The sequence below is a fragment of the Nocardioides flavus (ex Wang et al. 2016) genome, assembly GCF_014653115.1.
Lineage (GTDB): Bacteria > Actinomycetota > Actinomycetes > Propionibacteriales > Nocardioidaceae > Nocardioides > Nocardioides flavus.
Window position 1 is genome coordinate 54,175 of sequence record NZ_BNAD01000008.1, and the last position, 91,137, is coordinate 145,311.

The following is a 91,137-nucleotide window of genomic DNA, read 5'->3' on the forward strand; positions in this document are numbered from 1 at the left end:
GACGCCGTCCACGGCCTTCTGGACGCCCTTGCCGAGGTAGCGCTTGCCGCCGTCACGCAGCTCCACCGCCTCGAAGGCGCCCGTGGAGGCGCCGCTGGGGACGGCCGCGCGGCCGAACGCGCCGTCCTCGAGGAGGACCTCCACCTCGACGGTGGGGTTGCCGCGCGAATCGAGGATCTCGCGGGCGCCGACAGCAGCGATGATCGACATGACAGGACTCCTGGTGGGGATGTCGGGGTGGGCCCGGGTCGGGTCCGTACGGTCAGCCGTCAGCCTATCCACGCGCGTGCCCGACGTCGCGGGGGTGTCCGTCGACTGTCCCCCGCCGTTCCCCCCGGCCGTTCCCCCGGCCGTTCGCCCGGCCGTTCCCGGGCTGTCGGCCGGCGCCGCTACGGTGACCGTCGTGCCCCATGCCACGGCCGGACCCGTCGACCGTTTCCGGAGCTTCGTCGCCCGCGCCGTGGCCGACGACGGGCCGGACTCGGCCCGCTTCCGCCGGGCGATGGCGGGCGAGTCCGCGGCCCGGTTCGCCGACCGCATCGTCCTCGAGCGTGCCGCCCACCTCGTCCGCACCACCGCGCGCTCGTTGCAGGACATCGCCGACGACAGCGGCTTCCGCGGCTACGACGTCTTCGCCCGGGCCTTCCGGCGCGAGTACGGCGACCTCCCGTCGCACTGGCGCGCTGATCCGACGTCCCACGTCATCGACGCGCCCGGCGAGGTCCACGTCCACCCGTCCGGGGCGCTGCGACTGCCGGCACGCGGGCGGATGGACGCCGCGGACCTGGTCGTCACGATGGTGGAGCGCCACATCCGGACGCTCGGCGAGCTCCTGGACGCGGCGGCAGCCCGTACGGACGGTGAGGCCGCGCCGGCTGCCGACGGAGCCGGTGTGCTCTCGGCGCTGACCCGCGCGGTCGAGCAGCTGGAGGAGCTCAGCGCGCTCGTCCACGACTCGGCCGACCCCGGTCCGGAGGACGCCCCCGCTCCCGACGGCACAGTGCCGGCGCTCCGGGCCCGACTGGACCGGGTCGGCCCCGAGGTCGTCGACGCCGTTGCACTGCTCGCGACGACCGGCCGCTTCGACGAGGCGTTCGTCGACCCCTTCTCGGCCGCACCGGCGACGAGGTCGTTCGGCGCGATGCTCACGGGCATGCTGACCGACGCCGACGGGCTGGTGTCCCTCGCCCGCGCCGAGCTGAGCGGGCGTGGAGCCTCGTGGCAGGTTCCCGCATGAGCGCCCAGCCCGCCCTCGCCCGGCGTCTCGGCACCTTCGACGCGACCGTCGTCGGGCTCAGCGCCATGCTGGGCGCCGGCGTCTTCGTCGCCTTCACCCCTGCCGCGGAGGCAGCAGGCCGTGGCCTGCTCGTCGGCCTCGGCATCGCAGCGGTCATCGCGTTCTGCAACGCCGTGGCCTCGGCCCAGCTCGCCTCCTCCTACCCCTCCTCCGGCGGCACCTACCTCTTCGGCCGCGAGGTGCTGGGTCCGTGGTGGGGCTTCCTCGCCGGCTGGGGCTTCGTGATCGGCAAGACCGCCTCCTGCGCCGCGATGGCCATGACGTTCGCGGCGTACGCCCTCCCCGACACCACCTCGGGCACCGGCGCCGGGTGGGGGCAACGCGTCCTGGCCGCGCTCGCGGTGGTGGCGTTCACCGTGCTCAACCTGCGGGGGATCACCCGTACGGCCACTGCGGCTCGCGTGCTGCTGGTCGCGACGCTGGTGGTGCTCGTCGGCTTCCTGGTGCTCGCAGGCACGGGAGACGCGCAGCCGACCGCGCCGCTCGAGGCGACCGGTGGCGTGTGGGGCGTGCTGCAGGCAGCGGGCCTGCTCTTCTTCGCGTTCGCCGGCTACGCCCGTATCGCGACGCTCGCCGAGGAGGTGCGCCGGCCCGAGCAGCTCGGCCGGGCCATCCTCATCGCCCTGGGCACGGCCGTCGTGCTCTACCTCCTCGTGGGGCTCGCCCTGGTGCAGGTCCTCGGTGCCGACCTGCCCGGCAACGCCGTGCCCGTCGCCGCTGCCACCGACGCGCTCGGTGCGGAGTGGGCCGTCCCGGTCGTACGCGTTGGCGCCGCGGCTGCCGCCCTCGGAGCCCTGCTGGCACTGCTGGCCGGCGTGGGTCGTACGACGCTGGCGATGGCCCGCGAGCGCGACCTGCCTGCTCGCCTGGCGTCGGTCGACCCACGACACCACGTGCCCGACGCCGCCCAGGTGGTCATCGGGGTCGCGGTCGTGGTGCTCGTGCTGGTCGCCGACCTGCGCGGAGCGATCGGCTTCTCCTCGTTCGGCGTGCTCGTCTACTACGCCGTCGCCAACCTCTCCGCGCTGCGCCAGCCTGCCGAGCAGCGGCGCTGGCCGCGAGGACTGCAGGTGCTCGGGCTCGCCGGCTGCCTCGTGATGGCCGCCGCCCTGCCGTTCGGCTCCGTCCTCGCCGGGCTGGCGGTCTTCGCCGTCGGAGCGCTGGGCCGGATCGTCGCGCAGCGGGTCACCTCGCGCTGACCCTCGACGCCTCCGCTGGTCGAGGAGCGACGGAGTCGCGTCACGAGACCCTCGACCCGGTTTCGTGACGGTCGCTGCGCGACCTCCTCAACCACCGAAGCCCGCTGGTCGAGGAGCGACGGAGTCGCGTCACGAGACCCTCGACCCGGTTTCGTGACGGTCGCTGCGCGACCTCCTCAACCACCGAAGCCCGCCGGTCGAGGAGCGACGAAGTCGCGACACGAGACCCGTCGAAAGTCGTGGGCCACCTACCGTCCACAGCCATGGTCAGTGTCGGTGGCCTGCCGTAGAATCGAACACATGATCGAAGTACTGGCAGGGCCCGGAGCAGGTGAGGCAGACGCCTTCACCGCCGCTGGCCTGCTCGCCTCGATCCGGTCCGCTCGCGACGCCGAGAACCAGGCAGCAGCAGAGCAGCTGGACCTGGCCGCGCGGTGGGCCGACCTGCACCCGCCCGAGTCCACCCACTCCGCCGCCACGTTCGCCGTCCCGGGGTGTGAGCACGAGGAACCCATCGCCGGTGACGGTGCGCCGTTGGTGGCGGAGTTCTGCGTCGCCGAGCTCGGCACCGTCCTCGGCATCTCCACGACGGCGGCGAAGAAGCTCATCGGGCACGCGCTCGAGCTGCGCCACCGCCTCCCCCGGCTCTGGGACCAGGTCCACGCTGGGCAGGTCCCGGCCTGGCGGGCCCGGTCAGTCGCCGCGACCACCATCCACACCAACCCCGTCCTGACCCGGGAGGCAGCCGGGTTCGTCGACGCGCAGGTCGCCGCCGTCGCCGGACGCATCGGGCCCGCGCAGCTCGACCGGCTCGTCGCCGAGTCCATCAAGCGCTACGACCTCGCCGTCGCCGACCCGACCGCCGATCCGGAGGACGGCTACCTGTCGGTCGACCCGCGCCACGTCACCGTCCACGACGACGACGTCCACTTCGCCGGCACCATGCGCATCCAAGCGGAGGTCGACCTCGCCGACGCCCTCGACCTCAACCGCGCCGTGGCCCACGGTGCAGAAACCTTGAAGGCACTCGGCTCCACGCTGTCGCTCGACGCCCGCCGCGCCAAGGCCCTCGGGAACCTCGCTCGCACCCAGACCGTCCTCGACCTCCACGCCTCGGGCGCGACCGGACCGGCAGACATTGATGGGCTGCCGCCCGCGCGGGAAGTCGTCATCCACGCCCACTTCGACGCCACCCTGTCCGGCGACACCACGATCTTCGGGCCGACCGGGCGGATGGAGAACGGCCAACGCCTCGTCCTCCTCGAGCAGATCCAAGCCTGGTGCGGCGACACCCGCACCCGAGTGACGGTCAAGCCGGTCATCGACCTCAACGCGAGCCTGACTGGGCAGACGCGCAGCGTTCCCGACCCGATCCGTGAACAAGTGATCCTCCGCGACCGCACCTGTGTGTTCCCCCGCTGCGGCCGCCCTGCCCGGGGCTGCGACATCGATCATGTCGTGCCCTGGGACGAACACGCCGAAGCCGAGGGCAGACCCCAACCCGGACCGACCACCACCGGAAACCTCGCCGCCCTGTGCCGGTTCCACCACCGCCTCAAGACCCACTCGGGCTGGCGATACGAAACCACCGCGCCCGGGATCTTCGAGTGGAGAAGTCCCCACGGCTACCGCTACCGCCGCGACCACACCGGCACCACCGAGCTCGACGCGAATCACCTGGACGACCTTGGTCTCGTGACGGGCGCCAGAGCGCCCTCCTCGACCAGCGGACACCCACCCGACATCCCACCCGGCATCCCCCGACCCCGCCGACGATGACCCCGCCCCGCACCCCGCCAGTCCCCACGATGGCGGGGCCACAGGCACGCCGACAGTGCGTCTCCCAGCATCACTGACCGGCGCAACACGGGTGGACGCCACAGTGCACCAGCTTGTGCCGCAGCCATGGACTGATGCTCACAGCATGGCGAGGCCACGCGCGCCTCGGCGCAGTTCCGCTCGAGACATCCGGATGACTCATCAGCGCTCGTCGACGTCCTGGCGTGGCGCTACTCGTTCGACCACGAGCAACGACGGCAAGCGGACCGCGGTGCCGGCCGTGGGCCTCAGCCCTCGCCCCTCCCGGAGGACTCCGCCTTCTCCGCCGCCTTGGCCGCGTTCCAGAGCCGCAGCACCTCGGCGGCGTCGGTGGCCACCGCGTCGCCGAAGACGTGCGGGTTGCGACGCTCCATCTTGGCGATGACCCCGCGCGCCACGTCGTCGAGGGTGAAGTCGCCGGCCTCCTCGGCGATGACCGCGTGGATGACCACCTGCAGCAGCAGGTCGCCCAGCTCGTCGCACAACGCGGCCGGGTCACCCGACTCGATGGCCTCGACGACCTCCTCGGCCTCCTCGCGGACGAACGGGATGAGCGAGGTGTGGGTCTGCTCCCGCTTCCACGCGCACTCGCGGCGCAGCAGGCGCATCTGCTCGGCGAACGCCTCCAGGGCGGACCCGTCGGGGGTGGCGTCCGCCATCCGGCTCAGCCGCAGCGGTGGTTCGTGGGCAGGCTGCGGGCGAAGGCCGGGTCGGGCTCGGTGCCCAGCCCCGCCTTGGCCGTCTCGCCGACCGCCACCGAGGTGTTGGTGTCGACCGGCGACAGCACGCCGTCGACCACCTCGAGCCCGTAGCGCGGGTCGATCTCGATGTCGTTGGCGTTGGGCCACTGGTTGAAGACGTCGATGCCGGCCTGCGTGGCCTGGTCGGTGGTCGGGTCGGAGACACCCGACTCCTCGAGCTCGATGCGCCCGACCTGGTCGAGGATGTCCTGGACGTACGCCGTGGTGGAGGCCAGCTCGACGTAGTCCTCGCGCACCTCCTCGGGCTGGGTGCCCGCGGTGCCCAGGCGCTGCGCGACGTCGTTGCGGTAGGACGAGCCCGCCTCGACGCCGTACTCGTCGGCGATCTGCGTGGCCTGCGAGCGAAGCGTGAGGAGCTGCACGACGTACTGGCGGACGAAGCCCATCGGCACCTCGGACTCCAGGTCGCCGACCGCCGTGCAGTAGTTGGCGGTCATGGCGTCGATCTGGCGGACCGTCAGCTCCTCGTCGCCGACCTTGGCCGCGACGCCGGGAGAGGCGCTGCCGCACCCGGTCAGCAGCAGGCCTGCCAGGCACGTCGTCGCGACCGTCATCAGGCGGGTCTTGCTCACGAGTCACTCCCAGTGGTTGCTGCTGTGGTGGCGGGCTGGCCGGCGGGCGCCGGTGGCGCGATCACCTCGTCGATCACGCCGCGGGCCCATTCAAGCAGGGCCACTCCCGCGACCGGCTTGACGGGGAACCCCGCGCCCTGGGGTCGCGGCACGAGGATCGTACTGACGGGCGCCTTGACGATGCTCTTGGGATACAGCCGGTTCAGCCGTACGACGCGCGACTCCGGCAGGTCGACCGGGGCGAAGCGGACGTACTTGCCGGCGACGGTCACCTCGCCGACCCCCACCTGGCGGCACCGGGCACGGAACCGCGCGACCACGAGCAGCGACTCCACGACCTCGGGCGGGTTGCCGTAGCGGTCGAGCAGCTCGGCGCGGACCTCGTCGACGTCGGCGTCGGTGCGCACCTCGGCGAGCCGCTTGTAGATCTCGAGCCGCAGCCGCTCGCTGGGGATGTAGTCGTGCGGCAGGTGGGCGTCGACGGGCAGCTCGATGCGCACCTCGGCGACCTCTTCCTCGCCGCCGCCCTTGAAGTCGGCGACAGCCTCCCCGACGAGACGGACGTAGAGGTCGAAGCCGACGTCGGCGATGTGGCCGGACTGCTCGCCGCCGAGCAGGTTGCCGGCGCCGCGGATCTCGAGGTCCTTCATCGCGATCGCCATGCCGCCACCGAGGTCGGAGTGCTGGGCGAGCGTCGCGAGCCGCTCGTGGGCGGTCTCGGTCAGCGGCTTCTCCGCCGGGTAGAGGAAGTACGCGTAGGCGCGCTCGCGCGAGCGGCCGACGCGACCGCGCAGCTGGTGCAGCTGCGAGAGACCGAGGGTGTCGGAGCGCTCGATGATCATCGTGTTGGCGTTGGAGACGTCGAGGCCGGACTCGACCAGGGTGGTGCACACGAGGACGTCGAAGCGCTTCTCCCAGAAGTCGAGCATCACCTGCTCGAGCTGGCGCTCGTTCATCTGGCCGTGGGCGGTCGCGACGCGGGCCTCGGGCACGAGCTCGCGGATGCGGGCGGCGGCCTTCTCGATGGAGTTCACCCGGTTGTGGATGTAGAAGACCTGCCCCTCACGCAGCAGCTCGCGGCGCACCGCCGCCACGACCTGCCGGTCCTCGTAGGCCCCGACGTAGGTGAGCACCGGGTGGCGCTCCTCGGGCGGGGTGGTGATGGTCGACATCTCGCGGATGCCGGTGACGGCCATCTCGAGCGTGCGCGGGATCGGCGTCGCGCTCATCGACAGCACGTCCACCGACGTGCGCATCCGCTTCATCTGCTCCTTGTGCTCGACGCCGAAGCGCTGCTCCTCGTCGACGATGATGAGGCCGAGGTCCTTCATCCGGATGTCCGGGTTGAGCAGGCGGTGGGTGCCGACCACGATGTCGATGGAGCCGTCGGCGAGGCCCGCCACGACCTCCTTGGCCTCCTTGTCGGTCTGGAAGCGCGAGAGCCCCCTGATGACGACGGGGAAGCCGCTCATCCGCTCGGAGAAGGTCGACAGGTGCTGGGTCACGAGCAGCGTCGTCGGCACCAGCACCGCCACCTGCTTGCCGTCCTGCACCGCCTTGAACGCCGCGCGCACGGCGATCTCGGTCTTGCCGTAGCCCACGTCGCCGCACACGAGGCGGTCCATGGGGACGACCTGGCGCATGTCGGACTTGACCTCGTCGACGGTCGTGAGCTGGTCGACGGTCTCCGTGAACGGGAAGGCGTCCTCGAGCTCGCGCTGCCACGGGGTGTCGGGGCCGTACGCGTAGCCCTTGGTGGCCTGGCGCGCGGCATAGAGCTTGATCAGCTCCGCCGCGATCTCGCGCACCGCGCGGCGCGCCTTGTTCTTGCGCTTGGTCCAGTCGCCTCCACCGAGGCGGTCCAGGCTGGGGTTCTCGCCGCCGACGTAGCGGGTGACCTGGTCGAGGGTGTCGGCGGGGACGTAGAGCATGTCGTTGGGCCCGCCGCGCTTGCTCGGGCCGTACTCCAGGACGAGGTACTCACGCACCGCGCCGCCGATCTCGCGCTGCTTCATCTCCACGAACCGCCCGACGCCGTGCTGCTCGTGCACGACGTAGTCGCCGGCCTTGAGCTCGAGCGGGTCGATCTGCTTCTTGCGTCGCGCCGGCATCTTGCGCATGTCGCGGGTCGAGGTCTTCTGCCCCGACAGGTCGTCGCCGGTGACGATCGCGACCTTCGCCTCGTCGTCGACGACGCCGTGCACGAGGTGGCCGCAGGTCACCGTCACGACGCCCGCCCCGGCCGTGCCGCCCTCCTCGACGAGACGGGCCGCGATGTCGTTCTCTCCGAGCAGCTCGACGAAGCGCTCGGCCGGGCCGTGACCGGCGTGCACGACGACGACGTCGAGACCTTCGGACGCCCAGCCGCGGATGTCGTCGACCGCCTGCTGGAGGTCGCCGCGGTAGGCCTCGGCGGCGTGGGTGGGCAGGGTGACGGAGTCGCCGTCCTCCTCGATCCCGAAGGGGCTCACCGCCCACCACGCGTGCCCGAGCCCGAGGGCGTGCAGGCGCACGTCGGCGATCTCGCGGTAGGACGCGGCGCCGAGGTCGATCGGAGCCGTGCCACCACCGGCAGCGGCTGCCCAGGACGCCCCCAGGAACTCCTCGCTCGTCGCGACCAGGTCGTGCGCCCGGCTGCGCGCGCGCTCGGGGTCGAGGACCAGGACCGTGGTGCCGGCCGGCATCAGGTCGACGAGGAGTTCCATCGAGTCGACGAGCGCAGGGGTGAGGGACTCCATGCCCTCCACGGCGATGCCGGCGGCCATCTTGTCGGTGAGCTCGAGCAGCTGCGGGTGCGCCTGGCCGAGCTCGGCGGCGCGGCGGCGTACGTCCTCGGTCAGCAGCAGCTCGCGGCACGGCGGCGCCCACAGCCGCTGCACCGTCTCCAGCGTGCGCTGGTCGGCGACGGAGAAGGCCCGGATCTCCTCCACGTCGTCACCCCAGAACTCCACCCGCAGCGGGTGCTCCTCGGTGGGCGGGAAGACGTCGACGATGCCGCCGCGCACCGCGAACTCACCGCGCCGCTCGACCATGTCGACGCGGGTGTACGCCGCCTCGGCCAGGCCGCGGACGACGTCGTCGAGCGCCCGCGAGTCGCCGGGCGCGAGCTCGACCGGCTCGATGTCGGCCAACCCCGGGACCTGCGGCTGGAGCAGGCTGCGGATCGGTGCGACGACGACCTTGAGGGGACCGTTGGCGGCGTCGGTGCCGGGGTGGCGCAGGCGGCGCAGGACGGCGAGCCGGCGCCCGACGGTGTCGCTGCGAGGGCTGAGCCGCTCGTGCGGGAGCGTCTCCCAGCTCGGGTAGTAGGCGACCGTGTCGGGGTCGACGAGGTCACCCAGCTCCTCGACGAGGTCCTCGGCCTCCCGCGAGGTCGCCGTGACGGCCAGGACCGTACGGCCGCGCTCGACGAGGCCGTGCACGACGAACGGACGGACCGCGGCCGGACCGGTGAGGTCCAGGGCGTTGCGGGTGGCGACGTCGGCGAGTGCGCCCCCGAGCGTGGGGGCGCTGACGACGCGCCGGGCGACGGCGGCGAGCGGCGAGGACGGCACCGGGATCCCTTCGGAAGCACTTCACGAGCACGCGGAAAAGCCCCCACTTGGCAAAGGAATGGGGGAGGATGAAAGTCTACGGGCGCTGCCCGACGGGGGTTCGTGGGGGACGAGGGGTTTGTCCCGTGCGCCTCAGGGGTAGCAAGCACCTGTGCCCGGCCGACGGCCGGGATCCAGAACTTCACTCGAGAGGAACAACGGGGAATGCGCATCACTCGCTTCGTCGCCGGCACCGTCTCCGCCGGCCTGCTCGGCCTCACGCCGATCGCCATCGCCGCGCCGGGCCAGGCCGCCAGCACGTGGACCACCACCACCACCGCCACGCCCGACACCACGTCGGTGACGTACGGCGACGACCTCTACATCAACGTCGACGTCGCCGGCTCCGACGGGTACGGCCCGAGCTCCGGCACGTCCACCCTCTACGCGATGGAGGCCGGCTCCTCGACCTGGGTCCCGGTGACCACCGGCGCCTACCCGGGCTCGGACTTCTACCCCGTGAAGCCGCGCATGACGACCACCTACAAGGTCGTGTTCAACGGCTACACCGAGCCCGTGCAGACCGAGTACAGCGACAACTACACGCCCAGCGAGTCGGCCCCGTTCACCGTCGGCGTGACCCGCAACGTCAAGATCGACAACGCCAAGGCGCGGATGACGATCAAGGGCAAGGTCAAGCCGAACTACAAGAAGAAGAAGGTCAAGGTCCAGATCAAGAAGGGCAAGCGGTACGTCAAGTTCAAGACGGTCAAGACCGACAAGAAGAGCAAGTTCCAGGTCCGGCTGCCCGCCCCCCGCCGTGGCAACAAGCTCTACTTCAAGATCACGGTCCCCGGGAACTCGAAGTTCCAGTCCTACAGCGAGATCTGGTACACGTACAGCTACCGTTCGACCATCACCCCGCGCATCGCGAAGCTGGGCTGACGTCACCGGTCACTGATCCCCGACCGGCTCCGCCAGCCTGCTGGCGGGGCCGGTCGTACCGTTCCACCCTCCCGAACCCCCGAGAGGACCGCCGATGTCGACACGACTCGCCGTCCGCGCGTGCACGGCAGGGCTCCTGGGCATGACCTCGCTCGGTGTCGTCCCGCCTGCGACCGCCCGTGACACGGTCGCCACCACCACGGTCGCCGAGGCGGAGGCGTCGAAGGTCGACTTCGGCGAGGTGGTCGACGTCACGCTCGACGTCGACGGCGAGGACGGCTTCTCGCCCACCGAGGGCACCTCCACGCTCTATGCCAGGAAGGCGACGAGCTCCACCTGGGAGGCCGTCGCCACCAACTCCTCGGCGTCGCTCGACTTCCTCGACGTGCGTCCCCGCATGACCACGACCTACAAGGTCGTCTACAACGGCCACGAGGCCGACGCCACGAGCGGCGACGACAGCTATGCGCGCAGCGAGTCCGCACCGTTCACCGTCGAGGTCGCCCGCACGATCACCCGCCCCCGCGGGGGGTTCGAGGTGAGCGGCCGCGTACGGCCCCGCTACGCCGGCCGCGCGATCGTGGTGCGGGTCTCGGCGGAGCGGCGCGGCGGGTTCACGCGGTTCAGGAAGCTGCGGACCGACCGCCGCGGCCGGTACTCGATCGTGCTCCCCCGGCGCGGCGGCGTCTGGTACTGGTCGTTCGTGGTGAAGGCCGACCAGTCGTACGCCGGCACCCGGTTCAAGTGGCGCACCTGGGTCTCCCCCGAGCGCGCACGCTGACCTGCGCCTCCCCCGCGTCAGCCGGCAGGCGGGGGCGGCCCGGCGTCCACCTCCGCCTGTGAGCGCAGGATGCAGAACTGGTTGCCCTCCGGGTCCGCCAGGACGACCCACCCCGTCCCGGGACCGTACGACCCGCGCCGGTCGTCGACCTGCGTGGCCCCGAGCCCGAGGACCCGCTCGACCTCCTCGTCCCGCGTGCCCTCGCGCGGACGCAGGTCGAGGTGGATCCGCTTGGCCGGCAGCTCGGCGTCGGGCACCTCGATGAACAGCAGGCTGTGACCGGTCTCCGGGTCGAGGATCATGCACTCCTCGTGACCGGGCTCGTTGGGGTCGCCCTCGACGTCGACGTAGCCGAGCAGCGCCTTCCACCACTCCGAGAGCCCGTAGGCGTCGTGGCAGTCGACGGTGGTGTGCGCGACGAAGGAGGTCATGCGCCCACGCTAGTCTGGCACAGCCCCGACCCGTGGGCGACCGGACGAGGGAGCCGTACCCGGCAGGACAAGACGGCCATCGAGGAGATGGTGATGTCCTGGTTCGTGCTCGTCCTGTCCGGCGTCCTGGAGGCGGTGTGGGCCACCGCCCTCGGCCGCTCCGACGGCCTCACCCGGCCCGTGCCCACCGCGACGTTCGTCGTCGCGCTCGTGCTCAGCATGGTCGGCCTGGGCTATGCGATGCGCACCCTGCCGGTCGGCACGTCGTACGCCGTGTGGGTCGGCATCGGCGCGACCCTGACCGTGGTGGTCGCGATGGCGACCGGCACCGAGTCGTTCTCGGTCCTCAAGGCCCTGCTGCTGACCGGCCTCGTCGGCTGCATCGTGGGCCTCAAGCTCGTCCACTGAGCCCGAGTGCCGACGGACGTCAGGCGGTGCCGTGGCGCCGGACGAAGTCGACGATCTGCTCGGCGAGCTCGGGCCGGCACACGATGAGGTCGGGCAGGGAGGTGTCGTCCTCGTTGTAGACCAGCGGCGAGCCGTCGACGCGGCTGCAGTGCAGGCCGGCCGCGCGCGCGACCGCCACGGGCGCGGCGTTGTCCCACTGGTACTGGCCGCCGGCGTGGACGTAGGCGTCGGCGATGTCGCGCACGACGCTCATCACCTTCACGCCGGCGCTGCCCATGGGCACCAGCTCGGCGTCGAGCTCGGCGGCCAGCGCCTCCACGAAGGCCGGCGGGCGGCTGCGGGAGACGGCGATGCGCGGACGGTCCGACGTGCGCGGGGGCACGACGCTGGGCCGGCCGGTGCTGAAGGTCTCACCCAGCGCGGGCTGGGCGACGGCGCCGGCGACCAGGTCGCCGTCCTGCCAGAGCGCCACGTGGACGGCCCAGTCGTCGCGGGGCGGCTCGGAGAACTCCCGCGTGCCGTCGAGGGGGTCGATGATCCAGACCCGGCTCGCCGTGAGCCGCGCCTTGTCGTCGGCGGCCTCCTCGGAGAGCACCGCGTCGCCCGCGCGGTGCTGGGTCAGGATCCGGTCGAGCTCGGCCTGGGCAGCCGCGTCGCCGGCGTCCTTGAGGGCCTTGCCCTCGAGGCCGTCGGCCGCGGCACCGGCGCGTACGTCGAGGAGGACCGAGCCGGCCCGTTCGGCCGCCCAGACGGCGAAGGCGTGGTCGTCGAGCGAGGTGGGATCGATCATGGAGGCAGCCTATCGACGCGCCAGCGACACCCCGCCGCCGCTCACCTCCCCGGCGGCGCCGACCCCGCGCTCGAGGCCCGGACCACCGCCCGCCACCTGGTCGGGCACGTGCTCCGACTCCGGCTCGGACACCGGCTCGGACACGGGCCGTGGCGCCGGCACGAGGTGGGCGGGGAGCACCCGCTCCTGGGCCTGGTGGTACATCGCCACCGCCTTGAGCTGGGTGGAGGCGCCGAGCTTGGCGCGCAGCGACTTGACGTGGCTGCGCACCGTCCCGCTCGACACGCCGAGCTCCGCGCCGACCTCGGAGACCCGGCGTCCGGCGGCGAGGAGCTCGAGCACCCGGCGCTGCTGGGGGGACAGCGTCGCCAGCAGCGACGCGAGCTGCTGCTGGCGGTCCACGGTGAGGGCCCAGGCGGTGCGCAGCGCCGCTCGCCGTCCGGGGTCCATCACCGGCGCGTCGCCGGCGAGCAGGTCGACCGCCTCGGCCAGCTCAGCCACCGACGTCGACTGCGTCACCACGTCGAGTCGCTCCGACTCCAGCAGCCGGCCCCACCTGACAGCGGCCTCGACCGACGTCACCACGAGAACCCGGAGGCCGCTGACGGCGAGGTAGCGACGCACGTGCGCGATCACCGGCTCGTTGTCAAGCCCGTCGGTGATGACGACCAGACGCGACGGACCGACGTCCCCGCGACCCGGGGACGTGCGCGTCGTCAGGGTCTCGTCCCACCCCAGTGCGTCCGCCGGGGTCCCGACGGACCGCAGGGCGGCTGCGACGGCCTGGGCCACCAGCAGGTGCGGCGACACCACCCCCACGCGCCCCGACACGCTCATCCGGTCCCTCCTCCAGCCGCCGTGTGGCGAGCATGACCGGCCCTGCGACGCATGGCGTCGACCCCCCGGCCAACGTGCACACAATTGGGGACGGTGCACACCGGCACCCGGACACCTGCGGGCGGGACGTGCGGCCGGGCCCGTCTTGCCGCTGGCTGGACGGACGCTGCCACCGCCCTTGCGACGCCCTTGACCAATTGTGGGCAAGGCCTCAAGGCTCCGGACCAGACCGCACCACCCACAAATGGGGTATGGGCCGCGAAGTGGTGGACAGGCGCCCCGAGCCGTCCCATGGTGCATGTGGGAGTCCTGCTCGTTCGGGGTCGAGCGAGTCCGCATCAGCCACTGGGGAGTGGTCGCGGGCCGCGAGCAGGTACAAGGGAAAGCACATCATCGGGGGAGCACATGCTCAGTACAGCAGTCAGCACGCGGGCCAGGTGGTCGGCCGTCCGGCCACACCTCACCTGGAGGGTGAGGCGCACTGCCCACCACTCGGCGCCCGCCGACGTCACACCTCAGAGCGACACGTCCCGCGAGCACCGCGAGCTGTTGCACGAGCTTCGCAGCACGATGGCCGGTCTCGTGTCCGGGTCGGCCCTGCTCGACAACCCGGACGTGTCGCCGGAAGCACGGCAGCGCCTGTGGGAGTCGATGCGGCGCGAGCTCGACCGGATGGACCGTCTCCTGTCCGGTCGGCTCGGGCCGTCGTCCGAGATCGACCTCGACGAGGCGCTCGAGTCGATCCTGGAGCTCCAGCGCCTCAAGGGTCGCCACGTCGAGGTCCGCGGCGCGAGCGACGTCGTGTGCGGCCGGTACGACGCGCTGGCCGAGGTGCTCAACATCCTGGTCGACAACGCGGCGACCCACGGCGGGGTCGACCACAGCGTCGTGGAGGTGGTCCGGCGCGACGAGGACACCGTCGACATCCGCGTGAGCGACGAGGGCAGGGGCATCCCGGCGGAGCAGCGCGACCGCATCTTCGACTGGGGCCTCCGCGGCGAGGACTCGCCCGGCGAGGGCATCGGCCTCAACCTCGCCCAGCGCCTGATGACCGAGGACGGCGGCACGCTGCGCCTCGCCGAGCACGACGGCACCGGCTCGTCCTTCGTCATCAGCCTCCCGGCCGCGCGCCGGCCGGTGGACGACCTGGCTCCGGGGAACCGTCGTGCATGGACTTTCTAGGGCCGAGCACCGCGTCCTGATCATCGACGACCACGTGCTCTTCGCCGAGTCGCTGGAGCTCGCGCTGTCGTTGGAGGGCTACGACGTACGCCGGCTCGAGCTGCCCGAGGAGGGCGGGTCGATGGCCACCCTGCGGTCGCTGGCGCTGCGCGCCAACCCCCGTACGGTCATCCTCGACCTCGACCTGGGCCGCTTCGGCGACGGCGTCAACCTGGTCGCGCCGCTGGCCCGTGCCCACGTCAACGTCGTCGTGGTGACCGCGTCGCAGGAGCTCGGCCGCTGGGGCGAGTGCATGCGGCTCGGCGCGCGGAAGGTGCTCACCAAGAGCGGCGCGCTGCAGCAGGCCCTGTCGACGGTGCGGCGGCTCCACCAGGGCCTGCCGGTCACCACCCGCGAGGAGCTCGAGTCACTGCTCGACGCGTGGTCGCACCAGAGCCGCGTCGACGACGACATCCGCCGGCGGCTCGACCGGCTCACCCCGCGTGAGCGGCAGGTTCTCGGGGCCCTCATCGAGGGACGGACCGTGCGTGCCATCTCGCAGGAGAGCGTGGTGTCGGAGGCGACCGTGCGCACCCAGGTGAAGTCGATCCTCAACAAGCTCGAGGTGTCGTCGCAGCTCGCCGCCGTCGGGATGGCGAACCAGATCGGCTGGAGGGTCGGGGCATGACCGGCGCGGGGGTGTGCGGCATCCGCGCCCTCGGGTCCCGGCTCATCACCGAGGACACCCTCCTGCAGATGGCGGCGGCCCAGGACCACCGCGCCGGCGGGGGCGCCGACGTGTGGCTCGGTCCCGGGGTCGGTCTGGCCCGGTCCCGCCGAGCCGCGGGGCCGCACGCGCCGCTGGCCGAGGTCCGTCCGCAGCCGGTGCGGTCGGCCGACGGACGCTGGGTGGTGGTCCTCGACGGCGCGATCGTCAACCGGACGAGCCTGCGCGCGTACCTCGACCGTCCCCTCCGTGGCGACGACGCCGAGCTGGTCGCGGCGGGCCTCGCCCTGCAGGGCATCGGCTTCGTGGAGCGGGTGGAGGGGCGGTTCGCCCTCGTGGCGCACGACTTGCGCACCGGCACCACCCACCTGGTGCGCGACCGCATCGGGGCCCTGCCGCTGCACTACCGCCGCGTGCCCGGCGGGGTGGCGTTCGCCTCCGAGGTCAAGGCGCTCCTCGTGCTGGGCCCTCCCGCGGACGTCGACCACCGCAGCCTCGACGCCTACCTCGCGCACCGCACGGTGCCCGCACCGGACACCCTCGTCGAGGGGGTGAGGAAGGTACGCCCCGCGCACCGCGTGGCGGTCATGCCCGACGGACACCTGGAGGAGACGGCCTACTGGGCGCCGCCCGACGCCGACCCGGAGGGGACGTGGACCGCCGACGACGCGGTCGAGTCCGTGCGCGACGGTGTGCGCGAGGCCGTACGGTCGGCACTCGAGGCCGGCGCCCCGCCCGGCGTCCACCTCACCGGCGGGATCGCCGGCAGCGTGGTCGCCGCCCAGGCCCGGCAGCTGCTCGGCGACGAGCCCGTGCACACGTTCTCCCTGGCCCTCGGCGACGACGCCGGGGAAGAGCTCGCGCGCACCCGGCGCGTGAGCGACCTGCTGGACACGCGTCACCACGACGTCCGCCTGGGTGCCGGCGACGTCGCCGAGCTGTGGGGCCCCCTGACGTGGCACCGCGACGCCCCGCTGTCGGGTCCTGCGGACCTCGCCGCGCACGTCCTCGCCCGCACCGCGGCCGAGCACGTGCCGGTGCTCCTGTGCCCGCAGGGCGCCGACGAGCTCTTCGGAGGGCACTCCCGCCACCGGCTCGCGCGCGTGGCGGAGCGGTCGTACGGCCTGCCCGCGCCCCTCCGCTCGGGCCTGGAGCGACGGGTCGAGCGACGGCTGGGGGCGACCTTCACCACGTCCGAGCGCCGTCGGTTGCTCGGCCGGAAGGCTCCGCCGGAGCGTCGTGCGAGCCCGGTCGCCGGGGTGCGGCACACCCTGCCCGACGACGTCCTCGAGCGCCTCGACCGGATGGCGACGGCAGCCGACCTCGAGGTGCGCCTGCCACTGCTCGAGAGCCGCCTCGTCGAGCTGGCGTTCCGCCTGCCGAGCCCGGTCAAGGTGCGCGCCGGGTGCACCACGTGGGTGCTGCGCGAGGCTGCCCGTCCGCTGCTGCCCGACGAGGTCCTCGAGCGCCGCGTGCCCGAGCCCGGCACCGGCTCGTGGTGGTACGCCGGCGTGCGCGACACCGTCCGGGAGCGCCTCACCGGTCCGGGGTCCTGGGTCGCGCAGAACCTGGACGGGGCGATGGTGGGCGACATGATGCTGCGCCACGAGCACGGCGCCCACGAGCACGACCGCATCTGGACCCTGCTCTCGCTCGAGCTGTGGCACGAGAGCTTCTTCGCAACCGTCCCGGCCGTGCCGCGACCCCGCGGGGCGGTGCACCGGACCGCGACCGGCGCGGCGCGCCTGTCCTGACGTGCCGCGACGGTCGAGGAGGGGGAACCTCGACCGTCGCCACTGGTGCGCGTCGTCGTCCGTGGCGAGATGTGGGGCTGCTCGCCATCCGCTCGGTCACACAGACCATCGCCGGAAGAGTCAGCGTCGCGAACCAGCGTGGTGCACCTCTTCGAGGGTAGTCCCGGGCCCGGGTCGCGCCCATCCCTCTGAGTGGGTAACTCGTCGCCGCCACCTGCAGGCCTTTCGTCGATTTGCGGCATGAGCAGGCGGTCGCCCGCTCCTAGGCTCGCAATCACTGTCAGCACAGGGTTGCCATCGGGGGGCACCTCGCAAGGGGTTGGGGAGCGATGACTCAGATCTCGTTGAGGACCACCGGGCTGGACGTCGAGCCGGTCACGGCTGTCCCGAGGCCACGCGAGGCGGTGGTGGACGGCCCGACCGTCCTCCTGCCCCCGCGACACCCCGAGCGTGCCGACGAGCAGCCGACCGCGGCCCACGGCAGGAAGCCCGCGTCCGAGTCCCCCGCCCGTGCCCGTGGACGCAGCCTGAGCGTGCGGTCGTTCGTCGTCGACGCGGTGCTCGCGGCCGGCCTGGCCGCCGCGTGGGCCGTGTCCGGGACACTGCCTCCCGGGCTCGCAGGTGCTGCCGCCCTTGCCTGGCCCGTGCTCCTGCTCGCGACCGGCCACTACCGACGCGGCGCGCTCGGCGAGACCCGCGCCGGACGTGTCCGCGCGATCCTCGGATCCGGCCTGCGCGGGTCGGTCCTGGCCCTGGCTGCCTCGCCCTTCCTCACCACCATCGACCTGATCGCGCTGGCCCAGCTGGTCGCGGCCTTCGCGGTCGCGAGCGGCACCCACCACCTCGTCGCCGCACGCCGCTCGCGTCCGCGGCTCGTGCTGGCCGGGCACGGGCCTGACCTGCGGACGGCCATGGCAGAGCTCGACACGGCCGGCATCCACGAGGTCGTCGCGGTCTGCCTGACCGGGGGCTCGCAGGACTCGTTCGCCGACGAGCTGCCGGCCTACGAGGGCCTGGAGTCCGCCGTACGGGCCGCGGACGACCACCAGGCCGACGCCCTCGTGGTGCTGCCGAGCGCACGCCGCACCCCCGTCGAGATGCGACGCCTCCACTGGGCGCTGGCCGGTGTCGGCGCCGAGCTGTGCGTCGGCACCGGGCTCCTCGACGTCGAGCCGCAGCGCACGCGCCTGCTGTCCGGCGCCGGCCTGGGCGTCCTGCACGTCAGCGGCCCCGTCCTCGACGGTCCGCGTCGCTTCCTCAAGGACGTGGTGGAGCGATCGGTCGCACTCCTCGCCCTGCTCGTGGCGCTGCCCCTGCTGGCCGCACTGGCACTGGCGATCCGCATCGAGACCCCGGGCGCGGCCCTCTTCCGGCAGCAGCGCATCGGGCGCAACGGCGTCCCGTTCACGATGCTCAAGCTGCGGTCGATGGGCGTGGACGCCGAGGCCCAGCGCACGGCGCTCTCCGACAGCAACGAGAAGGACGCCGTGCTCTTCAAGATCCAGCTCGACCCGCGGATCACTCCGCTCGGCCGGGTGCTGCGGAAGTACTCGCTGGACGAGCTGCCGCAGCTGTGGAACGTCGTGCGCGGGGACATGTCGCTCGTGGGGCCGCGCCCCGCGCTGCCCGGCGAGGTCGCCCGGTACGACGTGGACCCGCGACGCCGCCTCGTGGTGAAGCCCGGCGTCACCGGCCTGTGGCAGGTCTCCGGACGCTCGGACCTCAGCTGGGAGGAGTCCGTGCGGCTCGACCTCAGGTACGTGGACAACTGGTCGCTGGGGCTGGACCTCGCGATCCTGGCCCGTACGGTCCGGGCCGTCCTCGGCCACCGCGGTGCCTACTGACGAGGCCGCTGGCAGGACCTGCGATCCGGCGGTACGAGCGATCGAGCTCGGATAGGTTGGAGCGCATGGCGTCGACCGATCCGTTCGACCCCGTCTCGGTGCACGTCGCGGCTCGCTCGCAGCGCAGGTCGTGGAGCAGGCTCGTACGCCTGGTCAGGTCGAGCCTCGCCCTCGTGCGGGTCTCGGGCCGACGACACTTCTCGGCCCTGGTCTGCCTCCAGGTGGCGGCCGCTGCCGCCCTGGCCTTCCAGGTCCTCGCGGTGCAGTCGCTGCTCTCCGCCGTCCTCGCAGCGGAGGAGGGCGCGACCGTCGATGCGGCGATCGGCCCCATCCTCCTGCTCGCCGGGCTCACGGCGACGACGGCCGTCCTGGGCGTGTGCCAGTCGCAGCTGCAACGCGTGCTCGGCGAGCTCGTGGCCCGCACGATGTGGGGGCGCGTCCTCCGGGTGGCGACCGGGGTCGACCTCTACCACTTCGAGACACCCGCGTTCTACGACCACCTCGAACGCGTCCAGACCCACGCCGTCGGCCGGCCCTACCAGGTGACACAGGGGTTGCTGGCCATGGCCGGGGCCACCGTGGCGAGCATCGGGCTAGGTGTCGCCCTGGCGAGCATCTCGCCCCTCCTCCTCGTCCTCGTCGCCGCCGGTGGGGTGCCGGTGCTCCTGACGAGCCGTCGCGAGTCCCGGCTCGAGTTCGGGTTCTCGGTGCAGCAGACGGCGGTCCTGCGCGAGCGGACCTACCTCGCTCTCGTCCAGACCGGTCGGGACGAGGCGAAGGAGGTGCGGGCGTTCGGCCTCGGCGACTGGCTCCGGTCGAGGTTCGACGACAGCTACGAGCGCTACCTGGGGGCGCTCCGCCGGCACGCAGCCCGACGGACCGTGCTCGCGCTCGTCGGCCAGCTGGGCTCGGCGGCCATCCTCGCGGGCACGCTCCTGGTGCTCGTACGGCTGGTCTCGCAGGGCAGCATCGGCGTGGCCGAGGCGGGCGCCGCCGTCGTCGCCATGCGGCTGCTCGCCGGCCAGGTCCAGTCCCTGTTTCGCGGCATGCAGGTGATCTTCGAGTCCGGGCTGTTCCTCGACGACCTCGACCGGTTCCTGGAGCTCGGCCGCTCGTTCGTCGACCAGTCGCGGGGCGTCGAGGCACCCGTGTCGTTCGGGACCATCCGGGTGGACGACGTGCGGTTCAGCTACCCGGGTTCGTCCGTCGAGGCGTTGCGCGGGATCAGCCTGGAGCTCCACGCGGGCGAGATCGTCGCAGTGGTCGGCGAGAACGGGTCCGGCAAGACCACCCTGGCCAAGCTGTTGGCCGGTCTCTACCGCCCGGCCAGCGGCCGGATCACCTGGGACGGCTCCCACATCGACGACTTCCGTCCCGGCAGCCTGCGCGAGCGCATCAGCGTCACCTTCCAGGACTTCGTCCGCTACGCGTTCAGCGGCGCCGAGAACATCGCCGTGGGCCGGGTCGAGGAGGCGGCGTCGGACGACAGGGTGCGGCGGGCGGCCCACGTCGCCGGCGCAGATGACGTCCTGGAAGCACTGCCCCACGGCTACGACACGTTGCTGTCCCGGCTGTTCTCCGGTGGCGTCGACCTGTCCGGCGGGCAGTGGCAACGCGTCGCGCTCGCCCGGTCCTTCTTCCGCGACGCGCCGCTGATGATCCTCGACGAGCCGAGCGCCGCACTGGACCCGCGAGCGGAGCACGCGTTGTTCAGCAGCCTTCGCGACGTGCTCGACGGGCGGACCGCGCTGTTCATCTCCCACCGGTTCTCCACGGTGCGCGGGGCCGACCGCATCGTCGTCATGGACGCCGGCACCGTCGTCGAGGAGGGCACCCACTCCGAGTTGATGGCTGCCGGCGGCCTCTACGCCGACCTCTACCGCTTGCAGTCGGACACCGACGTCGGCGGTGACGCTGCCTCGAGCTGACGCGGGGTCACCGAGGCACGACCCCTCGGGCCGACACGGTCACGGGTGCCCGACCTCGCGCACCTCCTCCACCAGCGCGGGCGACGCATGGAGGTAGGCCGTCGTGCGACGCTTCTGCTCGATGTCGCGATAGACACGCTGGACCTGCTCGACACTCAAGCCCGTGGCCTCGGCGACCTCCTCGGTGGGCACACCGTTGTTGAGGGCGTAGAGGCAGAGGTCCATGCGCGGGTACGGCAGGGAGAAGTAGAACTCCTCCTGCGACTGGGGCAGCGAGTAGGTGTCCGTCGTCGACGGGCGGTCCTGGATCTCCTGCGGCACGCCGAGGTGCGCCGCCAGGGCGTAGACCTGGGTCTTGTAGAGGTGGGCGATCGGCTTCACGTCGGCGGAACCGTCGCCCAGCTTCACGAAGAAGCCCTGGTCGTACTCGAGCCGGTTGGGCGTGCCGGCGACGACGTAGTTGAGGCGGTCGGCGTGGAAGTACTCCAGCATCTTGCGGGTGCGCTGCTTGAAGTTCGTGGCCGCCACGATCTCCAGGTAGGCCTCGGCTGTCAGGCGGTGCATGGTCTGGGTGCCGTCCGGCGCCTGCACGACCACGGAGTAGAGCCGCAGCGAATCAGAGTCGACGACGCTCGGCAGGACGATCTTCGACTTGTGGTCTGGCCCGTAGTCAGGCACGACCCGGCGAATCGCGTCGTCGCGTCGTCTGTAGCACCCGGCCGCCTCGAGGATGGGTGAGATGTCCTCGTGGACCGAGTCGATGCCGAGTGCGTCGGTGAGGCCGGTGCTGAGCCCCAGCGTCTCGTCCGCGGACTCCGACTCGGGCATGTGCAGTCCGAACACCCGCTCGGGTCCGAGCGCGCGTACGCACAGTGCCGCGACCACGCTGGAGTCGATGCCTCCCGACACCGCGACGACCGCGCCCTTGCGCTTGTTGCGGCGCAGGTAGTCCCGCAGCATCTGCGTGACGCGGCCAACCTCCGCCTCTGCGTCGATGGCCAGGGCCTCGGGTCCGAACGCTAGCGCCATGCTGTGCTCCTCTGTGAGTCCACCAGGTCGAATACGGCTGTGGGATGGGGCGGGCGAGCCAGCACGCGAGCGTGCCCGTGGCCCATGAACTGTTCGTGCAGCAGCTGGACCGACAGCACCGCGGACACACGCATGCTGTCGGTGTGGGAGAGCGCCCTGCCGCGGGACCGACGCGCCTTCTCCAGCAGCGACCGGACCACCACCGGTTTGAAGACCCCGGCGGCGTCCACGGCCTCGGGCGACGTCACGTCCGCGACCCAGTCGGGGGCGTCGACACCCACGAAGCCCGAGGCGTCCGGCGCTCGGTAGGGCTGCTTGGGGCGCGCGACGATCTCGGGAGGGAGGAGGTCGCGGAACGCTCGCTTGAGCAAGTGCTTCTCATCGAGGCCGAGGATCTTCTGGCGCGCCGGCAGCCGCCCGGCGAGCTCAATGACATCGGCGTCGAGGAACGGGAACCGCCCCTCGACCGAGTTGGCCATGAGCATCCGGTCACCCTGCGAGGCGAGGATGTAACCGGGCAGCAGCGTGCTCATCTCGAGCCACTGGGCGCGTGACAGCCCGTCCCACCCGGATGCCTCCGCCGGCATCCGGCCGACGAGGTCGGCCGCGGCATCGCTCACGCCCTCGCTCCACCCTCCGGCCAGCATCGCCTTGAGGGACGACGTGCTGTCCCACCGGGGCCGGTGCGAGAGCGCGAGATCGGCCGGGTCGAGGTTGCGACCGAAGAACCCGCGGGCGAACGCCGGCGCCTGGTTGGGATTGCGTCCCAACCACGGGTAGAGCAGCTCGATCGCGCGGGCCCGCTGCGGTGCCCCGGGGTCACGCGCCCAGAACTCGCGCACCCTGGCCTCGCGGAAGATGTCATAGCCCGCCAGCACCTCGTCGGAACCCTCGCCGGTCACGACCACCTTGTAGCCGGAGTCGCGCACGAGGCGCGACAGCAGGAACATCGGGGCCGGCGCCGTGCGCAGGAGGGGCGTCTCGGCGTGGCGAACGACCTCTGGGAACACCTCGCCGATGTCGCGGTGGGACACCACCACGTCCCTGTGGCTCGTGCCGAGCCGCCGAGCCATCGTCGCCTGGTGCTCTCCCTCGTCGTACTCGGCGTCGGCGAAACGGAGGGAGAAGGTGTGGAGGTCGGCGTCGGTGAACTCGCGGATGATGCCGGCCGTCACCGCCGAGTCGATGCCGCCCGAGAGATAGGCCCCGACGGGGAAGTCGCTGCGCTCGAAGCGCAGCCGCGTCGCGTGGATGAGACGCTCCCGCAACTGCCCGGCGTGGGCGTCGAGGTCGTCCGAGGACCCGCCACCCCGCTCCGGGAAGGTGGGCTGCCAGAAGGTCTGCGGCTCACCGACGACGCCGTCGCGGCACACGACGTAGGTTCCGGGACGGACCTGTGAGACGCCGGCGAAGACGGTGCGGGGGGCGACGGCCGACCAGAAGGTGAACACCTGGTCGAGGCCCAGCGGGTCGAGTCCGCGGACCACCTGCGGATCGGCGAACAACGCCTTGACCTCGGAGGCGAACACCAGCCGATCCCCCGCCGACGCGTGGTAGAGCGGACGGACGCCGAGCCGGTCGCGGCAGAGCACGAGCTCGGAGGTCCGCCTGTCCCAGATCGCGAGCGCCCACTGGCCGTTGAAGCGCTCGAAGCAGCCGGGTCCCCACTCCTCCCACGCGTGCACGATGACCTCGGTGTCGCTGTGGGTGCGGAAGTCGTGACCGCGGTCCGCGAGCTGGGCGCGGAGCTCGACGTAGTTGAAGATCTCGCCGTTGAAGGTGACCCACACGTCCTCGCGCTCGCCGCACATCGGCTGCACGCCGAGGCCCGGATCGATGATCGCGAGCCGCGTGTGGCCGAGGGCCACGGACTCGTCGCGGTAGTAGCCGCTGCCATCCGGGCCGCGGTGGCTCAGCGCCGTCATCATGCGCAGCAGCAGGTCGGTGTCGGGCAGGTCGGACTGCGACTGGATCCCCGCGATGCCGCACATCAGGCGTCACCCAGCAGGCGGCGTACGGTTCGCTCGCGCGCGGCAGGCGGCACGAGGTGCTCGGCGTCGAGCTGGTCGGCAGGAACGGTCACGCCGAGCGCCAGCTCGAGGTGGACCGCGAGGGCGAGCGCCGCGAGCTCCGGGTCGCCGGGCTCGACCGGCACCTCGGCGAGCTCGACGAGCACCCGGTCGATGGCTGACGCGTCCACGCTCAGCATCGTGCACCCAAGTCGCGGTCGATGTCCTCGGTTTGGGAGCGGGGGGCGAGAACGCCGTCGAGCTCGGCGAGGAGCCTGGCGGCGAGGTCGGGCTCGAACGGCGGCCCCCACGGGACGTCGGCGACGAGGACGGGTACGCGCTCGGCGAGGTCGCTCGTCTGGAGGAGCTGGCCGGCGAGCACGTCATGGTCACGGATGCCGGGGATCCGCGGAAGACCCAGCAGGCACAGCGTGGCCGCGGCCGGAGCCACCCGTGTGAGTGTCAGCATCGTGCTGTCACGGCGGGGCCGCGGGACGAGCAGTGCCGTCACCGGCAGGTCGTCCGCCGTGGCGGCCGGGACGGTCAAGGCGCGGCGCTGGTCGGCGGTGTCCCGGTGCGAGCCGCCCTCGGCGAAGTCCTCGACCAGGCCGGAGGCGGCCTGGCGCAACCGCAGCTCGGTGGCGCCCAGGGCACAACGGTGGACACCCGTCGCGTCCCGGGTCACCCCCAGGACGTCGTCGGTGACGAGCAGGCCGCCGTCGCGGCACATGAGGGTCGCCATCGTGGACTTGCCCATGCCCGACGCCCCGACGAACCCGAGAGCCCGCCCGCCCACGTCGACGGCGCTGGCGTGCAGCACCAGCTCGCCGCGCAGGATGAGCAGCCAGGACAGGACGGTCCCGCCGACGAGGACCCCTGCCATTGCGTCCGGGACCCCGTCGACCATGTTCACCGTGATGCGATCGAGGGTCGCGGGGATGACGACGTCGCAGGTCCCCTCGAAGCGGAGCAGGTGGCTGCCGTCATCACGGCGTACGAAGCGTGCCGTCAGGTCTCCTGCCGTCGTCCACTGCGCCATCACCTCGCCCTCGGGCACCTCCTGCGTGGCAGGGATGGTCTCCCCCAGCCGGACGGTCACGTCATGCCTGGTCGCCGACAGCGGGCGACGGGCGTGGAGGTCGATGTCGGAGATGACGTCGAGACCGTAGATGCGGCACGCGAAGCCGGCCCCTCCACCAGTGCCCGTCACGACCGAGCACTCTCGACAGGCGCGAAGTCGGCGGCGCCGGGGTCAATGCTGAGCCCGCCGATCTCGATCCATGCGTGGGCCTTGACCACTCCGTCGTGCTTGGCGACACCGATCCGCAGGACGGGGTCGAGGTCCCGGACCAGGAACCCCCCGACCAGGGCCATGCGCAGGCAGCTGTCGCCGAAGGGCCAGTACTTCAGTGCCCGGCGGGCTGCGGCGAGCCGACGCCGCGCGCGACGCGGCACGATGACGGGAGCGGCGATGTCGGGCTCGCGAGGGCCGACCGTGTCGAGAGGGACTCCGAGCAGCCGCGACAGACGCGGCAGCCGTACCGTGTGAAGACCGATCTCGACGACCGCACTGACGACCAGCGCGATTGCGGTCCTTGCCACGTCGGTCGCTCCCACCCCGTGGACGGCGAATCCATCCCCGCTCACCACGACGGCTCCTCTCGGTGTTGCACGGTGGCGAGCCACGCCGCGTGGAGCGGTGGGGTCGAGATCGCCGAAGGAAAGTCCGAGAGCCACTCCGCTCGGAGCACGTCGACGTCGACCAGGTCGGGAGCGAGCCCCGATCCGTCCCAGCTCTCGGCGAATGCGCGGGTCTCGGCGCCGATGAAGGCGCGGTTGAAGTAGGCCTTCGTCCGCCTCGCGATGACGACATCCGGCAGTAGGTCGCCGACGAGTGCACGCATCGCCTCGGTGCGCGAGGCGTAGCCCCAGGTGCCGGCGCTGCGGGCGAGCGCTCCCACGAACCGAAGGTCGAGCAAGGGTTCGTGCATCACGAGCCCGTGCTCGGCAGCGAGGACCGCGTAGTTGTGGGAGGCCACCGCTGCGGCTCGCCGCGTGAGCAGCCACTCCAGCGATCGCGGAGCGCCGAGCGGCTCGGCGGCGATGTCCGCAGCCAGCAGCCGGTGGTGCCGCTCCCGAGCGGCGGGGCGCAGCCACGGCTGCATGTTGCTGCTCTCGAGGTGCGCCCGAGCGCGACGGCTGCGGTAGGAGCGAGGGGCTGCCGCGGAGCCGGCGGCGCGCAGGTCGTGCGCACGCAACGCGCGTGCGGGGCGTCGCCAGAGCCGGCTCACCTGGGCGCCACGACGTCGGCCGAGCACCTCGTCGCCTCCCTCGCCGGTGACGATCGAGCCGGCACGTCCGAGCTGTGAGAGCACCGCGGGCTTCGCGTGCAGCGCGACGGGCCACAGCAGGCCTCGAGCCCGCAACGAGTCCTGCGCGGCAGACCCGAGCAGGTCGTTGCCTGCAGGGAACGACAGCCGCACCCAGTCACGAAGGCCCAGGTGCGCCATCACGAGATGCTGCCACTCGGACTCGTCGGACTCCGGCACGCCGGGGTAGAGCTCCGTGAACGGAACGGGGTCGGGCAGGCCATCTCGACGGGCGACCTGCGTGGCGACAGCCAGGAGCGCGGAGGAGTCGCGGCCGCCGGAGAAGGCAACGAAGCACGGCGGCTGCTCGAGTGCAGCCAGGACGAGGGCCTCCAGCGCCGCGCGTGGCGATTCGACGCGACGCGGGTCCAGCGCCTGCACGGAGGTCAGCCCGTGCACCCAGCTCGTGGCGACCTCGAAGGGCGAGGGACGGCAGTAGTCGACGACTGACGGTCGGTCGACCGTGTCGGACGGTCGTGGGCGGTCAGCCGTGCTCAGGTCATCCCACACGGTCGTGCTTGCTCGTGGCGATGGCGCCGAGCGTCCGGTCGACGACACACGCCGCCTCGTGCAGTTTCATCTTCTCGCAGCCCCCCTCTCTCCGGATGCGGTAGCTCAGACGCAGGCGCACGCTCGTCGCTGACCAGTACCCGACGAGATGCGTCCCTGCACTGCGCGACGGACCAGCCTGCTGTCGAGCTCAGCCTCCGTCGTCCATGCGCGTGTGGATCAACAGCCCCTGCTCGGCGAGCGCAGCGACGAACGAGCTCGCGTCTGCGTCTGCCTGAGCCGTGCTGATCCCGAACTCGCGGACCAGGCTCGACACGAGCGACGGATGGTCCTGCGACTCCGTGAGCAGCCGCAGCAGGAACGTGCCCGTGCTGTTGGCTGCGAGGTAGGTCGAGCCGGCAAGATCCAGGAGGACCGCCTCACCGTCGATCTCTCGCATCACGAGGTCGCGGTCGCGCAACCGCACGGTCGACGGACCGTCGACCATCATCAGGATCCAAATCCCGGGCCCGTGTAGTCGTCTCCGCCGAAGAGCGGTCCGAAGACAGGGACCCAGGCCAGGTTGTCGCTGCCGGGGTGAAAGGCCTGCCCCTGGGTCATGCCGACGACGGTGCCGATGACGTGCAATTCAGGTGCCTCGTAGTGACGCATCAACAACCCCCAGAATCCGGACCAGTGAGAGTCTCACCGTAGGTCCCGGGTCGACCGCTCGGAGCGCGCCCGAAACCGACGTCACCGATTCTGATGACGGGGTGCCGATCAGTCCGGCCCGGTCTCGGCGATGACGGTCGCCACGACCCGTCCGCCGGTGCGGCAGGTCGAGACGTGGAGCCAGGCGAGACCCACGGCGGCCGCTGCCACGCCCATCTCGCCGTGCAGGACGACGCGCCAGGCCGCCTCCCTCTCGAGCACCTCGATGTCGCGCCACCTCACCTCGTGTGCGAAGCGAGCTCCCAGCGCCTTGTAGGACGCCTCCTTGACGGCGAAGCGAGTCGCGGCCGCTGTCGCCGGCTGGTCGTGCGCCAGGCACTCCCGGACCTCCGCCTCGGTGTACCAGTGTGCCCAGAGGCCACCCGGTCCACGACGGACGAGCCTGTCGAACCGGCGGGTGTCCGCAACGTCCATGCCGACGCCGATGACGCTCACCGACGAGGACCGTGGGGCGCGATCGCCTCGGATGTCATCGTCGGCTCAGGCGAGAGCGTCAGCCAGGACGGCGATGAATGCGGAGGCCGCGACCTGAGCCCCTCGCGCGTTGAGGTGCCCGGGGTCCTTCGCATAGTCGTCACTCAGGGAGTAGTACGTCTCGCCGCGACTCGAGAACGCGACGCGCTCGCCGCTCGGGTCAGTCGACTGCACCGCCGCTATGTCGAACAGGCGCCCGGGCTCGTCGAACTCCGCTCGTACGAGAGAGTTGAAGCGCTGACGGAGCACGTTGTGCTCCGGTCCGTACCGGTCGCCTCTGCCGAACAGCGCCTTGAGCTTGCCCTTCGGTCCCCGTTCGGTCGTGAGGGGGGCAGTAGCCGCGACGAACGCCGTCGCCGGGTAGTCGCGCGCCAACGCAGCGAGGGTGTCGCGATAGGCCGTGAAGATCTCGTCGACGTCCGCCTCACCAGCCCGCAGGTCCACGTAGCAGAGCTTCAGGACCGCGGCGTCGACCTGCTCCGCCATCCCCTCACGCATGATGCGGTCGAAGTTCGCGATCTTCTCCAGCGGACGGCCGTTCTCCCCGATCTCGACGTGCACGATGGCCTCAGCCTCTGGCGCTTCGCGAGACTCCACGATCGACGGGGCATCGACCCCAGCTCGCTCGTACACCTCAGGGAGCCCGTCGAGCACGTTGAAACCGACGGACCTGTGGCCGAAGAAGACCCGGCTACCTGCCACGGCCTGGAGGTCCGCCGTCGTGGCATCGGGCGCCTCGAACGGCTCACCGTCCACCCGATCGGCCCACACGACTGCGCCCAGCCCGACCGTGGCGAGCATCCCCAGCGCAGCAACGACGGCGACAACTGCCTTAACCATGACGTCCTCCTGTCTGGACGAGCTCTGCGCCGTCGGTCGGCGCCTCCCCATCCGAGCGCGCCCAGGCGCGAAGCTCGGTCTTGACCACCTTGCCGTTCTGGTTGAGTGGCAGGTGGTCGATGATCCGGACCTCGTGCGGGACGAGGTGCTTGGCGAGGCGGGTCCGCAGGTGCGCCTCGATCTCGTCGACGCCCACCGTGGCCCCGGGCCGCAGGGCGGCGAAGAGCACCACAGCCTCGCCTGCGTCGGGGTCGGGGCGACCCACCGCAGCCGCCTGCGCCACGGCGCCGAGCTCGAGAGCGACGTCCTCGACCTCGTGGCTCGAGACCCGATAGCCCCAGGACTTGATGAAGTCGTCGCGGCGGTCGACCACGTGGAGGAAGCCGTCCTCGTCCATGCGGCCGAAGTCTCCCGTCAGCAGCTCCCCGTCGACGTACTTCTCGGCGGTGCCGGTCGGGTCATCCCAGTAGCCCAGGGTGACGTTTGCGCCGCGTGCGCGGATCTCTCCGACCGTCCCGGGGGCGACGTCGCGGCCCTGCTCGTCGGCGATGCGGAGCGACACTCCCGGGATCGCCCGGCCGACCGAACCCGCCTTGGCGGCGAGCATCTCGGGCGGGAGGTACGCCAGCCGCGCCGTGGCCTCGGTCTGGCCGTACATTAGGAACAGCCGGGCGTGCGGCTGGGCCGCCACGACCCTGTCCACCTGCGCGCTTGGCAGCCGCCCACCGGCCTGCTGCAGGTGACGCAGCGAAGGGAGGGCGCGGGACTCGAACGAGCTGGCTCGGAGGAGCAGCTGGTAGGACGACGGCACGCCGGCGAAGCCGGTGCAGCGATCCGCCTCGATCGCCTCGACGATGGTCTCGGGGAAGGCCTGGGTCTCGCAGATCCGCAGGCTGGCCCCGACGGCGAGGTGCGTGTGCAGCAAGGACGCACCGAAGCAGTAGGAGAACGGCAGGACCACGAGCATCCGGTCGTCACGCCTCAGATCGAGGTACTCGACGATCGAGGCCGTGTTGGCGAGCACGTTGTCATGGCCGACCCTGACCGCTCGTGGACGGCTGGTGGTGCCCGACGTGAACACCAGCACGGCCGACTCTGCCGGCGGACGCGCGTCGGGAAGGGGTCGCTCCGCATCCGTTGCCAACAGCTCGCGCATGGCCGAGCTCGTCGCTGTGCGCTCCACAGACCCCGTCACCGTGGCGAACCGTCGCGTCAACCGCTCGTCGATCAACAGGGCCGCGCAGCCGGCGTGCGCCATCTTGCTGCGGATGTCGTCGGAGGTCAGCACGGGCGCGAGCGGTACGGCCGTGTGGCCGGCGCGCATGACGGCCAAGTAGCTTGCGACCCAGAAGATCGAGTTGGCCCCGAGGAGGGCTACCCGCGAGCCCGCAGGGAGGTCCCAGTAGAGCAGCAGCTTCGTCTGGTGGCCCACCGCGCGACGCAGGTCCCGGTAGGTGTGGCGGCCCGTCGCATCGATGATGGCGACGTCGTCCGGGCGCCCCTCGCACAACAAGGCATCACTCGCATTGCCGTTCGGCCGATCCATCCGTCCCCCTGTACAGCGCCGCACTCCGGGCGTCATCCTTACGCGGGAGCGTAGGTCGCCGATCGTCGGCAGTCATCGCTGAAATGGGGGTTGCGGAATGCACGAGAACCGCGAGCATGGCGTTGTGAACCAAGGTGTGATGGATCAGGTACGAGACTTCATCGTGACGAACTTCCTGTTCGGGGACGACTCGAGACTGCCCGGGGCGAACGACTCGCTCCTGGAGTCCGGGTTGGTGGACTCCACGGGCGTCCTCGAGATCGTGGACTTCCTCGAGACCGACATGCAGGTCGCGGTGGCGGATGACGAGACGCTGCCGAGCAACCTCGACAGCATCGAGAACCTGACCTCGTTCATCACGCGCAAACGCTCAGCCACCGCGATGGGCTGAGGCCTCGGCTCCTCGAGATCTCAGTCGGTGACGTCGTAGGCGTCGATGAACTCCTGGATGTCGTCGGACATCATGAGGTCGAGGGCCGCCACGATCTTGTCCTCGTCCCAGTCCCACCACCTGATCCTGAGAAGCGCCTCGATCTGCTCCGGCCGGAAGCGGAAGCCGGAGACCCTCGCAGGATTGCCCGCGACGATCGCGTAGGGCGGCACGTTCTGCCGTACGACGCTGCCCGCGCCGATCACGGCGCCGTCCCCGACCGTGACGCCCGAGAGGATCATCGCTCTGTGCCCGATCCACACGTCGTTGCCGATGGTCAGGTCGCCTCGGGCGACGGCGCTGTTGGAGTGCGCGGAGCCGTACACCTCGTCGAAGGGTGGGTAGCTGCCAAAACGATAGGTGGAGACGAAGTCCGTCCGGTGCTCGCCTCCCAGGAACACCTCGGTGCCGAACGCGAACGAGCAGAACTGGCCGACCGTGAGCATGCAGCCCGCTTGACGGTTCGCGATGGTGAGGTGCCCCCAGGAGTACCTGCCGATCTGGAACCCAGCGAGGTCGGGCCGCTCGTCGAGGCGGCGGGCGGTCGGCACGAGCAGCTTGCGCTTCATCTGCCCGAGCTTGCGTCGAACCATCGCATCGATTCTCACGAGCCCGCTCCCCCATCAGGTGACTACTGCTGCGTCGTCCGGCGCCATCCTAGCGGTGCCCGTCGGCCCCCAACGTCGATCAGTGTCGCGCTGGTCGCCTCGTTCGCAGGGCCAACCGCGTCATGTGCCAGGCAGCCGCGTACCGGTTGAAGAACTCTCCCATCACGTAGGCCACCCGGGCAGTCGGTGTGACGAGCTCCGGGGCCCGCGCGCGACCGAAGGCGCCGATCGGCGGCGCAAGAGCTCGTGGCGCGGGCCAGGGAGCGACCTCGGGACCGCCGTCGAGCTTGTCGCGCTCGAACCGCCCCGTGATCACCCTCTCGAGCTTCTTGCTGAGGGCCGCGTACGACTCCCTAGCGGGGTGGTGGACCACGGACGTCGGGCAGTAGACGGTGCGCATGCCGAGGGCCGTCGCCCGCTGCGACCACTCGATGTCGGCCCCGGAGTAGAGCTCGGGTCGGAACGGCCCAGCAGCGTCGAACGCTGCTCGAGTCGTACACATGTTTGCCGTGACGGACGCGCCGCCGCGGCTGACGTAGGTCTCCTGCGGAAAGGCACGCACCAGCTCGTAGGCTTCGACGGGATGGGGACGGCGGCAGTCGCGGGCGTACACGCTGACGTGGCCCGCGACCACGTCCGCTCCGGCCGCGATCGCCTTCACTGCCTCCTCCAACCATGTCGCAGTCGGCAGGCAGTCGGCATCAGTGAAAGCCAGGACCTCGCTGCTGCTGGCGAGGACCGCCGCGTTGCGTGCGGCATAGGAGCCTCCAGACGGTTCCCACACGCACCGGACATTGCCCTCAGCCGGCTCAACCACGGGTGGGTTGCTCCCGTTGTCGGCTATCAGCACCTCGACGAGCTCTGACGGGTAGGTCTGCTGCTGAATCGCCGCCAGGCAGGTCGACAGCCGCGAGTCGTCACGCACCGGGATGATCACCGAGACGCGGGTCGGATGCTCGATGGTCACGTCGCCCGCCCGCCCTGCTCCACGGTGCTCGACACACTGCGACCTACCGGCGACGCTTCGTTCCACCCGTCCTTGATCCGTCGCCGGGCGTCCGCGAAGAGAGGCGCGGCTACGTGACGATCTTCAGGCGCACGAACCTGCATCTCTCGCGCGACACTCACACCGTCGAGTCGCCACAACGCGCCCACAGCCCCGATCAGAAAGCTCATCACGCCGACCCACGTGGCGAAGGAGAACGCGTCGAAGGTCCCGGCTGACATCACGGCAGCCGGCATGGTCACGGCAAGCGCTTGCCCCAAGTGTCGCGTCTCCTCGTCCTGACCTCGCAACCTGATGCTCCGAGCCATCAGATACGGCACGACGAAGAAGCCCGCGAGGATCAGAACACCCACGACCCCGCCCGCAAGCAGCGTCATGAACCATTGGTTGTCCAGCAGGATGTACTCCTCGGGGGTCACCATCCCGGCCCCGCGGCCAAGCCACGGGCGTTCTTGCCAGAGGCTCAACACGTAACCCGTCCGTTCGATCCTGTCTGTCACGCTGGTGTCGTTCTCAGCGTTCGCGAACAACGCCCGAATGGTGCCCAGCACACCCGGGTTGACTGCCCTGAACGCCACGATCGCGACAAGGGCCACCACGAACGCGTTGTAGCGCAAACGCCACGGCCACACGACTGCGAGCAGGAGGAACGTGAGGGCCACGGTCAGCGTGGCTGACCGGGAGATGGACAACGGGATCCCGAAGGCGACCAGCGCCACCATCGCCCAGGACCAGACCCTCGAGCGACCTGGCGGCGTGAAGAACGCGTAGTGCAGCGCCACAGGAAGCACGAGGGCAAGCACGACGCCGAACTCGATGTAGTGGGTGGCAGTGCCGGCGACCCGCGCGAAGTCCTCGGACCCTCGAACAGAGATGCCGATCAGCGATGAATTGAGTTGCAGACCCGGGAGGGTGATCCTCTGGGAGAGATCCACGATGCGCAGGAACTGCAGGACTCCCACGACCGACATGGTGGCGGCAAGGAACACCATGAACCGCAGGAGCTGATCCAGCACGATCCGTGACCTGACTCCGTCTGCGACCGCCAGCATGACGCCAGCAATCGATGTGACGAAGATCAGCCAGCGTGTCGCCGAGCTCGCCTCCGCTGGGGAAGGCAATCGGTCGAAGCCGACGACGTAGCCCAGGAGCTGCGCACTCACGAAGATCCCGACGACCCATCTGATCGGCTGGTGACCGCTCGGGAGCTGGCCCTGCCGCGCTGCCGAGACCGCCCACAGGAATGCCAGGAGACAGCCGATCGCGGCGGACGGACGACCTGCGGCACCCATTCCGCTGATCACCAGCCGGGCTGGGATGAGGAACTGCAGTGCCAAGAAGGCCACGAGGAGAGTGGCGGTACTCAGCAGTGCGCGCCTTCTCAGCACGATGGGGAGCCATTCCTCGGCCGCTCGAACCAGCGGGTCTGGGACCTTCAGCAGCGCAGGTCGCCATCCGGCTGCTCCCGGTCGCGGCCGAGCCAACCCACCTGTGACAGCCATCACGGATCGCCGGTGACCGTCTCAGCGAGCGCCTTGCCGGCTCTCGGGTCGTGGCCTGCGGCGGATGGATGTCCCCTGCCCCTGACGTACCTCCGGGAGACAAGGTTCCCTGGCCGGTTGGGCGCGATCGACGTCTCATCCTTGCCCGACTGCTTCACCGGGGCCTCTGGTCCCGTCGCCGGTTGAGGCGTCTCTGCTGCGGGCGAAGACGGAGCCACGGCAGCGCGCCTGGTCGACCTTCTGCGTCGACGGGCCAGCCCGACGAGGTCATCGAGGAAGACCGCTGTCACCAAGGACAGCGCGGTGCCGAGAACGCCGATCACAGCCATGTTCCGAAGCTTGCCGTCCGTCACCGCCGCTTCGACGTACGGCGGCTGCAGCACCTGCAGGCGGTAGCGGGCATACCCGGGCAGGCCGGCTACTCGCTGCCTCTCCTCGAGCTCGTCCGCCACCATGTCGAACACTGCGTTCCCCGTGCTGATCCCCACCTCGGGCGAGTCCGCGCGCACCGTCACGTCCATGAGTGCGCTCCGGCTACCGGGCTCGAGCTCGTAGTCCGGATCGAGTCCAGCAGCCTCGATGCTCGAGCGCGCCTCGGGCCCGCCCACCACGATCCCGAGGACGACGTTCGCACTCTCCATCGAACCCAGCGGGTTCGGGACCCATGACTCCTCTTCCTCGACCGAACCCGGACCGGGGACGAGCATCGCGGCGCCGGTCACCTCGTACTCCGGCTCCATGCCGCGCCCCACGCTCATCGCAACGACGACCGTCAGTCCCACCAGTGGCAGGAAGACGTACCAACGACGCAGCGTCGCAAGCGTGATCCCCCACACATCCATGCCATCGTCCCCTCGCAGACTCCCCGCGCGCCTCGCGGACCTGGCCGCCGCAACGGCGGACGACCCGCGTCCCCGTCCCCGTCCCCGCAGCCGTTGCCGCCGCGCGCTGCTCCCTGATTATGCGCCCAGCACCGACCGAGCCCCGGAGCTGACTAGACCGGATCGACACAGCACGATGCCTAGACCAGCGGGGTCGAGCCTCGACAAGACCCTGCGCACGTGACCACACTCGTGGGTCCACGGAACGATGGGGGTGACGTCCGTGGCGGGTGGCCAGGGGGCGCTCGGTGAACGATCCGAATCGGGGGAACGGATGAACAGCATGAAGGTGTACCGCATCGACCCGTTGGTCGGTCGACCGTGAACGTCGCGCGAGCCTTGCGTCGGTCGGTGGTCGAGGGGCCGGACTCGCTCGGCGCGCGCCTCAGAGCCGGTCGTTGGTCGATGACCCTCGACCGCTTCCCGGACCTGGCAGAGATGCGGGTGGTGGACCTCGGCGGAACGGTGGAGGCTTGGGAGCGCGCTCCCGTACGTCCAGCGCACGTGACCGTCCTCAACCTCACTGAACCAGGCGAGTCGGCGAGCGACTCGATCGTCGCGGTTCGCGGTGACGCATGCGAGGCCGTGCCGGTGCTCGCTGCGGCTGGAGCATCGACGTCCTTCGACCTCGTCTTCTCCAACTCCGTTCTCGAGCACGTGGGAGGACACGCCAACCGATCCCGGCTGGCCGATTCCGTCCACGCCCTGGCTCCGAGGCACTGGGTTCAGACTCCGTACCGCTACTTCCCCATCGAGCCGCACTGGCTCTTCCCAGGCATGCAGTTCCTACCCCTGTTCATGAAGGCTCGAATTGCTGCTCGCTGGCCGCTTGCACACTCGCCCTCCCCCAGCCTGGAACGGGCGACGTCGGCCGCGCTGTGGACCGAGCTCATCAGCGTGACCGAGATGCGGCACTACTTCCCCGAGTCCGAGATCGCACGCGAGCGTTTCCTCCGGGTCACCAAGTCGATCATCGCGATCCGGAGCTGACGTGCCGGCTGAGACCTTGCTTGCCGACGGACCACGCCTCGTTCTCGCGGGGGCGGCCCTCGGCAATGGCAACCGGGGCGTCGAGGCTCTCGCCCGCTCCGTCGCAGACGGAGTCGACCGAGAAGCACCCGGCGCTCAGTTGAGCATCCTCGACGACGGCTGGGGGGTACGTCCCGACACGAGCGGCCGGTACGACGCCATCCACTGCGAGCTCGTCGGGGTGCGTCGCTCCCGTCGATGGCACCGGCCCGAGAGCTGGGCGCAGGTGCGACTTGCCCAGGCCACGTTCCCACGGCTCAATCCGGTCGCAGACAGGTTTCGTGCTGCCGATGTGGTCCTGGACCTCAGTGCTGGCGACAGCTTCACCGACCTCTACGGTCCCGGACGGCTGGACACCGTCACCGCGCCCAAGATCGCCGCGCTCCGCGCAGGACGTCCGCTCGTGCTCCTGCCCCAGACCTACGGTCCGTTCACCACACCTCGAGCTCGTCGTCTGGCGGAACGAATCGTTCGCTCCGCGACAGTGGCCTACGCACGTGATCCTCGAAGCTTCGAGCAGCTGCGCGAGCTCGCCGGGCCCGATGCCGACATGACCCGCCTTCGCGACGGCGTGGACGTCGCGTTCGCCTTGGAACCACGGCGACCGAACGCGCGCACGATGGATCTGCTTGCCCCTGCGGATGGGCGGCCCACCGCCGGAGTCAACGTCAGCGGGCTACTGCGCGATGCGACCGCTGCCGCGCAGTTCAACATCGTCGGCGACTACGTCGCAACGATGGCATCGCTGGTCCGGGCTCTTCTCGAGGCCGACAGCCACGTCGTGCTGGTGCCCCATGTGCATGCACCGGGAGGGCACGGTGAGAGCGACATCGACGCGATCGAGATGGTGCTCGAGAGACTGCCTGCCGACATGAAGCAGCACACCACCGTCGTCCCTCCCACCCTCGACGCCGCCGAGCTCAAATGGTGCATCTCACGCTTCGACTGGTTCGTCGGCACCCGCATGCACGCGACGATCGCCGCACTGTCCACGCTCACGCCTGCGGCTGCTTACGCCTACAGCGACAAGACCCTCGGAGTCTTCGAGACGTGCGGCGTGGGCGAACACGTCATCGATGCGCGAGTCCGCAGCGGCCATGAGGCGGTGGAGCGGTTGCTTGCGAGCTACGAGGCACGGACGGAGACACGAGCCATCCTGGCGCGGACCGCGACGGCCACGGTGGAGCGATCCCGGAACCAGATGCGTGAGGTGCTGGACTTCACGCGCGATCCGGCGCCTGGGTCGCGCGGGACGAGGGAGGTGAGGTAGGTGGGAAGACGAGCCGACGTCCTCATGATCACCTACCGCAGCGCCGGGTACCTGCACCTCTCGTTGCCCCGCCTCCTGGAGACCTTGGGACCCGAGGATCGCGTCTGGTTGTGGCACAACGGGGACGACGAAGCAACCCTCGAAGCCCTTCGTCGCTACCGCTACGACGACCGCGTGGCGCGCTATCACCACAGCCGGGAGAACGTGCGGCTTCGCGAGCCGACGAACTGGCTCTGGCAGAACTCCCAAGCCCGATTCGTCTCGAAGGTCGACGACGACTGTCTGGTGTCCTACGGCTGGTTGGACACACTCAGTGCGGCTCACCAGGACAACCCGGCATTCGGCGTGATTGGCAGCTGGCGGCACTGGGACGACGAGTTCCGGCCCGACCTGGCCAGCCAGAAGATTGAGGAGTTTGCAGGCGGCCACTCGCTGCTACGCAACCTGTGGGTCCAGGGCAGCGGTTACCTGATGCGACACGAGCTGGTGAAGAGCCATGGTCTGCTCGGCGCGGATGAGTCGTTCACGGGGTACTGCATCCGGCTCGCTCGAGCGGGTGCGGTCAACGGCTTCTACTACCCGTTCATCCGCGAGGACCACATGGATGATCCGCGGTCGCCGCACACCCTGATCCATGACGATGCGGATCTTCTCGATCGCATGCCGTTGTCGGCCAAGAGGAACGGGGTGACGACGGTCGCGCAGTGGACGGCACAGCTCGAGCAGAGTGCGTTGCTGCTTCAGACGGCATCGCTCGATCCTCGGACCTACTCGGGATGGCGTCGTCGGGCAATCAGTCTGCGCAGGCGCGCGCGCCGACTAGTAGGACTTCCCGCTCGGTGGTGAGCCGGATAGCCGCCCCGGAGACGCTCGTCGTCGATCCGTCACGCCAAGCCGACGTCGTCGTCATCTGTGTGACGTACAACAGTGCGAGCGTTGTCCAGGCACTGCTCGCTGCGCTACCAGCCGCATTGTCCGGGGTGGACAGCTGCCGCGTGGTGTTCATCGACAACGACTCGACCGACGGCACCTCGGCGGTCATCCGTGCGATTGCGCCTTGGGCGGTGGTCATCCCCGCGGGCGGCAACGATGGTTACGCAGCAGGCATCAACATCGCGCTGCGTGCACACCCGGCTCGGAGAGCCACCTACGTCCTCAACCCGGACACCATCCCGTCTCCGAGCAGCGTGCGGCTGCTGCTACAGGCCCTCGAGCTCTCGCCCTCCGTCGGAGCCGCCGTTCCGCGAACCCTCGACCCTGACGGGAGCCTGCGCAGATCGCTGCGCCGCGAACCGACTGTGCTGCGCGCACTCGCTGAGGCGATTGTCGGTGGGTCCTGGGCATCGCGGTTCTCTCCACTCGGCGAGATCGTGGGAGACCCCTGCCTGTACGCGGACGGTGCCGTGGCCGACTGGGCGACGGGCGCCGCCCTGTTCCTGTCTCGATCGGCGATCGATGCTGTCGGGGAGTGGGACGAGCGGTTCTTCCTCTACTCGGAGGAGACCGACTACTGCCTGCGCCTACGCGACGCCGGCTTCTGCCTTCGTCTCGTCGACGACGCTGTCGTCGTGCACCAGGGAGGGGCCCAGACGACCTCACCAGCACTGTGGGCACTGTCGGCGGTCAACAGGACCCGCCTGTACCGCAAGCGGCATGGTCGCGTCTCCAGTGCGATGTACTGGTCGGCGGTTCTCATCAACGAGGGATTACGCGCACTGACCGGCTCGCGCCACCGGGCCGCCGTGCGCGCCTTGCTTGCCCTGGGGCCGAACCGACCCGGCACGGAGTCAACGCTCGCGCTGTTGACGGAAGCCAGACTGAGCGGCATCCCTGCCCCGGCCCACCGGTGAGATCACCGGCCCCGAGGCGCTCACCAGCGGTCGTCAGCCCGCATCGCCGTCAACACCCGTAGGTCTGCCTCAAGGTGGCGGCACCAGGTCTCCAGCATGGTCCCGTCGGCTACTCGCCCGCGAGCGTGTGCGTCGATCGACCAGAGGATCGAGCGCACGCACTTCAACTCCATCCCGAGTCGCACTGCCCTTGGGTCTGGCCGCGTTCGGGCGGTCCGGGCGTACGACTCCATGAAGCGCTCGAATCGCGCTGCATCGGTGCCGATCAGGACGACAGCGGCTGCGCCGATCTCCAGCGCTCGGGGCAAAGTGCGCGCGTTGTCGAAGTCGAGCACGGCGAGGACCTCGAGGGACGGTCCGAAGACCAGGTTCTCCCAGTTGACGTCATTGTGCGCAAGTATGGCGTCGGCCGGGTCCACCCGTGCTGCCACCTGCGGCAGCGTGCAGGACTCGGCCCGGTGAACGATGTCCGGAAGGATCTGCTCGAACCAGGCGTCGAGAGGGGTGCGGCGTCGACGAAGCAGCTTCGCCGACGCCTGGAGCCGCTGGAACAGTCCGCGGCGCACGGTCGCTATCGCCGGGTAGGGCGTGGTCGGCAGCGCGGTCGCAGGGACCAGCCCAGGGACGCCATCGAGCGCCTGTTGTCCTTCCCGGTGGAGGTCGCCCATCACGCTCCCCAACCGGGACGCAAGGTCCGGGTGTTCAGCGTGCATCGCGCCCCTGTCCGCGATCGAGAACTGTCGGCCGCTCACCCACGAGTGCAGGTCGAACACTCCTTCCCTCGTCTCGACGACGGTTGCGCCGGAGGCCGCGCGACGCAGGGGTGCGACCGGGAAGCCGGACTCGGCCAGTCGGACCTCAAACCGGTGCGAGTCGCTCAGGCGAGCGCGGGCCGCGGCTGGGTGGCGCTTGAGAACCCACTCCGCGTCGCCGACGCGCACCCTGAAGTTGAGGTTCTTGATGCCCCGCGGCAGGGGCTCGATGTGTTGCACCTCGCCCGCGTGGAAGCCGAAGGCGGCGAGCGCAGCGTCCAGCTGAACTCGACCGGTCATGAAGGCGTTCGCTGACGCTGGGTGATCTCGTTGACTTCCCTGAAGAAGTCACTGTGGCTGAGCAGGTCGTCGGGCGAGCCGGCGGCCGACACCCGGCCGTCCACCATCACCACGATGCGGTCGCACATCGAGAGCGTCGAGAGTCGGTGGGCGATCAGCACCAGGATGGTGTCGGTCTTGATCTCGTGCAACGACTCCCGAACGGCCTCCTCCGACCGTACGTCCAGCGCGCTGGTCGGTTCGTCGAGGACGAGCACCTGAGGCGCGTCGGCGAGAGCACGAGCGAGGCAGACACGCTGTCGCTGACCACCGGAGATCGCGCTGGCTCGCTGCCCGATGATCGTCTCGTAGCCCTCCGGCCACGATACGATGTCCTCGTCGATGTGAGCGCGACGCGCGGCGACCTCGATCTGCTCGTCGGTGAGCCACTCCCGGTGAAAACGGATGTTGTCACGCACCGAACCACGTATGAGCTGCGATGACTGGGGAACGTAGGCGACCTTCTGTCGCCAATCTGCCCGCCTGATCTCGCGGACGTCCTGACCATTGACGCGAACGGCTCCCGAACTCGGTTCGCGCAGCCGGAGCAGGAGCTGCACGATCGTGGACTTCCCGGCCCCCGAGGGGCCGACGATGCCGACGGCCTCGCCGCGAGCAACTGAGAAGCTCACTCCGGACAGCACCGGGAGATCTTCACGATAGGCGAACGAGACGTTCTCCAACCCGAGTGAACGCACCGCGTCGAGCTCACCGGCGCCTTCTTGCTGCGGGTGCGTTCGATACCGCTCCAGGGCGTCCGCGATCTGGTAGATGAACGGAACCCGCTCATCGATGCCGGTGACCGCCGTCTGTATCTGCTGGGCGTAGGTGAGGGCGCGTATGAGCATCAGGATGACCGCTGCCAAGGCAGCGAGGTCTGTGGCTCCCGAGAGCGACACCGCGATCAACGCGACCACCAGCATCGTGAGGGCAACGCTCTGGTAGAGGGCCGGCAACGCTGCGGAGAGAAAGCGGGTTCGAGCGTAGGGGCGTCGCACCCTGTCGACCTGTTGCTGGAAGCTGGAGACGTAGTGGCGGGTGGCGCCGAAGACCTCGGTCTCCTCAGCGATGAGGACGATCTCCTGGACGGTCTCGGTGAAGCTCACTGCCTCGCGGCTCAAGCCCTTGGCATGCCGTCGAAGTATTCGGGACAGGGGCCGCAGTGCGACGAAGAGGACCAACGCGGCCGCGGCAAGGACACCCGCGGTCAACGCGTTCTGCATGAGGGCGACCACGACCATCATCGCGAACATGATCGTCGCAGTCATCCCGTTCCCCAGGCCCGTGACCGCCTGGGACACGTTCGTCACGTTCTGGGTCATCAGCGTCTGGAAGGCCCCGTCACGCTCTCGCGCCTTCGTGGACCAACTCGTACCGGTGAAGGCGGTGAACAGCTGCAGACGCAGATCGGCCATCACCTTGGCGCTGATCTGTGCCGGCAGGTAGGCCAGCGCAAGCTGGATCAGAGTGCGTCCCAGCGTCAGCGCGATCGCGACGGTGAACGTGGCGGTCTGGGACATCTCCGCGTCGACCGGCCCCAGTCTCAAGGTTGTGCTGCGATCGCCTTCTGACAGGGAGACGGCCATCGAAGCGATCAGCGCGAGGACCGAGGCCTCGAGCAGACCGGCGAGGACAGCCAGCGCCACCAACAGCGCAAGCCACTTCCGGGACCCGTGCATGAATGGCAGCAGACGCTGCCATGCACGTCGCACGCCCCGGAGCCGTCGGAACGGTTTGCCGCGCGCGTGTCCGTGCAGCGGGCGGTCGTGGCTCAACGGACAGGCTCCGGAACACCGACCGCAACGACGCGACCGTCTGCAGGAGCTTGCAGCATGTCCACGATCGTCACGGTAGACGAGCCAGTTGGGCAGAAGGACGCATCGCACCGATCTGCGCACTGGTCTGGACCGCGCCGCCGCGGCATCGGCTCAGCGCCCCACATCATGACAGCCCACTTTCGACACGGGCCGCGGACTCGACGGCAGCGAGGTAGGCGTCCAAGCAAGCGCGGTCGGCCCTCACCCGCCCCGTCTTGGGCTCGCTTCCACCGGCAGTCACCTGCCTCAGCAGCCGCGAGGCATTGAGCGCGACCGTCGCCGCTGTCGCCGGACCGCTTGGACGCACGGCACGGGCGACGAACTTGTTCAGTCCAACGTTGCGGCGCGACGTCTCGACTGGTGCGACACGATCCGTCACCGCCATGAGGGACTGGAGCATCCGCGACAGGCCGAGGCGATGATCGAGGTCCCTCGGGACAGGGGCTCCCAGCACCCGGTGCGACCTGCCCAGCACCAGCGCGACCTGCGACTGTGCCCGCCACGCCACGGCTCTCGACACGACCTCGTTCCAGTCAACGACGTCGAGGCTGAGTCGTTCAACGTCGATGAGGTAGATCAGCCTGTTCGCACCCGCCAGGGACGCGTGGACGCAGGCATGCACGAGTGCGTCGACCGGGTCGAGAGTCCACACGACGTCCGAGCCCAGCTCGACGCGGACCCTGCGCTGCAGAAGCTCGGCAGTATGAATGGCGAACAGCCTTCTTCGAGAGGCCATGTTGACCATGGACCAGTGCAGGTCGACGAGGACGCCGGCCGGAGTCACCCAGTGCATCTCCCCCGGCACCGCCTCGTTGCGCAGCATGTCCTGGTAGTCCGCCACCCGCCACCCCGCGCCGAGCAGCATGTGGGCGGCGTCGCGCAGCTGGAACGGGTCCAGCAGCACATCGACGTCGTTGTAGCTGCGGAGACCCGGAACGGGGTGCGCCCGCTCGGAGTAGACGGGACCTTTGAAGGTCACCCAGTCGAGGTCGGCCAAGAGCGTGGACACCTCTCCGAGTGCGTCGCAGGCACTGACGTGCATCGTGATTGCCCGCACTCGATCGGCGCGGGACGCCTCCGCAAGCGCGCCTGCGCTGTCGCGGTACGCCACGTGCACCAGCGGGGCGATCCGGTGGAAGCGTGCCGCGTCGACGAGCTCAGGCACCAACATGTCGTCGACGTCTCGCATGGTCCTGCGCTGCCTGGCAACGTCGACCAAGACGTCAGAGACCTCCTTGGCACGCCGTCGAGCAGACCGTCGGGTGAGTCCCGCGTATCGAGCGCAGTGATCCTCGCCTGACACCGAGCGTTGGGCGTGGTGGCCTTGAGCCCTCACCTCGCCGGTGCCCCGGTGTCGTCCCAGACGTTGGTCGAGTCCCAGGCGCTGTTGTCGAGATTGCCGCTCACCGCGTACCGGTAGTTGCGACCGAAGCGGTTCCCTCGGTAGACAGCGCTCTCGACCTCGTCGCGGCCGCCGCCGTTGACCGTGTAGTTCCCGCCATCCATGTAGTTGTCGACCACTTCCAGGTCGCTGATCCGGTCATCTCCGAGCAACGATCCGATCTGGATGGCGGCATTCATCGGATCGTTCGTTGCCTCGACGAAGGGGAGGAGGGTATTTCCGCGGATGACCACGTCGTCGCCTCGACGAATCTGGATGGCGTCGTGGTGGCCGCCCGGCTGTCGATGCAGGTCGTGTATGTAGGACGACTCGACGACCACGTCGTCCCCCTCGATCCGGATGCCGTCCTCGGCAGAGTGGATGTTCACTCGCCGAACAGTCCCGCTGGCCCGCGAGAAGAAGATGCCGATCCCGGTCCCGCCCATCGCGTCGATCTCGACGTCCTCGATCACGACGTTCGATGCGTCCTCGACCTTCACGGGATAGAGCGAGGTGTCAGTCTGTATCAACGTGTTGCGAAGCACGACGTAGTCCGCCGAGATGGTGACCGTCCCCCTCACGTGCAGTCCATCCACCACCGTCCCGTCCTCGGTGATGTCGAGTCCTTCCGACGCAGTCAGCTCGAGGCCTTCCGGGACGCCGGTGTTCGACGAGTCGGGGCGAGCCGGGGACGCCGTGTCGGTGCGCGACCTCGGAGTGGTCGTCGCGGAACCCCGCGAGTCGACCTCGGTGGTCACCCCGGGGCCGTCGACGTCCGGGGATCGGTCGGTCCCCGCCGTGAGGGAGCACGCAGCAGCGCCGACAGCGGTCGTCGCACAGATCAGCGCCCAACGGATGGCGCGTCTCGTGACCGGCCCTGCTGGTCGTGTCCCCATCGTCGTCTCCCGCCTTGACGCCGTCCCGTCGAGGCTAAGGTGGGGATCTCACCCGACCCACGGTGGCCGGGTGAGATCCCCCAACTAGGGGATACGTCAGCGCGCGAACTCGCCGGTGTCGTCATAGACGTTGGTGTCATCCCACACGCTGTTGTCCAGGTTGCCGCTCACTCCGTAACGGAAGTTGCGACCGAACCTGTTCCCGCTGTAGAGCGCGCTGTCCACCTCGTTGCGGCCTCCACCATTCACCGTGAAGTTGCCGCCGTCCATGTAGTTGCCGATCACTCGCAGGTTCGAGATCTGGTCGTCCCCGAGGAGCGAGCCGATCTGCAGTGCAGCGTTCATCGGGTCCCCGGTCGACGAGTCGTACGGCAACAGCGTGTTGCCCGAGAGCGTGATGTTGTCGCCGCGCCGGATCTGGATGGTGTCGTGGTGGCCATCAGGCTGCCGCTGGAGGTCGTGGACGTACGAATACTCGACGGTGACGTCGTCAGCCTCGATGCGGATGCCGTCCTCCGCAGAGTGGACGTTCGCACGCCGAACTGTCCCGCTGCCCCGCGAGAAGAAGATTCCGAGGCCCGTCCCGCCCATGTTGTCGACCTCGACGTCCTCGATCAGGGCGCCGGTTGCGCCCTCGTCCACCAAGATCGGGTATCCGCTCGTGGAGGATTGCACCAGCGAGTTACGGATCGTGACGTTGTCGGCCTCGATGGTGATCGTGCCTCGCACGAGCAGCCCATCAATCACTGTGCCGTCTTGCGTGATGGTCATCCCGTCTGACGGCGTCAGCACCGTGCCTGCCGGCACACCGGTGTTGTGCGCACCAGGACGCCCCGGACTCGGAGTGACCACCGGGGTCTCGACCGAGTTCCTGTTGTCATAGGACTCGCCGTCGATCCAGCTCTTGATCACCGTCGCCGGGTGCCGGTCACTGCTCACGAAGTCACGTCGGCAGTTGTTGACGGCGACTCTCTTGGCCAGGTAGCGACCGGGGACGAGACCATTGGTGCGCTCCCCCACGCACTTGACCTTGGTTCGCTTGACCTTGGTGCCCGTCGCGCCCGGCAGGATGCGGATCGCGTACTTCCCCGACGCGCGCACCGTGGTGTTCTTGATCGTCACGTCGTCGGCGTCGACCGCTATCCACCCCTTCACCTTGCGGGCGTTGACGACAGCGCCGTCCTTGGTGACCTTGAGCTTCTTGACCACCTTCGCGGACTTCGGTGCACCGACCGAGTGGCTTCCGGCACGGTCGTGGACCGCCTCGCGGCCGTCACTGACGTGCGCGTCGGCGCTCGCGTGGACGAGGCCGACCGACACCGTCGCGGCGACGACTAGCTTGATCAGGGAAATCTTGACTGGGTACGTCACTGTGGGGTTCTCCGCTCGAGGGTTCGGCTCGCGCCAGGAGAGAGCGCGGCCACGGGCTTCGAGACCCAACCTGGGGGCTGGACCTGCGCGGACGGGCCCGGGGTTCATGTCCTCGAGGCCGGTGTCATCCGCTCGTCACTCGCCACGTGCTGCTGTGTCACACGGTAGGGGGGCTGGCGAATGAACGCAGGGAAACTAGCAGAATCGTCGGAGCCAGATGAAACCGTTGGCAATGTGCAAAGCACGTGTGTGACACGTGAGGCGTTACTGAAAAGCCATGGGGTCGGGGGCCGTGACCGGCACCGCCACGGCCGACAACGCCGACGTTCACGCGTGAAACTACCTCACGTGGTGTAGGCCGGGAAAGGTTCACCAGGATCGTTTGCACCGCATTCACCATCGGCATCTACCCCAAATTGGGTAAATCTGTTGTGGCCAGAACTTATGGGGAAATTGGGTGGCAATGACGGGATCGACGGATGCTCAGCGGGCCAGGCTTCGGGCCGTTCACTCAGAGCCACGACGAGGCGGCGGCACGAGGTCCAGGCTGGAGGGGAGAGCGGACTTGGTGACGCGTCTCGCAGCGGCGTGCTGGAGATCGGCGAGCTTCAGACTGTCGGCATCACGTGAGATGCAGAGGTCCCGCAGGCTCAGCTCCGAGGCGATCGTCAGCTGGTGGTCGTCGACGTGCTCCCCGTGCCGTGCTCGCCGCGGGACCAGCACGGGGAACTTGCCGTTCTCGAGCGCCATCAACGCGATCCCGGTTCCCGCGTGGGCGACGACGACGTCAGCCTCGCGCACGGCGGAGGCCATGTCGGCCGACGGCACCGAGGAGCGAGCGTCGATCTCGAGGCCACGGACGTCGGTCGATCCGGTCTGCCACAGGACCTCGGCCCCGGCGGGCACGAGCGGCACCAGGCGCTCCACCAGCCGCCGGAACCCGAACCCCTCCTGGGTCCCGAGGCTGACCACCATCTTCGAGATCGGTCGCGTCTCGGTCCGGATCGACTCGTAGAGGTCCCACGGGGAGGCCAGGTAGGTCCAGCGCCGGGTGTGCAGCGCGGCGGACTGGCTGAAGGTCCGCACGCCCGGCATCATCGCGAGCACGCGTCCGGACATCGACGGCGCGTCGTACCTCGTGGCCGACTCGATGTAGACGGTCTCGATGTTGCGCATCCGCGCCTGGGGCAGCACCGCCAGCGCCAGGGCCGCACCGGTGCTCACGACGAGCGTGACGGCGTACTGCTCGAAGAGCACCCGGCAGCCAGCCGCGTTGTGCATGACCGCGGCCAGGTCGCGGGGCGGGCACGGGTCGGTCCAGTGGACGACCTCGCCGGCGAGCAGCGACTCGGTCTGCGGGGTGCGCGGCGTCACCCACACGACGTCCTCGACCCCGAGCCGCGGGCGCATCGTGTGCAGCTGCATGATGTGGCCGCCGTCGTTGGCGACGAGGAGCACGGTCACGACGACCGTCCGGCCGCGGTGCGCGTGTCGACCGGCAGGCGCGAGCTGTCGTCGCGCTGCCACGTGGTGAAGTCCCCCGACCGGACTGCCCGCCGGGCACCGATGTGTCCGGCCACGCTGATGGCGAGGTACACCGGCAGTCGCAGCGCCAGGCCCGGTCTGGTGACCGCCAGCCTCAGGAGGGTGCGAACACGCGTGCGCGAGGAGGAGCGCCGCACCCCGTGCTGCGCTGCCTGGGCGTTGCCGGTGGCGATGCGGATGCGGCGCCGGACGAGGTCGCGGACCGTGCGCGGCGGGTGGACCACCGCGACCGCGGACGTGACCACACGGCGCTCCCCGGGGGAGAACGAGTCCGACATGGCGAGGTCGTCGCTCATCAGGCGCGGCAGCGCGGTGACCCGGGCCTGCGCCTCACGGGACAGCGCGACGACGCCGCGGCCGAAGAGGCCGGACTGGACCTGGGGCAGCTCCTCCCAGACCTCGTAGTACCACCGGACCCAGCGCGAGCAGCCCGACGTGGGGACCTCGCGCCTCGGCGCGGTGGCCAGGACGCCGTCGCTCATGGTGGGCTCGACGAGCGCGAGCACGTCGGTGCCCCGGAGCTCGATGTCGGCGTCGAGGTGCACCCGCGGGAAAACGTCGGTCGCACGGTTGCCGATCCGCACCGCCTCGGCCTTCGACGGTTCCTCGATCTCGATGATCCGCGCCCGTGGATCCGCGACCTGCGCCGCGGCAGCGGTGTCGTCGGTGCATCCGTTGCACACCACGACGACGTCGAGCTCGTCCGCGCGCGTGCCCTGTCGCAGTGCGCGCAGGGTGCGACCGATCGACGCAGCCTCGTCGTGCGCCGGGATGACGACGCTGACCAGGGCCATCTCCCACTCCCCCACGTCCGGGTGCCGGCTGATGGCGGCACCCCCCGATCGTGCGGTCGGGTGGGCGCCGACGGGCGAGCCGACCGGCGGTTTCGCTCAATTTGGTGAGTGCCCGCGCCCCGGTGGGTCCGGCGTCCCGGCCACGCTCAGGAGTTGAAGCGCTGCTGGGTCTTCTCGAGGCCGTCGGTGATGAGCGACTCGACCGCGTCGGCGGCGTCGGAGACCTGGAAGGGCAGCTCCTTGCGCTCGACGGTGGAGTAGTTGGAGAGCACGAAGTCGGCGACGTCCTGGCGACCGGGCGGTCGGCCGATGCCGGCCCGGACGCGGTAGAAGTCGCCGGTGCCGAGCGAGGAGCGCATGGACTTCAGCCCGTTGTGACCGTTGTCGCCGCCGCCGAGCTTGATCCGCAGCGTGCCGAACGCGATGTCGAGCTCGTCGTGGATCGCGACGACGTGGTCGGGCGCGACCTTGTAGAACGACGCGAGCGCCTTGACCGGGCCGCCGGACTCGTTCATGTAGCCCCGTCCCCGGGCGAGCACCACCCGCGGGCCGCCCGGTGACAGCCGGCCCTCCACCACGTCGGCGCGGGCGGCCTTGTGCGAGCGGAAGGGCGAGCCCATCCGCGAGGCCAGCTCGTCGGTGACCAGGTAGCCGATGTTGTGCCGGTGCCCGGCGTACGACGGGCCGGGGTTGCCGAGGCCGACGACCAGCCACACGTCGCTGGAGGCAGCGGCGTCAGTCACGGCGTCCATCCTTCCATCCAGGGGTGAGCGGGCACTTCGTGCCCGTCATGCGCATCGACCGGGCGGTTCCTGCCCGTGTCGGGCAGGAACCGCCCGGCCGGCGGTGAGGACGGGCACGAAGTGCCCGCTCAGGGGTCGTGCTACGACGTCACTCGGAGTCGGAGCCCTCGGCGGCGTCCTCGGCCGGAGCCTCGGCACCCTCGGCGGCCTCCTCGGACTCGGGGGCGTCGTGCTCGATGCCGGCCTCGGCCTCGGCCTCCTCCAGCTCGGCCTCGAGGGCCTCGGCGGAGATCTGCTCGGTCACGTTGACGATGAGCAGCTCCTCGTCGGCGAGCAGCGTGGTGCCGGACGGGAGGTCGAGGTCCTTGGCGTGGATCTGGGTGCCGACCTCGGCGCCCTCGACGGAGACCTCGAAGAACTCGGGGATGTGGGTGGCCTCTGCCTCGACGGACACGAGGGCGTTCTCGGTGACGACCAGCGTGTCGGGACCGGCCTCGCCGACCACGTGGACGGGGACGTCGACGGTGACCTTCTCGCCGCGCTTGACGGCGACGAAGTCGACGTGCTCGATGACGCGGCGGATCGGGTCGACCTGCACGTCCTTGGTCAGGGCGAGCTGCTCGGAGCCGTCGATGTCGAGGGCGAGGAGCGCGTTGGCACCGCCGTGCTTGAGGGCCATCATCGTCTGGTGGCCGGGCAGGATGACGTGGACCGGGTCGTTGCCGTGGCCGTAGAGGACCGCGGGGATCTTGTCCTCGCGGCGGATGCGGCGCGCGGCGCCCTTGCCGAACTCGGTGCGGGCCTCGGCGACGATCTTCTCGGGGGCAGACATGTTCTTCTCCTGGGTGGGGTGGTGATCACGACTTCTGATCTCGTTCGAGGGCCTCGGGGCCGGAGACGACGAACGCCGCGCTCCGGATCGAGGGCGCGGCGCAGGGTGCGGACCGGCCCAGTCGATCACGGAGTCCCGGTCGTACGGGCTCCCTCGCCGAGGCAACCACAGAACTCTAGACCCGGTCGGGGCGGACGGTCGAATCCCGGCTGCGTCCCACGGACCGGCACCCTAGGGTGTCCCGGTGCCCCTGATGCTTCCCGAGGCGCGCGAGCGCGCCGCCCTGCTGACCGACGTCCACACCGAGCTCCGCCTCGACCTCACCTCGACCGAGGACTTCGGCGTCGAGGCGACCATCTCCTTCGGCTGCACCGAGCCCGGCGCCTCGACGTTCCTCGAGCTCAACGGCGGCACCGACGTCACGCTGGACGGTCGCCCCGCGGCGTACGCCGACGGCCGCATCCCGCTGACCGACCTGGCCGCCGCCAACACGGTCCGCGTCACCGCCCGCATGCCCTACGTCACCGACGGCGACGGCATGACCGTCACCGTCGACCCGGCCGACGGGGAGCGCTACGTGTGCGCCCACACGTCGATGGACATCACCCAGAAGGTGATCCCCTGCTTCGACCAGCCCGACATCAAGACCACCTTCGCCGTCACCGTGGTCGCGCCGTCGCACTGGACGGTGCTCGCCAACGGCCCGCTCGAGGAGCGCGCCTCGGGCGAGGGCGCGGACACCTGGCGGTTCGGCACCACCCCCCGGTTCTCCTCCTACCTGTTCACCCTCGTCGGCGGGCCCTGGGTCTCGGTGACCTGGGACGAGCCGTACGCCCCGGCGCCGGGCGGCACGCTGCCCTTCGGCTGGCACGCGCGCGCCTCGCAGGAGCGCGAACTGCGTCGTGACGCCGAGGAGCTGCGGCGCATCACCAGCGCCTGCTTCCAGCACTACACGACGGTCTTCGAGCCGGAGTACCCCTACGCCGACTACCAGCAGGTCTTCGCCCCGGGCCTCAACTGGGGGGCGATGGAGTTCCCCGGCTGCGTCGTCTACCGCGACCAGGCGCTCACCCGGGGCGCCCCCACCGAGCTCGAGCGCCAGTGGCTGGCGTCCACGATCGCCCACGAGATGGCGCACATGTGGTTCGGCGACCTGGTCACCATGAGGTGGTGGGAGGACTCCTGGCTCAACGAGTCCTTCGCCGACTTCATGGGCTACGACGTCGCCGGCACCGCGGCCGGCTACTCCGACGCCTGGACCTCGGCCGCCATCAGCCGCAAGCCGGCGGGCTACCGCGCCGACCGCCGCCGCTCCTCGCACCCGATCGCCGAGGACACCGAGAAGATCGTCGACGTCGACACGGCGTTCGCCAACTTCGACATGATCACCTACGCCAAGGGCAACGCCACCCTGGCCCAGCTCGGCCACTGGCTCGGCGACGAGGACTTCCTCGCCGGGGTCAACACGCACCTCACCACGCACGCGTTCGGCAACGCCGACCTGGCCGCCTTCCTCGACTCGCTCGACTCCGCCACCGACAAGGACGTACGCGCGTGGGCGGCGGCGTGGCTGCGCACCACCGGCTTCGACACCCTGCGCGTCACGCGCGACGACTCCGGCGTGCCGGTGCTCACGCGTGAGGGCTCCCGGCCCCACCGCCTCACCGTGTCGGCCTACGACGACGACATGCGCCTGGTGAGCTCGCGCGACGTGCACCTGGGCGAGGAGCCCGTACGGCTCGAGGAGTTCGCCGGACGCGTCGTGGTGCCCAACTCCGGCGACGAGACCTTCGCGGTCGTCCGTCCCGACGAGCGGTCGTGGGCCGCCGTCACCGCGGGGCTGTCGTCGGTGGAGTCGCAGCTGACCCGGGCGATGCTCTGGTGGACCGCCGTCGACCTGTGCGAGTCGCAGGCCATCGGCGTCGGCGAGCTCGTCGACCTCGCCGACCGCCACCTGCGCCCCGAGACCCACCCGCTCGTCTTCGAGGGTGTCGTACGTGCCCTCCAGACCGTGGTCCGCCGCTACGCGGCCCCCGGGGAGGTCGCCGCTCACCTCGCCGTCGTCTCCGACATCGCGCGCGGTGCCGTCGAGGGCGGCGACCCCGCGCTCGCCCCCGGCGCGGCCCGGACACTGGCGCGCCTCAGCGCGGACCGGACCTTCCTCGTCGAGTGGCTCGGGCGCGACGACTTCGACCAGAACGTCCGCTGGGCCGCGGTGCACCGCCTCGCCGAGCTGGGCGACGCCTCCCACGTCGACGCCGAGGCCGAGCGCGACCGGTCCGTGGCCGGTCACCACGCCGCCCTGACCGCCCGTGCCGCGATCCCCACCCCCGAGGCCAAGGAGGCGGCCTGGGCGCAGCTGATGGGCGGCGAGCTCGGCAGCCACGAGTTCCACGCCGTCGGCGCCGGGTTCTGGGGCTGGGAGCAGGCCGACCTGGTCCGCCCATGGCTCCAGCGCTACGTCACCGACGGGCTCGCGCTCGCGCAGCGGTCGGGGCAGGCCATGGGCGACGTGATCGGCGACGCCTTCCCGGTGCTGCCGCTGGACCCCGACGTACGGCGCGGGCTCCGGGACGCGGTCGCCTCCGCACTCGAGGGGGACGTGCCGACGGTGCTGGCCCGGTCGTGGAACGACTCGCTCGACGACCTCGACCGGACGCTGTAGGCCTCAGCGCGGACCAGGCCTGATCAGCGTCGGACGACGCTGATCAGGCGTGGCCGTCGAACATGGAGGTGACGGACCCGTCCTCGAAGACCTCGCGGATCGCCCGGGCGATGAGCGGGGCGATGGAGAGCGTGGTGAGCTTGTCGAACTGCTTGTCCGCCGGGACGGGGAGCGTGTTGGTGACCACGACCTCCATGGCGGAGGAGTTCTTGAGGCGGTCGACGGCGGGGTCGGACAGGATCGGGTGGGTCGCGGCGATGATGACGCCCGCGGCACCGTCGGCCATGCACGCCTCGGCGGCCTTCACGATCGTGCCGCCGGTGTCGACCATGTCGTCGGTGAGGATGCAGATCTTGCCCTTGACCTCGCCGACCACGCGGTTGGCGACGACCTCGTTGGCCACGTCGATGCGGCGCGTCTTGTGGATGAACGCCAGCGGAACGCCGCCGAGGCGGGCCGACCAGCGCTCGGCGACCTTGATCCGGCCGGCGTCCGGGGAGACGACGGCCAGCTGCTGGTCGCCGTACTTCTCCTTGACGTAGTCGGTGAGGATCGGCAGCGCCATCAGGTGGTCGACGGGGCCGTCGAAGAAGCCCTGGATCTGGTCGGCGTGCAGGTCCACGGTGATGAGCCGGTCGGCGCCGGCGGTCTTGAACAGGTCGGCGATCAGCCGGGCAGAGATCGGCTCGCGGCCGCGGTGCTTCTTGTCCTGGCGGGCGTAGCCGTAGAACGGCATGACCACGGTGATCCGCTTGGCCGAGGCCCGCTTGAGGGCGTCGACCATGATCAGGTGCTCCATGATCCACTCGTTGATCGGAGCCGTGTGGCTCTGGATCACGAAGGCGTCGCACCCGCGTACGGACTCCTCGTAGCGGACGTAGAGCTCGCCGTTGGCGAACGCCCGCGCGTCCTGCGGGACGAGCCCGCACTCCAGGAGGTCGGCGACCTCGTGGGCGAGGTCGGGGTAGGCCCGGCCGCTGAAGACCATCAGGTTCTTCTCGGTGGTCCGCTTCATTCCGGTCACGCCGGCGACTCCTCGCTGTGTGGTCAGCCTCGGGGGGTGGCTAGGTTCGGAGGTGCTGCCAAGGATTGTTCCCCACGCCGGGCCCCTCGACCAACCCCGGGTCAGTCCTCGTGGGATGCCTCACGTTCACGCGCCGTTCGCGCGGCCTCCGCCTGCGCCGTCCCGGCCCGCCGGGACTCGGTCCAGCCCTCGAGGTTGCGCTGCGGGCTGCTGCTGACGGCGAGCGCGCCGGCCGGCACGTCGCGGCGTACGGTCGTGCCGCCGGCGGTGCCCGCGCCGTCGCCGATCTCGACGGGGGCGACGAAGGTGTTGTTGGAGCCGGTCCGGGCGTGCCGGCCGATGACGGTGCGGTGCTTGGCCACCCCGTCGTAGTTGGCGAAGATCGTGCCGGCGCCGATGTTGGTGCCCTCGCCGATCTCGGCATCGCCGACGTAGGACAGGTGCGGCACCTTGGCGCCGTCGCCGATGCTGGCGTTCTTGGTCTCGACGAAGGTCCCGATCTTCCCGGCGACGCCGAGCCGGGTGCCCGGGCGCAGGTAGGCGAAGGGCCCGACGGTGGCACGGTCGCCGATCACGGCGAGCTCGGCATGGGCGCGGACGACCCGCGCACCGGCGCCCACCTCGCAGTCCTTGAGCGTGGTGTCGGGGCCGACCACCGCGTCCTCGTGGACGACGGTGGCGCCGAGGAGCTGCGTGCCCGGCAGGATCGTGGCGTCGGGCTCGATCACCACGTCGGCCTCGATCCAGGTGGTCGCCGGGTCCATGACGGTGACGCCCTCGCGCATCCAGCGGGTGACGATCCGCTGGTTGAGCTTGCGGCCGAGCTCGGCGAGCTGGACGCGGTCGTTGGCCCCCTCGGTCTGCTCGACGTCGTCGATCACGTGCGCGCCGACGGTCAGGCCGTCCTCGCGCGCGAGGCCGACGGCGTCGGTGAGGTAGTACTCGCCCTTGGCGTTGTCGTTGGTGATCCGCGCCAACGCCGAGACGAGGAACTCGGCGTCGAAGGCCAGGATGCCGGAGCTGATCTCGGAGATCTCGCGCTGCTGGGGCGTGGCGTCCTTCTCCTCCACGATCGCCTCGACGTCGCCCTCGTGGTTGCGCACGATCCGGCCGTAGCCGAACGGGTTCGCCACCCGGCCGCTCAGGATGCTCACCGCGCGCTGCGCCGCCTCGTGCTCCTCGGCGAAGGCGCGCAGCGACTCCCCCTCGAGCAGCGGGGTGTCACCGGCCGCGACGAGCACGGTGCCGGTGGTCGTGCCGCATGCCTCCATCGCGACTCGTACGGCGTGCCCCGTGCCCTGCTGCGTCTCCTGGACGGCCAGCACGGCGCCCGGCAGCTGCTCGGTGATGTGCGGACCGACCTGCTCACGCTGGTGGCCGACGACCGCGACCACCTGGGTCGGCTCCACGGCCTGCACGGCGCGGAGCACGTGGCCGATCATCGAGCGGCCCGCGATCGGGTGCAGCACCTTCATGGTCTTCGACTTCATGCGGGTGCCGCCGCCGGCGGCGAGGACGATGACGGTGAGGTTGTCCATGTCCGCAGTCTGTCACCGGTCCGGCGTGACGCCGCAACCGCGGGACGAGGCGGTCGTGCGCTCCACGTCGACGGGACGTTGGTCCCTACCGGGACGTCGCCCGGCCGCGGTCGACTGGGCGCAGGAGGTGATCGCGGTGCCGCTGGGTCCGCCCCCGCACGGGGCGCTGCGCGGTGACGTCGTCGCGGGGATCACCGTCGCGGCCTACCTGGTCCCGCAGGTGCTGGCCTACTCCGGCCTGGCCCGGGTGCCGCCGGCCGCGGGGCTCTGGGCGGCCTTCGTCGCCCTCGCCGTCTACTTCCTCCTCGGGTCCTCGCCGCAGCTCTCCGTGGGCCCGGAGTCCACGACCGCGCTGATGACGGGCGCCGCCCTGGCGACGCTCGCGATCCCGGGCGCGTCCGCGCAGGACACCGCGGCGGTGCTCGCGCTCGCCGTCGGCGCCGTGTGCCTGCTGGCCTGGGCCGGCGGCCTCGGCTTCCTCGCCGACCTGCTCTCCAAGCCGGTGCTCGTGGGATACATGGCCGGGATCGCCGGGCTCATGGTCCTGTCACAGGCGGCCCGCGCGAGCGGCACCGACGTCCCGGACGCCAGCGTGCTGGCGCAGACCTGGTGGCTCGTCCAGCACCCGGCCCAGGCGCACGGCCCCACCGTCCTGGTCTTCGCCGGCACGCTGGTGCTGCTCCTGCTCGGTGCCCGGCTCTGGCCCACGGGCCCGGTCCCGCTCCTCGGCATGCTCCTGGCGACCCTGGCCGTCGCAGCGGCAGGGCTCTCCGACGACGGCGTGGCCGTCGTCGGCACGCTCCCCTTCGCCCTCCCGTCGATCGGGCTGCCGCCGGTGTCGTCGCTCGGGTCGTACGTGGGGTCGTGGGCGCTGCTGACGACCGCGCTGGCCATCGCCGTGGTCGGCTTCACCGACAACGTCCTCACCGCGCGGGCGTTCGGCGACCGGCACGGCGACCGGGTCGACGCCCGACGCGAGCTGTTGGCGCTCGGGGCGGCGAACGTCGCGGCCGGGATGGTGCACGGCTTCCCGGTGAGCAGCTCGGGGAGCCGGACGGCGATCGTCGACGCCGTCGGGGGACGGTCACGGTGGGCGGGGCTGTCCACCCTGGGGGCCGCGCTCGTCCTCGTCCTGGCGCTGCGTCCGGTGCTGGCCAGGTTCCCCGACGCCGCGCTGGCGGGCGTCGTGGTCTACGCCGGGCTCCGGCTGATCGACGTCGCGGAGTTCGTCCGGATCGCGCGCTACCGGCGCACCGAGCTCGCCATCGCGCTCGCCACGACCGCCGGGGTGCTCGCCCTCGGCGTGCTCGAGGGCGTGCTCGTGGCGATCAGTCTCTCGCTCGTCGACGTGATCGGCCGCGTGGCCCGGCCCCACGACGCGATCGAGGGCCTCGTCCCCGACCTGGCCGGCATGCACGACGTCGACGACCACGCCGGCGCGGTGGTCGTGCCGGGCCTGCTCGTCTACCGCTACGACGCGCCCCTCTTCTTCGCCAACGCCGACAACTTCCTGACCCGCGTGCGGGAGGCGGTCGCGGCGTACGGGCCGCAGTGGGTGCTGCTCAACACCGAGGCCATCGGCGAGGTCGACTTCACCGGCGCGGTCGCGCTCGAGACGCTCCGCGCGGAGCTCGAGGCCGAGGGCGTCGTGCTGGCGCTGGCCCGTCTCAAGCAGGACCAGCGCGACGCGCTGGAGCCGAGCGGACTGCTGGACCGGATCGGTGCGGAGCACATCTTCCCGACGCTGCCGACCGCGCTCGAGGGATACCGGGCGGCCACCGGGCAGCCGTGAGGTCCGCCCGGGCGTGGCTAGGCCCCGTCCGCGCCGAGCAGCTGCGCGAAGAGGTCGACGTACTGGATGAGGTGGCGGTCGGCGAGGTAGTGCTCGTGCACGCGGTCGTGGGCGTTGCGTCCCAGCTCCCGACGCCACTTCGCGTCCCCGAGGAGCCCGGCCAGCGCGGCCGCGAGCGCGGCACCGTCGCGCGGGTCCTCGAGCAGGATCCCGCTGACCCCGTCCTCGATCTGGTCGCGGATGCCGCCCACGGCGGAGGCGACCACGGGACGGGCCTTCCACATCGGCTCGGTGACGGTGAGGCCGAACCCCTCGGCGAGGCTCTTCTGGACGACGACCGTCGCGCGACGCTGGAGGGCGTTGACGGTCCGGGCATTGGCGACGGGGTCGTCCATCGGGATCGCGAGCAGGTGGGCGCGCCGGCGGGCCGCCGGGGCGAGCGAGCGCCAGCGGTCCCGGCACTCCGCGAGCACCTCGCCGGCCTCGGGGTCGTCGGCCACCCCGTCGGCCGGACCCGCGAGCACGAGGTGCACGTCGGGGGGCAGCTCGGCGAGGTGACCTGCGAAGGCGTCCAGGACGCCGGACATGTCCTTGAGGCGGTCCCACCGGCTGACCTGCAGCACGAACGGGTCGGCCAGCGGCACCGCCGGCCCCTCCACGACCAGCCCCAGGCGCCGCACCAGCGACTTGTCCTCGCGCGGGGTCAGCTCGACGTTCTTGGCGCTGAAGGGGTCGAGCGACGGCGGGATGATCCGCAACCACCGCCGGTCGACCCAGGCGGGCGCGAACTGCTCACGCGAGAAGACGCAGGCGTGCGCGGGCGCGACCAGGTCCTGCAGGAACCCCCACGCCTCCTGCGTCCACCGGTTGCTCTCGTCCACCCCCACGTGGCAGCGCCACACGACGTGCGCGCCCCGCTCACGCAGCGCACCGGCCAGCCCCGCGGTCTGGGGGTCGTGCAGCAGGACCAGGTCGCCGGGACGTACCAGGTCGACGAGCTCGCCGACGTGGCCCGCGAGGGTGGCGTCGTACGTCGCGCGTGCCGCGGCGTCGAGGGCGCCGTCGTCACCCGGGACGCCGTGCAGCCGGTTGTGGATGCGCTTGGTCAGCGCGAAGAAGTCCGGGGAGCCACCGATCACGAGCCAGCGGATGTCCACGCCGGTCCCGGCCGCGTAGGCGACGAGGGCGGCCAGCATCTCGGCCACGCCACCTCCGCGGGCCGTCGAGCTGATGTTCCAGACGGTGCGCCCGGCGAGAAGCCGCCGGGCCGCGGCGGCGTACGTCTCGACCCGGTCGACCCGCTCCGGCGGCAGCAGCGCGGTCAGCCGCGCGAGCGCGACCGGCGCCACTGCGACCTCGACCAGTCGTGTCACGGCGCACCCCGGGGGCGGGGCACCCGGACGTGGGGGCCGACCCGCACCTGCACACCGGGCGCGGCCCGTCTGGCCGCCGCCAGCGCGACGTCCATGCGCTGGATCAGCTCCGCCCGCGCGGCGTGGTCGTGCTCCGCCACGTCGGGCTCGACGAGCTCCACGGCGCGGTGGCAGGCGACCGCCCGTCGTGCGGCGTCGCCCACGCGCTGCTCGAGGTCGTGGACGTCGTCGACCACGACCTGCACCGGCGCGGGCGCGCGCGTGGCTGCGGCTGGGTGGGGGGCTGTCGCGCGGCTCATGGCGTCCTCCTCGGTCCTTGCCCCGAGTCTCACCGGCCCACGGCGCCACCGGCAGGGCCGTAGGACCCGGGGCTCTCGGCCCTCCGCCCCCGGGGCCGGGACCCCGGCCGGCGACTCAGCCCAGCCTGGCGTAGGCCACCGACAGCGCGGTCGCGACCGACAGCCACAACGCGTACGGGGTGAGGAGCAGGCCGCCCCAGGCCTCGACCCGGCCGACCACCACGACCAACGCCCAGGTGAGGACCGCGGCACCGGTCAGCGAGGCAGCGGCCGGCGCGAGGGCGTGCGGGACGTAGAACAGCCACGCCCAGCCGAGCGCCAGCGCCACCGACGCGGCGAGCACGCCGGTGGCGACCCACGCCGGGCCGGCCGACGCGGTGCGGACGACGCCCAGCCCGACGACGAGCAGCAGCGCGAAGTTGAGCGGCCACATCACGGCGAACACGACGTCGGGCGGCTGGAACGACGGCCGCGCGAGCGAGGCGTACCAGCCGGGGTCGTGGCCGTTCCAGACGTTCGACAGCGCGGCGAAGGCCACGACGAGAACGCACCAGGTGAGCACCGGCGCCCACGCCGTCACGTCGACTCCCCCTCGAGGCGCGCCCGCACGGCGGCATCGAAGGCCGCGACCGATCCGGTCATGCCGTCCAGCTCGCTCGCGCCGAGCAGGACACGCCAACGGTCGCCCTCGCGGGTCAGGACCACGGGCGCCCCGCTCGACGCGACCGCGTCACGCAGCTCGTCGTCGAGCTCGTTCAGGTGCAGCAGGCGCACCCGTACGGGGAGCCGGGCCGCCATCCGGTCCCACTCCCCCTTGCGCCGGACCGTGCCGTGGGTGATGTCGCACAGGCCGCAGTGCCGGGTGCCGCGCAGCTTGCCCCAGACGTACGCCGCCTCGCCGAGCAGGCCAGCGTCCGCGTCGTAGACGCCCACGATCTCGGTCACACCCATGTCACGACGCTACCGAGCGGCTCCCCGGGTAGGAGTCGAACCTACGTCGCTAGTCCTGATTCAAAGTCAGGCGGGCCCTACCGGCAGACCAACCGGGGATAGGAGGCCAAGCCTAGGGCCCGAGCGGACCGATCTTCACCACACCTCCACACGGGTCGGGGCCATCCCTGATGTCGCGGTGCCTGCGTGACCGCTAGCGTGAGGCGCGTGACGGGGGAACTCATGGGACGCCCGCCGGTCATCTCGACCGCGGGCCTCACCAAGCACTACGGGACGGTCCACGCCCTGACCGACCTCACGGTCGACGTCGGGGCGGGCGTGACGGGCCTGGTCGGCGCCAACGGCGCCGGCAAGTCGACGCTCATCAAGATCCTGCTCGGACTGCTCGAGCCCACCGGCGGGAACGCCAGCGTCCTGGGCCACGACATCGAGCACGAGGGCCAGGAGATCCGCCGGCTCGTCGGCTACATGCCCGAGCACGACTGCCTGCCGCCCGACGTCAGCGCCAGCGACTTCGTGGTGCACATGGCGCGGATGTCCGGTCTGGGGGCGTCGGCTGCCCGTGAGCGCGCCGCCGACGTGCTGCGCCACGTCGGCCTCGACGAGGAGCGCTACCGGCCGATGGGTGGCTACTCCACCGGCATGAAGCAGCGCGCCAAGCTCGCCCAGGCCCTCGCCCACGACCCGCGACTGGTCTTCCTCGACGAGCCGACCAACGGCCTCGACCCGGCCGCGCGCACCGACATGCTGCGACTCGTCGAGCGCATCGGCAGCGAGTTCGGCATCGCCGTGCTCGTCACCTCCCACCTGCTCGGCGAGCTCGAGCAGGTCAGCGACCACGTGATCGTGCTCGACGGCGGCCACCTGCTGCGCAGCAGCGCGACGGGCGAGTTCACCCAGCACACCGGCGGCCTGCTCGTCGAGGTCGTCGGCACCGAGACCGAGCGGGACCGCCTCGGGGAGGCGCTCGCCCAGCGGGGGCTCACCTGTCGACCGCGCGGTGCGATGGTCGCCGTCGACCCACCGCCGCCGGACCTCGCCGAGGGCGCGGCCGTCCACGACCTCATCCGCGACGTGGCCGCGGACCTCGGCCTCGGCCTGATGCGCCTCCAGCCGGACCGGCGCCACCTCGAGGACGTCTTCCTCGAAGGAGGCACCCGTGCCTGACCTCTCCGCCCCGGGCCCGGGTCGCTCCGGTGTCATCCACGACCTCGGCTACCGCCACTTCGACGGCGTCCGCGAGGGCTCCGGCGCCATCGCGCGCACCCTGTTCACCACCGGTCTACGCCACGCGTACGGGCTCGGCCGGTCGGGCAAGTCGAAGGTCATGCCCTTCCTCCTGCTCGCGATGTCGTTGCTGCCTGCGACGATCGTCGTCGGTGTCGTCGTCCTCACCGGCCTCGCCGACCTCCCCGTGTCGTACGCCGACTACACCAACCAGACGCAGCTGCTGGTCAGCCTCTTCGCCGCCGCACAGGCACCGGTGCTGTTCTCCCGCGACCTGCGCCACCGCTCGATCGTGCTCTACCTCGCGCGTCCGCTGTCCTCGCACGTGTTCGCCCTCGTGCGGTGGCTCTCGCTGACCGTCGCGATCCTGCTCTTCACCGCGATCCCCACGACCGTGCTCTACGCCGGCGCGATGCTGGCCGGGCTCGACAAGAGCGACCAGACCACCGACCTGCTCAAGGCGCTCGTCCTGCAGGTCCTGCTCGCCATGCTCGTCGCCGGCGTGTCCGGCCTGATCTCGTCGATCTCGCTGCGACGCGGCTTCGCCGTCGTCGGATCGGTGATGGCCCTGATCGTCCTGACCGGCATCGTCACCGTCGTCCAGAACATCGCCTGGTACGAGGCCGACAGCGAGACCGTCCCGGTCGCCGTCGGGCTGCTGTCGCCCTGGTCGCTCGTCAACGGCCTGGCCAACTCCTGGGACGCCGGCGTCGACACCGTCGTGCCGGTCGACGGCGCGTGGGTCCCGGCGTACGCCATCATCGCCGTCCTGCTCGTGGCCGGTTGCCTGCTCGGGCTCGTCGCCCGCTTCCAGAAGGTGGGCTCCCGATGAGCACCCTCGTCCTCGACTCGGCCTCGCGCTGGTTCGGCAACGTCGTCGCCGTCAACGACGTGTCGCTGACCATCGGCCCCGGCGTGACCGGCCTGCTCGGCCCCAACGGCGCCGGCAAGACCACGCTGATGGCGATGATGTCGGGCTTCCTCGCGCCGTCGGCCGGGCACGTCACGCTCGACGGGCAGCCCGTGTGGCGCAACACCGCGACCTACCGCCGGATCGGGCTCGTGCCGGAGCGTGAGCTCAGCTTCGGCTACCTGACCGGGCGCCAGTTCGTCCGCGCCAACGCCGACCTGCACCGCCTCCCCGACGCGGCTGCGGCCACCGAGCGGATCCTCGAGGTCGTCGACATGGTCGAGCCGGCCGGCCGGCGGCTCGACACCTACTCCAAGGGCATGCGGCAGCGGGTCAAGATTGCCGCGGCGCTCGTCCACGACCCGGCGGTGCTGCTGCTCGACGAGCCGTTCAACGGCGTCGACCCGCGCCAGCGGATGCACCTGATGGACCTGCTGCGGCAGCTGGGCGACCAGGGCCGCACCGTGCTGTTCAGCTCCCACATCCTCGAGGAGGTGGAGCGGCTCGCGCGCCACATCGAGGTCGTCGTCTCGGGGCGGCACGCCGCGTCCGGCGACTTCGGCGCGATCCGTCGCCTGATGACCGACCGGCCGGTGCAGTACGCGATCCGCTCCAGCGACGACCGCGCGCTCGCCGCGGCGCTGATGGCCCAGGAGTCCGTACGCGCGGTCAGCCTGCGCACCGACTCCCTCGACGTGCAGGTCGGCGACCTCGGCAGCTTCGCCGCGAGCCTGCCCGGCCTGGCCCGGCAGCACGACGTGACCCTGTTCGAGCTCTCCCCCAGCGACGAGTCGCTCGAGAGCGTCTTCGCCTACCTGGTGGCCCGATGAACGCGGGGATGATGAACGCGACCATTGCCAAGCTCGCGCTGCAGGCGCTCCTCGGCCGGCGACGGTTCTACCTGCTGCTGGCCTTCCCGGTGCTGCTCATCGGGCTGGTCGTGCTGATCACGGCCCTGACCGACGGCGACGCTGCGTACGGCGTGCTGCCCAACCTCGGCTTCCCGCTGGTGCTGCCGCTCGTCGCGATCCTCGCGGCGTCGTCGGTGCTCGGCCCCGAGGTCGACGACGGCTCGATCGTCTACCTGCTGTCCAAGCCGGTGAACCGCTACGGCGTGGCGATCAGCAAGTGGGTCGTGGCGCTCGCCGCGACGCTGGTGGCCGGCGCGCTGCCGATCCTCGTCGCGGCGCTGATCACCGGCGACAGCACCCGGGCGGTCGCGCTCTTCGTCGCCGCCGCGGTCGCCGGCACGGCGTACTCCGCGCTCTTCCTCGCGATCTCGGCGGTCACCCGGCACGCCGTCATCGCGTCGCTGATGTTCGTGCTGATCTGGGAGGGCCTGCTCGGCAACCTGTTCAGCGGCATCGCGTGGCTGAGCATCGGCCAGTGGGGACTGCGGATCGGCCACGCGATCTCCGACGAGCTGCCCGACCCCGCGAGCCTGCCGTACGCGGTCGTCGCCAGCCTCGTCGTGACGGTCGTCGGCGTGTGGTTCGCCGGAGACCGGCTGCGGTCGTTCTCCCTGCGCGGCGAGGCCTGAGCACCGCTCGCGCGTGCGCGCACTAGGGTCGGAACCGTGGAACTCCCCGTCATGCCGCCCGTGCAGCCGATGCTCGCCAAGAGCGTCAGCGGCGTGCCCGACCCGGCGAAGCACGGGGGCCTGAGCTTCGAGCCCAAGTGGGACGGCTTCCGCTGCCTGGTCTTCAAGGACGGCGACGAGGTCGAGCTCGCGAGCCGCAACACCAAGCCGCTCACGCGCTACTTCCCCGAGGTCGTCGACGCCTGCCGCGAGCAGCTGCCGGACCGCATCGTGCTCGACGGCGAGATCTTCGTCGGCCTGCAGGGCGCCGACGGCTGGCGGCTGGAGTTCGAGACGCTGCAGGAGCGCATCCACCCCGCCGCGAGCCGCGTCGACAGGCTGGCCACCGAGACCCCGGCCGGGTTCGTGGCCTTCGACCTGCTGGCACTCGGCGACGAGTCCTTCATGGACCGGCCCTTCTCCGAGCGACGTGCGGCCCTCGTCGCGGCGCTCGGCCACCTCGACGGCACCGGCCCCTGCTTCCTCACCCGCACCACCGAGGACGCGACCGAGGCGGAGCGCTGGTTCGAGGAGTTCGAGGGCGCCGGGCTCGACGGCGTCGTCGCCAAGCCGCTCGGCGCGGCCTACGAGCCCAACAAGCGCACCATGCTCAAGATCAAGCACGAGCGCACCGCCGACGTGGTCCTCGCGGGCTACCGCGAGCACAAGACCTCGACCCCCGAGGAGCCGCTGATCGGCTCGCTGCTCCTGGGCTTGTACGACGAGGCGGGCGAGCTGCAGCACATCGGCGTCTCGGCCAGCTTCACCGCCAAGCGGCGCGCCGAGCTGTGGCACGAGCTGCAGCCGCTGGTCTGCGACGTCGCCGACCACCCGTGGGGCCGGTGGAACGAGTTCCTCACCGCCAACCCGGACCGGGTCCCCGGCACGCAGAGCCGCTGGAGCGCCGGCAAGGACCTCGGCTTCACCGCGCTGCGACCCGAGCGGGTGCTCGAGGTGAAGTACGACCACATGGAGGGCCGCCGCTTCCGCCACACCGCTCACTTCAAGCGCTGGCGTCCCGACCGCGACCCGGAGTCCTGCGGCTACGCCCAGCTCGACGAGCCCGCGGGCTACGACCTCACTAGAATCCTCAGCACCGACACCGGAGGCGAGTCATGAGCACCCCCCACGTTCCCGAGAACACCCCCAGCAGCCCAGAGGACTCCATCCACGACGGACGGGGCACCTACGACGTGGTGCTCCTCGTCGAGCAGGCCCTCACGTCCGTCGACGCCGAGCAGGTGCGCTCGCTGCACAGCGAGATCGAGGACCCGGTCGTCTACCACGTGCTGCTGCCCCTCGAGGACGCCGCGGCCCGCATCGAGGCCACCCTCGGCACGCTCGGCGCCGGGGACCTGATGGCCGCGCCCGCGCTGGCGATGAACGACGTCGACATCGACGCGTTGCGGCGCGAGTGCGAGGAGCAGTCCTCGTCCGACCTCCAGCAGACCCTCAAGGCCATCGCCGCGGCCGGCGGCACTGCCCACGGCAAGGTCACCTCCGAGCCGCCGGTCGACGCGCTGGCCGCGCTCGTCACCGCGGTCGACGCGCGCGAGGCCATCATCCTGACCCGTCCGCACGTCGTCGCCGAGTTCTTCCACGTCGACTGGACGTCCCGCGCGCGCCGCAAGCTCGGCGTACCGGTCCTCCACCTGATCGAGCACGAGAACTTCGACGAGCAGGCCTCAGGCTCCGGCGAGGGCGTGAGCGGGCTCTGACGGCCACGACCGCTGGTTGAGGAGCTCGCGCCGCGACCGTCACGAAACCGGATCGGGGTCTCGTGACCGGCGCCAGGGCGCCTTCCTCGACCAACGGGTGGTCAGCGGCGGGTGACGCGGCGTACGACCGCGCGGCGCAGGATCGCTGCCGCCTCGCGCCCGCCGACGGCGGGCTCCTTCGTGGCCCTGACCTGCGCGAGGTCGCGGCGCAGCTGCTGCACCGTGGCCCGCTGGGCGTCGCGCGCCTCGCGGGCGGCGAGGGTGGACTCGGCCTTGGTGTGGTCGAAGGTGAGCGCCACGGCGTCGGCGTAGCGGGCGTTGTAGTCCTCGTGCACCCGGTCGAGGGCCAGCAGCGTGTCACGGTCGTGCGGGTCCTCGACGAGGACGCCGAGCAGGTCCCAGACGCCCTCGGCCATCTCGCGCAGCCAGTCGGGGGTGCGGACGTCGTCCCAGGTGAGCTGCGACTTGCGCATCGACGGCTCGATGAAGTCGTCGACCGGGTGGTGCTCGCGCGAGGCGAGGTCGGTGTCGAGCGCGAGGTCGAGCTGCTGCTGCACGGGAGTGAGCGCGGCGCGCCAGTCGGCGAGCAGGTCGGTGTAACGCACGAAGGACCGCTTCGAGCCGCGGCCGGCCTTCTCGGTGAGGAGCGCGGCGTGCACCCAGCCGGCGACGTTGGACGTCTCCTTGGTGAGCCGCAGCTCCTCGGACTGGCTCGAGAGGTACGCGATGTCGCGCGAGCCGACGACCTCGGCGGGGTGGCGCAGCGCGGTCAGCCAGCGCAGGTCGGCGCCCAGCTCGGCGCTGACGACCTCCCACACCTGGGCGAACCAGAACGCGTGGGGGTCCTTGACGACGATCTGGTCCCCGGGCCGGTCGTGCTCGGCGAGCTGTCCCGAGAGCCACTCGTGGAGCTCCGCGGTCGGCACGCCCGACTCGACGTGGCGGGCGACGATGTCGACGGCCGCGGGGCGGCTGTCGATGTTGAAGAGCGCGAGCTCCTTGAGGTGGCGCTTGTGGAAGTCGATGACCCACTGCGGCTCGTAGAACCCGCGCGGGTTGGTCTCCGAGGCCTGCACCTCGGGCTGCGGCACGTGGAGGCCGAGACGCTTCAGGGTGCCGGCGAGGGAGCTGGTGCCGCTGCGACCGGAGCCGGAGACGAGGACCAGCGGGGTGGAGGACGTCGGCATGCGGCTCACCCTATCGGCCGGACCGGCTCCCCCTAGGATCGTGCCGACCGTTCCGCGGATCGTCGAGGACAGAGGACTGAGGACCACGTGGCACTGACCGACAGGCTCGGCGGGAAGGTGCGCTCGGCGGTGCGACGCGTGCGCCGCGACGGCCCGCTCGACATCGTCTTCGTCCTGTTCAACGCCGACGGCATGGGCGGCACCGCCCGCTCCGGCATCGAGCAGGCCAACGCACTGCTCTCCCTCGGCGAGGGCCACCGGGTGCGCATCCTCAGCGTGACCCGCAGCGGCGACTCGACCCACTACAGACTGGTCGACGGCCTCGAGGTCACCTACCTCGTCGACGTGCGCGGCGAGCGCCCTGTCGCGGTCGACGGCCGGCACGCCGCCGAGCTGGCCGAGCGTGAGTCGCTGATCGTGCCGCGCAGCTGGGACGCGCTCTACAACGGCCTCACCGACGCCACGATGCGCGAGGCGCTCGGCGGCATCGACGCCGACGTGCTGGTCACCACCACCCCCGAGCTGCTGGCCGTCGTCGCGCAGCTCGCCCCCGCCGACGTCGCGCTGGTGCACCAGGAGCACCGCGCCTCCTCGAGCCGGGTCAACGACCTCGGCGCCCTGCTCCAGTTCGCCCCCCGCGCCGACGTGGTCGTCTCGCTCACCGAGTCGATGTCGCGGTGGCTCGCCGGTCGCCTCGGCGGGGCGGCGCCCGAGCTGCAGGTCATCCCGAACCCGCTGCCCGCGCACCGCCAGGAGCGCTCCCCGCTCGACCAGAGGACGTTCGTCACCGCCGGCCGGCTGGCGCCGGAGAAGCAGTTCGAGCACGTGGTCGACGCGTTCTGGCGCATCCACGAGCACGTGCCCGGCTGGACGCTGACCGTCTGGGGCGACGGGCCGCGCGCGGACAACCTGGCCGCGCAGGTGCGCAAGCTCGGGCTCGAGGACCGCGTACGCCTCCCCGGGTCGACCGACGACCTGGCCGCCGAGTGGGCGCGCGCGAGCGTCGCTGTGCTCGCCTCGCGCGGCGAGGGCTACCCGCTCGTGCTGCAGGAGGCGATGTCGGCCGGCGTCCCGCCGGTGTCGTACGACTGCCCGTCCGGGCCGCGCGAGATCATCACCCCCGACGTCGACGGTCTCCTCGTCCCGCCGGGGTCGAAGGCCGCGCTCGCCGCCGCGATGCTGCGCATCGCCACCGACGACGACCTCCGTACGGGCCTCGGCGCCGCCGCGCTGGAGCGCTCGCGGCGGTGGGACGGGCAGCTGCTCGCCCGCCAGTGGCTCGACACCTTCCGCACGGCCGTCGCCCGTCGCGCCGACCCGCTCGCCCCGCGTCGCGTGCTGCACGGCCTGCGGCCCGGACCGCTCGGCGACCTGCCCGAGACCGACGGCGCGCGCGGTGTCACGCCCGCCCGGGCGCGTACGACCGCGCTGGCCGCACTGACCTCCGCGGCCGCCGCAACGGGCAACGGGTGGTTCGTGGTGCCCGCCCGCGGCCTCGACCCGCACCCGCTCGTCGTGGTGCCGTCCTCGTGTCGCGGCGAGTTCCTGGCCGCGCTGGCCGCGGGGTCCGTGCCCGACTGGCTCTCGGTGCGCGATCCCGCCGAGCGCGGCTGGCCCGAGCGGCGCGGCACGGTCGCGGTGATGACCGAGGAGCTCGCCCGGACCCGTACGGCCTCGCTGTTCCTCGAGCCGTGGCCGATGCGCGGCGGCCACGACGGCCTCCTCGGCGAGGGCGTTGAGGTGGGCGTGCAGTTCTGGGAGGAGTCGCCCGACGGCGACCTGCTCGCGCCGGGACCCAACCGCTGGGGCGACCGCGTCCCGGCCAGCACGCCCCACACCACCACCACGGTCGAGGGCGTGGAGGTCCCCACGCTCGAGCTGATGGCGCTGCCCACGGTCGACGACTGCCGCTTCGACGTGGACGTCGTCTACACCTGGGTCGACGGGGACGACGAGGCCTGGCTGGCGGCCCGCAACGAGCGGATCACCGGTCTCGGCGGCACGCCCAGCGCCCGCGCCGGCGGCGCCTCGCGCTACCGCAGCCGTGACGAGCTGCGCTACTCGATGCGCAGCATCCACCTGTTCGCGCCGTGGGTGCGCCGCATCCACCTCGTCACCGCCGGCCAGGTGCCCGACTGGCTCGACACCTCGCACGAGCGCGTACGCCTCGTCGACCACCGCGACATCCTCCCGGCCTCCGCGCTGCCGACCTTCAGCTCCCACGCGATCGAGACCCGCCTGCACGCCGTGCCCGACCTCGCCGAGCACTTCGTCTACGTCAACGACGACGTCTTCCTCGGGCGGCCGCGCCGCAAGGAGCACTTCTTCGCCCCGGGCGGGCAGTACGCCGCGTTCGTCGCCGACCACCGCGCCGTCGGGCTGCCCGGCACCGACGACCGGCCCTACCTCTCTGCCGCGCAGAACAACCGCCGCGTGCTCGCCGACGCCTTCGGGGTGACGCTGACCCACACGATGATGCACAGCCCGCACCCGCAGCGGCGCTCGACGCTGGAGGAGATCGCGGAGCGGTTCGCCTCCGAGGTGGACCGGACGACGCACGCGCCGTTCCGCTCCGAGACCGACCTGTCGATGCTCTCCTCCTTCGCGCAGTCGTACGGGCTGATCACCGGTCAGGCGTTCCGGGCGAGCGCGCACCACGGCTACGTCGACCTCGGCCACCAGCAGCTGCCGGTGCAGCTGCGGCAGATGCTCAAGCGCGACCGCGACTTCTTCTGCGTCGCCGACAACCTCCTCGCCGCCTTCGACGAGGAGCGCGCCGACGGCCTGCTCCACGACTTCCTGGAGCGGTACTTCCCGATCGCGGCGCCCTGGGAGCGCGGCTGAGCGGTGCCTGAGACATGTTCTGAGTCTTCAGAACCTGCGTCACGCACCGCCGTCCGCTCGGGCGGTGAGTAAGACATGTTCTGAGCCACCGGAACCTGCGTCACACACCTCTCGACTACGGTGAGGCCGAGAGAGGTCAATCGGCGAGCTCGGCCACCACGTCCAGGTGACCGGCGTGCCGGGCGTACTCGGCGAGGACGTGGAAGCAGATCCATTCCAGCGTGGGCGGGTCGTCGGCGAACCGGCCACCCGTGGCTGCCGTCGCGTCGAGGGGGTGGTCGCGGAGCACGCCCAGGGTGCGGGCGGCGACGTCCTCGAGCCGGGTCGCCAGCGACTCGGCGGTCACGTCGTCAGCCACGTGCCACCGCGACGGTGGTCCGGGGTCCCCGTCGGCCCAGTCACCCCACGGTTCGGCGACCCGCTCGCCGAGGAACCCCCAGACGAACCACCGCTGCTCCATGTGGAGCACGTGGCTGAGCAGCTCCAGCGGCGTCCATCCCGAGGGCAACCGCGACGTGCGCTGGTCGGCGTACGACAGCGACAGCACCGTGGCCGCGAGGTCGCCACGCACCCAGTCGAGGTAGTCGGCCCACCGCTGCGCGCCGGCCGGTCCTGTCTTCGGCGGCTCGCCGCTGTTGCGGGAGACCCGCTGGTCCTCGCTCACGTGCCCTCGATCCGGTTGCCGTCGGCGTCCCAGTGCGCCTCGACCTTCTTGCTCGGCTGCACCCGCGGCGGCTCCCCGGGCATCTTCGGGTGGTCGGGCGGGTAGTTGAGCTCGACCGGGTGCTCCTCCCACAGGTCGAGCAGGGGCTGGAGCGAGTGGTGCACGTCGTCGATGCCCTCCCACGGGTCACCGTCCAGCATGAGGCGCGAGGGCACGGAGAACAGGTTGAGGTGGTGGGGGTCGGTGAGCTCGGCGAGCTCGTCCCACGCCAGCGGCGTCGACACGGGCGCGCCGGCGATCGGCCGCAGCGAGTAGGCCGAGGCGATCGTGCGGTCGCGGGTGTTCTGGTTGAAGTCGACGAAGATCCGCTCCCCGCGCTCCTCCTTCCACCACGCCGTGGTCACGCCGTCGTCGCGCTTCTCCAGCTCGCGACCGAACGCGATCGCGGCGTGGCGCACCTCGCCGAAGTCCCAGCGCGGCTCGATCCGTACGTAGACGTGGATCCCGCGGTTGCCAGACGTCTTCGCGAAGCCGGTCATCCCGAGATCGGCCAGCAGCTCGCGAGCGACACCCGCGACCCGTACGGCGTCGGCGAACGTCGTGCCCGGCTGCGGGTCGAGGTCGATGCGCAGCTCGTCGGGGTGGTCCACGTCGGCGCGCCGCACCGGCCAGGGGTGGAAGGTGAGGGTGCCCATCTGCGCGCACCACACCGGCACCGCGATCTCGGTGGGGCAGATCTCCTCGGCCGTGCGCCCCGAGGGGAACGTGATCTGCACGGACTCGAGGTAGTCGGGAGCGCCCTTGGGCACGCGCTTCTGGTAGAACGCGTCGGCGTCGCGGTCCTGCGGACCGGTGGCCAGCTTCATGCCGGGCCGCACCCCCGACGTCCAGCGCTCCAGCGCTGTCGGCCGGTCGCGCAGCGCGCGCATCAGCCCCTCCTCCACGCTCGTGAAGTACTCCGCGACCATCAGCTTGGTCACCGCGGGCGTGCGGTCGGTCGCCTCGTAGATCACGCGATCGGGGGACGAGATCCTGACCTCGCGGTCCCCCGCCTGGACGTACGCCTCCGCAGCCTTGGCCATCCCCCGACCCTAGTCGGGTCAGCCGACGGGCCGGAGGACCGAGTCGACCACGACCACACCCTCGCCGAACTCGCGATCGACCCACTGCTGGATGCGGCCGTCGTCGTGGAACACCGTGACGAGGAGTCGGTTGCTCGGGTCGCCCGCGCCGCTCTCGACGAACCCGGGCAGGTCGAGCGTCGTGCGCTGGAGGGCCAGCATCTCCTTCTCCGTGCGCTCGACCTCGGTCACGCAGAGCATCCCGCTCCAGACCTCCCGGACAGCCGCCTCGGCCACGCCCGGGTCACCTGCGACGGAGACGGACACCACCGTGTTCGCCGGGTCGCGCGGGCCGGGCTCGCCCTCCGGGCTGCTGACCGAGACCGCCGCGAAGTCGTCCAGTCCCTGTGCGGTCGATGTCGCCCGGAGGAAGTCGTCCTGGGTGACCCGGCTGCGATCGAGCACCTGCCATCCGCCGTCCGGGGTCGGGCAGGGGATCTCGACCTCGAACGGTTCCGGTTCGACCTCCGACTGCGTCGCCTCCTCGACGGCGAAGGTCGAGCCGTCGAAGGTGCCCACCAGGCGGTAGGTGCCCATCCGCACCCCCTTCTCCTCGGTGAACTCCCCGCCGTCGCGGTCCCAGTCCCACCCCGCGACGGACGCGTCGCGGCACACCAGGGGGTCGGGCAGTCCGCCTCCCCAGAGCACGTCGCTGAAGCACAGCTGGGCGCCCGAGCCGTCGTCGGTCACGGTCACCGGCCGGGAGCTGACCACCCGCCGGTCGGCCCCGGGGACGGCGGTCGGCCGCACGACCGGACCGTCGTACGTCGCCCGCGCCGTCGCCGTGTCCGTCGGCTCCGACGACGCCCCGCCGCACGCGCCCGTCACGAGCGCCAGCGCGCCGGCGACCAGCCATCTCCCCCACGAGTCCCCCGTCATGACGTCACCGTGCCGCACGACGACGCCGGTGACGAGGGGTGTGGCTGGATCGTGACCTTCCCCCGCCTCGTACGCTGGGGGCATGGCCTACGACGTGCAGAAGACCGACGAGCAGTGGCGCGAGGAGCTCACCCCCGAGGAGTACGCCGTGCTCCGCCAGGCCGGCACCGAGCGCGCGTTCACCGGCGAGTACACCGACACCGAGACCGAGGGCACCTACTCGTGCAAGGCCTGCGGCTCGGAGCTGTTCACCAGCGACACCAAGTTCCACTCCGGCTGCGGCTGGCCGAGCTTCTACCAGCCGATGACCGACACCGTGGAGTACATCGAGGACAACTCCCACGGCATGAAGCGCGTGGAGGTGCGCTGCGCCAAGTGCGGCTCGCACCTGGGCCACGTCTTCCCCGACGGCTTCGGCACTCCCACCGGCGACCGCTACTGCATCAACTCGATCAGCATCACGCTCAACGAGAAGAAGTAGCGGCCCCTTCCCGCCTGCTCCCCCTCGGTAGTCAGGGACGTTCCGGTAGGCGATTCGGCCGTTCCACCTACCGGAACGTCCCTAACTAGCCCGGACCCCGGACCCCGGGCCCCGGGTCAGGAGACGGGGACGAGCGCGGAGCTGATCCGCACCAGCCCCTCGCCGTACGTCTCGTCGGCCCACGCCTGGATCGAGCCGTCGTCGAACACGACCTGCGCGTCGAGGGAGTCCGGGGCGAACGACCCGCTGGTCAGCAGCTGGTCCCCGAGCGCTCCCTGCAGCTCGGTGTTGACCTCGTTGAGGTCGGCGTCGGTGCGCTCGACGGTGGTCACGCACAGCATCCCGCCCCACGTCCTGCGCAGCTCGGCCTCGGCCGCCTCGGGGTCCCCGGTGACGGCCACGTTGATCGTGTTGCCCGTCAGCCAGGCCGTGGCGTACGTCGGCAGCGCGGAGGCCGCGGCGAGGGTGGCGTCCATGTCCTCCGGGGTCGCGCGGGACGTGTCGGTCGTGGTCGCGTCGTCGCAGGCGGCCGCGAGCGGCTCCGGCTCGGGCTCGGCCATCACGTCGTAGAGCGCCGCCGGGATAGCGTCGGTGACGGTGAAGGTCGTGCCGTCGTAGGTCCCGGTGAGGGCGTACGAGCCCCACCGCACGCCGGACGCCTGCTCGGACCCGACGTCGCCCCAGTCGAAGTCGACCAGGGCCGGACCGCCGCACTGGGGCGGGTACGACTCGGCGACCGGGCCGAGGCACAGCTCGGGGCCGTCGCCGTCGTCGAGGACCATCACCAGCCCCTGCGTACGGACCTCGCCCTCCGGCACGGGCGTGGGCGCGCCGGCCGGCCCCGTCGAGGCGGCCGGCTCGTCCGACGCGGACGGGTCGACCGCGTTGGTCCCCGGGTCGGTGGAGCAGGCGGCGAGGGAGCCCAGCACGGTGAGCACGGCGGCAGCGGCGAAGATCCTCATGGTGCTACGACGCTACGCCGTGCCCGCGCGTTCCCGCGTCAGGGCAGGCGGTCGAGGAGCTCCGCCGGCGTCACGCGGGCGCCGGTGTAGAACGGCACCTCCTCGCGGACGTGGCGGCGGGCGTCGGAGGCGCGCAGGTCGCGCATCAGGTCGACGATCCGGTGCAGCTCGTCGGCCTCGAAGGCGAGCAGCCACTCGTAGTCGCCGAGGGCGAACGAGGCCACGGTGTTGGCGCGCACGTCGGCGTAGCCGCGGGCCTGCTGGCCGTGCTGGGCGAGCATCCGGCGGCGCTCGGCGTCGTCGAGGAGGTACCACTCGTAGGAGCGCACGAACGGGTAGACGCACACGTGCGCGCGCGGCTCCTCGTCGGCGAGGAAGGCCGGGATGTGCGACTTGTTGAACTCCGCCGGACGGTGCAGCGCCATCTGCGACCAGACCGGCTCGAGGCGGCGGCCGAAGGAGGTGCGCCGGAACGCGTTGTAGGCCCCCTGGAGCTGCTGGGAGTCGGCGGCGTGCCACCACACCATCAGGTCGGCGTCGGCGCGCAGGCCGCTCACGTCGTAGATGCCGCGGACCTTCACGTCCTGCTCGGCGAGCACCTCGATGAGGGCCTCGACGTCGGTCGCCTCGGCGGCCCGGTCGGCGTCGCCGAGCACGTCGCGCAGCTTGAAGACCGACCACATCGTGTAGCGGATCGTGTCGTTGAGCTCACGCGTGCGGGCGGCGTTGGTCTTCGCGTCGGGGGACTCGGTGCTCATGGCCTCATTCTGCCCGTGTGACCGAGGCCACGGCCCGCCGGGCCGAGCCGATCACCGCGGGGATGCCGACGCCGTCGTACGCCGCGCCGCAGACCGCGAGCCCGGGTCGTGTCGCGACGGCGGCTCGGATGCGGGCGACGCGGTCGAGGTGGCCCACGGCGTACTGCGGCAACCCACCGCCCCACCGCTGGACGTGGGTGTCGACGGGACGCGCCGTGATGCCCGCCATCGCCGCGAGGTCGGTCAGGGACACCCGCACCAGCCCGTCGTCGGCGGCCTGCAGCGTCGTCTCCTCACCGTGGCGGCCCAGTGAGGTGCGCAGCACGACGACGTCGGGGTCCAGCTCGCGCACCCAGGCCCACTTGGCGAACGAGAAGGTCGAGGCCTTGATGGTGCGCTGCTCGACCGGCGGGACGAGGAAGCCCGAGCGGTCGAGGAGGCCGCCCGGGACGTCCCGGGTCCGGAAGGCCAGGGTCACCACTGCGACGCTCGCGGTGTCGATCGCCGCGAGCTCGCCGGCCGCGTCCGGGACCTCGTCGGCGAGGAGCCGCGCGGCGGGCACGGACGGGGTCGCCAGCACGACCGACCCGGCCTCGACCGTCTCGGGGTGCGTCGTCGGCCCGACGGTGACCGCCCAGCCGCCCGGCGTGCGCCGCAGGGCACGCACGGTCGCCGCCGTACGCACCTCGAAGCCACCGCCGTCGACGACGAGGCCGGGCAGCCGCCCCATGCCTCCGGGCAGCGACGCGAAGACGGGCGCGGTGGAGAGCGGGAGGCCTGCGACCTGCTCGAGCAGGCTGCCGCGGCGGGCCATGGCGAGGAGCTGCGGCACGGCCGCCGCGGCCGAGATGGCGCGTGCGTGCCCGGCGTACACCCCGCCGAGCAGCGGCTCGACGAGCCGGTCGACGAGCTCGTCGCCCAAGCGCCCGGCCACGAGCTCGCCCACCGACACGTCGTCGCCGACGGGCGTGTCGACCTCGTGGCGCGCACGCAGCAGGCCCTCGGGGCTGAGCACCCCGCTGGCGGCGAGCTGGTCGAGGTCGAGGGGGACGCCCATCAGCGAGCGCGGCATCGTGCGCAGCGCACCGCGCGACCAGACGGCGGACGCAGCGGAGGTCGGGTGGACCACCTCCGCGCCGACCTCCTCGGCCAGCGCCAGGCCCTCCGGGCGGCGCGCCAGCATCGCCTCGGCGCCGACGTCGACGGTGAGGCCGGCGACCTCGGCGCTGCGCAGCTTGCCGCCGACCTGCGGGGATCCCTCGAGCAGCAGCACGTCGCGGCCGGCGGCGGCGAGACCACGTGCGGCGACGAGGCCGGCGATGCCCCCGCCCACGACCACAGCGTCACGCCTCACGCCGTCCACCCTGCCAGAGGGGGTGGCGGCCCACCGGCGCACCCTAGGCTGCACGCATGGAGTTCACCGGAGCCGCCGACCGGATCGCGGTCATGATCGATGCCGACAACACACGGCCGTCCTACGCCAACGAGGTGCTCAGCGAGGTCGCGAAGTACGGCGACCCCACGATCCGGCGCGTCTACGGCGACTGGACCAACCCCCACCTCACCCAGTGGGCGCGCAAGCTCAACAGCCTCGGCCTGCGGGCGATGCACCAGAACGCCTACACCTCCGGCAAGAACTCCACCGACCTCGCGCTCGTGATCGACGCGATGGACCTGCTCTACGACGGCAACGTCGAGGCCTTCGCGCTCGTGACCAGCGACAGCGACTTCACCAGCCTCGCCCACCGGCTGCGCGAGTCGGGCAAGAAGGTCTACGTGCTCGGCGAGAACAAGGCCCCCGAGTCGCTGCGCAACGCGTGCGACAAGTTCATCGACCTCGCCGTCGTGACCGACCGCGACGACGAGGACACGGACGACGACGAGGCCGAGGACACCCCCTCGATCAACCTGCAGAGCGCCCTGACCCGGGCCGTCAACGCCGTGTCGGACGACGACGGCTGGGCGCTCCTGCCCGCGCTGGGCAACCAGCTGGTCCGTACGCACCCCTCGTTCGACGCGCGCAACTTCGCCGGCCCCGGCGCCAGGCTCAGCACGCTGGTCACCGCGCAGCCCTACCTCGAGACCTCGGGCTCGGGCAACCAGCTGCTGGTGCGGCTCAAGGGCGCGAAGCCCGCAGCGAAGACCGCGCCCAAGGCGCGGACCAGGAAGAGCCAGCCCAAGAAGGAGGTCGCGAAGGCCGCTGCCAAGACCTCCGAGAAGGCTGCCGAGAAGGCTGCCGAGAAGGCTGCCGGGAAGGCCGCCGCGAAGACCTCCGAGAAGGCTGCCGAGAAGTCGACCGAGAAGTCAGCCCCGACGTCTGCGCCGGCGTCCCCGCCCGAGCAGCCCGTGGCCACCACGACCCTGACCCGCAGGACGAGGAAGAAGCCGAGCACACCGGGGTCCTGAGGGTTCTTCGTGGGCGCGCGGACCGAAGTTCGCGGACGTCCGACCGCTGAGCGTGGCCAGAGGCCCCGGTGCCGGGTTAGGTCCGCGCGTCTGCGGTCGCGCCGGTCAGTAGGCGTGCACGAAGTCGGTGAGCGCCTTGAGCTGGTCGGGGTCCGTGGAGGGGATCACGCCGTGGCCGAGGTTGAAGACGTGGCCCTTGGCCGCGCGCCCGGCCTCGATGATCTCGGCCGCACGGGCGGTCATCACCTCGGTGGGCGCGAAGACCAGCGTCGGGTCGAGGTTGCCCTGCACGGCGCGGTCGCCGACCAGGGGGATCGCATGCTCCAGCGGCGTGCGCCAGTCGACGCCCACGACGTCGGCTCCGGCCTCGCCCATGAGCCCGAGGAGGTTGGTCGTGCCGACGCCGAAGTGGATCCGCGGCACGCCGAGCTCGCCCGCCGCGGCGAGCACCCGCTGCGAGTGCGGCATCACCGAGGCGCGGTAGTCGGCCGGGGTGAGCGCCCCTGCCCACGAGTCGAAGAGCTGCACGGCCGAGGCGCCCGCCTCGACCTGGATGCGGAGGTAGGTCGCCGCGATGCCGGCGATCTTGCGCATCAGCGCGTCCCACACGTCGGGGGCGCCGAACATCATCGCCTTGGTCTTCGCGTGCTCCTTGGACGGCCCGCCCTCCACGAGGTAGGACGCGACGGTGAACGGGGCGCCGGCGAACCCGATGAGCGGCGTGACGCCCAGCTCGGCGACGAGCTGGCGCACGGCCTGCGAGATGTAGGGGACGTGCGCGGGCGTGAGGTCCGGGATCGCCTCGACGTCGGCGAGCGTCCGTACGGGCGAGGCGACGACCGGCCCGACGCCCGGCTTGATGTCGAGGTCGACGCCGACGGCCTTCAGCGGCAGCACGATGTCGGAGAAGAAGATCGCCGCGTCGACGCCGTAGCGGCGGACCGGTTGCAGGGTGATCTCGGTGACGAGGTCGGCGTCCATGCAGGACTCGAGCATCCCGATGCCCTTGCGGACCTCGAGGTACTCCGGGAGCGAGCGTCCCGCCTGCCGCATGAACCACACCGGTGTGTGCGAGGGCCGCTCACCGCGGGCCGCCCGGAGGAAGGGGCTGTCGGCCAGGCCGGGGTGGGGCGTGCGTACGGCGTCGGTCACGTGCCGAATCTTCGCAGGTCAGGCGGCGTGGCGGCACATCGGCGAGGCCGGCCGCTGGCCTACTCTGGCCTCATGGTGGCCCGTCACGAGACCCACCCGGGCAGTGCTGCCGCGGCTGGACCCGCGGAGTTCCGCGCGGCTGTGGAGTCGATGCGTCGGGCGTCGCTGCGCCCGGAGGTGTTCTGCGAGGAGATGCCGGCGCCGCAGCGCATCGCGCCGTGGTCGTCCGCGCTCAGCGGCGACGTCACGGTCGACGACGACGACCTCGGCACCGGGCGGCTGATCCTGCTCCACGACCCGGCGGGCAACGACGCGTGGGACGGGACGTTCCGCTGCGTGGCCTACGCCCGGGCCGACATCGATCCCGAGCTCGGCGCGGACCCGATGCTGGCCGCCGTCGGCTGGTCGTGGCTGACCGAGGCCCTCGAGGCCCACGGGGCCGGCTTCCACGCCGCCTCCGGCACCGTCACCCGCGTCACCACCGAGAGCTTCGGCCAGATGGCCGACGAGTCCGGCACCGCCCAGGTCGAGATCCGCGCGTCGTGGACGCCCGACGTCGACGAGGTCGGCGGGCTCGACATGACGGCGCACGTCGAGGCCTGGGGCGAGCTGCTGTGCACCGCGGTCGGCCTGCCGCCCGTGCCCGAGGGCGTCACCGCCATCCCCAGCCGGCGTGGACAGCGTGGCACCTGAGCCGATGCCCGACACCCCGGACACCTCCCTCGGCGACGCCGGTCCCGACCCGGACCTCGACACCGGTCCCGACACCGGTCCCGACACCGGTCCCGACACCGGGCCCGAGGCGCCCCCGGCTCCCCTGCTCGAGCTCCGTGACGGCCTGCCCGAGGTCGTCGACACCGACGCCGGGCTCCTCGAGGCGTGCGAGGCGCTGGCCGCCGCGACCGGCCCGGTCGCCATCGACGCGGAGCGCGCCTCCGGCTACCGCTACTCCAACCGCGCCTACCTGATCCAGCTGCGTCGCGAGGGCGCCGGCACCTGGCTCGTCGACCCGATCGGCATGTCCACCCTCGACCCGCTCCAGCACGCCCTCGCCGGCTCCGAGTGGATCCTCCACGCCGCCACGCAGGACCTGCCCTGCCTGCGCGAGGTGGGTCTGACCCCGACCAGCCTCTTCGACACCGAGCTCGCCGGCCGCCTCCTCGGCTACCCCCGCGTCGGGCTCGCCACGCTCGTCGAGACCGTCCTGGGGCAGCGGATGCGCAAGGAGCACTCCGCCGCCGACTGGTCGACCCGCCCGCTGCCGGAGTCGTGGCTCGAGTACGCCGCGCTCGACGTCGAGGTCCTCCTCGAGCTCCGCGAGCACATGGTCACCGAGCTCGAGAAGGCCGGCAAGGCCGAGTGGGCGCGCCAGGAGTTCGACCACCTGCTGGGCTTCGAGCCGGCCGTGCGCGTCGACGCGTGGCGGCGTACGTCCGGGGTGCACCGGCTGCGCGGGCGACGTGCGCTCGGCGCGGCGAAGGCCATGTGGGAGGCCCGCGACGCGATCGCCGCGGAGCGCGACGTCACGCCCGGCCGGATCCTGCCCGACTCCGCGATCGTGGTCGCGGCCACCGCCATGCCCACCGACCGTCGCGCCCTGCTCGCCACCCAGGGCTTCCACGGCCGTGGCGCCAGCCGCTACGCCTCGACCTGGGTCGAGGTGCTCCAGCGGGTGCGCGAGATGGACGAGGACGAGCTCCCGACCCGCGCGCCGCGGGGCGAGGGTCCCCCGCACCCCCGGACGTGGGCCGACCGCGACCCCGTCGCCGACCGTCGCTTCAAGGCCGCGCGCGAGTCGATGCTCAACCTCGCCGACGAGCACCAGCTGCCGGTGGAGAACCTGCTCACCCCCGACTTCCTGCGTCGGCTGATGTGGGAGCCGCCGGAGACCCGTGAGCCCGCCGAGCTCGCCGACGCCGTACGCGCCCAGCTCGCCTCGTACGGCGCCCGCCCGTGGCAGGCCGGGTTGGTCACCGGCGCGCTGGTGGGCGCGATCCTCGGCGCCGAGCGCGAGTAGCGCCCGCCAGCCCTACCCGGAGGCCTACTCGGAGGGCGACTCGCTCGGCTCCTCGGTCGGCGACTCGGTCTCCTCCTCGGGCGACAGCACCGTGCGCGAGGCCTGGTCGATCTGCTCGGTGGTCTCCTCCAGGTCGAGCACGCCCGGCGCGGTGACCAGGCGCTCGAGCAGCGGCGTGACGGCCTCGACCAGCTCCTCGCGTTGGTCGACGAAGGGCGGCACCACCATGTAGCGGATGCTGGAGTTGAACGCCGCCGCGTTGGCGGGCTCCAGGCCGGGGGCGAGGAAGTCGTCGGAGGCGGCGACCGAGGTGTTGGCCGGCACGATGTAGCCGGTGGAGGCGACGGTCGCGATGGCCGCGTCGGAGACGGCGTAGGCGATGAAGTCGGCCGCGTCGCCGACGTTCTCGGACCCGGCCGAGAGGCAGAGGCCGCTGATGTCGCCCACGGTCGCGCGGTCCTCGATGGTCGGCATCGGCAGCACGTCGAAGTCGAGGTCCTCGGCGTCGCGCAGCTCGGGCACGAGGTTGCGGAACCCGGCGATCATCGCGAGCTCGCCCCGCTTGAACAGCTGGACCGGCGTCGCTCGCGCGAGCTGGGCGTTGGTCGGCGTCAGGGCAGCGTTGCGCAGGATGGCGAGCGTCTCGCCGAGCGCCTCGCGGGTCGACTCGTCGCTGAAGGCGAGCGAGGTCGGCTCCTCGTCGTCGTCGAAGACCTGTCCTCCGCCGGAGTGGATGAACGGCGTCAGACCCTGCAGCGTCGGGTCGATCCAGACCCCGCGACGGTCGCCGCGACGCGACGCGAACTCGGCCGCGGCGCCGAACTCGGCGAGCGTCCACCGCTCACGCACGCCCTCGTCGCTGACGGTCGGCACGTCGAGCTCGCGTCGCTCCATCTTGTCGAAGTCGACGATGTCGGTGTTGTAGTAGACGACCATCGGCGACACCGAGTAGGCCATGCACTGGAGCTCGTCGTCCATGGCGAAGGCGTCGACGGCGTCGCGGGAGAAGCGGTCGCCGAAGTCGACGCCGCGCTCGTCCAGCAGCAGGCTCACCGGCTGCAGCGCGTCGGCCTCGACGAGCTGGTCGAGGTCGATGCTGGAGGTGAGGAAGGCGTCGGGGGCGTTGCCGGCCAGGACGTCCTGCAGCGCGGACTCGTGGTCGGGCCACGACCGGAGCGTGACCTGGCGGGTGGTGGAGGTGGCGTTGAAGGAGTCGACGACGCTCTGGAAGGCCGCGACCTCCTCCTCGGTGCCGTAGGCGCCGAAGGTGATCTTGCGCGGCTTCTCGACCGGCTGGCCCGTCGCGTCGGGAGACGGGCTGGGGGCCGGCGCCGGCTCCGCGTCGCTGGTGCAGGCGGCGGTGGTCAGCGCGAGCGCGAGGACCGATGCGGCCAGGGTGCGACGGCGGAAGGAGAGGCGAGACACGGCGAAACCCTAGCCGGACAAGCCGCGACGAGCCTCCACGACGGCAGTGAAGATCGTCTCGTCGAGCGCGGCGCCCTCCCGTCGTACGCCGTCGCGCTCGAGGTGGATGAGCCGGTCCAGCCGCACCTCGCTCGGGCGCCCCTGCGAGTCCCAGCCGCCGGTGCCGACGTCCATCCAGTAGCGGCCGAAGCGTGCCTCGTCCGCGGCGTCCCGGTCGTGGTCCTGGCTGCTGAGCATCAACCCGGTCCACCCCTCGCCCGTTGTGTCGAGCACCAGCACCGGCCGGTCCTTGCCCTGGGTCGGGTCGTCCTCGTAGGGGACCCAGGCCCACACGACCTCGCCGGGGTCGGGCTCGCCGTCGCGCTCGGGGGCGTACGACGATCCCGCGCCAGCCGGGTCGGTGGGCGCGTCGGCCGGCGGCCCCGCGGTGTGGTGGGTGAGGAACGCGCGGATGCGCTTCGCGATCGTCATCCCGCGAGTTTAGACGGCGCCCCGGACAGGGGCCGGACGTGAGCGAGTGCGCCGGACCGGGAGCGCCTCACGGCGCGTGGCCGCTCGTAGCGGCTAATTGTGGGACCCGGGGCTGCCACAGCCCGACGCACTCGAGGACCATTTTAAGCACTCAGGCCAGGGTGTTGGCGATTTCGCCGTGGCCGGCCGCCTCGAGCTGCTCGGACAGGAGGAGCACCCGGCTGATCTCCTCGTGCGTCGCGCTGCCGATCGCGGCCCGTCCCGCCGCCACGATCCGGGCGAAGGCGGCCGCGCGGAACAGCGTCACGGCGAAGTCGCCGCGGGTGATGCCGCGGAGCACGTCGTCGACCATCCGGCGCAGCTCGTCGGGGCCGGGCGGGTCCGCGACGCCGGCGACCACGCGGGCCACGTCGACGCGTCGCTGGCCGGCCTCGTACTCAGCCGCCACCGCCTCGGGCGCCGCGTACACCCACGAGCGCAGCAGGAACAGCTGCCACAGGCAGCCGGCGAGGGTGTCGGCGGGCGCGCCCGACCACACCTCGGCGAGCGTCTCGAGGCCCTCGCTCTCGGCGAGGTGGACGATGCGCTCGGCGACCTCGGGGTCCTCGGAGGCGCGGGCGCCGCGCACCAGCACCGTCGCGGCGAGGTCGCCGGCCTCGCGGACCTGTGCGGGGTCGGCGCCGCCGGCGATCTCGGCGAAGAAGCCGCCGCCGGGTGTCATCGGGCGGTGGTGGGGGCGGCCGGTCATGCCGTCCACCCTAGGCAACCCCGGCGCGGGCCATCACCTTGCGGATGCGCTGGTCGCTGACCTTCTCCCGGGTGCCGAGCTGCTGGGCGAACAGCGACACGCGGTACTCCTCGAGCATCCAGCGCGCCTCGCGCAGGTGCTGCGGCACCGGCTGCCCCTCGGGGAGCGCGGCGACGGCGTGCAGCCACGCCTCCTGGAGCCCGGAGAGCTGGTCCATCAGCTGGCGGTCGCGGGCGACCTGCTGGTCGAGGCGCTCGCGACGGACGGTGACGGCGGCGAGGTAGCGGGCGAGGTCGCGGAGCCGCGCCGGACCCGCCTCCCCCACGAACCCGGGGGACATCAGCCGGGCGACCTGGGCCCGCATGTCGGTCAGGGCGGGCAGCGTCATCAGGTCGGCGCGCCCGGAGATGGCCTTGTCGCACGCGCGCCAGGCCTCCAGCACCCGCATCACGTCGTGCACGGCGGAGCTCGTGCCGGCGGTGACGGCGGCACGGGCCGCGGCGACCACCTCGTCGTACGCCGCCTCGTCCCGCACGACCGCGTGCGCGTCGACGACCTCGCCGACGATGCCGGCGCGCACGTCCTCGAGCAGGTCGGCGACCGAGGCGTACGGCGACCCGACGAGCGCCAGCTTGGCCCGCTGGTCGAGCCCGGCGGCCGCGAGCACGTCGTCCACCGGCTGCGCGGGTCCGAGCGCGAGCAGCACCAGGCGGCGTACGCCGAGACGGTGGTGGGCGGCGGCCTCCTCGGCGGTCGCGAGCACCTGCAGCCCGACCGTGGCCCCCTCGTCGACGAGCGCGGGGAAGCCGCGGACCTCGTGCCCGGCGCGACGCTGCACGAAGGACTCCTCGACGGCGCCGAAGGTCCAGGCGGTCTGCCCGGTCGCCGTGACGCCGGAGTCGGAGGCGACGTCGGCCATCGCCTGCTCGAAGGTCGGCCGCAGCGGCTCCTTGAGCGCGTCGAGGTCCTTGCCGCGACCGGCCTCGCCGCCCTCCTCGGTCACGACCCGGTAGGTCGGCCGCAGGTGGGCGGGCACCTTGGACCAGTCCCACGCGTCGCGGTCGATGACCAGGCTGCGGGTGCTGCGGGCGAAGCGCTCCAGCGCGTCGAGCAGCGGCTCGGCGCCCGGCGGGGTCGTCTCGAGGAACTCGCGCGCGGTGTTGGGCGCCGGCACCATCGCCACGCGCAGGTGCTTGGGCAGCGAGCGGATCAGCTCGGTGACCAGCTCCTCGCGCAGCCCGGGCACGAGCCAGGAGAAGTCGTCGGCCTCGACGCGGTTGAGGGTCGCGACGGGGACGTCGATGGTGAGGCCGTCGTCGGCCGCCCCGGGCTCGAAGTGGTAGCTGATCGGGAAGGTCAGCCCCGTGTCGGCGCCGTCCGAGAGCCACTGGGTGGGGAAGTCCTGGGCGCGCACCTCCTCGGCGGTGCCGTGGGTGAGCATCTCGGGATCGAAGGTGAGCAGGTCGGGCTTCTTCTGACGAGCCCGCTTCCACCACTGGTCGAAGTGCTGGCCGCTGACCACGTCGGTGCCCACGCGGGCGTCGTAGAAGTCGAAGAGCGTCTCCTCGTCGACCACGATGTCGCGGCGCCGGGCGCGGTGCTCGAGCTCCTCGGCCTCCTCGAGGAGGCGGGCGTTCTCGGCGAGGAACCGGTGCCGGGAGTCCCACTCGCGCTGCACCAGGGCGTGGCGGATGAACAGCTCGCGGGCCAGCGCCGGGTCGACCTTGCCGTACGACACCAGCCGGTCCGCGACCAGCGGCACGCCGTACAGCGTGACCCGCTCGCGGGCCATCACCGCGGCGCGCTTGCGGGACCAGTGCGGCTCGGAGTAGGTCCGCTTGACCAGGTGGGCGCCCAGCCGCTCGGCCCACTCGGGCTTGATCGCCGCGTTCTGACGGGCCCACAGGCGGGACGTCTCGACCAGCTCGGCGCTCATCAGGAAGTCGGGGTTGCGGCCCTTCAGCACGCTCCCGGGGAAGATCGCGAAGCGGGCGTTGCGGGCACCGACGTACTCGCGCATCGGCTTGCGCTCCCCCGGCCGCGCCTTCCGCTGTCCTGAGCCTGTCGAAGGGTCGCGCTCCTCGAGGGCTCCGACGTGGCTCAGCAGACCGGAGAGCAGGGCCTGGTGGATGCCGTCCTCGTCAGGCGTGTCGGAGGGGTGGCCGACCTCGAGCTTCATCTCCTTGCACACCTGCCGCAGCTGGGACTCGTAGTCCTGCCACTCGCGGATGCGCAGGTAGTTGAGGTGCTCGCGCTTGCACATGCGCCGGAAGGCGCTCGAGGACAGCTCGCGCTGCTGCTGCTTGAGGTGGCGCCAGAGGTTGAGCCAGGTGAGGAAGTCGCTGGTCTCGTGCTTGAAGCGCGCGTGGAGCTGGTCGGCCTGCGCCCGCTGCTCCTCGGAGCGCTCGCGCGGGTCCTGGATCGACAGCGCCGCAGCGATGACGAGCACGTCGCGCAGGCAGCCGAGGCGCTCGGCCTCGAGGATCATCCGGCCCAGCCGCGGGTCGATCGGGAGCCGGGCCAGGCGCTTGCCGACGCTGGTCAGCCGTACGCCCGGCCGGTCGGTCGCCGTCCCCAGCGCGCCGAGCTCCTCGAGCAGGTCGGTGCCGGCCTTGACGTTGCGCCGGTCGGGCGGCTCGACGAACGGGAAGCGGGCGATGTCGCCGAGCCGGAGCGAGGCCATCTGCAGGATGACGCTGGCGAGGTTGGTGCGCAGGATCTCGGGGTCGGTGAACTCCGGGCGCGCCTCGAAGTCCTCCTCGGAGTAGAGCCGGATCGCGATGCCCTCGGCGACACGACCGCAGCGCCCCGAACGCTGGTTGGCCGAGGCCTGGCTGATCGGCTCGATGGGCAGCCGCTGCACCTTGGTGCGTACGGAGTAGCGGCTGATCCGCGCGACGCCGGTGTCGACGACGTACCTGATCCCGGGCACCGTCAGGGACGTCTCGGCGACGTTGGTGGCGAGCACGACCCGGCGCACGAGCGAGGAGTGGCTGGAGAAGACCTTGTGCTGGTCGGCGGCGCTGAGGCGCGAGTAGAGCGGCACGATCTCGAGCCGGTCGCTCTTCAACGCCTCGAAGGCGTCCGCGGTGTCGCGGATCTCGCGCTCGCCGGGCAGGAAGACGAGCACGTCGCCGGGGCCCTCGGCCGACAGCTCGCGCACCGCGTCGAGGATGGCCTCGGTCTGGTCGCGCTGGACCGGCTCGCCCTCCTCGTCGCTCTCCGGGAGCTCGAGCAGGGGTCGGTAGCGGACCTCGACGGGGTACGTACGCCCCGACACCTCGACCACAGGGGCCCTGAAGTGGGCGGCGAAGCGGTCCACGTCGATCGTCGCGCTGGTGATGATCACCTTGAGGTCGGGCCGGCGCGGGAGCAGGCGCTTGAGGTAGCCGAGCAGGAAGTCGATGTTGAGGCTGCGCTCGTGGGCCTCGTCGATGATGATCGTGTCGTACTTGCGCAGGTCGCGGTCGCGCTGGAGCTCGGCGAGCAGGATGCCGTCGGTCATCAGCTTGACCCGGCTGGCCCGGCTGGTGCGGTCGGTGAAGCGGACCTGGTAGCCCACGACGTCGCCGAGCTCGGTGCCGAGCTCCTCGGCGATCCGCTCCGCCACCGACCTCGCCGCGATCCGGCGTGGCTGGGTGTGCCCGATGAGCTTGTCGGTGCCGCGCCCCAGCTCGAGGCAGATCTTGGGGAGCTGGGTGGTCTTCCCCGACCCGGTCTCGCCGGCGACGATGACGACCTGGTGGTCGCGGATGGCGGCGGCGATGTCCTCGCGGCGCGCGGAGACCGGGAGCTCCGGCGGGTAGGTGATCTTCACAACGAGCGACATTCTCGCCCACGGCGGCAACCGGTTTGGCGGCGCCGCCCCCGTGACCGGGGACTACCGTGGCCGCCATGAGCCTGACCAGCGTCGCCGACAAGGTCGTCGTCATCACCGGCGCGGGGTTCGGCATCGGCCGCGCCCTGGCCCTCCGGTGCGCTCGCGACGGCGCGGTCCTCGCGCTCTCCGACTGGGACGCGGTCGGGCTCGCCGAGACCGTACGGCTCGTCGAGCGGGCCGGCACCCGGGTGAAGGTCCGCCACGACGTGGTCGACGTCTCCGACCGGGCCGCCGTCGCGGCCTGGGCAGCCGGCGTCGCGGAGGAGCACGGTCGGGTCAACCTCGTCGTCAACAACGCCGGGGTCACCGCCACCGGCGACTTCACCGACCTGACCTACGAGGACCTCGACTGGATCGTCGGGATCAACTTCTGGGGCGTCGTCCACGGCTCCAAGGAGTTCCTCCCCCACCTCATCGCCAGCGGCGACGGCGCCCTGGTCAACATCTCCTCGCTGTTCGGGCTGGTCTCGGTGCCCGGCCAGTCGGCCTACAACGCCACCAAGTACGCCGTGCGCGGGCTGACCGAGGCCATCCGCGAGGAGATGCTCGTCGCCGGCCACCCGGTGACCGTCACGTGCGTGCACCCCGGCGGCATCCGTACGGGCATCAGCCGCCACGGACGCAAGGCCGCCGGGCTCGACGCCGCGGGCATCGACGCGCTCTTCGATCAGAAGCTGGCCCGGATGTCGCCCGACCGGGCCGCGGAGATCATCCTCGACGGCGCGCTCGCCGGGAAGGCCCGCGTGCTCGTCGGTCTCGACGCCCACGTCATCCACCACGCCGCCAGGCTCCTCGGGGCTCGCTACCAGGACGTCGTCGCCCGGGTCGCCTCGCGCCTCCCCGTCCGCTGACCGGGCACGAAGTGCCCGCTCGGCGGTCCTGACGGGCACGGAGTGCCCGCTCGCCTAGGTTGGGAGCATGGAGCCCGGGACCCAGATCCGCTGCGAGATGACGAAGTGGGGCGAGCGCCCGCACTGGCAGTTCGCCGGGATCTACCTCGGTGCGGACCGGCACGGCGACTGGGTGGGGTTCCCCCAGGGCACCCACAACCAGCGGCCCGGGTACGAGTTCCACTCCGAGGTCGACTGCGTGACGCTGGTACCGGCGCACGGGTGGTACGCAGCGACGTTCCACGCTCCCGGCATCTGGTGCGACCTCTACATCGACGTCGCCACGCCCGGCCGCTGGGACGGCACGGTGCTGCGCGCGGTGGACCTGGACCTCGACGTGATCCGGATGTCGCCGGAGCCGCCGACCTTCGTCGGATCGGCTCCGCAGAACCGGGCCGCCGGGCCCGGCGAGGTCTTCGTCGACGACGAGGACGAGTTCGCCGAGCACCAGGTCGCGTTCGGCTACCCCGCGGACATCGTCGGCAGTGCGCAGGCCTCCTGCGACGAGCTCGTCAGGGCCGTGCGCGCCGGACTGGCTCCGTACGACGGCACGCACCAGCGGTGGCTCGCCGAGCTCAGTCGGCTGACTGCTTCCTGAGCTCGCGCCGCTCGGCGCGGGTCATCGCGCGGAACGGTCCGACCAGGCGCGGCCCGGCCAGGCGGCTCTCGAGCTTGCGCGCCTCGCGCTTGAGCGGCTGCGCGACGTACTCGCCGAGGATCACGCCGGAGGCGAGCGCGATCGCGACCGAGATCGCGGTCATCAGCGCGAGGATGCCCTGGGAGACGAAGAACCCGCCGTCGGCCAGGAACGTCAGGCCGCGGTAGATCGACAGGCCCGGCAGGAAGGGCACGATCGCCGGCACCGCGACGACCAGCGGAGGCACGCGCACGCGTCCGGCGACGGCGTAGGCGACGAGGCCGATGAAGAACGCGGCCGCGCCCGCGGCAGCCGCCCGGCCGAAGCCGGCCACCGTCACCGCCTGCGAGATGCCCGCGGCGATCGCGGTGATGAGCGCGATCGGCGCCACGGCGCGGCGTGGGGCGTACGACGCGACGCTGAAGGCGGCCGCCGCCACCGCCGCGCCGAGCAGCACGCCCGGCAGGTCGGAGATGCCGTACGCCCCGGGCACGAGCTGGCCGAGCTCGAGGCCGATGCCGTTGGCGACCGAGATGCCCAGCGCGACTCCGGCGATGATGCCGGCGGTCGCCATCATCGCCTCGATGAGACGTGCGCTCGAGGTCAGGTAGAAGCCGGTCAGCGCGTCCTGCACCGCGCCCATCAGGCCGATGCCCGCCAGCAGCATGATGATGTTGGCGGTGACGACGAGCGAGGGGTCGACCTCGATCGGGGTGGCGGCGACGGCCGCCGCGAGGAGGGTGGCGATCGCGCCGCCGGCGACCTGGAGGTAGAAGAACGGCAGCCGTCGTCGCGCCAGCACCAGCTGCACCCGGTCGATCAGCGCGGCCGCGACCGCGGCCACCATCGAGACGACCGGCCCGCCGCCGAGGAACACGCCCACCGACGCGGCCATCACCATCCAGGCGACGGTCACCGCCCAGCGGGGGAAGGCGTGACCGAGGGACACGATCGTGGCCATGCGTGAGCGGGCCAGGTAGAGGTCGGCCCGGTCGGTGAGCACGTCGCGCACGAGGTGGTCGACCGCGGTCAGGTCCTCGTAGTCGATGTCGCGCTGCTGGACGTGGCGCATCATCAGCGTCGGCACGTCGTCGACGGAGCGCTGGTGACTCATCGACAGGGCCGTGAAGGTCACGTCGATCTCGGCATGGCGCAGGCCGAGGTGGTCGGCGACCGACCGCATGGTCGCGGTGACGTCGGCGGCACCCGCTCCCGACGAGAGCAGCATCTCGCCGATCCGCAGGCACAGGTCCATCGTCAGGTGGACCTCGCGGGCCCGCTCCGCCTGCTCCTCGGCGTCCTTCTCGGCGTCCTTCTCGCGGTCCTTCCCGGTGTCCTCGTGCTGGTCCACCGGGCCATGGTGGCACCGGCCCGATCCGTTCCGTCACAGGGGTGAGCCCCGGCGGGGGGTGCCTCCCTAGACTCGAGCCATGCGCATCGACTTCCACGCGTCGCCGGCGCCCACGCTCGGCGTGGAGTGGGAGTTCGCGCTCGTCGACCGCACCACCCGCGACCTCGTCAGCCTCGCCTCCGAGGTGCACGAGCTGGCCGGCGGCCGCCTGGAGGAGCCCGAGCGGCTCCACAAGGAGCTGCTGCGCAACACGGTCGAGGTCGTCACCGGGATCTGCGACACCGTCGGCGAGGCCGTCGTCGACCTGCGCGACACCCTCGCGGTCGTCGCGCCGGCCGCTGCGGAGCTCGGCGTCGACCTCCTCGGCGCAGGCTCGCACCCCTTCGCCGACTGGTCCCACCAGCAGCTCACCGAGGGCCACCGCTACGCCGAGCTGATCAACCGCACCCAGTGGTGGGGGCGCCAGATGCTGATCTGGGGCGTGCACGTGCACGTCGGGATGCCCGAGCGCGACCGGGTGATGCCGGTGCTGGCGTCGATGCTCACGACCTACCCCCACCTCCTCGCCCTGTCCGCGAGCTCGCCGATCTGGGCAGGCCAGGACACCGGGTACGCCTCCAACCGCGCGCTGATGTTCCAGCAGCTGCCGACCGCGGGGCTCCCGTTCACCTTCGACACGTGGGCCGAGTTCGAGCAGTGCATCGACGACCAGACCACGACGGGGGTCATCGACTCGATGGCCGACGTGCGCTGGGACCTGCGTCCCGCGCCACACCTCGGGACGCTCGAGCACCGCGTCTGCGACGGCATGTCCGACCTCGGCGAGCTCGCCGCCCTCACCGCGCTGGTCCACTGCCTCGTGGTCGACCTCGACACCCGCCTGGCGGCCGGCGAGGACCTGCCGACGATGCCGCCGTGGCACGTGCAGGAGAACAAGTGGCGCGCCGCGCGCTACGGCCTCGACGCGATCGTGATCGTCGACGACCGCAACCGTGAGCGCCTGGTCACCGACGACCTCCACGACCTGCTCGAGCGACTCTCCCCCGTCGCCAAGCGCCTCGACTGCGAGGCCGAGCTGCGCACCGTCGCCGACATCCCAACCCGCGGCGCGTCGTACCAGCGCCAGCGCGCGGTGGCCAAGGAGTCGGGCGGCGACCTGGTCGCGGTGGTCGACGCCCTCGTGGCCGAGCTGGGCCACTCGCTGCGAGGCTGAGACGGTCCGGTCGCGGGACGCCTCCTTGTGGCCGTCGTGCCCCAGACGAGAGGATGCCCGGGCGTCCTCGCCGCGGGGGCGGGGGCCGACGCGAGGAGAAGACCTGTGGTCAACCTGATCGACCCGACTGCGACCGGGTTCCTCCTCGCCGAGAGCCGCAACATGCCGATGCACGTCGGCGGGCTCCAGCTGTTCGAGAAGCCTGCCGGCGCCGGTCGCGGCTACGTCCGCGAGATGTACGAGCAGATGCGCGACGTCGAGCAGGTCGCGCCGCTCTTCCTCAAGCACCCGCACCGCTCCGCGCGTACGGGCGGGCAGCTCGTGTGGGTGCCCGACGAGCAGTTCGACATCGAGCACCACGTGCGCCACAGCGCGCTGCCGAAGCCCGGCCGCATCCGCGAGCTGCTCGAGCTCTGCTCGCGCCTGCACAGCACGCGGCTGGCCTGGGAGCGGCCGCTGTGGGAGGCCACCGTCATCGAGGGCCTGCGCGACGGCCGGGTCGCGATGTACACTAAGACCCACCACGCGCTCGTCGACGGCGTCTCCGCGATGCGGCTCCTCGCGAGCGTCCTGTCGACCAACCCCGACGAGCGCGACATGCCCGCCCCGTGGGCGGTGCGGCCCCGCACTCGGCGCGAGGAGCCGCCGGCAGACGACGGCGCCTCGCTCGCCGACGTCTCGGCCGCCACCGTCCGTACGGCCCTCGCCCTCGCGGCCGAGGCCGCCGGGATGCCCGGCGCGCTCGTCCGTACGCTCAACAAGAGCGTGCGCAACGAGACCTCGGCGCTGTCGCTCTACGCCCCCCGCACGATGATCAACCAGAACATCACCGGCTCGCGTCGCTTCGCCGCGCAGGACTGGCCGATCGAGCGGCTGCGCGGGGTGGGCAAGGCCACCGGTACGACCATCAACGACGTCGTCCTGGCGATGGTCAGCGGCGCGATGCGGACCTACCTGCTCGACCTCGACGCGCTGCCGGAGACGACGCTGATCTCGATGGTGCCGGTCGGGCTCAACGCGAAGCAGTCGCAGCTGGCCTCCGCCGACGGCGGCAACGCGGTCGGCTCGGTGATGGTGCAGCTCGGCACCCACCTGCCCGACCCGGCCGACCGGCTCGCGGCCATCCACCGCTCGATGCAGGACGGCAAGCGGAGCCTGTCGGCGATGACCCCGGCGCAGATCCTGGCGATGAGCGCGCTCGGCCAGGCGCCGGCGATCCTGGGGCCGATCTTCCGGATGCAGGGCATCGTGCGCCCGCCCTACAACCTGATCGTCAGCAACGTCCCCGGGCCGCGGACGACCCACTACTGGAACGGCGCGAAGCTCACCGGCACCTATCCCCTGTCGATCCCGATCAACGGCATGGCGCTCAACATCACCTGCACGTCCTACGACGGCAAGATGTGCTTCGGCCTCACCGGCTGCCGGCGTACGGTCCCCCGCCTCCAGGTGCTCCTGCAGTACCTCGACGACGAGCTGAAGGCCCTCGAGCGGGCTGCCGGGGTCCGCTGACGGGATCACCGGTTACCCGGCTCTCCTGACACATCTGTGGGTAGGTGAGCGCGCCTGTCGTGGCGGCACGCCGCTCCCTGCCTAGGTTTCTGAGCTGTCGAAGAACAGGAACCGGTGACAGGAGAACGGCGTGCCTGGGGTCA

At 71.4% G+C, this 91,137-nt stretch carries 83 protein-coding genes, 1 tRNA gene and 1 riboswitch (1 of these 85 only partly in view); of the genes, 33 read left to right on the top strand and 51 right to left on the bottom strand.

What is annotated here, in order from left to right; genetic code table 11:
- On the bottom strand, window positions 1-210 hold the start of the coding sequence (gene eno, locus IE200_RS13860; protein ID WP_191280079.1) for a phosphopyruvate hydratase. 1,068 nt of this gene lie to the left of the window's left edge; only the first 210 of its 1,278 coding nucleotides appear in the window; it begins with the start codon at window positions 208-210; the stop codon falls past the left edge of the window.
- A gap of 193 nt (window positions 211-403) precedes the next feature.
- On the opposite strand from eno, the gene IE200_RS13865 reads away from it, so the two are divergent.
- The 3 genes from IE200_RS13865 to IE200_RS13875 all read left to right on the top strand — a co-directional run bounded on the left by IE200_RS13865 (window position 404) and on the right by IE200_RS13875 (window position 4,275).
- Window positions 404-1,237 (top strand): helix-turn-helix domain-containing protein, encoded by an 834-nt coding sequence (locus tag IE200_RS13865; RefSeq protein WP_191280080.1) that lies wholly within the window; start codon window positions 404-406, stop codon window positions 1,235-1,237.
- Window positions 1,234-2,496: an APC family permease gene (locus IE200_RS13870; RefSeq protein ID WP_191280081.1), complete on the top strand. Its 1,263-nt coding sequence runs from the start codon at window positions 1,234-1,236 to the stop codon at window positions 2,494-2,496. Before IE200_RS13865 ends, IE200_RS13870 begins: the two co-directional genes overlap by 4 nt.
- Window positions 2,497-2,796: 300 nt before the next feature.
- Window positions 2,797-4,275: an HNH endonuclease signature motif containing protein gene (locus tag IE200_RS13875; RefSeq protein ID WP_191280082.1), complete on the top strand. Its 1,479-nt coding sequence runs from the start codon at window positions 2,797-2,799 to the stop codon at window positions 4,273-4,275.
- A 287-nt stretch (window positions 4,276-4,562) separates the two neighbouring features.
- On the opposite strand, the gene IE200_RS13880 is transcribed toward IE200_RS13875, so the two are convergent.
- From IE200_RS13880 to mfd, 3 genes are read right to left on the bottom strand one after another with little or no spacing between them, the layout of a single operon-like run.
- Window positions 4,563-4,973 carry a MazG nucleotide pyrophosphohydrolase domain-containing protein gene (locus IE200_RS13880; protein WP_191280083.1) on the bottom strand — a complete coding sequence of 137 codons (411 nt, stop codon included), beginning with the start codon at window positions 4,971-4,973 and terminating at the stop codon, window positions 4,563-4,565.
- Between the two features lie 5 nt (window positions 4,974-4,978).
- Window positions 4,979-5,647 (bottom strand): hypothetical protein, encoded by a 669-nt coding sequence (locus IE200_RS13885; RefSeq protein WP_191280084.1) that lies wholly within the window; start codon window positions 5,645-5,647, stop codon window positions 4,979-4,981.
- Window positions 5,644-9,207: a transcription-repair coupling factor gene (gene mfd, locus IE200_RS13890; protein ID WP_191280153.1), complete on the bottom strand. Its 3,564-nt coding sequence runs from the start codon at window positions 9,205-9,207 to the stop codon at window positions 5,644-5,646. Before mfd ends, IE200_RS13885 begins: the two co-directional genes overlap by 4 nt.
- 198 nt (window positions 9,208-9,405) lie before the next feature.
- On the opposite strand from mfd, the gene IE200_RS13895 reads away from it, so the two are divergent.
- A complete protein-coding gene (locus tag IE200_RS13895; RefSeq protein ID WP_191280085.1) occupies window positions 9,406-10,125 on the top strand; it encodes a hypothetical protein in 720 nt (239 codons plus the stop codon).
- A gap of 94 nt (window positions 10,126-10,219) precedes the next feature.
- Window positions 10,220-10,906 carry a hypothetical protein gene (locus tag IE200_RS13900; protein ID WP_191280086.1) on the top strand — a complete coding sequence of 229 codons (687 nt, stop codon included), beginning with the start codon at window positions 10,220-10,222 and terminating at the stop codon, window positions 10,904-10,906.
- A gap of 17 nt (window positions 10,907-10,923) precedes the next feature.
- Here IE200_RS13900 and IE200_RS13905 read toward each other — a convergent pair whose 3' ends face one another.
- The gene (locus tag IE200_RS13905; protein WP_191280087.1) at window positions 10,924-11,337 is read right to left on the bottom strand and encodes a VOC family protein; all 414 of its coding nucleotides are present in this window, start codon (window positions 11,335-11,337) and stop codon (window positions 10,924-10,926) included.
- A gap of 17 nt (window positions 11,338-11,354) precedes the next feature.
- Window positions 11,355-11,418: riboswitch (guanidine-III (ykkC-III) riboswitch) on the top strand.
- Window positions 11,419-11,430: 12 nt separating this feature from the next.
- On the opposite strand from IE200_RS13905, the gene IE200_RS13910 reads away from it, so the two are divergent.
- The gene (locus tag IE200_RS13910) at window positions 11,431-11,745 is read left to right on the top strand and encodes a DMT family transporter (protein ID WP_191280088.1); all 315 of its coding nucleotides are present in this window, start codon (window positions 11,431-11,433) and stop codon (window positions 11,743-11,745) included.
- 19 nt (window positions 11,746-11,764) lie between these two features.
- On the opposite strand, the gene IE200_RS13915 is transcribed toward IE200_RS13910, so the two are convergent.
- Window positions 11,765-12,535 carry a 3'(2'),5'-bisphosphate nucleotidase CysQ gene (locus IE200_RS13915; RefSeq protein ID WP_191280089.1) on the bottom strand — a complete coding sequence of 257 codons (771 nt, stop codon included), beginning with the start codon at window positions 12,533-12,535 and terminating at the stop codon, window positions 11,765-11,767.
- 9 nt (window positions 12,536-12,544) lie between these two features.
- Window positions 12,545-13,372: a response regulator transcription factor gene (locus IE200_RS13920; RefSeq protein ID WP_191280090.1), complete on the bottom strand. Its 828-nt coding sequence runs from the start codon at window positions 13,370-13,372 to the stop codon at window positions 12,545-12,547.
- Between the two features lie 471 nt (window positions 13,373-13,843).
- On the opposite strand from IE200_RS13920, the gene IE200_RS13925 reads away from it, so the two are divergent.
- From IE200_RS13925 to IE200_RS13945, 5 genes are all read left to right on the top strand, one after another.
- A complete protein-coding gene (locus IE200_RS13925; protein ID WP_191280091.1) occupies window positions 13,844-14,554 on the top strand; it encodes a sensor histidine kinase in 711 nt (236 codons plus the stop codon).
- A complete protein-coding gene (locus tag IE200_RS13930; protein ID WP_191280092.1) occupies window positions 14,538-15,221 on the top strand; it encodes a response regulator transcription factor in 684 nt (227 codons plus the stop codon). Before IE200_RS13925 ends, IE200_RS13930 begins: the two co-directional genes overlap by 17 nt.
- On the top strand, window positions 15,218-17,014 hold the full coding sequence (locus IE200_RS13935) for an asparagine synthetase B family protein (protein WP_191280093.1): 1,797 nt from the start codon (window positions 15,218-15,220) through the stop codon (window positions 17,012-17,014). Before IE200_RS13930 ends, IE200_RS13935 begins: the two co-directional genes overlap by 4 nt.
- Before the next feature lie 329 nt (window positions 17,015-17,343).
- Window positions 17,344-18,858: an exopolysaccharide biosynthesis polyprenyl glycosylphosphotransferase gene (locus IE200_RS13940; protein ID WP_191280094.1), complete on the top strand. Its 1,515-nt coding sequence runs from the start codon at window positions 17,344-17,346 to the stop codon at window positions 18,856-18,858.
- Window positions 18,859-18,923: 65 nt separating this feature from the next.
- Window positions 18,924-20,786 carry an ABC transporter ATP-binding protein gene (locus IE200_RS13945; RefSeq protein ID WP_191280095.1) on the top strand — a complete coding sequence of 621 codons (1,863 nt, stop codon included), beginning with the start codon at window positions 18,924-18,926 and terminating at the stop codon, window positions 20,784-20,786.
- A 39-nt stretch (window positions 20,787-20,825) separates the two neighbouring features.
- Here the strand turns inward: IE200_RS13945 and nadE are convergent, their stop codons facing one another.
- From nadE to IE200_RS14000, 11 genes are all read right to left on the bottom strand, one after another.
- Complete coding sequence (gene nadE, locus IE200_RS13950) at window positions 20,826-21,815, bottom strand: NAD(+) synthase (protein WP_191280096.1); 990 nt, start codon at window positions 21,813-21,815, stop codon at window positions 20,826-20,828.
- Window positions 21,806-23,806 (bottom strand): asparagine synthase (glutamine-hydrolyzing), encoded by a 2,001-nt coding sequence (gene asnB / locus IE200_RS13955; RefSeq protein WP_191280097.1) that lies wholly within the window; start codon window positions 23,804-23,806, stop codon window positions 21,806-21,808. The genes nadE and asnB overlap by 10 nt, the downstream gene beginning before the upstream one ends.
- On the bottom strand, window positions 23,806-24,015 hold the full coding sequence (locus IE200_RS13960; protein WP_191280098.1) for a hypothetical protein: 210 nt from the start codon (window positions 24,013-24,015) through the stop codon (window positions 23,806-23,808). The genes asnB and IE200_RS13960 overlap by 1 nt, the downstream gene beginning before the upstream one ends.
- A 2-nt stretch (window positions 24,016-24,017) precedes the next feature.
- Window positions 24,018-25,034 (bottom strand): phosphoenolpyruvate carboxykinase (ATP), encoded by a 1,017-nt coding sequence (locus IE200_RS13965; RefSeq protein ID WP_191280099.1) that lies wholly within the window; start codon window positions 25,032-25,034, stop codon window positions 24,018-24,020.
- Complete coding sequence (locus tag IE200_RS13970; protein WP_191280100.1) at window positions 25,031-25,426, bottom strand: lasso peptide biosynthesis B2 protein; 396 nt, start codon at window positions 25,424-25,426, stop codon at window positions 25,031-25,033. Before IE200_RS13970 ends, IE200_RS13965 begins: the two co-directional genes overlap by 4 nt.
- A 41-nt stretch (window positions 25,427-25,467) precedes the next feature.
- On the bottom strand, window positions 25,468-26,703 hold the full coding sequence (locus IE200_RS13975; protein ID WP_191280101.1) for an asparagine synthase-related protein: 1,236 nt from the start codon (window positions 26,701-26,703) through the stop codon (window positions 25,468-25,470).
- Between the two features lie 190 nt (window positions 26,704-26,893).
- Window positions 26,894-27,193: a PqqD family protein gene (locus IE200_RS13980; protein ID WP_229856543.1), complete on the bottom strand. Its 300-nt coding sequence runs from the start codon at window positions 27,191-27,193 to the stop codon at window positions 26,894-26,896.
- Window positions 27,193-27,354 (bottom strand): hypothetical protein, encoded by a 162-nt coding sequence (locus IE200_RS13985; protein WP_191280102.1) that lies wholly within the window; start codon window positions 27,352-27,354, stop codon window positions 27,193-27,195. The genes IE200_RS13980 and IE200_RS13985 overlap by 1 nt, the downstream gene beginning before the upstream one ends.
- 108 nt (window positions 27,355-27,462) lie before the next feature.
- Window positions 27,463-27,849: a holo-ACP synthase gene (locus IE200_RS13990; RefSeq protein WP_191280103.1), complete on the bottom strand. Its 387-nt coding sequence runs from the start codon at window positions 27,847-27,849 to the stop codon at window positions 27,463-27,465.
- Window positions 27,850-27,894: 45 nt separating this feature from the next.
- Window positions 27,895-28,728, bottom strand: coding sequence for a hypothetical protein (locus IE200_RS13995; RefSeq protein WP_191280104.1), 834 nt, complete (start codon window positions 28,726-28,728; stop codon window positions 27,895-27,897).
- The gene (locus IE200_RS14000) at window positions 28,721-30,238 is read right to left on the bottom strand and encodes a class I adenylate-forming enzyme family protein (protein WP_229856544.1); all 1,518 of its coding nucleotides are present in this window, start codon (window positions 30,236-30,238) and stop codon (window positions 28,721-28,723) included. Before IE200_RS14000 ends, IE200_RS13995 begins: the two co-directional genes overlap by 8 nt.
- Window positions 30,239-30,371: 133 nt before the next feature.
- On the opposite strand from IE200_RS14000, the gene IE200_RS14005 reads away from it, so the two are divergent.
- Window positions 30,372-30,665, top strand: coding sequence for an acyl carrier protein (locus tag IE200_RS14005; RefSeq protein WP_229856546.1), 294 nt, complete (start codon window positions 30,372-30,374; stop codon window positions 30,663-30,665).
- 20 nt (window positions 30,666-30,685) lie between these two features.
- On the opposite strand, the gene IE200_RS21120 is transcribed toward IE200_RS14005, so the two are convergent.
- The 4 genes from IE200_RS21120 to IE200_RS14025 all read right to left on the bottom strand — a co-directional run bounded on the left by IE200_RS21120 (window position 30,686) and on the right by IE200_RS14025 (window position 34,662).
- Window positions 30,686-31,297 carry a CatB-related O-acetyltransferase gene (locus IE200_RS21120; RefSeq protein ID WP_191280106.1) on the bottom strand — a complete coding sequence of 204 codons (612 nt, stop codon included), beginning with the start codon at window positions 31,295-31,297 and terminating at the stop codon, window positions 30,686-30,688.
- A 94-nt stretch (window positions 31,298-31,391) separates the two neighbouring features.
- The gene (locus tag IE200_RS14015; protein ID WP_191280107.1) at window positions 31,392-32,279 is read right to left on the bottom strand and encodes a glycosyltransferase; all 888 of its coding nucleotides are present in this window, start codon (window positions 32,277-32,279) and stop codon (window positions 31,392-31,394) included.
- Window positions 32,276-33,664 carry an O-antigen ligase family protein gene (locus IE200_RS14020; protein ID WP_229856547.1) on the bottom strand — a complete coding sequence of 463 codons (1,389 nt, stop codon included), beginning with the start codon at window positions 33,662-33,664 and terminating at the stop codon, window positions 32,276-32,278. Before IE200_RS14020 ends, IE200_RS14015 begins: the two co-directional genes overlap by 4 nt.
- A 155-nt stretch (window positions 33,665-33,819) precedes the next feature.
- Window positions 33,820-34,662 (bottom strand): YveK family protein, encoded by an 843-nt coding sequence (locus IE200_RS14025; protein ID WP_191280109.1) that lies wholly within the window; start codon window positions 34,660-34,662, stop codon window positions 33,820-33,822.
- A 444-nt stretch (window positions 34,663-35,106) separates the two neighbouring features.
- Here IE200_RS14025 and IE200_RS14030 point away from each other — a divergent pair, with 444 nt between their 5' ends.
- The 4 genes from IE200_RS14030 to IE200_RS14045 all read left to right on the top strand — a co-directional run bounded on the left by IE200_RS14030 (window position 35,107) and on the right by IE200_RS14045 (window position 38,850).
- The gene (locus tag IE200_RS14030) at window positions 35,107-35,691 is read left to right on the top strand and encodes a class I SAM-dependent methyltransferase (protein WP_229856549.1); all 585 of its coding nucleotides are present in this window, start codon (window positions 35,107-35,109) and stop codon (window positions 35,689-35,691) included.
- Window positions 35,692-35,830: 139 nt separating this feature from the next.
- The gene (locus IE200_RS14035; RefSeq protein ID WP_191280111.1) at window positions 35,831-37,000 is read left to right on the top strand and encodes a polysaccharide pyruvyl transferase family protein; all 1,170 of its coding nucleotides are present in this window, start codon (window positions 35,831-35,833) and stop codon (window positions 36,998-37,000) included.
- A 24-nt stretch (window positions 37,001-37,024) separates the two neighbouring features.
- On the top strand, window positions 37,025-37,846 hold the full coding sequence (locus IE200_RS14040; RefSeq protein ID WP_191280112.1) for a glycosyltransferase: 822 nt from the start codon (window positions 37,025-37,027) through the stop codon (window positions 37,844-37,846).
- Complete coding sequence (locus IE200_RS14045) at window positions 37,843-38,850, top strand: glycosyltransferase (RefSeq protein ID WP_191280113.1); 1,008 nt, start codon at window positions 37,843-37,845, stop codon at window positions 38,848-38,850. Before IE200_RS14040 ends, IE200_RS14045 begins: the two co-directional genes overlap by 4 nt.
- A 20-nt stretch (window positions 38,851-38,870) precedes the next feature.
- Here the strand turns inward: IE200_RS14045 and IE200_RS14050 are convergent, their stop codons facing one another.
- The 9 genes from IE200_RS14050 to IE200_RS14090 all read right to left on the bottom strand — a co-directional run bounded on the left by IE200_RS14050 (window position 38,871) and on the right by IE200_RS14090 (window position 49,320).
- Entirely contained in the window at window positions 38,871-39,842 is a 972-nt protein-coding gene (locus tag IE200_RS14050) for a phosphotransferase enzyme family protein (protein ID WP_191280114.1), read from the bottom strand.
- Between the two features lie 56 nt (window positions 39,843-39,898).
- On the bottom strand, window positions 39,899-41,716 hold the full coding sequence (locus IE200_RS14055) for an ABC transporter ATP-binding protein (RefSeq protein WP_229856550.1): 1,818 nt from the start codon (window positions 41,714-41,716) through the stop codon (window positions 39,899-39,901).
- Window positions 41,717-41,882: 166 nt separating this feature from the next.
- Window positions 41,883-42,923, bottom strand: coding sequence for a nucleotidyltransferase family protein (locus IE200_RS14060; protein ID WP_191280115.1), 1,041 nt, complete (start codon window positions 42,921-42,923; stop codon window positions 41,883-41,885).
- Window positions 42,924-43,090: 167 nt separating this feature from the next.
- Entirely contained in the window at window positions 43,091-43,897 is an 807-nt protein-coding gene (locus IE200_RS14065; protein ID WP_191280116.1) for a right-handed parallel beta-helix repeat-containing protein, read from the bottom strand.
- Window positions 43,898-44,131: 234 nt separating this feature from the next.
- Window positions 44,132-45,406 carry a right-handed parallel beta-helix repeat-containing protein gene (locus IE200_RS14070; RefSeq protein ID WP_191280117.1) on the bottom strand — a complete coding sequence of 425 codons (1,275 nt, stop codon included), beginning with the start codon at window positions 45,404-45,406 and terminating at the stop codon, window positions 44,132-44,134.
- Window positions 45,407-45,913: 507 nt separating this feature from the next.
- The gene (locus IE200_RS14075; protein WP_191280118.1) at window positions 45,914-46,870 is read right to left on the bottom strand and encodes a glycosyltransferase; all 957 of its coding nucleotides are present in this window, start codon (window positions 46,868-46,870) and stop codon (window positions 45,914-45,916) included.
- Window positions 46,867-47,745 carry a glycosyltransferase gene (locus IE200_RS14080; protein WP_229856551.1) on the bottom strand — a complete coding sequence of 293 codons (879 nt, stop codon included), beginning with the start codon at window positions 47,743-47,745 and terminating at the stop codon, window positions 46,867-46,869. The genes IE200_RS14075 and IE200_RS14080 overlap by 4 nt, the downstream gene beginning before the upstream one ends.
- A gap of 146 nt (window positions 47,746-47,891) precedes the next feature.
- Window positions 47,892-48,497, bottom strand: a complete 606-nt coding sequence (gene pth / locus IE200_RS14085; protein WP_191280119.1) for an aminoacyl-tRNA hydrolase — start codon at window positions 48,495-48,497, stop codon at window positions 47,892-47,894.
- Window positions 48,498-48,636: 139 nt separating this feature from the next.
- A complete protein-coding gene (locus tag IE200_RS14090; RefSeq protein ID WP_191280120.1) occupies window positions 48,637-49,320 on the bottom strand; it encodes a 50S ribosomal protein L25/general stress protein Ctc in 684 nt (227 codons plus the stop codon).
- Window positions 49,321-49,573: 253 nt separating this feature from the next.
- Here IE200_RS14090 and pepN point away from each other — a divergent pair, with 253 nt between their 5' ends.
- On the top strand, window positions 49,574-51,985 hold the full coding sequence (gene pepN, locus IE200_RS14095) for an aminopeptidase N (protein ID WP_229856563.1): 2,412 nt from the start codon (window positions 49,574-49,576) through the stop codon (window positions 51,983-51,985).
- 43 nt (window positions 51,986-52,028) lie between these two features.
- Here the strand turns inward: pepN and IE200_RS14100 are convergent, their stop codons facing one another.
- Together IE200_RS14100 and glmU are read right to left on the bottom strand one after the other, a co-directional pair.
- Entirely contained in the window at window positions 52,029-53,000 is a 972-nt protein-coding gene (locus IE200_RS14100) for a ribose-phosphate diphosphokinase (protein ID WP_191280158.1), read from the bottom strand.
- A 110-nt stretch (window positions 53,001-53,110) separates the two neighbouring features.
- Complete coding sequence (gene glmU, locus IE200_RS14105; protein ID WP_191280122.1) at window positions 53,111-54,547, bottom strand: bifunctional UDP-N-acetylglucosamine diphosphorylase/glucosamine-1-phosphate N-acetyltransferase GlmU; 1,437 nt, start codon at window positions 54,545-54,547, stop codon at window positions 53,111-53,113.
- Here glmU and IE200_RS14110 point away from each other — a divergent pair.
- A complete protein-coding gene (locus tag IE200_RS14110; RefSeq protein ID WP_191280123.1) occupies window positions 54,546-56,339 on the top strand; it encodes a SulP family inorganic anion transporter in 1,794 nt (597 codons plus the stop codon). The two genes, glmU and IE200_RS14110, sit on opposite strands and share 2 nt — an antisense overlap.
- A 17-nt stretch (window positions 56,340-56,356) precedes the next feature.
- On the opposite strand, the gene IE200_RS14115 is transcribed toward IE200_RS14110, so the two are convergent.
- From IE200_RS14115 to IE200_RS14135, 5 genes are all read right to left on the bottom strand, one after another.
- A complete protein-coding gene (locus IE200_RS14115) occupies window positions 56,357-57,712 on the bottom strand; it encodes a glycosyltransferase (protein WP_191280124.1) in 1,356 nt (451 codons plus the stop codon).
- The gene (locus tag IE200_RS14120; RefSeq protein ID WP_191280125.1) at window positions 57,709-58,011 is read right to left on the bottom strand and encodes a hypothetical protein; all 303 of its coding nucleotides are present in this window, start codon (window positions 58,009-58,011) and stop codon (window positions 57,709-57,711) included. Before IE200_RS14120 ends, IE200_RS14115 begins: the two co-directional genes overlap by 4 nt.
- Window positions 58,012-58,126: 115 nt before the next feature.
- Window positions 58,127-58,591, bottom strand: coding sequence for a TspO/MBR family protein (locus IE200_RS14125; protein ID WP_191280126.1), 465 nt, complete (start codon window positions 58,589-58,591; stop codon window positions 58,127-58,129).
- Window positions 58,588-58,962 carry a hypothetical protein gene (locus IE200_RS14130; protein ID WP_191280127.1) on the bottom strand — a complete coding sequence of 125 codons (375 nt, stop codon included), beginning with the start codon at window positions 58,960-58,962 and terminating at the stop codon, window positions 58,588-58,590. Before IE200_RS14130 ends, IE200_RS14125 begins: the two co-directional genes overlap by 4 nt.
- 20 nt (window positions 58,963-58,982) lie before the next feature.
- Window positions 58,983-59,061: transfer RNA gene (locus IE200_RS14135), tRNA-Gln, on the bottom strand.
- Window positions 59,062-59,169: 108 nt separating this feature from the next.
- On the opposite strand from IE200_RS14135, the gene IE200_RS14140 reads away from it, so the two are divergent.
- From IE200_RS14140 to IE200_RS14165, 6 genes are read left to right on the top strand one after another with little or no spacing between them, the layout of a single operon-like run.
- Entirely contained in the window at window positions 59,170-60,129 is a 960-nt protein-coding gene (locus IE200_RS14140) for an ABC transporter ATP-binding protein (protein WP_229856553.1), read from the top strand.
- Window positions 60,122-61,021 (top strand): ABC transporter permease, encoded by a 900-nt coding sequence (locus IE200_RS14145; RefSeq protein WP_191280128.1) that lies wholly within the window; start codon window positions 60,122-60,124, stop codon window positions 61,019-61,021. Before IE200_RS14140 ends, IE200_RS14145 begins: the two co-directional genes overlap by 8 nt.
- Window positions 61,018-61,929: an ABC transporter ATP-binding protein gene (locus tag IE200_RS14150; protein ID WP_191280129.1), complete on the top strand. Its 912-nt coding sequence runs from the start codon at window positions 61,018-61,020 to the stop codon at window positions 61,927-61,929. The genes IE200_RS14145 and IE200_RS14150 overlap by 4 nt, the downstream gene beginning before the upstream one ends.
- A gap of 11 nt (window positions 61,930-61,940) precedes the next feature.
- Window positions 61,941-62,639, top strand: a complete 699-nt coding sequence (locus IE200_RS14155) for an ABC transporter permease (protein ID WP_191280130.1) — start codon at window positions 61,941-61,943, stop codon at window positions 62,637-62,639.
- 36 nt (window positions 62,640-62,675) lie between these two features.
- Window positions 62,676-63,797 (top strand): ATP-dependent DNA ligase, encoded by a 1,122-nt coding sequence (locus IE200_RS14160; protein WP_191280131.1) that lies wholly within the window; start codon window positions 62,676-62,678, stop codon window positions 63,795-63,797.
- The gene (locus IE200_RS14165; protein WP_229856554.1) at window positions 63,794-64,396 is read left to right on the top strand and encodes a hypothetical protein; all 603 of its coding nucleotides are present in this window, start codon (window positions 63,794-63,796) and stop codon (window positions 64,394-64,396) included. Before IE200_RS14160 ends, IE200_RS14165 begins: the two co-directional genes overlap by 4 nt.
- Window positions 64,397-64,497: 101 nt before the next feature.
- Here the strand turns inward: IE200_RS14165 and IE200_RS14170 are convergent, their stop codons facing one another.
- Window positions 64,498-65,583, bottom strand: a complete 1,086-nt coding sequence (locus IE200_RS14170) for a sulfotransferase (RefSeq protein WP_191280132.1) — start codon at window positions 65,581-65,583, stop codon at window positions 64,498-64,500.
- 87 nt (window positions 65,584-65,670) lie between these two features.
- On the opposite strand from IE200_RS14170, the gene IE200_RS14175 reads away from it, so the two are divergent.
- Window positions 65,671-68,427: a stealth conserved region 3 domain-containing protein gene (locus tag IE200_RS14175; protein WP_191280133.1), complete on the top strand. Its 2,757-nt coding sequence runs from the start codon at window positions 65,671-65,673 to the stop codon at window positions 68,425-68,427.
- Between the two features lie 136 nt (window positions 68,428-68,563).
- Here the strand turns inward: IE200_RS14175 and IE200_RS14180 are convergent, their stop codons facing one another.
- From IE200_RS14180 to IE200_RS14190, 3 genes are read right to left on the bottom strand one after another with little or no spacing between them, the layout of a single operon-like run.
- Entirely contained in the window at window positions 68,564-69,091 is a 528-nt protein-coding gene (locus IE200_RS14180; protein WP_191280134.1) for a mycothiol transferase, read from the bottom strand.
- The gene (locus tag IE200_RS14185; protein ID WP_191280135.1) at window positions 69,088-70,173 is read right to left on the bottom strand and encodes a DNA polymerase domain-containing protein; all 1,086 of its coding nucleotides are present in this window, start codon (window positions 70,171-70,173) and stop codon (window positions 69,088-69,090) included. The genes IE200_RS14180 and IE200_RS14185 overlap by 4 nt, the downstream gene beginning before the upstream one ends.
- A gap of 18 nt (window positions 70,174-70,191) precedes the next feature.
- Window positions 70,192-71,091: a hypothetical protein gene (locus IE200_RS14190; RefSeq protein WP_191280136.1), complete on the bottom strand. Its 900-nt coding sequence runs from the start codon at window positions 71,089-71,091 to the stop codon at window positions 70,192-70,194.
- Between the two features lie 82 nt (window positions 71,092-71,173).
- On the opposite strand from IE200_RS14190, the gene msrB reads away from it, so the two are divergent.
- Entirely contained in the window at window positions 71,174-71,572 is a 399-nt protein-coding gene (gene msrB, locus IE200_RS14195) for a peptide-methionine (R)-S-oxide reductase MsrB (RefSeq protein WP_129456376.1), read from the top strand.
- Between the two features lie 116 nt (window positions 71,573-71,688).
- On the opposite strand, the gene IE200_RS14200 is transcribed toward msrB, so the two are convergent.
- The 3 genes from IE200_RS14200 to IE200_RS14210 are packed head-to-tail and all read right to left on the bottom strand — an operon-like array spanning window position 71,689 to window position 74,646.
- On the bottom strand, window positions 71,689-72,534 hold the full coding sequence (locus IE200_RS14200; protein WP_191280137.1) for a hypothetical protein: 846 nt from the start codon (window positions 72,532-72,534) through the stop codon (window positions 71,689-71,691).
- 38 nt (window positions 72,535-72,572) lie between these two features.
- On the bottom strand, window positions 72,573-73,292 hold the full coding sequence (gene hemQ / locus IE200_RS14205; RefSeq protein ID WP_191280138.1) for a hydrogen peroxide-dependent heme synthase: 720 nt from the start codon (window positions 73,290-73,292) through the stop codon (window positions 72,573-72,575).
- A gap of 4 nt (window positions 73,293-73,296) precedes the next feature.
- On the bottom strand, window positions 73,297-74,646 hold the full coding sequence (locus IE200_RS14210) for a protoporphyrinogen/coproporphyrinogen oxidase (RefSeq protein WP_191280139.1): 1,350 nt from the start codon (window positions 74,644-74,646) through the stop codon (window positions 73,297-73,299).
- Window positions 74,647-74,702: 56 nt separating this feature from the next.
- Between IE200_RS14210 and IE200_RS14215 the strand changes: the two genes are divergently transcribed.
- Window positions 74,703-75,698, top strand: coding sequence for an NYN domain-containing protein (locus IE200_RS14215; RefSeq protein WP_191280140.1), 996 nt, complete (start codon window positions 74,703-74,705; stop codon window positions 75,696-75,698).
- 105 nt (window positions 75,699-75,803) lie between these two features.
- On the opposite strand, the gene hemE is transcribed toward IE200_RS14215, so the two are convergent.
- A complete protein-coding gene (hemE, locus tag IE200_RS14220) occupies window positions 75,804-76,850 on the bottom strand; it encodes a uroporphyrinogen decarboxylase (RefSeq protein ID WP_229856555.1) in 1,047 nt (348 codons plus the stop codon).
- A gap of 72 nt (window positions 76,851-76,922) precedes the next feature.
- Here hemE and IE200_RS14225 point away from each other — a divergent pair, with 72 nt between their 5' ends.
- Together IE200_RS14225 and IE200_RS14230 are read left to right on the top strand one after the other, a co-directional pair.
- Entirely contained in the window at window positions 76,923-77,543 is a 621-nt protein-coding gene (locus tag IE200_RS14225) for a DUF3000 domain-containing protein (RefSeq protein ID WP_191280141.1), read from the top strand.
- Between the two features lie 4 nt (window positions 77,544-77,547).
- Window positions 77,548-78,867, top strand: coding sequence for an HRDC domain-containing protein (locus tag IE200_RS14230; RefSeq protein ID WP_191280142.1), 1,320 nt, complete (start codon window positions 77,548-77,550; stop codon window positions 78,865-78,867).
- A gap of 24 nt (window positions 78,868-78,891) precedes the next feature.
- Here IE200_RS14230 and IE200_RS14235 read toward each other — a convergent pair whose 3' ends face one another.
- The 4 genes from IE200_RS14235 to hrpA form a co-directional block, all read right to left on the bottom strand.
- A complete protein-coding gene (locus tag IE200_RS14235) occupies window positions 78,892-80,292 on the bottom strand; it encodes an extracellular solute-binding protein (protein ID WP_191280143.1) in 1,401 nt (466 codons plus the stop codon).
- A 9-nt stretch (window positions 80,293-80,301) separates the two neighbouring features.
- Complete coding sequence (locus IE200_RS14240; RefSeq protein WP_191280144.1) at window positions 80,302-80,763, bottom strand: type II toxin-antitoxin system PemK/MazF family toxin; 462 nt, start codon at window positions 80,761-80,763, stop codon at window positions 80,302-80,304.
- A gap of 151 nt (window positions 80,764-80,914) precedes the next feature.
- On the bottom strand, window positions 80,915-81,511 hold the full coding sequence (locus IE200_RS14245; RefSeq protein ID WP_229856556.1) for a hypothetical protein: 597 nt from the start codon (window positions 81,509-81,511) through the stop codon (window positions 80,915-80,917).
- A gap of 10 nt (window positions 81,512-81,521) precedes the next feature.
- The gene (gene hrpA, locus IE200_RS14250; protein WP_191280145.1) at window positions 81,522-85,340 is read right to left on the bottom strand and encodes an ATP-dependent RNA helicase HrpA; all 3,819 of its coding nucleotides are present in this window, start codon (window positions 85,338-85,340) and stop codon (window positions 81,522-81,524) included.
- Between the two features lie 65 nt (window positions 85,341-85,405).
- Here hrpA and IE200_RS14255 point away from each other — a divergent pair, with 65 nt between their 5' ends.
- Both IE200_RS14255 and IE200_RS14260 read left to right on the top strand, forming a co-directional pair.
- Window positions 85,406-86,242: an SDR family NAD(P)-dependent oxidoreductase gene (locus IE200_RS14255; RefSeq protein ID WP_229856557.1), complete on the top strand. Its 837-nt coding sequence runs from the start codon at window positions 85,406-85,408 to the stop codon at window positions 86,240-86,242.
- 67 nt (window positions 86,243-86,309) lie between these two features.
- Entirely contained in the window at window positions 86,310-86,879 is a 570-nt protein-coding gene (locus IE200_RS14260) for a DUF402 domain-containing protein (protein ID WP_191280146.1), read from the top strand.
- Here IE200_RS14260 and IE200_RS14265 read toward each other — a convergent pair.
- Window positions 86,857-88,269 carry a threonine/serine exporter family protein gene (locus tag IE200_RS14265; protein WP_229856559.1) on the bottom strand — a complete coding sequence of 471 codons (1,413 nt, stop codon included), beginning with the start codon at window positions 88,267-88,269 and terminating at the stop codon, window positions 86,857-86,859. The genes IE200_RS14260 and IE200_RS14265 overlap by 23 nt on opposite strands.
- A 79-nt stretch (window positions 88,270-88,348) precedes the next feature.
- Between IE200_RS14265 and IE200_RS14270 the strand changes: the two genes are divergently transcribed.
- Both IE200_RS14270 and IE200_RS14275 read left to right on the top strand, forming a co-directional pair.
- Window positions 88,349-89,482, top strand: coding sequence for a glutamate--cysteine ligase (locus IE200_RS14270; protein ID WP_191280147.1), 1,134 nt, complete (start codon window positions 88,349-88,351; stop codon window positions 89,480-89,482).
- A gap of 105 nt (window positions 89,483-89,587) precedes the next feature.
- Window positions 89,588-90,994 (top strand): WS/DGAT/MGAT family O-acyltransferase, encoded by a 1,407-nt coding sequence (locus IE200_RS14275; RefSeq protein WP_191280148.1) that lies wholly within the window; start codon window positions 89,588-89,590, stop codon window positions 90,992-90,994.
- Window positions 90,995-91,137 lie beyond the last annotated feature (143 nt).

What these genes read in the sequence shown, in the direction of transcription:
- IE200_RS14150 (WP_191280129.1), top strand. Translation starts at nt 61,018, where the DNA reads ATGAGCACCCTCGTCCTCGACTCGGCCTCGCGCTGGTTCGGCAACGTC.
- IE200_RS13910 (WP_191280088.1), top strand. Translation starts at nt 11,431, where the DNA reads ATGTCCTGGTTCGTGCTCGTCCTGTCCGGCGTCCTGGAGGCGGTGTGG.
- IE200_RS13945 (WP_191280095.1), top strand. Translation starts at nt 18,924, where the DNA reads ATGGCGTCGACCGATCCGTTCGACCCCGTCTCGGTGCACGTCGCGGCT.
- IE200_RS14260 (WP_191280146.1), top strand. Translation starts at nt 86,310, where the DNA reads ATGGAGCCCGGGACCCAGATCCGCTGCGAGATGACGAAGTGGGGCGAG.
- IE200_RS14005 (WP_229856546.1), top strand. Translation starts at nt 30,372, where the DNA reads ATGCACGAGAACCGCGAGCATGGCGTTGTGAACCAAGGTGTGATGGAT.
- glmU (WP_191280122.1), bottom strand. Translation starts at nt 54,547, where the DNA reads ATGGACAACCTCACCGTCATCGTCCTCGCCGCCGGCGGCGGCACCCGC.
- IE200_RS14270 (WP_191280147.1), top strand. Translation starts at nt 88,349, where the DNA reads ATGCGCATCGACTTCCACGCGTCGCCGGCGCCCACGCTCGGCGTGGAG.
- IE200_RS13935 (WP_191280093.1), top strand. Translation starts at nt 15,218, where the DNA reads ATGACCGGCGCGGGGGTGTGCGGCATCCGCGCCCTCGGGTCCCGGCTC.
- IE200_RS13875 (WP_191280082.1), top strand. Translation starts at nt 2,797, where the DNA reads ATGATCGAAGTACTGGCAGGGCCCGGAGCAGGTGAGGCAGACGCCTTC.
- IE200_RS14130 (WP_191280127.1), bottom strand. Translation starts at nt 58,962, where the DNA reads ATGGGTGTGACCGAGATCGTGGGCGTCTACGACGCGGACGCTGGCCTG.
- IE200_RS14230 (WP_191280142.1), top strand. Translation starts at nt 77,548, where the DNA reads ATGCCCGACACCCCGGACACCTCCCTCGGCGACGCCGGTCCCGACCCG.
- IE200_RS14225 (WP_191280141.1), top strand. Translation starts at nt 76,923, where the DNA reads ATGGTGGCCCGTCACGAGACCCACCCGGGCAGTGCTGCCGCGGCTGGA.
- IE200_RS13895 (WP_191280085.1), top strand. Translation starts at nt 9,406, where the DNA reads ATGCGCATCACTCGCTTCGTCGCCGGCACCGTCTCCGCCGGCCTGCTC.
- pth (WP_191280119.1), bottom strand. Translation starts at nt 48,497, where the DNA reads ATGGACGCCGTGACTGACGCCGCTGCCTCCAGCGACGTGTGGCTGGTC.
- IE200_RS21120 (WP_191280106.1), bottom strand. Translation starts at nt 31,297, where the DNA reads ATGGTTCGACGCAAGCTCGGGCAGATGAAGCGCAAGCTGCTCGTGCCG.
- asnB (WP_191280097.1), bottom strand. Translation starts at nt 23,806, where the DNA reads ATGTGCGGCATCGCGGGGATCCAGTCGCAGTCCGACCTGCCCGACACC.
- IE200_RS14255 (WP_229856557.1), top strand. Translation starts at nt 85,406, where the DNA reads ATGAGCCTGACCAGCGTCGCCGACAAGGTCGTCGTCATCACCGGCGCG.
- IE200_RS14030 (WP_229856549.1), top strand. Translation starts at nt 35,107, where the DNA reads ATGACCCTCGACCGCTTCCCGGACCTGGCAGAGATGCGGGTGGTGGAC.
- IE200_RS14190 (WP_191280136.1), bottom strand. Translation starts at nt 71,091, where the DNA reads ATGACGGGGGACTCGTGGGGGAGATGGCTGGTCGCCGGCGCGCTGGCG.
- IE200_RS13920 (WP_191280090.1), bottom strand. Translation starts at nt 13,372, where the DNA reads ATGAGCGTGTCGGGGCGCGTGGGGGTGGTGTCGCCGCACCTGCTGGTG.
- IE200_RS13985 (WP_191280102.1), bottom strand. Translation starts at nt 27,354, where the DNA reads ATGCGTCACTACGAGGCACCTGAATTGCACGTCATCGGCACCGTCGTC.
- nadE (WP_191280096.1), bottom strand. Translation starts at nt 21,815, where the DNA reads ATGGCGCTAGCGTTCGGACCCGAGGCCCTGGCCATCGACGCAGAGGCG.
- IE200_RS14240 (WP_191280144.1), bottom strand. Translation starts at nt 80,763, where the DNA reads ATGACGATCGCGAAGCGCATCCGCGCGTTCCTCACCCACCACACCGCG.
- IE200_RS14165 (WP_229856554.1), top strand. Translation starts at nt 63,794, where the DNA reads ATGAGCACCCCCCACGTTCCCGAGAACACCCCCAGCAGCCCAGAGGAC.
- IE200_RS13995 (WP_191280104.1), bottom strand. Translation starts at nt 28,728, where the DNA reads ATGGTTAAGGCAGTTGTCGCCGTCGTTGCTGCGCTGGGGATGCTCGCC.
- IE200_RS14155 (WP_191280130.1), top strand. Translation starts at nt 61,941, where the DNA reads ATGAACGCGACCATTGCCAAGCTCGCGCTGCAGGCGCTCCTCGGCCGG.
- IE200_RS13880 (WP_191280083.1), bottom strand. Translation starts at nt 4,973, where the DNA reads ATGGCGGACGCCACCCCCGACGGGTCCGCCCTGGAGGCGTTCGCCGAG.
- IE200_RS13870 (WP_191280081.1), top strand. Translation starts at nt 1,234, where the DNA reads ATGAGCGCCCAGCCCGCCCTCGCCCGGCGTCTCGGCACCTTCGACGCG.
- IE200_RS14100 (WP_191280158.1), bottom strand. Translation starts at nt 53,000, where the DNA reads ATGAAGCGGACCACCGAGAAGAACCTGATGGTCTTCAGCGGCCGGGCC.
- IE200_RS14215 (WP_191280140.1), top strand. Translation starts at nt 74,703, where the DNA reads ATGGAGTTCACCGGAGCCGCCGACCGGATCGCGGTCATGATCGATGCC.
- IE200_RS14245 (WP_229856556.1), bottom strand. Translation starts at nt 81,511, where the DNA reads ATGACCGGCCGCCCCCACCACCGCCCGATGACACCCGGCGGCGGCTTC.
- IE200_RS14185 (WP_191280135.1), bottom strand. Translation starts at nt 70,173, where the DNA reads ATGGCCAAGGCTGCGGAGGCGTACGTCCAGGCGGGGGACCGCGAGGTC.
- IE200_RS14170 (WP_191280132.1), bottom strand. Translation starts at nt 65,583, where the DNA reads ATGCCGACGTCCTCCACCCCGCTGGTCCTCGTCTCCGGCTCCGGTCGC.
- IE200_RS14120 (WP_191280125.1), bottom strand. Translation starts at nt 58,011, where the DNA reads ATGAGCCGCGCGACAGCCCCCCACCCAGCCGCAGCCACGCGCGCGCCC.
- IE200_RS13915 (WP_191280089.1), bottom strand. Translation starts at nt 12,535, where the DNA reads ATGATCGATCCCACCTCGCTCGACGACCACGCCTTCGCCGTCTGGGCG.
- pepN (WP_229856563.1), top strand. Translation starts at nt 49,574, where the DNA reads ATGCTTCCCGAGGCGCGCGAGCGCGCCGCCCTGCTGACCGACGTCCAC.
- IE200_RS13940 (WP_191280094.1), top strand. Translation starts at nt 17,344, where the DNA reads ATGACTCAGATCTCGTTGAGGACCACCGGGCTGGACGTCGAGCCGGTC.
- IE200_RS13900 (WP_191280086.1), top strand. Translation starts at nt 10,220, where the DNA reads ATGTCGACACGACTCGCCGTCCGCGCGTGCACGGCAGGGCTCCTGGGC.
- IE200_RS14090 (WP_191280120.1), bottom strand. Translation starts at nt 49,320, where the DNA reads ATGTCTGCCCCCGAGAAGATCGTCGCCGAGGCCCGCACCGAGTTCGGC.
- IE200_RS13905 (WP_191280087.1), bottom strand. Translation starts at nt 11,337, where the DNA reads ATGACCTCCTTCGTCGCGCACACCACCGTCGACTGCCACGACGCCTAC.
- IE200_RS14200 (WP_191280137.1), bottom strand. Translation starts at nt 72,534, where the DNA reads ATGAGGATCTTCGCCGCTGCCGCCGTGCTCACCGTGCTGGGCTCCCTC.
- IE200_RS14080 (WP_229856551.1), bottom strand. Translation starts at nt 47,745, where the DNA reads ATGGCCCTGGTCAGCGTCGTCATCCCGGCGCACGACGAGGCTGCGTCG.
- hrpA (WP_191280145.1), bottom strand. Translation starts at nt 85,340, where the DNA reads ATGTCGCTCGTTGTGAAGATCACCTACCCGCCGGAGCTCCCGGTCTCC.
- hemQ (WP_191280138.1), bottom strand. Translation starts at nt 73,292, where the DNA reads ATGAGCACCGAGTCCCCCGACGCGAAGACCAACGCCGCCCGCACGCGT.
- IE200_RS14110 (WP_191280123.1), top strand. Translation starts at nt 54,546, where the DNA reads ATGTCCGCAGTCTGTCACCGGTCCGGCGTGACGCCGCAACCGCGGGAC.
- IE200_RS14025 (WP_191280109.1), bottom strand. Translation starts at nt 34,662, where the DNA reads ATGGATGTGTGGGGGATCACGCTTGCGACGCTGCGTCGTTGGTACGTC.
- IE200_RS13980 (WP_229856543.1), bottom strand. Translation starts at nt 27,193, where the DNA reads ATGATGGTCGACGGTCCGTCGACCGTGCGGTTGCGCGACCGCGACCTC.
- IE200_RS14040 (WP_191280112.1), top strand. Translation starts at nt 37,025, where the DNA reads ATGATCACCTACCGCAGCGCCGGGTACCTGCACCTCTCGTTGCCCCGC.
- msrB (WP_129456376.1), top strand. Translation starts at nt 71,174, where the DNA reads ATGGCCTACGACGTGCAGAAGACCGACGAGCAGTGGCGCGAGGAGCTC.